Consider the following 115,343-nt stretch of genomic DNA (forward strand, 5'->3'; position numbering starts at 1 on the left):
TTATAATAAAGTATGGAATGTAGCATGTCCAGGTAAGAAAGAGATTGAGAGTACTATTGATAAAATCCGTGATTCATATAACACAAAGGATGTTAACACTTCAAGACCTAAGAACCTGTCTTGAAAAGAAATGAGAAAGAGAATATGATGAGATAAGTAAAAAATAGTAGGTAAAAATGTATCCAAGTGATATAAGTGACAAAGAATGGGAAATTTTGGAGCCAAGTGTTGCACAAGGTGCAGTAGGACGGCCAAGAAAACACAATATTAGAACAATTATTAATGCAATAAGATACATAATGAAAGGTGGTTGCCAGTGGAGAATGCTGCCAAAAGATTTTCCGCCATGGAAAACGGTGTATGATTATTTTCTCAGGTGGCGTAATAGTGGCAAATTGGAAGAAATACACGATATGTTAGTAAAAAAGGTAAGAAAAATGGTTGGCAAAAATGAAATACCTTCGGTAGGAATAATTAATCAGTGAAAACCACTCAAAAAGGGGATCCAGAGGATATGATGTTGGCAAGAAAATAAAGGGTAGAAAACGCCACATCATTGTGGATACAATAGGCCTAATTATTACAGCTGATGTTCATAGTGCAGGCATTCAAGATCGTGATGGTGCTCTAAATCTTTTTACTCAAGCTAAACGAAAAGCTCCAACGCTACAAAGGTTTTTTGCTGATCAGGGATATATTGGTAAATTGCAAAATTACTGTTTATTGAAAACAGGATACGATTACTAAAAAAGCAGCTGATGCTGTAGGATTTCAAGTTATTCCTAAACGGTGGATTGTTGAAAGAACTTTTGCTTGGCTTTCCAATTTTAGACGTATGAGCAAGGATTATTCCTCTTACTTCAAAAACTAATATCTCCTTTAATATGATTACTATTATGCTTGCTAAATTAGCTGCTTAGCTCCTTTCAAGACAGGTTCTTAGAGATTTGAATAAGAAGAATATTTTGAATAAGCAGTTACATTATTGTCAATTGACTGCTGCTTATTATAGAGTTTATTTCTGCGCTTATCATCTAAGTATTTTTGCAATTCTTCATAACTGCGACTCCACAACTTACCGCGTAATTCTTTTATTAAATTATTTCTTTTATTGAGACCTTTCTCCAACGGCTCTATTATAAATTCTTCAAAAAATGGCTTATTTAATGCAATAACCTTAAATTTCTCCTCCGCTTCTTTATTGTTTGGGTTTTTATCTGGGTGATATTTTAACGATAATTTACGGTATCGTGCATTGAACTCTTTCCTAACAGTCTCAATGCCAGAATTTACCACATCCTTCATTCTGAATACCAAACATTAAAAACAACCGCTTAAAAGCGTGATACTCATTTTCATTCAAAATCTTTCTAGCCATACTACACCTACAAATTAACTAACTATTAATGTTCTATAATATACATATTTCCAAACTATGTCAATTATTTCATAAATATCTCTGGTAAAAATTATTTCTGTTATGACTAGCATGATAAGTGTATGAAGCGACTAAAATTGTCATTACAGCGCTTAGTGTACGACAGTGCTCCAACATTTAGGGTTGCAGTTTGCATGGCAGGCGGCGTCATCTGAGTAGCTGACCTATCCAAGCGGTGTCATCCAAGTAACTGACTACTTGGATCCAGTTTTACCTTATGATGGTGTCATAAAAGTAGCTGACACTGGAATCCAGACTTTAATTGTTATACTTGTAAATAAGTCTGGTGAAAATAAACGTTCATCTCAAAATGCAGTATTTTTGTTGAAATAGCTCAACTAGATCCAAGTAGTCAAGGCACTGGGATGACAAAGGAGAGCTACTCGGATGATACCTTTTTTCTACTTAGTTTGGGTTATGCAAGAAGTCTATTATAATCAGGCTTTAAGTGTGCGGAAGTAATTTTTTGCATTAGAGTAAAAAATTTTTTCTATAGCTAATCAAAGTGGGATCAAGAGAAACTTACCACTTTCTTTACAAAGGGTTTGATGTTACCATTTGATGAACTATTCTGAATTTATTGAATGAACATTAACATAAAGAATCTAGTTCATGCTTTTTCTAAATTGCCAAGTTTAGGACCATCATCATCACGCAGGTTGGTTATACATTTACTCCAAAACAAAGAGAAAGTTATGCTACCACTTGTATCTTTGATTAAAGAGCTAGCAGATCTTATAGTAGAATGTGAGATTTGCGGAAATCTAGATACTAAATCACCTTGTTCTATTTGTACTAACCCAAAACGTGACAACAAATTACTGTGTGTAGTAGAAGAATTGGGTGATCTATGGGCGTTTGAAAAAGGAAATATATATTCAGGTTTATACCATGTTTTGGGGGGCAGATTGTCTGCAATAAACGGCATAGGTCCAAAAGAACTTAACCTTGATACTATTCTGGAAAGAGTGACAAAATCTAAAGTTGAAGAGATAATTATTGCAATTAATCCGACATTAGAGGGTCAAGTTACTGCACAATATATAATTGAATTGCTAAAAAATTTGGATGTGAAAATATCACGTCTTGCTTGCGGCATACCAATGGGTGGAGAAATTGACTACCTAGATGAAGGAACGCTGAGGATAGCACTTACTTCAAGACAGGATATTAAATAATTATCACAGTCATTCCATTTCTTTTTAGCAAGCTATAAGTTTTTTACCATACTACCACTACTTATAAAATACTAAATTTTAGTGACATACTTCAGCCTAAAAGGTTGCTTTACTAAATCTTGAAAACATTATATACTTAAAACATAATATTTTAAAGTGAGGGAGTTATGTTAACTTTTGTACTAGATGGAGTACGTAATACTTATAATTGGTTAATCAAAAAATTAAGATCAACCGCTCTTGATTTCATTGCGTTATTTAACAAAGAATATGCAGATAGTAAACGAATTGGATACATAACATTAAAGGATATAAAGATTGACTTAGGACTACAAGTGCCTATTTTAACAAAAAGCGATATTAATTTTCACAATATAGAAAGAACAGATTTATTAAAGGATATTATTATTAAACCTGATTTCAGCGAAATAATAAGAAAATTAAATCAAGACGAATATGCTCGATATAAGGATATTATTATTAAACCTAATTTCAGCGAAATAATAAGAAAATTAAATCAAGACGAATATGCTCGATATATCGATAACCTAAGCTTTATATTTCCATTAATGCTGGTGTATAAAAACTTTGTGCATAGTGACTGGGTATCTGATAAGTATGGTAATTCTGCACTAATAGAATTAATAAAAACTTGTGATAGTAGGAAAATCATGGAGGAAAAAATAGACTTATGGAAGGAAAAAGGAAAGTTAACAATAGATATCAGTTTGGACGCAGGAAGCTTGGCTTATATAAACGGGATGTTTCCTTTAATACAAAAAGCTATTAAAAACAGGAGTTTTATAATTCAAAACTATTCTGGATTCTATGAAAGTGGAATTGAGCAACTAGTAACTAGAATTCAAAGATTGTAAAAGTTTAAAGGAAACACAGGAAGTAATAGATGATCTTACACAAAATTACGTGCAATACATGGAAAGATGCATAGAAGAAAAAACAGGAATAAAAACTATCACATATGATCCATATGGTGTGTTTGATCCTGTAAGTAGCTTGAAAAACATTTCTATTAATGTGTTAGAAAAACATGGATTACTTAAGTAAATGACTGTGATATAAGCCTGGCTCTTAACTTATAAAATACTATAATAAAATATAGTGTAAGAGTCTTATGTGCTTTAAAAAATTTATATCGTTTATAACATTTAAAAAGAAAGAAATAGCGTCACCACTTAAAACGATGGCTTGGGAGAGTGATTGCCTAAACTATCAGCAATTTTCAGGCAAATTCAACACTATAATTAAAACAATTGACGGGTCTTTTTCAATGATATCTTTGGAAGGATATGACGGATGGGGTAAGACGTTTTTTTTGAAAGAGTGGGTAAAAGATTTAAAGCAGCAAAATGAAGTTGTAGCTTATTATAGCGCATGGGATATCAATGCACTGGATCAACCACTTCCTTCTTTTTTAAATTTTCTATTTGAAGATTTATTTGCATCGTATGAAGTAAAAAGAAGCGTTATACAACAGTTCAAGAACATAAACCAAGAACTATTTTCTCTAAACACACTAGGAAAGCTGATCAGTAAATCTCCACTTGCTATGCTTTCCGTATTGCTTGACGCTACAAAAGAGGCTGATAGGAAAGATATTGGTTCTGTACTGAGAGAGTTGAATACTCTTCAAAGAAGAGAAGAAAACATTAAGGATTTTAAAACACAATTGGCAAAAGTAGTTAATAGAATTAGAAAAGACAAAAACATTTATATAATGGTGGATAATCTTGATGTGTGCCACCCTAAATTCGTTGTCGATTTTTTGGAATCTATAAAGTATATGCTTGATGTGGAGGGGCTGGTTTTCATTATTTCTGTAAGTAAAGATAAGAGCAATGTGCATAAAGCCATTAGCACGATACTTGGACCAAATTTTGACCTAAAATCTTTTACTGATCTCTCTTTACATTTACCGAAGCAACCGATAGAAAAATTTACAAAAGAACTATTTGAAAATATTAAATTACCGAAAAAGTCAAAAAATTTGATTGTAGATAGTTTTATATTTTATGCAGAAAGCCTTTTACTATCGTTAAAAACAATAGAATACTGCGTAAAAAAAATAAAGCTGTGTCTTCTGAATTACACAAGAGAAGAATTACCTGCTCCAAATTTGTTTTCGTTTTTGGTAATACTGCAATCAGTAAATACTGATTTGTATGAGGAGTTAGATTCCTCATGTCAAAGAGCATTGGAAAAAATTGAAAATGAATATAAATCTTTAATTCTAAATGGTCAAGAGGAATGGGAAAAACTTAAAACCTCTCTAGAAGCTGCTTTTGCAGAGAAGGAATCAAAAATTAACAAAGCTATAAAGAATATAATATTTTGAAAAGATACCCTACCTTTGCATATACAAAGATAGGGTAATATTTGATTAACGCCCCTTTACTATGTTATTACCTTGTTCAAACTTTCTGATTAATTCGCTTACATTGACATTAGATAATTTTTTGCCTGCAGATTTGTCATTATGTGAAGCATCAGGTTTACGAAGGTCTTCCTTACTGTTACTCCTAGTAATATTACATCTGACAATGTTTGAATTATTAGACTTATCGCTTATATCTGAAATATTACTTTTTTCACTGTACGAAGACGAGTTGCTCGACATATTGTCTAAACTAAAACGCTTTTTACCTTGATAGATTGGATTCCAATCAAGAGGATTATAAGCTTTAGCTTTTTTATCAAGAGTACTGCTACTAACATCACTGCATGAAGATATACCACTATCCCCTGAATCGCGGCGTTGTTTGTTAGAAGTGCTATGAATGTTGTTTTCCATGAGTTTTTGCATTGTTGGGCCAAATGTTCTTCCAAGATTGCTACTCACTGTTTTATTACTATCATTTGCTTGAAAATGAGGTGCATTCTGTTCAAAAACCGCTCTTATTCCAGCAAATTTAGCTTGGGAAGATTTCGGAGGAACAGGTGGAGTAACCATACCTTTTGAGTTTTCATTTTTAGGAAAAATTTTTGGATTATTTTTTTCTACTGTAGTATTCATTTTTTTACCTCTAAACCTATTAACTAATAAAATTATAAACTTAGAGGTATTAATTTTGTAATAACAATGCTAATAGGTTACCGCAGTTTCAATAAGCATCACCAGAGGATTCTCTATATAATGCTTAAAGGCGTTTAAAAATTTTGCTCCTAATGCTCCATCAACTGTTCTATGGTCAACAGAAAGTGTTACTGTCATTATTTCTGCTATCTCTATTTTCTCATTCATAACAATTGGTTGTTTTTTGGATGCACCAACTGCCATTATGCAAGATTGCGGCGGATTGATTATAGCACTGAAGGCTTTTATACCAAACATTCCTAAATTGGAAATAGTAAACCCACCTCCTTGAAACTCTTCAGGTTTCAATTTTCCAGATCTTGCTCTGCTTACTAAATCTTTCACTTCTTTTGATATAGATAAAATACCCTTTTTATCAGCATTTTTTACTATAGGAGTAATTAGCCCATCTTCAAGTGCTACAGCGATTGAAATGTCTACATTCGAGTATTTAAGTATTTTATTATCTATCCACGAAGAATTTATATCAGAAAATTTTTTCATGCTGAAAGCTGCAGCTTTTATGATTAGGTCATTAATTGTTACTTTGTTATTTTCATCTGCTGAGCTAATCTCGTTTTTTAACGATATTAACTTATCAACCTGGCAGTCTACAGTTAAATAAAAATGTGGAACATTCTGTTTGGATTCAGTCAGGCGCTGTGCTATCACTTGGCGCATGTTGCTTACTTTAACTATGGTATCTTCCTCGGAACTTTCAGTGCGTGTGCCACTACCTAAAGACTCCAACACATCAGCCTTAATTATGCGACCATATGGTCCTGTACCTTTTAATTGCTGCACATTAACCCCTTCATTTTGAGCTATTTTCTTAGCTAATGGGCTTATTTTTGTTCTACCTTCTGTTGTCTTAGTATCTTCTTCTTTTCTAGATCCCAGTGTCAAGCACTGGGATGACATTGGAGGGTTGATTGAGGAATTGGATGGCACTGAGGGATTGGTTTCAACTTCTTTCTTAACTTCAATATTGGTAGCAGAAGCTGAAACATAGTTATCGAGTGCACTTCCATCTTCTCCTTCTTCCAGCATTAGAGCTATCAGTTGATTGACAGGCACACCACTTGTTCCTTCTGTTACTAAAATTTTTGCTATGACTCCTTCATCTACAGATTCAAACTCCATTATGGCTTTATCAGTCTCTATCTCGGCAATTACATCGCCTACTTCAACTTTGTCTTGTTCTTTTTTATGCCACTTTACAATTTTTCCTCCAGTTTTGCTCATTGTCGGTGAAAGAGCAGGCATTAATATTTCTATAGGCATTGATTTTGCATTTAAAGATCTATTCAATTTTTAATTTACTCTTTATCTTATGTCAATCTAATCGTGAATTATGATGAATAAGTCTGTTACACTATCCCTCACGTCATCCCAGTGCGTGACACTGGGATCTTGGTTCAGTACTATTATCCTATTGTTTTTATTATTTAGCCATAGCTTGTTTGCTAATAACTTTGTTTCAACCAAATCAAATAAGATCAACATGAGAACGGGACCAGGATTTCACTATCCTGTAAAATGGATATACACTTGCAAAAATCTGCCCCTGAAAGTGATAGAAGAGTTTGAGAGTTGGAAAAAGGTCTGCGATATAGATGAAGACTGCGGATGGATAAAAGGCAATCTGCTTAGTGGTAAGCACCACGCAATGATAAAAGAAGATACTTATGGATATCAAAAACAGAGTGTAGACAGCAAGATTACTATGAAAATAGACAAGTTTGTTGTAATGAAAATAGAAAAGTGCAACGAAGAGTGGTGTTTTCTTTCTACCCCAAAACGCAAAGCATGGGTACAAAAAAAGCATATATATGGGGAGTTGATTAGACTGGCAAAAGACCTTGATTAGTAGTAGTTTCCAAACCTTCTGTAGCAGACTCTTCAGATGAAGCAGGAGTTGCACTAACTTCTTGAGGTTCTGGAGAATTATTTTGCCATATAGTGCTGTCACAAAAACTCTGTAACATCTCCTCAGCGGATGAATCTAAAATTTGTACAATAGACTTTCCACTTTGTTCTCTTAGCGATTGATCCATTCTAGAAATCAACTTAAGAAACTCACTGTCTGATTTTTCAGCTTCGCTTTTTATTTTACTTTCTATGCTTGCAATATTACCTTGATCAATTTCTTCTTTTTTTATGTTGAATGAATTTGCAATATCTTGATACTTGATCTTGCAATCACCACCGCCAGTTATACAAAGAGCAATAGAATTAGATATTTCACTTGCAGCCCACTTGTGTATAGTGTAAGCCAAATAATTGTCATGGTATTTAATGCTAAATTGTTGTTCTATTAGCTCAGAAATTTTATTCTTTAGAGACATAAAGTACCCTCCTACATTCGTTATACCTTTTTGTTAAGATACACCATTTACTACATGCTTTGTTTTAATTAATTATTAAAACAAGAGCATAATTTTCAGAGTTATATCTTTTTACCTTAACAATTCTTTTTTGATTTCCTCTTCAACTTTCTCTCTTATATTCACGTTAAGGTCCTTCGTCGAAAAATCAGTCATAGCTTCAAGATCATATAGATCTCTTGTCACTTTTTCGATAGCATCATTTATTTCTTCTTTGTCAAATTCCTTTATAATAGGTCTAATCTTCACATACCCTGGAGAGCCTTTACCATAAATTCCTTTCTGCATATATCTTGGAGAGTTTTCATCATGAATTTCTTTGTTTTTATCAATGCAACCACCTGCACCAGGTTTATTGCTTCTAAGATTACTTTCACAATTTACTGTTGTATACTTGACTTGACCATCTTCTATATATGTTATTTTATTATCTTCAGTAGACTTCGATGCACTTGCTAGTATGACTGGTTCTCCTAATTTTAAACTAGGTTCATGAATTATTGTGTCCCGATAACTTGTATTTTGAGGACCATATATTTTATGCATACCTCCACCTGCAACAGTAATCAGTGGCTTGCAATGTTGCTTCTGCGAATTGCACATTTCTATAAAAATAGGTCCACCGTCCTTGTCTGAGAGGCGACTTTCCTGGTTACCTCCTCCCTCTGTGACTTGCACCTTAATTATAGGATAATCAGGATCAATTTTCAGTTTAGCTTTAATATAATCTCCTGGCATTCCTGCTCTACTTTCAGTGGAACATACAGAAGATACGCAGCCGCTAGGTGTACGTTTTATATGACCTGCTTCACCGCTTCCCCACGCTTCTATTTCAACACGATCAAACATTATTGATAGGAGAGTAGACCGGCGGAACTTCCCCACCAGTCTCTCGCAGAACTGCACGGAAACCTCTCGGCTTATACAGCTCCCATTATTTAGCCTTTTGATCCTAACCCAAGTGTCCAATGATAGAAAATACTTGGAGACCTCTTTCTCACTTTTCCTAGAAATTGCTTTGCTAGTCTTCCGTGATCACGAAGTTTCTTATATTTTGTCCTGACCCATCTTATGAGGTATCTCTCTATATTTCTGAGAGATGGATACATCTCTGATTTATAAAACCTGCCATAGTACTGAAACCAGCCTCTGACTATTGGATCTATTTTCTTCGATATTTCCTCTAGTGTGGTCCATGTAATCCGATGTATTCTCCATGACTTTATGGTTTTCTTGATCTTCTTCTTGGCTTTGTTACTAATTGCAGGTAGAAATGAGATGAAATAATTCCTCATCTTATTCTTTGCTACTCTAGGTCTAAAAGTATAACCTAGAAAATCAAAGCTTTGTTTAGGAAATTGTTCTTTTCTATCATCATCCTTACTGTACACAATCTGTGTCTTTTCAGGATGTAACTTCAATTTACACTTAGCCAATCTTTCTTCAATCATTACTTTCATAAATCCTGCCTGTCTTTTAGTTCTGCAGTGCACTATCGCATCATCTACATATCTTTCAAATGGTACTGTTGGATAATTTTGTTTCATCCACATATCAAACGCATGGTGCATAAATATGCTTGAAATGATTGGGCTTATTGAACCTCCTTGCGGAACTCCTTTATCCCTTGTTACCCTACTGCCATCTGCTTGCTGAATGGGGGCTTTCATCCACCTCTCAACATACAGTATGACCCATTTGCAGTCTGTGTGTTTCTTGATAGCCTGCAGTGCTAAATCGTGGTCCAGATTGTCGAAAAATCCAGATATATCAAGATCTACCGTCCAATCATTTTTCCAACATCTCTTCCGTGCTGTGTATACCGCATCCAGCGCAGACTTATTTGGTCTATAACCATATGAATCTTCGTGAAATTTCGGTTCTACTAACGGCTCAAGATACATTGTAGCTGCTGTTTGCGCTATCCTGTCGAATACTGAAGGCACACATAAAATTCTTTGCCCTCCTGTATCTTTTGGTATCGCAACAGCTTTTACCGGCTCTGGAAAATAACTTCCGGATGACATCCGATTCCATAATTTGTATAGATTATCCTTTAGATTTTCTTCAAACTTTGTTATCGAGACCTCATCTACACCTGCTGCACCTTTATTTTTCGATACTTGTTTATAAGCTCTCCAAATAAGTTGCTTTGGTATATCAAAAGACTTTGTTTCATTCATTAACTCCTCCCTTTCGGTTGATAAATAATTAAAACTAAATAACTTAGCCCCTTCACTCCATTTCCATTACAGAAACTTCTTCGCTACTACGAGCTAATCCGCCCCTGTTTTTCGCATCGGTACTCTCATCCTCAGAGATCAGCTCTTTGGACTTCTCCCTTTTCATCGAAACGACAGGTTCCCGTAGTTCCATGCAATAGCCTAAAATAGATTCACGCCACTTTTATGCCGGACGCCACCTACCCAGTAAACAAGCTCCCTGTAGATTCATCCCAGGTTAACGACTACCCCCTGGTTTTGACGTCGTCTCTACGCTTTCGACACTTCATCAGTGGTTCACTTGCGTTCGTCTCTCTATTTCATACATGACACATAATTGTGCCTTTTCCATAACGCTCACTACCTTAGCTCTTTACCAAAGCAGCTTATGGCTGTTTGAAGCCTGCTCTTGCAAACCGGCTCCGAGGGGCCCTCCCTCATCTACTGCACAGCTTCAACACTTTCCGTGTTTCTACGGCGCACAGTCATCTGTATAAACATCTTTACTTTCAGGATCATAGGATTTTTCGCTCTTTTTTTCCAGCTCTTGTTTCTTTTTTTCCAGTTCTTGTTTCTTACTTTCAAGTTGTTTCTTAATTATCTCTTTTACTTTCTCTTTTAAACCTTCCAAGTCAAACCTACACAATTTATCAGCGTAAAAGACCTCTGTTCTATCTGCTTTAATCGGTTGATCTTTTAATTTTGTGCAGTTTTGTCCTTCACCATTCTCATCTTCACAAGGCACTTCCTCATACGTTAAATAAAATGGCTTATCATCTTTTTTATTCAAATATTGTTTTGAACGGCTACACTTTCCATCAAAGCAGGTGCAACCATCATCACCTTGCTTACATTCTTCTCTATGCTCTACATCCATCAATTTGTATACTACTTTCAGTCCTTTACCAGATTTAAATGCCTCGTCTATCTCATCATTTCTTTTTACACAGTAACTGCATTTTCCCTTTTCCTGCTTATTTTCGTCAGGGAAGAAAACATACCCTTGTTTATTGAATATTATTTTATCCAACCGATTTTGAGGTTCTTTCAAAAGGTCAACTATTTCCTTGCTTGGAAGATAATAGAACTGATTTGATTCCTTTGAATAAACAGAATTGTATTCAATATATTTTGTTCCCATTAATTTTAGTGGTACTACCTTACCTTCTCTTTCAAGAACAAACTCCTCTGGTTCTGGCTGCCATCCAGAAAGACAAAGCATTTTACTGTTGGAATTTCCTTTATACTTTACTTCTATTTCTGGTTGTCCTAAGTTGTTCAATTTGCACTTATTCCCCTGAAACTCTTTACATTCTGTTTCAATATCAGGAACATAGCCATATTCTTTCAGAACTTTAAATTGTTGTGGATTACTTTCTAATATACCTTCTATAATATTATCAATATAACTTTTTGTGTTATTACTATCAGTCGTTTTTGCTACTATTGCTGGTTTTACTACTTTTAAAGATAGAGGGCCAATATTTACAGGATGGTTGGTAACATTAAAAGTACAGGAACCATCACTGTAGGTTCCATGTGCTCTATAAGTACAAGTGTTCTCACTCATCTTCATTCTTATCTTTAACGTGTTACTCTGTTTTCCAGGCGTGTTACTTTTTACTATCTCTACTACTTCAGGCTCCGGAGCAGGTGGTGCCGGAAAGCAGCGGACGAACTGTGGATTTTTTTCATCTATACTTTGAGTTCCATGGTATTCAGCACAGAGCTTATCTTTTTCTCTATAAGTTTTGAAGGAATGTGTCGTGCCATTTTTATCCAAAATAGGATGCTTCCTAACTTCATCCGAAGTAGGGAGCTCCTCAGCTTTATCTTTTTTGTATTTTCTGGGAAAATCTAATGCTTTTCCAATCTTTCCGTCTTCTTTTATTAGATCACCAGCTATTACCTTAACCTTAGGATCGAAGTAATCATTGTTTCCATTTGTTATAGGAACAATTCTAACTTGTGGAGGTGACATCGCAAGTTGCTCACAGAACGGAGGGGGGCCAGGTGCAAGTGGTATAGGAGCACATTTTACTTTTTTTTGATAGCAAGTATCACAAACATTTTCCATTCCTCCAGGGCGAAAAATATTTGCTCCTTCACCTACTTTATCAGCCCATTCAAAAATACCACTTATACAAGCCGCTTTTTGGCTACAAGCACATATTTTAGGAGAATTAGCAAATTTCCTTTTTTCTTCATCAGTAACATTATCTACCCACTCCCGCTCGAGACCTTTCGCAATTCCTTCCTTAATTTTTCCATCACCTAACATTTTATCTCCTGCCCAATCGATAAAAACTGCTGCAGAAACCCCAGCACCACTGGTCTGTGTTCCATATATCTGATGGCAGGATGTCTCACTGTATAACTGATAACAATTATTTCCTTCATAATCACAGACTTGAATCTTTGGGTTGAAATAACCATCAATTCCTTGGTCTTTTATTGCTGTCACTTTAATTTCTTTTAATAAGTGAGGATCAAAATTCAAATTACCCCACTTGCCAGTAATAAAGTTCCAAAAACCTTTTCCTATTGAGCTTCCCCCAGCTTCAAGATCAGTACGAGTGTATATATCTTTGCAAGCATCAGAATATCCATTGTTTGCAATTAGCAAAACCAATACTAGAAAAAAAAATTTAGCTTTAAGCCTTACACTTCTCATAAAACACCGGTAACCACTCATTAACTTCTTCTCCTTTTTCTTTTATTGCCTCATACATATACTTTATAGTCTCTTTGTTAGCTGAAAGTACATGTATTTCCTGCATATTTTTCAAATCTAAATTTAAAGTTACTAACCCTTTATACTGCTTTATCAAAAATAAACCTTCCTGTGTTGGCGTCTGCAGAATTATATTCAGCTCCTCTTTGGATAAAGAAAATGCTTTCATGTATAATCTATTTGCATTGACGTTTGGCATCAAGATTCTTGCATCAACATGTTTATCTAAATATTGAGTAAATTTGCTAGCAAATGCGAGGTTTAAGTTTTCAGTACTTAGGATTACTACAACATTTAGTTCCGTCATTCTTTGCATCCAGTTATCAAACTCTTTCTCTGTAGGAAAAACATTACTTATCTCCCATGCTTCATCCAAAACAAGTATTGCAGGCGAGCCATCACATTTTGCCTCAAAAGAATATAAAAAATAGTAAAGTATCACGGACATACATTCCTTTTGTTTTGTAAGGTTTGCGGTGTTGAGAGATATAGTTTTTACCTCCCAGTCGATATTTGATTCATCACCATCTTGAAATAAGTAAGCAAACTCACCACCGTCACACCATCTACTTATTTTACCCCCGAGGAGCAAAAGCACCTCAGAAATTTGCGCAATAGAACGTGACTCCTTGGGTATAGCAAATATAGAATCCACAATTTTTCTTATCTTTTCTTCTACGTCCACCAAGCTCGTATCGGCTACCATTCTTTTGATCAGTTCAACCAACATATTGCGATTGGAAGCACTATCTTCAATGTTTAGTGGATTAAATTTTAGGCTTTTGTCCTTATACTTCGGATCGATTATATAATATTTACCACTCACTGCTTTAGTAAAAATTATCGACTTTCCAGTGTTATCCAATATGATAATTCTTGGGTTAAACTTTCTTGATTCTGATAATAGGAAATTAATGAGTGAAGTTCTGCCTGAATTTGGAGCTCCAAGTATCGTAGTATGGCCATTATTTCTTTTTCCATGGAAATTAAAGAAGTAAGGATTTCCTTCTTTTGAGAAAAAAACTGTTACCGCTTCTTTCCACCTTCCTCCTTTTAATGTACCTGACGTAAAATCGTGCAGCATAGCAAAACTGCAAGCATATTTTGCTAATATATTTTTCGGTTGTGTAATAAAAGTAAAATTGCCCGGAAGTTGTGCCCAAAAATGACTTTCCATATGTAAATCAGTTCTAAATATCATGAAGCCAACTAATGACATTATAGAAGATAAATCACTAATATTTTTGGCTAACTTACTCCTATCGTCTGCAAATATTGTAAAAATAATTTTCTGTTGGCAGAAGTCTATACTAGAGGTCTTTTCAAGCTCTATTATTTCTTCAATTCCTGAGCTTTTAAGTAAGGTATTATCCTCGCTAATTTGCAGCATGTTAATTTGTTTATTAAATTCTTTTATTGCCTTACTATTACTAGTAAATATCATTATTTCTGTAATGATAAATTCAGATTCAAGCTGCAAGCATCTATCTATATTGCCTAAAGAGATTTCCCGGTATTCCTTTATGCTGAAAATAGAGCCAAATTTCTGTTGATTTTCAAATATTGTTTGAAACGTATTGAAACCAAAAGCTATTTTAAAATTTCTAATATATTGCGTCAGGTCCCCTTCATGTATTGGATAATCTTTGTGCGTTAATGTAACAATATAGTGGAGAAATTCTATCATTTCAGAATATATTTTACCTTCACTAAACCTTAGACCCAGTTTTTTAGCTCCAAAAGGCCCTAAATCACTGTGAATTAAGTCAGTTATCTTTTGCAACTCCTGGTGGCTTTCTTGTAAAGACAGCTTATGCTTATTCTTTATTCTATTAAAAAAAAATGAATTATTAGTATGCTTACCAAAATCGCTAAACAATATTACAATATATAATTCATTTATATACTGTAATTTACTATCAGTGAGTTTATCAAACCGCGCTGAATGTAGCTTATCAGAGAAGTCTTCAGTTTTATTCCATTTTAAGCTCAATTTATTGCGCTTTCGTACAGTATGAATCCAAACGGTAAAATATAGGCTATTAATATTTTTTGATATGCTTTTTCTAATTTCAGTTCTAAGGTCGCTGTAGTTATCAACAGAAGAATAATCTTCTAACTTGATTATTTTTAACAATTCTCCCTGTTTTGTTAGTATAGTTTCTTCATCGTAGTGACAAGCATAAGGAATAAAATCTAAATCAATGCTTTCTAGTAATGCTAAGTTGTTCTTTTTCTCAAGCTTATGGTTAATTGCTGGTACTTTTAGCTGCATATGCGTATTCAATAAAGATAATTAAAAAAGATAAAAATACTATCTTAATTTTTATCTTTTTTTTCGCTATCGGATTGTAATTTTATATCTTTTGTAAAGTTAAATTTTTCTTTTAAGTAGTCTGTTGCCTTTTCTGTGCTACCAAACATTATGACTAACACACCAAACATTATCATAAAAAAGATCAGACCTCTAAACACTATTGCAAGTATCACCGCAGCTATACACAACCCTATGATTGTTGAAGGACTCATATTTTCTACAGTATCTTTAATTGAAAATGAAGAAATAAAATTTTTTACCGTTTCTTGTACATCCTTTAACTCATCACTCACCGAACTTGCTTCGCTAGAATATGATGCAAAAATGAAACTTAATAAGGCTATAAAAACCAAAACTTTATTCAATTGAATGCGCATCAACTAAACACCTTTTAAACATTCCTCAAATATAACAACTTTTATATCAATAGGCAAGAACTGAATTCACTTATCCACTACAAGTAACACATATTTAATTTTTACAGATGTGAACATGCTGTAAGCTCTTTATCATCAACAAGAGGACTCACATTAATGGATGTTAATTTACTTGATAGGAAGTTTGAATGCAATTCAGCTACTGCTGCTATAGCAAACACTGTAGCCATAGCAAGTAGTCCTGCTCCTATCAATCCTGATGTCATTGCTCCTGCAACAATGCACCCTATTGTGGAGAGAGCACAACCTGCTACAAGTGCAACGTGAAGATTTCTGTTATTGGGTTGTTTAAGTGGAATATCTTCACCCTTTTTCTCATTCACAGGAAGTTTCTGCACAGTTGTAATGGTATTTTTTTTGTCCTTTTTTTCTTCAGATTTCACTGGATCCTTTGTGTGGTCATCATCTGTCATCAAAGTAGCTGACACTGGGATCTTTGATTCTTCTCCTCTGGCTTCAGTTACCTGCTGTAATAACACCTGGGATAACTCCTCCTTAACTTGATCTGGATTTGCTTGACCACCTGAGTTTTCATTTTCTTGTATCTTTGGCTCTTCTGGTGCAGCTTGCTCTGGTTGCACTTGATTCTCATTCTCTTTTTGTAGATTATTATTTTCTCCAGCAGAGCTTAATATTGAGCTTACGCTGCTCTTTCTACTACTTACTGGTGATCTTGAACTTTCTTCACTCTTTCTAGGTGAGTCTATTCCACTATCTGAACCATTATCATTACTGAGTTTAGAAGTTTCTACACTAAAGCTACTGTTTTGACTGTTTCTACGATCGTTTTGATTTTGAATAGTACTACTAGAATGATCTTTATTGCTGCTCTTTTTAGTAATTTCTGAAATTATTCTTACTATTTTCCCTCTTACTGTTTGTGGTCTTTGTGATTGTTCTATTTCATTGTTAAATACTGGAGGTGCGGCCAGTTCTTCTGATTTTATTACTTCATCTTTCAACTCTGGAAGAAAGTTTTTGATATAATAACCATGATATTCTTCTTGTCCTCTCAGTGATTCTTCTAATTGAGTTAATACCTCAGGACTAGCTCCTTTGTTGAACAACTCTATGCATTTTTTGATAGTTCCATCTCCCTTTTTTGGACTTCCGTAATTATGTGTTTTTTTTGTTACCTTTTTGTATATAATTTCACGCAATGATTGGTCAATATCTTCTTTATTCTTCTGAGATTTTTTAAAAGGACTTGGCATAGCACGTCTCCATACATAATAAAATGTATAGATACCTCTTTAGCGTTAATTTTACATTAAAACTGGGCAATTATGCCCTATAATGGGCTCTTTCAGAGATAATTATGACTTGCTTGCTTGTTAACTATTTGCTTTGCTGCTTCTACAGATTTGCTCTCAATATAATTGTCTGCCTGTTGAACTAACATATTCACTACTTCTTTTACAGGCTTTTCCCTATCAACCATGCCAACACTTTGACCGGCCATTAAAGATCCCGTTTCAACATCTCCATCAATTACTGCTCTTCTTAAAGCTCCAGCCCAGAATTTTTCTATTTCAAGCTGCCCATCTTCCTTTGAGACCTGTCCCTTTTGGTATTCATCAATAACTTTTTTTTGGTGCTTCATAAAATCATCACTTGCTTTGTTGGCTATGGCTCTTACAGGAATTACAGGAAAATCAGCACTTATCTGCATAGAAGACACTGCATTACGTGCGGCTGATTTAATAAACACTTCCTTAAAATTTTTGTGGGCAATTGACTCGTTAGTGCAGACAAATAATGTACCTATTTGACAGCCACTTGCCCCCATTTCTAAGTAATTAACTATCATTTCACCTCTGCCTATTCCACCTGCGACAAACACTGGTATTTGTTCATTTTTAAAATGAGGCAATATCTCTTGTGCAAGAACAGAAGTGCTAACTGGCCCTATGTGCCCACCTGCTTCCATTCCCTCTATTATTAACGCATCTACTCCCATTTTTACTAATCTTTTCGCAAGGCTTAATGCTGGTGCAAAGCACATAACTTCAATGCCTGCACCCTTGATTTTTTCTATATTAGGCTTTGTTGGCAGTCCACCGGCAAGCACTATATGGCTCACTTTTGTTTCAATGCACACATCTATCAACTCACTCAACTTTGGGTGCATAGTAATTAGGTTTACACCAAATGGTTTGTTAGTTAATTTTTGTGTCTCTATGATTTCCTTTTCCAGTAAGTCTGGAAACATTGCACCACATGCAATTACACCAAAACCACCAGCGTTTGAGATTGCCGAAACCAAATTTCTCTCTGAAACCCAGCTCATAGCACCACCCATTATCGCAAACTCACTGCCAAGAAAATCTGTTCCTTTTTTCCAGAGGCTACTTAACATATAACCTATATCATACGTTTAAAAATGTTTTGCTTATCTATAAATGTGTGTTTCAAAGCGCCAAGTATATGCAAGATTATAAAGAGTACCATAAAATATGCAAGCATCGAATGTAGCTGATTAGCCGTGTTAGCTAGATCTTTGTTTTGATTAATCAACAAAGGGATATGAAAAAGATATTTGATCTTTTTGCCAGAAGCAGAAGACATAACATAACCAGATAGTGGCATTAGCACCATCAAAGAATATAAACCAAAGTGTACTGTTTTACTTGCATTGATTACAAACCGAGAAAAATTTGCTGGAAGTGGTGGAACATAAGTAAAGACGCGAAAAAATATGCGTACTATGATTAATCCAAGAATAGTGATACCGCAAGCCTTATGAATAGCGTATATGTTGAACTTAATTTCATTGCTAAGTGGTAAGCTTTTCATATAAAGTCCAGAACAAAGCATACCGATAATAAAAACAGCCATCAACCAATGGATAATTCTTAAACCTAGGCTATATTTATCGTCTTCCATTTTGATTACCCTAAAGTAGCATTTATATAATAGAAAAACTATTTTTCAATCAAAATTATTAAAGCAATTTAGATTTACCGACAATGTAGCTATACAAATTCGACCCAGCCGGGAGTCAAGTAGCTGGCCGGCACCTAAGCCATAAAAAAGGATTAAATGCAAAACTTCCTTGACAAACTTCGCCAGCCCCCTTATCATGAAACTGAAGGTATTCAGTTATCTTCATCTGTGCAGATTAAACAGCAAGAAAACAACGTAGTTGGCGTCTTATTTTTAATTTTTTGCACTATGTGCACCTTATGTCTTCACAACATTTCTGGGTTTTTACCTATATAAGCTGAAACGCGCTTATAAGTCGTTTAAGACAGTATAGTACGCCAATTTGCAGGATTAGGAAGTGAACACTAATTACCACGGGGTTTCTTTTGCCTTTTTTTCTGCTTAGTAAATTTCTTAAACATTTGAACTAAGGTGAGTTGCACTTAAAAGCAGCTAAATTGCAGTGTTTAAGACTTAAAAAAACGCCAATACAGAAAATAGACAATGACCAGGGCTTCTTTTGCCTTTTTTTTCGTTTGGTAAATTTCTTAATGTTTATAACTAAACGACAACCGTCATACCGCTACTTGTTAGCGGCTGAGATACCGCGAATGAATTGCGGTATGACGGTTAAGTATCCCGCTACGTGTTAGCGGGATCTAGAGATACCGCGAATGAATCGCGGTATGACGGTGTAGATGATGGTTAAGTATTCCGCTACGTGTTAGCGGGATCTAGAGATACCGCGGCGGTATGACGGTTCGCGGTGGCATGACGATAACCTCGTCATCCCGCTGCTTGTTAGCGGGATCTATGCTAAGATACCGCGAATGAATCGCGGTATGACGGTGTAGATGATGGTTAAGTATTCCGCTACGTGTTAGCGGCTGAGATACCGTGACGGTATAGTAACTCGTCATCCCGCTGCTTGTTAGCGGGATCTATGCTTTGAGATACCGCGAATGAATCGCGGTATGACGGTTCGTGGCGGTATGACGTAGGACTGCTGTCATTCCAGTCTGGAATCCAGCTTTTTCATAATCATCAAAACGTTGTATTTTAACATAAAACGGCTACTTTTATGCTTGCCAACTTAATAAAATTCCTGGATCCCAGTGTCAAGCACTGGGATGACAAAAAAAGGTACTAGCCTGACAATCGTCATCCCGCTACGTGTTAGCGGGATCTATGCTTTGAGATACCGCGGCGGTATGACGGTGTAGATGATGGTTAAGTATTCCGCTACGTGTTAGCGGCTGAGATACCGTGACGGTATAGTAACTCGTCATCCCGCTACTTGTTAGCAGCTGAGATACCGTGACGGTATAGTAACTCGTCATCCCGCTACGTGTTAGCGGGATCTATGCTTTGAGATACCGCGGCGGTATGACGGTGTAGATGATGGTTAAGTATTCCGCTACGTGTTAGCGGCTGAGATACCGTGACGGTATAGTAACTCGTCATCCCGCTACTTGTTAGCGGCTAAGAGATACCGCGAATGAATCGCGGTATGACGGTTCGCGGCGGTATGACGTAGGACTGCTGTCATTCCAGCGCGTGACGCTGGCATCCAGTCTTTATTATGCAGCCACTTGGTTAGAATTAAGTCTTCTGGATCCAAGTAGTCAGGGCACTGGGATGACACCTTCATAAAGGAACCAGTGTCACACTAAGGATGACACCCTGATAACCGTCATACCGCTGCTTGTTAGCGGGATCTAGAGATACCGCGGCGGTATGACGGTGTAGATAGTAATTCGTCATCCCGCTACGTGTTAGCGGGATCTCTTGTTAGCGGCTGAGATACCGCGAATGAATCGCGGTATGACGGTTAAGTAGGGTGTCATTCCAGTCTGGCATCCAGTCTTTATTATGCAGCCACTTGGTTAGAATTAAGTCTTCTGGATCCCAGTGTCTGGGCACTGGGATGACACCATTCTTTTTTCTGGATCCAAGTAGTCAGGGCACTGGGATGACAGGAGAAGGAGACACCAGAACGACAAGAGGGGGCACTGGAATGACATCATAGGGGCGCTGGGATGACACCCTTTCCCAGATGGAGATAAATTACAATGTTTGCACAGTTATGGAATTGTGCAACAGGCACAATTTAATATAAAAAGCTTTGCTTTTTGAAATTTTGGGTTATACTTAAGCATAGTTTATTATTAGTAAGGGATAATTGCCATGAACGAAGAAGAAGCTTTAAAAATCTTGGGAATAACAAATCTTTCTGATTTTGAGATTGTTGAACAAGCTAAACAACGACTTAATGAATTGTATAAGAGCAATTTTACAACGTTATCATACCTTTTAAAAAAAGATGATACAGAGGAACTCTCGAAAAAAATAGAAGCATGCAAATTTATTATTGGAGATCAACAAGATCAGGTAAAAGTTTTTTCGGACCTTGTAATATTAGCCATTAACGACGATAAAATGGATTTTTTGAAGTTGTTGCTAGAGACAGTAAAAAATGATGATAAATTTAACTATTTGAATACAGAAGGTACTGGTGGCAATATGCCATTAAACTTCGTGCTTGGGTATACAAGTTATAAACATGAGTCAAGGGTTAAAGCCATAGACTTACTTTTGAAGCATGGTGCTGATCCTAATACAAGAAACCGAGAAGGCAAATCACCATTACACTGTGTTATTAATAATAGTGATGGCACTTTTTGCCACAAAGTTACTGAATTACTATTAAATTATAACGCTAGTCCTGATGCAGAAGATAATCAGGGTAAAACACCGTTGCATTACTTATTTGAAGATGGAATTCACAATCATGTTGAAATTGCGAAGCTGCTTCTCAAAAGGGGTGCAAATCTCTATATACAAAATGAACGCGGTGAGTCTCTATTATATAAAGTATATTCTGAAAAACGTGATGACATTGTAAAACTGCTCTTGGAGCATAGTGCTAGTTCTGATATAAAAAGTGAACGTGTTCAATCTCTATTACGTAAAGCGTGTTCTGAAGGGCGTGATAACATTGTGAAACTGCTCTTGGAGCATGGTGCAAATCCTGATGTAAAAGATCAAAAAGGCAGATCACTATTCTATTATATTATTGATAGCTATAGAATAGACGATCGTTATAAAGTTGTAGAATTTTTTGGATAAAGGTGCTAACCCTAATATGCAGGATGATCTGGGTAGGGCGCCGTTGCATTACTTGTGTGAATACGGCCATTGCGAGGGTAGTGTTGAGATTGCAAAATTGCTTTTGAGGAGAGGTGCTGATCCAGGTTTGAAGGATAAAGATGGCAAAAAGCCAATAGATCTTATTTTTTCTTACGATCGTGTTGGAGAACTATTTGGTGCTATTGACTATAATAAAGCAACCTTGCTTGGGGCTGTTACACTATTGACTACAGCAGGTAGTATTGCCTTGATTTCTGGGGTTGCGGACGCATACATAGGTAAAGTTTGGTGTTCTACTCTTGCAGCAGTTATGGCTGCTGTTGCATTATGTTGTGCATACTACGCAGTAAAAACTCTATTTTTTTCACCAGGGCCATCGTCTGAGTTTACTGAAGCTAGGGCGGAGTTTCTTAATAGTCAGAAATCACCAAATCCAGCAGATAGGGCTTAACAATTAGAGACTAAAGGAGTTCTTTTTTAAAAAACTTGAGTTATACTTATAAGTGTTTGATATCTTATATAGTAATTATGTCGAGTTTAAGCTGCCTTTATGGTGATAATGCAGAATTTGTGGAAGAAATGTATAGCCGTTATCTGCAGGGCGATAAATCAATCGGGGAAGATTGGTATAGAATTTTTTCAAGCAATTTAGAAGTTAATAAAGCAGAGACTTGCAGTGCACAACATGCAACCAAAACAGACAATGCAGTTTCTGATCTGGCAAATTTTTTCAGATCTTATGGTCATTTTTTTGCAGACCTTAACCCGTTGTCGCCGAACGCAAGTCAAGAAGTAGGCTATCAAAAATATTCGAATCTCTCTCCAACGAGTGATGCTGGAATCTATAGAGATATTTACTGCAAGAATATCGGTTTTGAATTTATGCATATTTCCTCTTATGAGGAGAGAATGTGGCTGCAGGAAAAGATCGAAAATCAAACCTATACGCTGAGTTCACAAGATAAAAAGGAAATACTGAGGCACTTGATCGAATCTGAAGTGTTCGAGCAATTTCTCCATATGAAATTTCCTGGATATAAGCGTTTTTCTATCGAAGGTGGAGAGGCAGCTATTGTTGCAATTGAGAGAATCATTAGTGATTCTGCAGCTTTTAGTATTGAAGAAATAGTCCTTGGCATGGCTCACCGCGGACGACTCAATGTTCTAACCAAAGTTATGGGCAAAGAATATGCGGCAATGCTATCTGAATTTCAAGGCAATCTCGCACACCCAAGTGGTCTTGAGGTGTCCGGTGATGTTAAATATCACCTTGGTTATTCTTCTGATCGAACACTTGCCGGTGGTAAGAAAATACATTTAAGTTTATGCCCTAATCCATCTCACCTTGAAGCGGTTAATCCGGTTTTGGTTGGAAGAATAAGAGCAAAACAGAATATAAGATCTGTGCTTGGCATATCAATTCATGGTGATGCAGCTTTTATCGGTCAAGGAGTGGTTGCTGAAACTTTAACCTTAAGCAATATTGAAGGCTATAAGGTGGATGGTATCATGCACATTGTCATTAATAACCAAGTTGGTTTTACTGCAAGCCCATGCTGCGCACGATCCTCTTTTTATTGCACTGATGTAGCAAAATCAATAGAAGCTCCAGTGTTTCACGTTAATGGAGATAACCCGGAAGCTGTGAGTTTTGCTGCAAGTCTGGCAATGAAATATAGACAGAAATTTAAAAAGGACGTAGTGATTGACATAATATGCTACCGTAAATATGGCCATAATGAAGGAGATGAACCGAATTTCACTCAGCCACTTATGTATAAGGCGATATCAAAGCATAAAACTCCAGGAACGCTGTATGAAGAAAAATTGACTGCAGAGAAAGTATTAGATGGCGATGAAGTAAATAAATTGCGCAGTGAGTTCAGGGCAAAATTAGATAAAAGTCTTGCTGAATCAGCGGCTTATACTCCCAAAAAAGCTGACTGGTTTTGTGGAGTGTGGTCAAAATTAAGAAGAGCAAAGTTGAACGATTTGAGCGAATACTACACAGATTCTGGTGTTCCGCCAGATGAGTTGAAAAAATTAGGTGTGCATATAAATAGCAATATCCCAAGTAACTTTAACATTAACAATAAGGTTAGAAAAATACTCGATGGCAGAATAGGCAGTATAAATTCTGGTCACGATATAGACTGGGCAACTGCCGAAAGTCTTGCATTTGCGTCACTGCTCACAGAAGGAATAGGAGTGCGTTTATCAGGACAAGACTCTGGTCGTGGAACTTTTTCGCACCGTCATTCAAGGCTTGTTGATCAGGTAACAGAAGAAGCGTTTATTCCGCTAAACAATATAAATGAAAAGCAAGCTCACTTTGAGGTCATAGATAGCGCTTTATCAGAGTATGCTGTAATGGGCTTTGAATATGGATATAGCCTTGATTCCCCGTATTCACTGGTGCTCTGGGAAGGACAATTTGGTGATTTTGCAAATGGTGCGCAAATTATGATCGACCAGTTTATCGCATCTGCAGAAACAAAGTGGTTGCGATCAAGCGGTCTAGTTCTATTGTTGCCCCACGGTTATGAAGGGCAAGGACCTGAGCATAGCTCCGCACGTATAGAGAGATTTTTGCAACTCTGCGCAGAGGATAATATGCAGGTAGTTAATTGTTCCACTCCGGCAAATTACTTCCATGTCTTACGCAGACAAATGCATAGAGACTTTCGTAAGCCTCTGGTAGTATTTACACCTAAATCGCTACTGCGTCATAAAAGAGCAGTTTCTAACCTATCTGACTTTGAAGGAAAATTCCTCACGGTAATTCCAGAATGTAGAACAGGTTTAGTTTCAAATAATGAAATACGTAAAGTTGTAATATGCAGTGGTAAAGTTTATTACGATATATGTGAAGCACAAAAAATAAACGATATAGCAGTAATACGTCTAGAACAATTCTATCCATTTCCTGCCGATAAACTAAGCAGTGAACTTGAAAAGTACAAGAACGCTGAAATTATATGGTGTCAAGAAGAACCAAAAAATATGGGGGGATGGTTTTTTGTCAACCCATTGATAGAAGAAGTGTTGTTCAATCTCGATATCCAAGCAAAAAGACCTAAGTGTATCGCAAGACCTGCTGCTGCATCTCCTGCATGTGGTTATGTTAGTGTTCACACTCAGCAACAGGAGGAAATTTTAAAGCAGCTTAACTAAACTTCACCTCTACTAGTGGAATGTTATTCCAGCTATTGCTTCCATAGTCATCAATAGAAGCGTTTAAGTAATCTGTATCAAAGCGCACGGGCACATCAAATTCGAAGCTCGCAGTGATTATCGCATCTTTTACTGGTGGCTTCATAAATGTTATTTCTCCCGTTGAATAATTTACTGAATATTCACTCTCTTCTTTACCATTTAAATAAATCTTTACTGTCCCATGTACTGGCTTTTTGATCATGCGTATATGCTTATCTTCCCCACTTACATAAGTTTTTATTAGCTGAAAAGTCGTTTTTTTGTTATCTCCTATACTAATCTCTTGATTGATGGCTATAAAATCCGACCAATCCTTAAAACGAAACCCTATTGCTTTACCTTTTCGTGCATGAAAAAATGTTATGAGTTCTGTTAGCTGCTCGTTTGATCTGACCCCGTAAGCTATGTTGTATCTAGTGCGTGCATGAGACCAATTGATGTTGCGCTGTTCACAACCATTATGCGTTGTTATAACGTCAGTGGAAAATTCCGGTCCTCCAGTGGAACCATAAGATATATTTTCTGGAAATCTAATTTCTGTGAATGACATATGTCCTCCTGTGAAAGTAAAATAGTTTGGTTGAAGAAAATGTTGTAATTTGAAAGCGTTTCACATAGCAAATGACGCTATGGAAAGTGGGTGAGACCACTGAGATGACACCTTAAACTGCTGTCATACCCACAATTGCTATACTCAGGTTCATTTGAGTTGTCAAGCAAAAAAATAAAATTTTATGGCAACTGGCCTTGTTTATGACTTAATTCATCCACCTTTTTGCGTAGCACATTCAAATCAGTTGCTCCTACAAACAGACTATCCCCAATTATTAAAAAAGGTGTGCCACCTACTCCCAAATCTCTTACTAGGAGCTTACTGCCATTTATCATTTGCTCAATTTTGTCTGCATTATTTTTCATAGAGCTATTAAAATCGTCCTCATCAATCCTTATGCTTTTCACTATATCCAATATGCTTTCGTCTGAAAATCCTCCTTTGTGACTTAAAGCAGAATAGTGAAAGTCGAAATATTTTTCTTTATCAATAAAGTAAACAGCTAAAGCGCTTTTTGCTGCCCTTAAAGAGTCATTACCAAGTATTGGAGCATCCCTAAAGATATACTTAATTTTACCGTCGTTAATTAACTGTTTTATATCGTCTTTTATAGTCTTGCAATATCCACAAGAATAGTCAAAGAAACCTACAGCTATAACACTACTATTTTCATTTCCGGAGTAAGGATAAGTAAGGTCAAATATTTGATCCTTGTATTGTGAAATTTTACTTTTGGTCACATTATCTCGAGCAGCGTAACTACTTTTAATCGACTCCTCTTTGAGAGTTTTTACGATCTTATCAAAATTTCTACTTATATAATTATCTAATTTCTCACCTATATAATCATCGCTTAGCATTTGGCTGCGATTTGAAAGCCAATTGTTTATTACTGGTAAACTTGCTACTGCCAGTATAAGGATCAATAAAAACGATATTCTAGACATACAATTTATTTAAAAACCTACAACATAAAACTTTAGTACACATTTATCCGTATATTAAAAGAAGCATCTAATATTAATATATGAAAACATTTATATCAAGTGTATTTTATAACCAGTTTTGCCTCAAATGCAAACTTTACACAATAAAACTCAAGCACATTACCACAAAGTTCATCAGAAGACTTGGTAGCAGAGGCGCGCGGAGCATAGATTTAAGTTGTTTGTTTTATTCCGCTGTGTATAATTTTCCGCGGAATAAACATATGAACGAGTAAATATTGGTAGAGAAAAAGAAATAGTTATTCTACAAGACACACACACAAACACATATATAAACTTTTTTTCTTTATTAGCCGAATTTATTGAGGTTAATGGTTGGCGTTGTGTAAATGTTGTATTATCTGCATTTTATCAGCATAATATAGAAGTAATGTAATGCAGATATTATGCCGATGCCAAATTATACGATTACTTCTAAAATTGCTAATTGCCTTATGAGGATTGAAGCAGCAAAAGAAAAAGTGTTACATTTGCCACTCACTGTATCGATACTCTCGTCCCTTCGTGAAACTGCACGGCTTTATACCACACACTATTCTACTATGATTGAAGGAAATCGACTTGAGCCTAAACAGATTGAAGAGGTTTTAAGTGGTAAAAGCCACTTTCCAAAATATAGGAGAGATGAAAATGAGGTTAAAGGATATTATGCAGCTTTAACCCAAGTTGAACAATGGGCAGCGAGAACGATCCCTATTACTGAGAAAGCCATTCAAACGCTTCATGCCCTAGTAATGGCGAGTGGAAAATCTAAAGTGAAGCCAACCTCTTATCGTGATGGTCAAAACGTTATTCGTGATAGCCGTACACGTGCAATAATTTATATGCCACCTGAAGCAAAGGATGTACCAAAGCTCATGAGCAGTATGATTGATTGGATTCGTGACAGTGAACAAGTACCTTACCCAATTATTGCAGGTATTGCTCATTATCAATTTGTAACAATTCATCCGTACTATGACGGTAATGGTCGTACTGCAAGATTGCTGACTACATTAATTTTACACCTTGGTGGATATGACCTAAAAGGGCTTTACTCATTGGAAGAATATTATGCTAAAAATCTAGGGGCTTATTATGAAGCAATAAGTGTAGGTCCATCGCACAACTATTACATGGGACGAGCTGAAGCAGATATCACTAAGTGGGTGGAGTATTTCGTAGAAGGTATGGCAAATTCATTTGAGAACGTTTTACAACGTATAAATGAAGAAGAATACCACACTAATCAGACTGATCTTATACGCAAGCTTGATCCTAAACAACGCAAAGCTCTTGAGCTCTTCCAGGAGTTTTCCGCTATTACAGCTAGTCAGGTTGGCGAACTATTTAATTTTAAGCCTCGTACTAGTGCGCAACTTTGTAAAAAGTGGGTAGAAATGGGGTTTATTGAGATTGTAGACTTTTCCAACAGAGGAAGAAAATACAAGCTTAGCAAGCAATATGAGGATTTGATCTCAAATTAACTGAAAGCTTGCTAGACAGGAAAGCAGTGCATAGGTCAAATTTCAATAAAGTGCTTGAAAACTAAATGTAAACTTAAAATTTTAAAAACTGGAATATGTACAACAACTTACGCGACTTCATTAAAGCCTTAGAAGAAAAAAAAGATCTGATTAGGATTAAGGAGGAAGTTTCAACAGTTCTTGAAATGACAGAAATTCACCGTAGGGTTTTGTCAAACAAAGGGCCAGCTATAATTTTTGAGAATGTTGTTAAAGAGAATGGTAAAAGCTCGATCCCTGTTTTGGTGAATTTATTTGGTACTATTAAGAGGATTGCATTGGGGTTGAACATGAACCCTGGTGAACTAAGAGATCTTGGTAAACTTCTAGCATTTTTGCAATCTCCTGAACCACCGAAAAACTTTAAGGATGCTATAAAAATGTTTCCTTTGTTGAAAGTCGTGTTATCGATGCGAAGTAAAGTCGTGAACAAAGCTCCATGTCAAGAAGTGGTGCTAACTGGGGATGAAGTGGACCTAAGTCTACTGCCCATTCAAACATGCTGGCCAAATGAACCTGCACCACTTATCACCTGGCCGATTGTGGTAACAAAAGGACCCACAAAAGACAAACAAGATAATTTCAATCTTGGAATATATCGTATGCAGGTCATAGATAAAAAAACGACTCTAATGCGCTGGCTTGCACATCGTGGTGGTGCAGGTCACCATAAACGATGGAAAGAGAAGGAACAAAATATGAAATTTCCCGCTGCTGCTGTGATCGGTAGTGATCCTGCAACGATTATTGCTGCAGTAACCCCGGTGCCAGAAACATTGTCAGAATACCAATTTGCTGGACTACTACGAAAGAAGCCGCTTGAGCTTGTAAATTGTAAGACTATCCCACTTCAAGTGCCAGCTCACGCAGAAATCGTTCTGGAAGGCTATGTGAGTTTGGATAGATATCAAGACGAAGGGCCATACGGAGACCACACTGGCTACTATAATTCTGTTGAGCAATTTCCAGAATTTAATATTACTGCAATTACTATGCACAAAAATCCAATTTATCTCAGCACTTTCACTGGCAAGCCACCTGATGAACCATCGATTCTTGGTGAAGCACTCAATGAAATTTTTGTGCCCATTCTTATCAATCAATTTCCAGAGATAGTGGACTTTTATCTGCCGCCAGAAGGTTGCTCATATAGAATAGCGGTAGTGTCGATAAAAAAATCCTATCCAGGGCAGGCAAAAAGAATTGTTATGGGCATACTTTCTTTTCTCAAGCAGTTTTTATACACGAAGTTTATTATCGTTGTTGATGATGATATAAATGTACGTGATTGGAAGGAAGTGATGTGGGCAATATCAACGAGAATGGACCCTGTGCGTGATACAATCATGATAGAAAATGCACCTATTGATTATTTAGACTTTGCTTCCCCTGAAAGTGGCCTTGGAGGTAAAATGGGATTTGATGCGACAAATAAAATCCCGCCTGAAACCAAACGAGAGTGGGGAAAGAAAATTAAAATGAGTGAGGAAATAGTAAGAAAAGTTACGGAAAAGTGGGAAGAATATATGGACTAGACTTCTTGCATAAAAGCAGAAAAAAGTTTGGCGTTTTTTGTAATACCGCGATTAGCATTAACTGATAATTGTGATTTAAGTCCGTCACAGTGCCCTTTTTTTGTCATTCTATAGCTATACCGCCGCGGCGCTAACGGGTAGCGGAATGACGAATTACTATACCGCCACGAACCGTCATCCCGCCGCGAACCGTCATCCCGCCGCGGTATCTCAAAGCATAGATCCCGCTAACAAGCAGCGGGATGACGAGGTTATCGTCATGCCACCGCGAACCGTCATACTGCCGCAGACCGTCATACCGCCGCGGTATCTCAAAGCATAGATCCCGCTAACAAGCAGCGGGATGACGAGGTTATCGTCATGCCACCGCGAACCGTCATACTGCCGCAGACCGTCATACCGCCGCGGTATCTCAAAGCATAGATCCCGCTAACAAGCAGCGGGATGACGGTTGTCGTTTAGCCATAAATGTTTAAGAAATTTACCAAATAAAAAAAAAGGCAAAAGAAACCCTGGTCATTGTCTATTTTCAGTATTGGCGTTTTTTAAGTCTTAAACACTGCAATTTAGCTGCTTTTAAATGCAACTCACCTTAGTTTAAATGTTTAAGAAATTTACTAAGCAGAAAAAAAGGCAAAAAAAACCCCGTGGTAATTAGTGTTCACTCCCTAATCCTGCAAATTGGCGTACTATACTGTCTTAAACGACTTATAAGCGCGTTTCAGCTTATATAGGTAAAAACCCAGAAATGTTGTGAAGACATAAGGTGCACATAGTGCAAAAAATTAAAAATAAGACGCCAACTACGTTGTTTTCTTGCTGTTTAATCTGCACAGATGAAGATAACTGAATACCTTCAGTCTCATGATAAGGGGACTGGCGGAGTTTGTCAAGTAGGTTTTTTCGTTTCTATTTCCAATAAAAGTTTGTTATATGGTTATGCAAGAAGTCTATTGACAGGTGATTAAATTATGATGTAGCCTATCGCCGTATATCCGGGGGTGGGTTGTTGTGAGGCTTTTTCACTTTTTATTCTTGTTAATGTGTTTTTCTCTGTATTACTATGCGGGTTTTATATTTTCGCCCTGCCCAAAAGCTACGGTTTGCTTTTCACCTGGAGAAGATTGTGCTGTACCGATAATCAGCGTAATAGATCAGTCTAAAAAATCTATCTTAGTTCAAGAATATACATTTACTCTTGGAACAGTTGCAAAATCTTTGATTAATGCTAAAGAACGCGGTGTTGATGTTAAAGTCATCTTAGATAAATCACAACTCTACTCAAAATATAGTGTTATAAGTGAATTATTTTCAGGTGGAGTACCAATTTGGATCGATGATAAGCCAAAAATTGCTCATAATAAGATAATGATTGTTGATAATCAAAAAGTTATCACAGGGTCATTTAACCTGAGTAAGACAGCTGAAAAAGGAAATGCTGAAAATTTATTAATTATTACAGATTATCCTGAATTGATTCAGCAGTATGTGAAAAACTGGGAGACACGAATGTCACAATCTTATAAATACGCTCCCAACTAATCGAGAGCGCTTGCTCAAAATCGGTTTTAAAAACAGCAAGGGAGAGCTTTTTTGATTGATTGGCATAATGATTATGATATAATGAGCTAAAAGTTTAAGGAATAAAGTAATGGATTATATAAATGATGCTGCCGGTAGCTACACTGCCATTCATGATTTTTTTCAAAACAACGGTGTTGGAGATTACAAAGTTCAATGCAGTTATGGTGGGGTACCGTATGCTACTGATGAGTACATGCATTCTGGCGATAAATTTTGGAGTAATAATTTCATAGACTCACATTTTGGCAGGGAAATAAAAATGTATCCTCAAAGTGAACTTTTAGCTAAAGAATATGCTGGAAATACGTTGCCAGTTTCAATATCACTAGATAAGGATTTAATAAAAATGAAGGAATGTCAGAAAAAAACGAAATTTGTGGAACTAGAAAGGGAGTCAGGTGATTTAGTGTATGATAAGCAAAAGCATGTAAAGTGTTACACAACAAAGCTATCATATGATGATGTACATATTTACAATAACGATAAAGTTTCAACATTTAGCATAAAATACGACGTGCCAAATGATCCGAAATACAGTTTAAATATAACATTTACAAAGGTTAATGATAATAAACCAGGATTTTGGCAGAAATTTAAAAATATGTTTTAACGTGACCATTCACTAGACTTCTTTCAAAATTGTTAGAGGGAGTGTAAGATCAAGTATTTGAAAGCATGAAATATAAGGAAATAGAAAAGTTAAAAGGAGAAAAGTTTCGACGTTTAACAGGGGTAAAAAAAGCAACATTTGAGCGAATGGTAGAAAACATGATTTTCGGATGTTTAGAGAATCAAAGATAGCAGTATTGTCGCAAACTAAAATCTTAGCTGATGCCGGCTACAGGGGAATGCAGAAGATACACAAAAATGTTGTATTACCGCACAGGAAAACGAAAAAGAATCCGTTAAGCAAAGAACAAAAAAAAGAGAACAGAACACTTATGATCCAAAGGGCAATAGTTGAAAACGTAATTGAAAAGGTTTAAAATAATTTCCGATAGACATAGAAACCGACGAAAACGTTTTGGTTTAAGATTTAATTTGATTGCTGCTATCCACAATTTTGAGCTCCTTACATGAATTTTTAAAGAAGTCTATTAATGCCTATTTTGCCTAAATTGAAGCGTCTTTTCCAATTTTTTCTAGCATCAACTCAGCAGCTTTTTGTTCAGCAATCTTTTTACTAGAAGCGCATGCAGAAACTTTACCATAATCTTCTATGCAAACTGATATAGTAAATTCAGGATTGTGCGCTGGTCCAGTTTGTTTTACAAGCTCATACTCTGGTAAAGGCAATTTGTTTTTCTGAGTCCACTCTTGCAGTGAGGTTTTAGGATCTTGAGGGGGGTCAAGCATGCCTTTAGCTAGCTTTTCCCAATATTGGGTAATAAATTTTTCAACATTTTCAAGTCCGCCATCAATATAAATTGCACCTATTAGTGCTTCAAGCGAGTTTTCTAAATTTTTTAGATTACATCTCCCTCCGTTGCAGCGTTCACTATTATTCATGATGATAAAGCTGCCTAATTTTATTTCTTTAGCAACATTAGCAATGGTGTTGCCACAAACTAAATCCGTCTTTCTTTTTGCCAATGCTCCTTCTTTTTCCTCAGGAAATAGTTTAAACAGTATGGCAGATACGACCATATTCAAAACACTATCGCCTAAAAACTCTAGTCTTTCGTAGCTTACAATCTGGTTTTTGCTATTCCTTTTATTTACGCTTGGGTGAGTTAGTGCCTCCTCTAATATTGCATAATTTGTAAATTTATAATCAATGATCTTAGATATTGTATCATTCAAACTCTTCATACCCATTATTTAAAAGAAAAGCACTTTCTACCACCTTTATACCAGAGAATTAGTTTTATTTTATTAAAATAATACCACCAACTTCCAAAATTAATGTATACAACCCACCACCTCACTAATGTTACTAAATCCATCTCTTCTTATTAGTTCTGCAAGTTCTAGATTAATTTTGTTTACAACTTGAGGTCCGTGGTATATGAGAGCAGTGTACAACTGCACCAAAGAGGCTCCTGCCTTTATTTTTTTATATGCATCAGCACCACTTGAGATTCCTCCGCACCCTATCAATAATATTTTGCCCTTAGTAAATTTGTACATATCGCCCAATAACTCGGTTGAAAGTTTGAACAGTGGTTTGCCACTCAATCCGCCACTTTCGTTGTGGTGGGAATGTAAGTTATCTCGACTGACCGTAGTGTTGCTTACTGTTAATCCGTCAATCTTATATTCCAACGCAAGCTCAGCGATATTTTCTTTCGTTTGCTGATCTATATCTGGTGAGATTTTTAATATTATTGCGGAATTATCAATTGATTTCCGGGTTAGAGTTATGGATTTCAACAATTCCGATAATTCTTGCTTATTGTGCAGATTGCGTAAATTAGGCGTGTTTGGGGATGAGATGTTCAGCACTATATAATTGCTTTTTCCATATACCATCTTTATTAAATCAACATAATCACTAATTTGGTCTTTCGATGCACTATTTTTTCCTATATTTATGCCAAAAATGCAGTCATCAAGCTTGGTTTCATCTATTTGTTTAAGAAAATAGTCTATTCCTTTATTGTTAAATCCCAATCTGTTAATTACCCCTTGATCTTTAATTAACCGAAAAATTCTTGGTTTTTTGTTTCCATATTGTGGATTACGAGTTACAGTACCAGTTTCAATAAACCCAAAACCAAATGAAAGCATAGGCCTTATAACTTCTGCATTTTTGTCAAAACCTGCAGCCAGGCCCACGGGGCTTCTGAGCTTATTACCAAAAAAATTCACACTCAAAGATTCTGGCAGCTCTATAGGATTCTTATAAGGTATTTTCTTTAATGCCATGATTGCCAAAGAGTGAGCAACTTCAGGCGGCAGTAAAAACAATAAATTACGTAATATCATTTTGTAAAACACTTTGCTTATTTTTAGTTTATTTTTTACCATGCAACACTATAAGAGTATAACCATAACTTGAAAAGAAATTGATTTTACTTATGAATAACGGATAAGCTTTCTCTATAGGCTACACACTTAAAGCTACTGTTGAATTGAGCAACTTTTACAAGATATAGAAAATGAAAGAGGCCGGGACCGGAATTGAACCGGTATAAAAGGATTTGCAGTCCTCCGCATAAGCCATTCTGCCACCCAGCCGTTTTTTATGTGTAGATATCCATTATATCTTTTAGCATAGATAAAGCTTCCTCCCTTTTGCGTTGAAAAGTGTTACGTCCAATGATTGAACCATTACCACCACCCTGCTTAATTTCTTTCGCTTCATTGCATATGTCATTCACTGATTTCGATTCGCCACCAGAAAAAACTACTATTCTTTTCCCTGCAAAACAAGATCTTTTAACATATTCAATTCTTTTAGATAATGATTCAATATTTTCTGTTTCTATTTTCTCCCTTTCCAAATATTTAGTTGGAAGTTTTACTTTGATTATATTAGCGCCAAGTAAAGCTGCTATGTGCGCAGCATAGGCAATAACATCAACTGCTGTTTCACCTTCTTTGGAAATTCCTTCACCACGTGGATAAGACCATAGCACTACTGCAAGCCCATAAGATTTGGCTTCAGCTACGATTTCACGGGCTTCTTCCATCATATCAAAACACTTAGCAGAACCAGGATATATAGTAAATCCAACAGCCAAGCAGCCCAAACGCAGTGCATCTTTCACAGAAGAGGTTATTGCTTGATCAGAAGTCAGATTTTTTGAATGTAAGGAGTTGGAACTATTAAGTTTCAAAATAAGTGGGAGCATTCCAGCATAAGTTGAAGCACCAGCTTCAATCATACCAAGTGGAGCAGCATATGCACTTACTCCCGAATCAACTGCAAGCTGAAAATGATAATGTGGGTCATAAGCATCAGGGTTAACTTCAAAGCTTTTTATTGGCCCGTGCTCAAATCCTTGATCTACTGGCAGAATCACTAACTTGCCAGTACCGCCAAGCTTTCCATGCATGAGAATACGAGTAAGATTTGCTTTTACCCCGGGGTTTTCACTTTCGTAGTAGCTTAGGACTTGTTTTACTTTATCACTTATCACTATAATTCAAATTAAATTTAAGTTATAAATTGTAACAAAGATGAAGTTCAATACAAGGATTTTAAACTATATCAAAAGCAATTTTATTTTCTACTTTATTCATATAGATTCTTAATTTCTTTCCTTTTGTTAATTTACGATTCAGTATTTCTTCCGCTAAGTAACTTTTTATCTCTTTTTCAATAAGTCTCTCTATCGGACGTGCTCCCATTTCCTTACTATAACCCATTTGTACAAGATAAGATTTCACTTCATCCTCTACTAAGCAGTTTATGCCTTTTTGCGTCAGTTGCTTTTTCAGTTCTAGGACAAATTTATCCACAATATGCAAAATCACATCCGTACTTAAGTCAGAAAAAGAAATAATCGCATCAAGACGATTACGAAATTCAGGGCTAAAAACCTGTTCTATTGCTTTTTCGCTATCACCAATGTTAAAATTTTTATGCCCAAAGCCAACAAAACTTTTGCTGCGTTCAACTGCTCCTGCATTAGTTGTCATAATTAAAATTATATTGGAAAAGTTAACTTTACGTCCGTAAGTGTCTGTAACACAACCATAATCCATAATTTGTAGCAATATATTATAGATATCGCTATGGGCCTTTTCAATTTCATCAAGCAGCACAACACTATATTGATTGTTAGATACAGATTCTGTGAGTAACCCACCCTGATCATAACCTACATATCCAGGAGGAGAACCAATCATCCTTGATATCGTATGAGATTCAATATATTCGGACATATCAAAGCGTATAAGATTCATGCCCATGCTTTCTGCTAATTGTTTTGCTAGCTCGGTTTTACCAACACCGGTTGGCCCTGCAAAAAGATAATTTGCTAAAGGCTTATTGTAATTTCTCAACCCAGATTTAGCAATTTTAATAGAATTAACAAGAGATTCTATTGCCTGCTCTTGGCCAAAAATCACCTTCTCTAGATTAGTTTTTAAAGACTTTACTTTCTGCAAATCATCAGATTCAGATCCGCAAGGCACATTTGTAATTCTAGTAATGGTATTCTTAATATCTCTACTATTTACAATTTTACCCCTGTTTCTTAGCAATTTACAATATGCCCCTGCCTCATCAATAACATCAACCGCTTTATCAGGTAATATTCGCCCAGTAATATACTTATGCGAAAGTTCAGCCGCAGACCTAATGGCATTCTTTGTATAATATACTCCATGATACCCTTCATAGTAGTGCTTTATACCATCTAGTATCTTTATCGTTTCATTAACAGAAGATTCTTTAACATTAATTTTTTGAAACCTTCTCGCTAGTGCTTTATCTTTTTCAAAACTAGTGCTGTATTCTCTATATGTAGTTGCACCTATACAACGCAGTGTACCTCTTGCAAGCGCAGGTTTGAGTAGGTTACCTGCATCAAGAAAGCTACCACTTGTAGAACCTGCTCCAATGATAGTGTGTATTTCGTCAATAAAAAGGATAGCACCTGGTTTTGCCTCAATCGCTTTTATTATAGATTTTATTCTCTCTTCAAAATCACCTCTGTAGCGTGTCCCTGCAAGGAGTGATCCTAAATCCAAAGCATAAATTATACTGGACCTAAGCGCACTCGGAACACTGCCTTCAATGATCTTGAGTACCAAACCCTCAACTATTGTTGTTTTGCCAACACCTGGGTCTCCAACATATAAAGGGTTGTTTTTTCTACGCCTCAATAATATTTCTATAGTGCGATTTAATTCATAATCACGACCAATAACATAATCTATTTTTTTGCTTCTTGCATAGTCATTTAAATTTTTACAATAACTTTGTAGAATTTCCTCATCTTTTAGTAGCTCACCTTTATTTACTGTAGTAGGAGCGTCATTATTTTTATCAAGTTTTACTTTATGATTGGTGGTGTATTCATCTATATCGTTAGAGTATTTCATATTAGATATATGGTAAATCAAATTGGAATCTTTCGCATTTTGTTTCTGCAATAGATCTTCAACGTATAAGTCTTGCCCAGACAAAATTTCTACTAGAACATTTGCTCCATTTATTTCTTTTTTTCCCAAGCTATGAGCCCGTATTATTGCTCTGTGTATTATGCATTGAAACATTGAGCTAGGTTTAACTCCACTGATAATCAATTCAGAACTGCTTTGTAAAAACCCTTTTATATTATTATTATAATCATTAGCCTTAATATTGCATCTTGATAGAATGTTATCCATATTTATGATTTCATCGGCTCTGATATTACATCTTGATAAAACGTAATTTACGTCCACGTCTTTAGTTAACGCCAGCAATAAATGTTCTACTTTCGCATATTTAAGATTAAAATTAGAAGCAATGAGTAGCGCTCTATTCAAACTTGCCTCCAAGTTTTTGGAAATCATCTTCTATTCTCTTTAAAAGTGGGAACTCATATATAATGAATAGCACACAATTATTAAAAAAATTGAAATCCAGCAGTTCGCTGTAGCCAATTTGAATCCCCACTATGGATCTACGTCATAGCACCGCGATATCTCAGCATAGATTCCGCTAATGAGTAGCGGAATGACGAGTTTTACGCTTATCAAGTTGTAGGTAAATCCTATTTAATACGCTTTTTCTAGTACTCTACTTTTCTTCTTAAATGCATTGATCTTTTTTCTACCGTATTTAGTCTTTAACGTACTTAGCCTTTTAAAGACCTTTTTGCTATTACGTTTTTTAAATTGCACACTACAATCAAAATTTGGCTCTCCTTCTTTGTCTGCCAATGCAGGCAGTCTTCTCTTATCTTGAGGTGTAACAAAAGATAGCGCATGCCCTTCAGCTCCAGCACGTGCAGTTCTGCCTATACGATGAATATAGTCAGCTTGCGATTGTGGTGCATCATAGTTGATAACATGTTGAATGTGGGGAATATCAAGGCCGCGAGAAGCAACATCTGTTGCAACCATGATTTGATTGCGGCCACGACGAAAAGAATTAATGACCCTTTCGCGCTTGTGCTGCCTTAAATCACCATGAATTGCTAAAGCGCTATAGTCATCTTTGTGCAATCTGCTAGCTAGCTGATCCGCTCCTTGCTTTGTTTTGACAAAGATAATGATTGATCCTTCGCGCTGACATAGTTGTGTAACAAGCTTTTCATATTTTTCTGATTCTGATGCATAAACAATTTCTTGCTTAATTTTTACAGAAGTTGTAGTCTCACAATCAACAGAAATACGTTCTGGTCGATTAAGGTACTTCTCAGTAAGTTTAACTATATCACTAGGAAGAGTTGCAGAAAACATAAGAGTCTGCCGTATTTTTGGCAGATATTTCATGATCCCTTCAATTTGAATTCCAAAGCCCATATCAAACATACGATCCGTTTCATCAAGCACAAGAACGCTAACATTGCGAGTAATCAAAGGTTTACGCTCAATATGGTCTATAATACGACCAGGAGTACCTATTACAATTTGTGGTTTTTTCTGAAGCTGATTTAGCTGCCTAAAAATAGGCTCACCACCAATCAATAAAGCGACCCTTAGTGCAGAATTTTGAAATAAGAGTTTTCTTATCTCATTTGTTACCTGATGCGCAAGCTCCCTGGTTGGCACGATGACTAAAGCTGAACCAGTGTTAGGCTCATTCAGCAACTTAGCAACCAACGGAATAGCAAATGCCAAAGTTTTTCCAGTTCCCGTTTGAGCAGACCCGAGAATATCTTTACCTTGTAGCGCTAAGGGAATCGCTTGTATTTGAATCGGAGTTGGGACGAAAAGATTATTTTTATCTAGAGCTTGTGTAAGCGAAGCTGGGAGACCCATCTCATGAAAATTATTCACAATACGTTAACCCTATTAAAAGACTTCATAATAGATTAATCTTCCAATCTTAAGTTTATTGCAGATTTTTTATCTTCTCCATTTCTACCGCGCTCCTCTTTAACCTCATAACTCACCCTTTCTCCTTTTATCCCCTTCTCTTTATTCTCTCCTTTAAGTGTCTCAGGCCTTATTCCTGAACGTTCCAATGTGCTAATATGTACAAAAACGTCACCCCCTTTACCTTCTGGCTTGATGAAACCATAGCCTTTTTCGGCATTAAACCATTTTACATTACCAAATTCCATTTAAACAACTCCTAAATTATTAACTAACATTACTAATGTGATGAAAAACTTTGAAATTACGATTGAGAATGCTTTAAGCTTAGCTATTGAAACTAAACCTTTATACTCCATAGTCTATTCTTAACATTACATGACAATAATACACAATTGTTGTACTTAATGCAAATAAATTTTTTAATCGTTAAGCGAACCTGCAACCGTCATTTCGCTAACTTTAATCGTTGGTGAATTAAATTGCCCACAAAAAGTTAGATCATCTGCAACGACTAAATTGCTAAACATATCCTTCAAATTGCTAGCAATGGTAATCTCATGTATTGGATACGTTATTTTTCCATTTTCTATAAAAAATCCGGAAGCGCCTTGGCTGTAATCACCATTGATTAAATTAACACCAAAACCAAATAAATCAGTTACATATATTCCCTCTTTTACTTCCTGAATTAATTCTTCAAACGATACATTACCATTCTCAATGTAGAGGTTACTAGCTGCAGGAATAACTGCAGCATTACTTGCACGAGTTGCACTTCCGGTTGTTTCTGAGTCTAATTTTCTAGCCGAGTATAAGTCTAAAATCCAATTTTGTAATATTCCATTTTTTACAAATATATTTTTCTTGCTAGTTATCCCTTCTCCATCAAATGGTCTCGATGCTATGCCTCTTGGCAACAATGGATCATCGATAATGTTAATTCTATCATTGAAAATCTGAGCGTTTAAACTACCCCTCAAGAAAGAACTGTTGCTTATAATACTGCTCCCATTTATAGCAGAAGCGAAACTTTTTACTAGCCCTTTTGCTGCTCTTTTTTCAAAAATAACTGGAAATTTACCAGTTTTAATTGTACGTGAATTCAATTGATCAACTGCTCTTTTTGCTGCTTCTTTTCCTATTAACTCTGGCAACTTTAAATCACTAAAATTACATGCTATATCATAATCGTAACCAACCTTCATTTCACTTTCTCTTCCAGCAACAACAGAGACCTGATTAGCAAAGGTTGATTTACTAAACGAGCCAATAAAACCAGAAACAGTCGATAATACTGTATTCACTAAAGCATATGAAGAAGAGGCTCCTTCAGAATTAGTGATACTCTTATGTGCAAGGGCTGAATTTTCTGCAGCTTCAGCAATTTCTTTTAGGTTATCAACGGTTACAACATTATTATCTGAGATACTTAAATCTGCAGAAGAGATATAATTACTACCATTTACAGCAAAATTAATGCAAGGATCTTCTGGCGCATTCTTTGCCATTTCTACCACTTGGCTCACCGTATCACTAAGATTATTCAAATCGTTTGTAGAAATATACGCAGCTTTGTTCTTACCTGCTATAGCTCTGATTCCTACAGTGCAATTTTTAGATTGTGATATTTGCTCAATTTTTGATAGACGCTGAGAAACTGAAGTTTTATTAGTCTCATATATTGTAACTTCCGCGTCTTGATTCTGCTTTTTTATTAATTTAGTGATATCTGCTGCAATATTTAATATATTCATTTTCTATTCCTTAGATTTTTATAAAGACTCTGCACCACCTATAACTTCAATTAAATCAGTTGTAATTGCTGCTTGACGAGAACGATTATAAAGCAATGCTAGTTTGTTCAGCATCTCTTTAGTGTTTCTGTTTGCTGATTCCATAGCAACCATCCTAGCACTATTCTCACTTGTTGCACTTTCAAGTAAAGCAGAGTAAAGAGCAATTACAACGTAATCTTGAATCAAAGATTTTAAAACAAATTCAATATTTTGTGGTTCATACTCATAGCCGTAATCTGTTGTTGGACCAGCCAGAGAGTTATCAATCAAGGATGAGTCTTTACTCCATGGTTTTATTGTTTCCAACATTGGTTTTTGCGTGAAGGTATTATAAAATTTACTATAAAAAACTTTAACTTTATCGTATTTACTTAAATCTATACCATCAACCAAAGCTTCTACGTGCTTTAACGTGATTCCCTTACTATTTTCAATTTTTAAGATACTTTTAGAGTCAAATCTATTTTTACCTACATCAAAAGCTTTTTTACCAAGAAATACAATATCTACTTTTTTGCCATTTGCGATTAACTTATTTGCACGCTCTTGACTAAATTTGACAATAGAAGAGTTAAAGTTGCCGCACAAGCCACGATCAGACGCAACAATGAATACTAGGTAAGAACCGTCGTTACTGACATTTAGAATTTTTGCCAGTAATTCTTGATCAACTGATAGCATTAATGAAGAAATAATGCTATGCAGCTTAGATACATATAATTTTGAATTTAATAACTTCTTTTGGCTTTGTAACAACTTTGCTGCAGAAACCATTTGCATTATTTTCGTGGTTTTCTGTACAGACTTAATATTCTTAATTCTTAAGGATAATTCCTTTAAGCTCTTCATTTTGTATACAACCCTGATTTATTAAAATATATAATTGTTAGTGTCTAAAAGCAAGTTTTTTTGACATTAGAACCAAGTCTAACTAAAAAACTTGCAGGTTTATTATTTTGAAATAAAGGTTATATTAAGAGATCTACTCCAAAAATTGTTCAATAGAGGTCTTTGATGGTAATTTTCCATATATTATTATCATCACACTTTGTGGAACCTTATAATATATAATAAACACAATTAAAACTATTGCAATTTGAACATTTATGATCCCATTGTTTTAGTTCTCTGTTACAATTTTTACACTTCCAGCCTGGATCAGGCAAAGCTTCTGAGCCCATCTTGTTTAGCCAATAAATTACCTTGTCGTGTTCTTGCAATGTAACCTTGAGTTGTATTACAATAAAGTAGATTGACATGTAATTAGCTTTTTTCATAGCAGTATCTAGATATTGACTTGCAAGATCATATTTACCTGAACTCATTAAGGACAAAGCAAGTAAACAGTAACTAAAATAATAATCAGGGCGTAAGTTGTATAGTCTTTCAGCACCTTTACTATTTAAATTGATGTACATTTTAGCTGACTGAGGAGTAGGATTTACTGCATATTCTGCCTCTAGCACTGCAGAAGCTTTTCTGATTTTTCCAAGTTTAATATATAATTCTGCTTTTAAATAATTAATGGACCGAAAGGTTGCATAATAACTTTGCGCTCTGAATAAAGACTTTATAGCCCCTTTAAAATCCCCTTTACTTTCATATTGTTTTGCCAAAGCACAATAAAAAACTGCAAACATTTCTTTATGGTCAAAGGGAAGAAAAATATTGAACTTAACTGCTTCCTTCAACCTCAAAATTGCATTAATCCAATCTTCTTTCAATATGCAATGCTCTATTTGAAAGGGAATAGATAGCATTTTATCATTAATTGAACTAGAGCAATATTCTATAAATTTTTGAAAGACTACTTTTTCTTGTTTGAGGTGAACGATCAGCTTATTGGCCAGAAGTAGAGCTAAGTTACGATTCTGATTTGCAACGTTTGTTAAACCGTTACTGAAAAAGCTGTAATTTCCCGTCTTACCTGAGTTAAAGAGCTTTATTAAAGATAACCTATTGCTTTTTTCATTTAAACTTTTAACTACCTTTTGGGCGTTCTCTATATTGTCTAAGTCTATGCTAAAGAAAGCTTCAAAGAGAAGCAATTCTTCCCTATCCCTTCTTCTATTTCTTATGTTGGCAAATGTTGATGAAATGGAAGAAAAAAAGCGTACAAGTGTAATTAATAAAAATAATAAAACTACACAAGTAAAAATAATGAAATATAGATCAATACTTATAGTGTAATTGCCTAATTCTAATTTTATTACTTCACCACTTACCTTGACCCATATGCCAAATAAAAACGAAAGAGCGAAAATTATAAAATAAATCATGAGATATATTGTAATAAGTGATGATATATTGTTGAAATATTCTTAGAAGCTACAATAAGACCATTCAATTTATTCAGCCATGGTTTGAACTCTGAATGCGTTAAATCTTTTACTGTAGTAGCTATACTTTGCCAATCATTATCGTTTATTGACTCCTCAATTTCCGCAAACTTTACTCTTAATGGATCATTTCGGTCGTCTACCTTTATCCAGTTTGAAATGATTTTTTTAGACAATGTACTTTTGTTGTAATAGATAGTATCAATAGTTTTTTCAAAAGATAACTTCAATTCGTGTAAGGTATTTATCTCTTTCAAATTTTCTAATTCATCTACTGCATTTTCTATCTCTGGATCGTCAAGCTCTGATGTCAAAGGCTTTATTGAATTTATATGATTATCAAATTTTGCTTCTCGCAATAACGAATTCTTCATTTTAACTACAAGTAATAGCAATTTTGCAAGGTTCTTACATCTTGAGTTATTATCACCTTGCTCACATTGAGTGTGCAGACTTCTCTTGAAGTCAAATATCCTTTTTTCCATTCTAGATTGATTAACTTCAAGCAACATTCTAAGCTCATCCATGCCTTCCATTAAAGTTTTCACATTATTTTCACTCTCTTGCTGATTTATTTTTAAAAAGATTATGTTATTTATTGTGATGTAACCGGTAAATAACAATACAATTAAGAACCAACCTATGTACTTTTGCTGAGTATCATTCATAACGTAGTATCTCCGCAGGATCTTGTGCAGCTGCCTGCAATGCAGGAGCAATTGTCGCTAAAAATGATAAGAGTAATGCAAGTGCAGAAATACTTACTACATCTTGAGGGACTAATATCACCGGTAAACTTGAAAAAAAGTATATCATAGGATCAAACAGCTTGACGTTAGTAACGTTTTCTAAAAATACTCTAATACTTTCGATATTGAGAGAAAAAACGACACCTATAATACAGCCAAGACAAGTTCCCGTAAAACCGATTAATAGACCACAAGCGCAAAATATGCGCATAATGCTTCCACTTGTTGCACCAAATGTACGCATAATTGCAATCGCGGATTTCTTTTCTTGCACTATCATCATTAAATTTGAGATAATATTAAACGCTGCTACAACTATAATCAAAGTAAGAATTAAAAACATCACATTTCTTTCAGTTTTTAAAGCACTAAAATAATGGCTTTGCTGTGATTGCCAACTTTCAGCTTTCATTCCTATTTCTTTTTCTATAGCATCTGCCAGCTTATCAGCTCTAGTAACGTCGTCTACAAGTACTTCTATACTTTTTATGCTATTTTTATAATTAAAAAAGGCTTGTGCTGATTTTAGAGGCATATATATCAAGGTATTATCATACTCAAGCATACCCATATCAAATATTGCTATAACTTTATATTTTTTCATTCGCGGCATTTCACCAAGTAATGCATCAAATTCTTCAGATGATATAAACGTAATTTCGTCGCCATAGTCAACGTTCAAAGCTTCTGCCAATCGCGCTCCTATTATTATCCCTTCATCAAATTTTTTTACATCACCTATAATTACATTATTTGTAACGGCAGTACTATCAAGCAAATCTTTAGTTGACACACCTCGCACTACGCTACCTGCAATTCTACCATTTGCTACAATAATAACTTGATCATTGGTCATAGGAGTAGCTTTTGATACACCTGGAATTTTCTCAATAGATTCTGATACTGCGCGGTAATCTGAATTTATGTTCCTATCAAAATAAACATTAATATGGCCATCAATGCCAAGTATTGAGTCAAGCAACTTTGCTCTGAATCCGTTCATCACAGACATCACCACTATTAGTGTTGCAACTCCAAGGGCAATGCCGATAATAGAGAACAAAGTCATTATAGAGCAAAATCTGGCATTTTTCGCTCGCAAATAGCAAGCAGCCATAGTAATTTCAAAGGCAATGGACATTACAAAATATTTTGAGGTTAAACATTATATTTTTGAAACTTCATATAATTGTAGACTTTTCTTTATTTGAAAACTAGAGATTTTTGCTTCCTTAAATTTAGCAGGCTTATAGAATATATTCAATACCTTAACACACAGCTATACGAACATTTGTTTTTGTTAAGGTAATTCATACAGTAAATGGTGTCATGCCAGTGCTTGACACTGGCATCCAGGAAATTTTTGCTTGCAAATAAGTAAACTGATTTGGTGAGCGTAGAAAGCAGCTGATCTTATGCTGAATAAACGTTTTTGATGAGGTTGCATGAAAGCTGGATCCCAGTGTCGAAGCACTGGGATGACACCCTTCCCTGGTAGAGATTTGCCCTCAAATTACAATGTTCGTACAGTTATGACCTTAACATTAGAATTTCAAAATCTTCCATATACATCATCCAACCTCACTATATCATTATCAGATAAATGCTCTCCTATCTGAAATTCAACTATTTCAAGTGGAAAGCTTGTGCTTCTATTTTCAATCCTATGGGAAACTTCCCTTGGGATTTCTATCATATGGTCTTTTGCTATAGCATATTCTTTGTCTTCTAAACTAACATACCCAACCCCTGATAGCACTATATGGCATTCATCTCTATAGTGATGGAATTGCTTAGAAGTGCAGCTTAATGGATTGATAAAAAGATATTTTATAAGAAAATTTTCGCTCATTAAAATTATACTACAAAATCCCCATGGTTTAACTTCTTTCCTTATCACCTTTACTTTCTTAACTTTATGAATAAATGAAATTAGACTTTTGTTTGGTTGCTTACAAGCTCCACCCAATAAATTTTTATTACTTTTTGTCGTTGAAACTGGTTCTTTTTCTCTAATCACATGCTGAAATGACACCGGTTCTTTACTAAACTTCTCACTCAATTCTAAAACTGAACTCCAAGTTCCAACATCCAACCAATCGAAATTAGCTTCTATCATTGCAACGTTTTTTGCTTTCTCCATCACCAAGTAATCAATGGATATGCCTTCAATTCCTGCAAAATCTCGTTGTTTTAAATACAGAAATCTCTCTTGCGGTGTGAAATGTTTAAAACATAAATTGTAAAGATTCAGGGCAGATTTTTTGATCTCATCTATGTAGCGTTTTGCTTTAAACACAAATATTCCAGAGTTCCAATAATGATCGTTACTTAACTTACGCTCAGGTTTTTCTGTAAAATCTTTCACTATATGATATTTTTCTTTCTGATCATAAACTGCATTTATATAACCGTATTCAGAATTGAATTCATTAGGCTTAACCCCAAAAGTGACTATAGAGTTAGTTTCAGAGGCTAACTTAGACGCTTTTTGAGTAGAAGCATAAAAACTATTCAAATCACCTATGAAATGATCTGAAGGCAGAATTAACATTGTCTCGTTTTCATTGCAGAGAAGCGCAGCAATTAATATTGCCGCTGCTGTTCCAATTTTCACTGGTTCGAAAATCACTTTATATTCTTGCAGTGCATGCAATTCCTCCATCACTAATGACTCGTACTGTATATTTGTAGCAATTATGGGCGGCATATAATCGCTTTTTAGCCTCAACAAAGTGTTGTGAAACATAGTGTTCTGACTAAATATTTTCTGAAATTGCTTTGGCTTAGATAAAGGCCAAAGTCTGCTACCACTACCACCACACAATATTACAGGGCGCATTTAGTTAAGATATTAATTAAATAATTAATATCTTATACTGAGGGCAAAATACATGCAAGTTTTTGTTGTGGAATAGTTAATAAAGAAAGTAAATGTTGATTTAAAGTAATTGCTAATGAGAGTGATCATGTGTAGCGCCTTGCCCTTGCTGTGAATTTCTTCTATTTTGTAATTCCTCAACATGACCTTTTCTTTTATCACTTAATATTTCATTACCCTTATTTTGTTCTTCCTCAGGACTCTTTAGTATTTCATTACTCTTGCTAACTTCTTTATCATTCCCTTGTTTCTTTGGCCTTCTAGCGTTAAGCTCATCCCATGTGCCCACTAGTGAATCACGATTCCCATGATCCGGCTTTAGCCTTTCTTCACCTTTAATAACATTAAAGTCACTTTTTGCTTCTTCCCAACATTCTTTCAATTGGTGTTTCCACATAGTGAAGTAAGCATCACCATATTTTTTCTCATTTGCTACAAACAATAAAATTGGAGCCTTAAGTATGGTAGCTACCATATTCACTAAATTTTTTACTGCCATTGCAGGAGTAAATAAAAGATAACCAAAAGACTTTGCAATTGGGTTTTGTTCGCTTATTAAATACTCCCCTAATTTTATAGGAAGAGAGGTCAACAATTTAGTACAAACTTTAGCCAAGCTTGTAGCAAAAACGATAGGAACAGATATAAGACTTTTATCTAGCTCTAGATTACCATCCTGATCTCTAATTTCTGAAAAATGGGTGCTTAGCTTCTTGTAATCACTAGCGTATAGTAATTTTCCATTTCTTCCTTTTTCATCTCTATCTTTCTCATCAACTTCTCCCGTGTCATCATTGATGAAGCAACCTTTTTTAGCAAGAAAAGAAGAATTAGTTAATTTAAGTGACTGAGTATCAACTTCAAAAATTGGTACATGTTTTTCAAGATCGATTTTTGAAAACCCAAATGGTTTATAATAGCCATTATAGTGCTTAACATCCTTATTTTTTTCTGGATTAACTAAAAAGTCAATGGTAAAATAAGACCTATCGTCCGTTTCCTTGACAAGAGTTAATTCAAAACTTGGTTGTCTTCCATTTTTGTCTTTCTCGCCATATAAAAGTTTATATATAGTCTCACCCTCGCTATTCTTAGCTTCTATAATTTTCCCAGATTTTACAATTTCATCGTAATTTTTTGAGTACCGGCATTTTCGTCCATCCTTATATACCATTACCTTTCTAAGGTCTTTGACATAAACTTGAGATTCAGGTGAGGTAAATAGATCCTTCACTTTTAGCGTAAGGTCCGTTCCCCACTTTTTCAATGTCTCTAACATATTGCTAAACCAAAATCGCTATAATGCTATAGTTCAATAATAAAACTAGTACACTAATAATATATTAACACAGCACCGGTGATTTTACAAGAAAATATGCCTGTAGAAGATAAAGATTGTAAAAGCGAGGGTTATATAAGTAATGCTTGATAAGTACTTTATACATGTAATTGTAAAAATCCTCAAAGGTATGCTGTGTATATAATCTTCACACACTACCTGCATTCCAAGAACTGCGTGCCAAAAAATGCAAAACAACAATACAACAAAAAATAAAAGCTCTAAAGGGTGATTAATAAATTTTTCACTAAAAGACAAAGGGCTATCAGTATAAAATGCGCAAGAAAATGAATAGATAAACCAAGGAAACAGGAATAATAAAATTATCGCAGAAACACGCTGGACCCACCAATGATGTACTGAATTTCCAGATTGACTCATATAAACATAAATAAAAAAGCCATAGTAGAAAGAAGTAGCGTTACTGTCAGCAGTATAGCACTCCTTGAAACGCCAGTAATTTCCAAATTAAGCCCAACATCCCACAATAAATGACGAATACCATTAAGAAAATGATATACAAAACTTATAAAACATAAGACATAAGCTAATTTAGCAACAGGAGTGAATAATAATGCATTTAAGTACCTTACTATAAGTAACTCAGGAAAGTAAACATGTAATATGAAATACCAAGAAAGTATCATTAATAAAAGGAATAGCAAGATACCAGTCAATCTGTGCATAATAGAGAAAAAACTAGTAACTTGTACTTTATATATTTGTAAATGTGGAGAAAGAGGTCTATCACTCATAAAATTCCGTTATCGGGAAATTAAAATAAAGTAGAAGTAAAGACAGCAGTACAGTACATAACAGCACCACCATTAAAAATGGTGAGTTATGTACAAAGCCTAAGGAGGTAATCCAGCTGCAGATTCCCCTACTGCTACCTTGTTACGACTTCACCCCAGTCACCAATCCCACTTTAAATAACTCCCTCCTTGCGGTTAGGTCGTTAGCTTCGAGTGAAACCAATTCCCATGGCGTGACGGGCAGTGTGTACAAGACCAGAGAACGTATTCACCGTGGCGTGCTGATCCACGATTACTAGCGATTCCAACTTCATGCACTCGAGTTGCAGAGTACAATCCGAACTGAGATGGCTTTTAAGGGATTAGCTTAGCCTCGCGACTTTGCAGCCCATTGTAGCCACCATTGTAGCACGTGTGTAGCCCACTCCATAAGGGCCATGATGACTTGACATCATCCCCACCTTCCTCCAGTTTATCACTGGCAGTTTCCTTAAAGTCCCCAGCATTACCTGATGGTAACTAAGGATGAGGGTTGCGCTCGTTGCGGGACTTAACCCAACATCTCACGACACGAGCTGACGACAGCCATGCAACACCTGTGTGAAACCCGGCCGAACCGACCCTATCCCTTCGAATAGGTATAATTTCCATGTCAAGGAGTGGTAAGGTTTTTCGCGTTGCATCGAATTAAACCACATGCTCCACCGCTTGTGCGGGTCCCCGTCAATTCCTTTGAGTTTTAATCTTGCGACCGTAGTCCCCAGGCGGAATGTTTAACGCGTTAGCTGTAATACAGAAAGTAAACTTCCCATATTTAACATTCATCGTTTACAGCGTGGACTACCAGGGTATCTAATCCTGTTTGCTCCCCACGCCTTCGCGCCTCAGCGTCAGATTTGAACCAGATAGACGCCTTCGCCACTGGTGTTCCTCCTAATATTTACGAATTTCACCTCTACACTAGGAATTCCTCTATCCTCTTTCAATCTCTAGGTTAGCAGTTTTAAAAGCAGTTCCAAGGTTAAGCCTCGGGATTTCACTTTTAACTTACTAACCAGCCTATGCGCCCTTTACGCCCAATAATTCCGAATAACGCTAGCCCTCTCCGTATTACCGCGGCTGCTGGCACGGAGTTAGCCAGGACTTCTTCTGTGAGTACCGTCATTATCTTCCTCACTAAAAGAGCTTTACAACCCAAAGGCCTTCTTCACTCATGCGGCATGGCTGGATCAGGCTTTCGCCCATTGTCCAATATTCCCCACTGCTGCCTCCCGTAGGAGTCTGGACCGTATCTCAGTTCCAGTGTGGCTGATCATCCTCTCAGATCAGCTATAGATCATTGCCTTGGTAGGCTATTACTCCACCAACTAGCTAATCTAATATAGGCTCATCTAATAGCAATAAATTTTTCCCCCGTAGGGCATATACGGTATTAGTTGCCGTTTCCAACAATTATTCCGTACTACTAGGTAGATTCCTATACATTACTCACCCGTCTGCCACTAAGTTATACCATAGCAAGCTACAATATAACTCCGTTCGACTTGCATGTGTTAGGCCTGCCGCCAGCGTTCATTCTGAGCCAGGATCAAACTCTCAAATTTAGACTTCAACCTATAAAAGGTTGAGGGTACATCGGATAAATCCGACAAAAAATAATTTAGCTTAATACTGCTGTCTTTATTTCTACTTTAGAAATATTTTAATCTCCAACTATTCAAACAACTTTGAGAATATTATTATGTGATATAATCACTATGTCAATATGTTTTTGCAAATCAAAAGCATTAATGTATAAATATATAACTATTTGGAATATTACCATGAAAAAATACATCTTTCTGCTTGCACTTGCGCCAATGTTAGTTGGCATCACATTATACTTATTGCGCAACATTGATAACACAAAACAATCTATAACTGCAGGTAACAAATTTTACGAAGTATTATTCTTAAAAAAAGATAATAAGCCGCTGCTAGAAGAAATAGATTCAAATTGGGAGTATTTAGCAAATTTTGAACGCGCATTCAATCATATCTCAGATTCAATGCCAACAGACACAGCATCTATTATTTATAATGATTTGGCAGATGATAAAGATGCTCCTAATGTTTTGCGTGAGTTAGCACAATACTTAGAAGTAATGAGCTTACTTCACTCCAACGGTGAAAAAATAAATAAAGATAAAATTGATAATTTAGAATCAAGTGCAGTGTATCCTTATTCAAGCCAAGAAGCTATCGCTGTAGTAAAGATACATAATAACGACATTAAAGGTGCAACTGAAATATTGCGTTTCCTATTAAATGACAGAAAATGCCCTATCCTAATCAAAGCTAATGCACAAGAACTACTCAGGATATATGGAAGTTAACTCATTAGACTCCTTACATAGTTTTTGGCAACAACCGTTAGAAACGAAAAAACTTGCTTGACAAACTCCGCCAGCCCCCTTATCATGAAAGTGAAGCTATTTATTTATCTTCGCAATCTGTGCAGGTTAATGACAAAAAACTTAGGGTATTTGGCGTCTCATGTTTAATTTTTCGCACTACGTGCATCGCATGTCTTTAAAAATTTCTAGGTTTTTACCTATATAAGCCGAAACGCGCTTATAAGTCGTTTAAGACAGTATAGTACGCCAATTTGCAGGATTAGAGAGTGACAACTAGCTAACACGGGATTTCTTTTGCCTTTTTTCTGCTTAGTAAATTTCTTAAACATTTAAACTAAGGTGAGTTGCATTTAAAAGCAGCTAAATTGCAGTGTTTAAGACTTAAAAAACGCCAATACTGAAAATAGACAATAATCAGGGCTTCTTTTGCCTTTTTTTTCGTTTGGTAAATTTCTTAATATTTATGGCTAAACGACAACCGTCATCCCTGTAAAGGTCAAGTAATTCGTCATTCCGCTATGTGTTAGCGGATGAGATACCGCGGCGGTATGACGGTTCGCGGTGGTATCTCGTCATCCCGCTACTTGTTAGCGGGATCTAGAGATACCGCGGCAGTTGTAAGTTAAAAATATGTTATAAAAGAAACAAGAGGGAAGATAACTCTACTCACTATAGGAATAGCGGGCGTGTGCGACCGACGCGGCGTTGACAACCGTTTATATCAAGGTACACTAGCCCTCGATACGTTTGAATAGTTGCATGGGACATATGTATGCACCCGTTTACAATCTTAAATCAATAAACTATCGAGGTTATTAATATGGTTACATCTTATCAAAACTTTATTGACATCGGAAAATTTAAAAATGTTGTTGCGGTTCACACACAGAAGAGTGTTGTCGAATTTGATAATAATGCTTCTGGTTGGCAACAATTGTTTAAAAAGTTTTCAGATATCTTACCTAATTCTTTAGTGACTTTAGAAAACACAGGGAATTGGTTTATCGCATTTTCTTAGATAAAAATCTAGAGTTACAGAAGCGCCAAAAAATTCTGAGAACAGTGCCAGGCAAAGTTATCTCAAGATTTTGTGTGTCTGATGCCAGAGCTTGGCTACTTAAACAGAAAAGAAGTAGCAAGTCTTGCTGGCGCATCCAAAAGAAAGTGGAAAAGCTATTGGTTATCGAAGAATAACAGGCGGTAGAAGCAATGTTCGTACTAACGGCTGCAATGGCTGCTCAAATCTGCACTTGGTGCCTTTTATTCCAAGCTCATTGAAAGTGGTAAGAAGAAGATGGTAGCTATAACAGCTCTAATGCGTAAAATTATGGTTATTGCTAATGCCAGGCTTAAAGAAGCAGTTAATATGAATTAAAAAAATCTGCATAGAAAATAAGTTAACGAATATGTGCGTCCACACACACTTAAAGCACATATTCGTTAACCATAAAATCTAAGCAGTAACTGTTGTTTGATATAAAATTTTTCTATGATAAATTAGGGTGTTTATTGTCAAAAATGCATTTTCTAATTGAATAAAAATACAAAATTATAAACAAGAGTTGTAATAAAACTAAATTCAAAAAATTTAAAAAAAACATAGTTGATATGACGTAGGGTTGCACTAGCTATAGCAACTTTGTCTACGCAACCATTTTCTACCGCACCATTGAACAGATAAGCTTGAAGATATCCGTTCAGATGAGTTCATTGTCCCCTAAACCGTACACGCCTAACAAGCTACCGCTAGAGCTTGTGAAAAATTCTCTATTTTTATTCCCTTTAATTTACTGGATAAGTTGTCTACAAACAAATCTGATTTAGTGCAGATCTGCTCTATTTTTTCAGGAGATAAAGAGGAATCTAATTGATTCGCTATACCAGATACACCATCTAAAACTACTCCAGCACCGTATGGTATATATGACACAGCGTACATAGCACTTGACGTAAAATCTAGTAAGTTCTGAGAAGAAGTGGTAATTTTATACCCTACTGTGTTTTTATCTTCTCCTTTGCATTTTTTAAGCACTTTTGATGCACCATGGGGAATATAAGACATACCAACTATACCATATGAAGCCCCATTTAAGGCGTATGATACAACTACCGTTGTTGCTGATAGCGCTTTAGCTCCATATTTTGTAGTATAAAGCAGTGGCTTAAGGGCATAAGAAATAGTTTTACTTTGTGATTCAGATTCAAGCAACGAATTTAGTTCTTCTTGTGTTGCTGTACATTCAAAAAATTCTTCCTCATCAATTTCTGCAAGATCAATCTCTTCAAAACCCTCATCAATATCTACAGGAGTCACTGTTTCTTTTATAGGGCTAACTTCTACATTACTTCCAATAATACTCGGATTATTAGAATTTCTGCCAAAAAGATTTGAAAACATGCTAAACATTTTTTTTACCTACAACTTAACGCTCATATCAATATATTAACCTAATATTAACCAGGTGTCAAGCACATATGACTCTTATAAACAGATGTTAGTAAATTAACTATTCCTCTTGCCAACCAGAGCGATGAAGATTTGGTCTACATCAAAACTCATCTTAGGACGCCAAATAGGGCCATCCAAATGCATATCGATATAGATTGGATTACTATAGTTTGGTGGTATGAAAAAGAACCTGAATATAGAAGCTAAAGCGAAGTTAGATAAGGTTAAATTAGAAGAGATCGACCCTGATGCTTGATCAATCCCGAATTGTAAACTAGTTGAACATATACCATTACTAATACTTGCTTTTCCGCTAATATTTTCAAAAAATGTACTGCCATTATATATATCAACATAAGCAAATGTGGAAATTTCAGATTTATTCTTACTGCTTAACAAATTAGTGATAAATGAATTAAAATCTACATTAGTAACTTCTATTCCCTGCGCTTGTAGGTTTACATCTCCTGATAAGTTACTAGCCCAATCATGAAAACTTTTTCCTTGAGTTTTGATTTCACCATTTAAGCTTACCTGACCATTTACATTGTCAATTCCTATAACCTTACCAATCTTTTTAGTGTCCAAATTTACAATAGAAAATCTTGTATTCATTGAGTCTGATCTTAAATAACCCTGAAAAAACACTTGCCCGTGTTCTAATACGTAACTTGCCTGCCTGATAGTGATAACGTTGTTTCTCATTACCGCATCCAAATTAAAATCTTTCAAAATATTCTGCTCGGTTTTAAATTCTGCAGTATTGATTTGCACATTTGCATCAAAGCCTTCTTTATCATCCAAAAAATCAAGCTGCTTTGTTGACCATTGAATTTGATCTATCTCATTTCTTGAATTTCTTTTTACCTCTACTAAATTTGGTAATTTAAAGATATTTCCATTAAATTTATTGCCCGTAAGGTTCACATCTAATAAAGGTTTGGCGTATTTTTGATCTACTAATATTTTTGCATTACCGGTAATATCGAAATCTTCTCCAGATAGTTTTATTTTATCTGCAACTAGCTTACCTTTTTCCATTTTCAGCAAAAAATCCAAATTTTTAATTTTCGTATCATTCAATGTAAGGTTATTAACACTGGCCTTTATATTTGCATCATACTGAAAATTTTTCAGCCGTTGCATTTTAGATAAACTGCTAAACAATGAATGATCATATTTATCTGCATCAAGATTATGCATGCTAAATTTGCCATCAATCACACTGCGTTTTTTTGCGTAACTCATCTTAATTGATCCTTGCAAGGATTCCTTATTATTTAGCAGTCTAATGTCTGAGATAGATAATATTCTTGGTGCAAGGTGCAATTTAGAACTTAGTGTAAATTGATTTTTCTGGTTTTCTTTCATCTTTATAGAAGGGAAAAAACATGAAATGAATGACTCAAAATCACCTCCTTCGACTAATAAATCACCGTCGAATTCAGATAGGGCATTATTGTTTGAGATCTCTCCTGATAAGTAAGATATATTATTGATTCCGGGAAATTTAAGAAGCGTATTAACTTTTACTTTGCCATCAGTGGATTTTAGTACAGCACGGAAATTGTCCAATATTTTGTTTTGATATTGAATGTTAGAAGCTTCCATATTAAAATTTAAGCTCAAGTTCTTTGGCACAACTGCTCTAAAACATTCCAGAAGATCCTTCATATTCGTTGTTCTTTGTGAATCATTTTGTATGGAATCTAAGTCAACTTTGCTGAAGCTAATATTGAGATTAGTGTGATCGCCTTTTCTATCATTTTGTATTGTACCACTGGCTTGCATGCTTTTGGAATCAATTTTTAAGTCAGTTACCGTAAACTCATTTTCATCGAGGTTGATATTAGATGATATCTCAATATTTTCACTAGGAATAACACAAGAAAGAAAGCTAAGATTAATGATTTTTGCTAAATCACTCACAGAACCGGAACTATTATTAATCGTTAGTGTTAAATTACCCTGGAGTTCTTCTTGATTTCTATTACCTGTAAATAGCAAATTTACAAAATTTGATTCAACACTAATGTATACATTCTTTTTTGTGATATTAACCTTTCCTGAAAAATCGTAATTATTATCACCTACCTTTACTTTACCAGAGAATTGCCTATTTTTTTTTACAGCAACTTCCTTTATGTTAACAATATCAGCGAAATCACTTTTAAAACTTACTTGGCTGTCTTTTATTACTGTATCAACTATGTTACCACTGGCTTTTGCATTTATAATATTAAGTAAATTTTCTTTGTTGCTTTTCATGCCAAGCAATGTAATTGACTTTGGTTGCAACGAAAATAAAAGCAACGATAGGAGCGATGGCCTTATTTCAATTTTTCTTACACTAATTAAATCTGATAACTTTTGCTCTTTATTTTTGTTGTATTGTACATATACATTATAAATAGTGAGCTTTGGAGTAATGAGTGAAACTTCAACTTTCCCTCCAATATGCACTTTAGCATCATACGTTCTCTCCAACTCTTTTATAATATATTTCCTGTAGCCACTCCAATCCTTAAAAGTTGCAGCAATGTGCATAAGAATTAATAGCAGCGAGATTGATAATATGGCATATACAGAAAGTCTCATAGTTTACACATGTTTAAAATTCCCTATAAATGTTAGGTAAAGAGTACCAAAATAAACAATAACACTCAAAGCTATTAAAGTCGTTAAATAAACAATACGAGCCAACATTTTATCAAAAAATAATCCTGCCAACAAAGAATTAAAAATATAAAGGGCTATTGACATGACTACCGTTGCTACAAAAATTTTCATGATATTTAACAATAACGCTTGGCTAACCTTATACATTTTATTTATTGTTAAATAACTAATTAATAGAATGGAGTTTATCCAAGTGGAAACGGAAGTAGCGATAGCAATTCCCGTATGCTGATATTCGTTCATTAACAGAAGGTTTAGCACTACATTAATTCCAAGGCACATTAGTGAAAATATAGTTGGTATTTTCAGATTGCCTTTAGCAAAAAATGTGGGTAGCAATACTTTATTTATAATAAATGCAGGTAAAGAAAGAGAAAATGCTATTAACGTGGGAGCAGTTTGCTGCACTGCATAATGATCAAACCGGCCGTAAGAAAAAAGCGTAAGTAAAATTATGTCGGGAATAATGATAAAGGCAGCAGTTGTTGGCATAATTAACATTAATCCTATGTTGAGAGCCTTGTTCTGTATTTTGACTATATTTTCAGTATTATTCACCTGTTTTGAAATTAAAGGAAGAAGCACTGTACCGATTGCAGTACCGATTATTCCCTGCGGTAGTTGATTTAGTCTATCGGCATAATATATATAGGACACCGCATTTGGTATAAAACTCGCCATGATTGTATCAATCCATAAGCTTATTTGAGTTACACAATTGTTGATAATTGCAGGTATCACACGCTTAAAAAACAACCTTACTTCATTGCTTAATTCAAGGCTAAAAGAAAAAGCTGCCTTTAACTTGTATGCACTAAATAGTATCAAAAGTAGCTGGAAAATTCCTCCTATAAGGACAGCTATAGAAAGGTTGTGCGCTGGAGTTTTTACGTAAGGCACAAACAAACTGATGATTAAACAGAGATTCAAAACGATTGGTGCAATAGCTGTTGAAGCAAAATGCTGCTTTACTTGCAGCATTCCGCCAATAAGTGATGCAATTGAAACAAAGATTATGTAGGGCATCATAATTCTTGATAAAGTAACAGTAAGGGTAAACTTACTTTGGTCAAATCCAGGAGCAAAAATTTGAATCATATAAGGGGAGAAAGTTTGCATGATAAGACAAAAAATTACTAAGATAATAAACGTAATGGATATTACACTACTTGCAAAATTAAATGCCTTTTTATTATCATATGATTCTGTCGAGTATAACGGTATGAATGAGGTAGTGAACGCTCCTTCTGCAAAAAATGCTCGAAATAGATTGGCAAAGCGAAACGAAGAAAAAAATATGTCTGCAAGAGAGTTCGTACCAATAACCGTAGCAATCAATACATCTCTTATTAACCCTGAGATCCTTGAAATAGCCGTAAAAAAACTAAATGTGAAAATACTTTTAAACATACCACTACTTCATTAGTGTCAATACGATTAACTATAATGGTAAAAGCATAAATGAAAATATTTATTGGCTAAACTTAAAACCCTCTGCAAAAGGAGAGTTAAATAATCAATTGACTATTTGCGCTCTTATGTTAGAAATTTTATATCTTGGCGGGCGTAGCTCAGTTGGTAGAGCGTCAGTTTGTGGTACTGAATGTCGCCAGTTCAATCCTGGTCGCTCGCCCCACTAAAATTTTCTGCTTGACGGAGATATGAACAAATGGTAATATTATTATTTATCAATTAATTAGGGAGAGTATATGGATGACGACACTAAAAAATTTTTAATATTGTGTGGTGCAGCATCAGTAATAGGAGCATTGACAGGTTTGGGATTGAGTTTTACAGCTTTGTCACCTTTGGTTATAGGTGGAATTGTTGCTGCCGTTCCTGTAATATTACTCGCTGCATATAGTATATGCAAAGGAGAATGCTCCAAGAAAAATCTTTTCATATCTGCTCGTTTATGCGTTACAAGCGCTGCAATTGGAGTTGGCCTTGCTGCAGCCGCAACTACTATTTTTCTGGTGCAATGCTTGGACTGGGCTCTGCAGCTTTAGCAGGTGCAACAATAGGAGTAATAGCGCCAATTGCAGGGCTTTTTGCGACTATAGCTATATCACTTGCAGCTGAAAAAGTGAATGAGCACATTATATCACCTATAGTTGAGTGTTTTTCTTCAAAAGGGAAGGGGTACGAATCACTTTAAACCAATTAAGTAAGGTTTCTGCTTTCTGTTATTCTAGTGTGCAGCATATAGCTGTACGAATATTTGTGTATCCGTTCAGCTAAGCGGTGTGAGGGACGAGTATCCGTTCAGAGGTGTAGCTTAAGAGACAATAGATAGAAGGTTTTGAAAGGGATTAAGATTCTTTATTTCCCAAAAAATAAATGTAACAAACAAGATACCCACTTTAAATGGTTGGGCCTTAACTTGACGCGTATGGTTTATTTAACACTCCCACTATGGCTATACCTAATTGGGCTTTAACTATATCTCAACTTGATATTTTCTTTCCTGGTAGATTGAAAGTTGAGTTGAGTTAAAAATGCGGTTTGACACACTTTTTTGAACATTCCCTAACCTCAATTTACATTAAAATACTTTTATTAGTATCTTTTTCTTGTGACTCAGCAATACGTTTAGCCCAATCCAGTGGCCTTTTATTTCTGTTACCTAATGCAATTCTATTGCGATCATAACTATCAGTGTGTTCCGTTAAAGTATCTTTTCTTTCTTCTTCTATCACTCCAATTTTCAGTTGTGCTTCATCTTTCTCTAGTAATTTATATAGATTACTATTTTTATCTACAGTTGAATTAGTGTCATTATTTTCTTGTTCTGCCACTGTTTTTACATTTGCTAAGCCGTCCTTTAGCAATCCAGCTTCTGATAAACGTTCTTTGGTTTGTTCGCTCATTTCTTTCTGATCCACCGGTTTTAGTGGGAACTTCTGAGTTTCTTTATCCAACTTACTGGTAAATTCCGTAAGTAGAGTGTCATCTCTTTGTTCAACATTCATTAGGCTCGCTTTTAACTGTCCAGGATTTACTTGAGATTGTTCATGATTAGCATGAGTTGGAGATGAATAGCCCGAATCGTTTGTTTTTATGTCTGTTGAGCTGTCTTTTAGCAACCCAATTTCTCTCAAGCGTTTTTTAGTTTCCTCGCTAATCTGACTCTGATCAGCCGGTTTTAACCCGAGATTTTCTTGACCTAATGTATTTTTAAGTTCTTCAAATGGAGTTAGATTAATATGTTCTTCTAATTTCCTTCCTACCTGTTTTAAATCTGTTTGAGATTTATTATCACCATTAGTTGGAGATATATAGCCTGAATCACTTATACTATTTGGTGTTGAAGCAGAGACACTAACAGTTGGACCTTCCACTGTTTTTACATCTGCTAAATCGTCTTTTTGCAATTCAGACTGAATTTTTTCTGATGTATTAAAACTAGTCTCTTTAACATCTTCATTAATTCTTCTATAATTATTATGAGTTCCACTGTTGTGATCCTTACTATTTTTCCCATGCTCTTCCGGTGCTTTGTTTTCCTTTTGGTGATTTAACTCGTTTTCCTCAAGTTTCCTGGTTAAATGCTTAGGATCTGCCTGAGATTGACTATGGTCAGCAGTTGGAGATGAAACGCCTCTATTGGGTTTTGGAGCAGAAAGTGGCTGTTTACTTTCTTCCCACTCAGCATCACTAGCACCACGGTTATCACTGTTATGTTCATGTATATTTGAATAAGGCAAGTAAGGAACTTTGTCCTTTAATGTTTCTAATATAGAAGACGTTGATTCATTTTTCCTGCCTCCTTCCATTGATGCTTCTCTATCATCAACATCAGTGTGCCGTAAGTTGTTTTTCTTGAAATTCCTGATCTCTTGTAATAGATCGCTTTTGCTATTTCCTTCTTGTTGCGGAATTTCAGGTTGTTGCTGATTATTAGGTATTTGCTCACTTCTATCTGGTTTTCGGCTTCCAGGTACAGCATGTCCAAATGTAGGATTGTCATAACGTTCATCTTCTTGCCTATTATCTTGATTGTGGCTTACAGACTTGGTGAAAGTAGAACTATCTGAGGGATCAGAAGTTGCACCTTTTTGCTGATTATTAGGTGTTGGATTATTCTGTTTATCTCTTTGCCCACCATCTTGGCTTACAGGCTTGGCAGAGGTATTCCTCCCTTGCTTATTGAAAACATCTTTTTCAGGTGGTAGTGAACTAGTTCTAAGTGGTGGCAGCGGAGGGGTCTGAGACCCAACTTCTCGATTCATATGAGTAGCTTGGTGTTTTTGAACAGGTTTTTTGACCTCTTGCTCAATGTCTCTACTGTTACTTTTTATTGCGATTTCAGATGATTCTTTAAGGACTTGATTGTCTTTTTGCATCTCATTCGCTTTTCCTTGTCCTTTTTCCCTGAATTTTATTTCATGCAGGAATAAACCACCTATTTTTACATCTTTATTCATTTTTAACTCATCTTTTAAATCTTTTTCAGTAATATTACCTTCAATAAATTCTACACCGTCAGCTTTAATATTAATTTTGATCTTGTATTCTTCCCCTTTCTCACCATACCACTTCAAAGTCATCTCGTATGAACCATCAGTTACGACATAATGTCTTATTTTTTTCCCTCCTTCCTCGGCAACAAAACCATGCATTCCGCTCTTTCCATCACTATGCAACGTTGAAAACCCCGAGATTCCATTCTTCTGACAAAAATCACTGTTTAAAAATTCGCTGATTTTGAACTCTTTCTTGTTATCCCCAAGTGTAATACTAGCATAATTACCGTATATTGACACTGCTGTAACACCATCGTCAACGTAATCTTTCAACCTTTTTTTAACTTCACTTTCAAGCTTTTGTTCGGCTTTCTTTATCTTGTTGCATTCCTGAAGAATAACTTCACACGCTTTATCTTTGTTTTCATCTTTGTTCCAATCCCAATTGGCGTGTTCTGTTAAAAACTTTACTGTGTTAAAACCAACTCTAGCATTATAAATTGGGTCGTCCTTTTTATCAAATAAAGGAAAAAATTCTTGAATGCGCTCATTATAAATGTGTTCTTGTTGTGTATCGTTAGTGTTCATATACCCCTCACTAATAACCCTCTGCCTTTAGTTCTAGCTAATACTAGCTAATATAATTATCACAAGCATTGGTTGAATTTTTATTAAGGAAGGTTGTGTTGTTACTCAGATGGCAACTTTTAGTTGGCGCCTAATTTTAAATATCTGTTGCTCACAGTAAACACTTCTGGATCTTTAGAAGTTAGCTTGAGTATAGCGAGTATGTTGATAAACAACAAAGCAGCAATCGAGATATCAGCGACATCCCATAGCAACCGGACTTTACCTATCGCACCAAGCGGAATGATCATGGTAAAAATTACAATCCAGATTTTAGTGTATTTATTATCCATAGACACATAGCGTATTGTCTGTTTTGAGCAAAAAAACCAAGTAAAAATAGTAGTGAAAGCAAAACAAAACATTATGGCCATAATTAAATAGTCAATATAGGGCCAATTCATAGCTTTTCTAAAAGCAAATATGCACATATTAGTACTTTCTAAATCAGTGACCCAAGAATCTGTGACAAGCAGTACCATTGTTGTAATAAACACTATGAATGCAACTATAAAAGGCGATATTATTGTAATTAGACTCTGCTCAATAATAAATTTATTGTTATTTTTCTTAGGAACAATTGAAGAATGTACGATTCCTTCAAGGCCAAGCCCTATATCTGTTGCAAAAATACCTCGCAAAGTTCCGACTTGAATAATAGTCAACATTTCTAAAATCAAACCTAGAGATAAACCAGAATTAAAGCTACTAGTTGTAAAAAAACTGCTTGTTATTAGTTTTAGAGAAGGAAGGGTATTTTCACTAAACTTAAATAATATGATACCGCAAAGTGTGAGGTAACTTACCGTCATTATCGGTATCATAGCCGATATAAAAATTTTAATTTTTTTTAAGCTGAGGACTGCAACAACAAAAAATATTATGGCCATTACAATGCCACCAATGACTACAGGCACATCTATCATGTTAAGTGGTATTGATAGAGAATTTACCTGAACAAGGTTACCAACTGTTATTGAAACCATCATCATGATAACTAGAAAGACAATTGTGGCCTTCCTAGAGTTAAACGCATCAGCCATGTAGGCTACAGGGCCACCTATAAACCGTCCGTTCTTTTCCTTTCTGGTTTTTATACTTAGATAACAAGTAACGTATTTTATCACAGAAGTGATAACAATAATTATTGCCATCCATAAAATAGAGCCCGGTCCCCCGGTTTTTAGAGCAACAGCAGTTCCTGAAATATTTCCTACTCCTAAATTTCCCCCTAAGATTGTAAACAGAGCGGCTATAGAAGAAAATTTATTTTCTCCTCTTTTAACTCCAATGAGTGAAAGGGCGTACGGCAATCTAAATATCTGTAGCCATTTTAGTTTAACCGATAGGTAAACACCAGCAACTAGCATGAGTAATATTGTTGGCAGTAATAAAACAAACTTTACTGTATCCATCTGTAAAAGTGAGACTTTTACTTGAGTATACAACAAAAATTGAAAATACCTAACTTATTGTTCATGAGAAGTCACACTACAAAAGCTATAGTAAGCTAATAACCTGCCATAGCTAAACTGACTTAGATTTACCAACAATTTGAAAAACGACAACCGTCATCCCGCTACTTGTTAGCGGGATCTAGAGATACCGCGGCAGTTGTAAGTTAAAAATATGTTATAAAAGAAACAAGAGGGAAGATAACTCTACTCACTATAGGAATAGCGGGCGTGTGCGACCGACGCGGCGTTGGCAACCGTTTATATCAAGGTACACTAGCCCTCGATACGTTTGAATAGTTGCATGGGACATATGTATGCACCCGTTTACAATCTTAAATCAATAAACTATCGAGGTTATTAATATGGTTACATCTTATCAAAACTTTATTGGTATTGACATCGGAAAATTTAAAAATGTTGTTGCGGTTCACACACAGAAGAGTGTTGTCGAATTTGATAATAATGCTTCTGGTTAGCAACAATTGTTTAAAAAGTTTTCAGATATCTTACCTAATTCTTTAGTGACTTTAGAAAACACAGGGAATTGGTTTATCGCATTTTCTTAGATAAAGATCTAGAGTTACAGAAGCGCCAAAAAATTCTGAGAACAGTGCCAGGCAAAGTTATCTCAAGATTTTGTGTGTCTGATGCCAGAGCTTGGCTACTTAAACAGAAAAGAAGTAGCAAGTCTTGCTGGCGCATCCAAAAGAAAGTGGAAAAGCTATTGGTTATCGAAGAATAACAGGCGGTAGAAGCAATGTTCGTACTAACGGCTGCAATGGCTGCTGCAAAGTCCAAATCTGTTGTTTGATATAAAATTTTTCTATGATAAATTAGGGTGTTTATTGTCAAAAATGCATTTTCTAATTGAATAAAAATACAAAATTATAAACAAGAGTTGTAATAAAACTAAATTCAAAAAATTTAAAAAAAACATAGTTGATATGACGTAGGGAAATCTTACTTATTATAGCTATATCCTCTCACTAGCTCGAATGTCTCTTTACTTTTTGTCCCATTTTCACCATTGTGATCTTTGCGTAATATTGTAGGTGCATTATATAAAGAAGCACTAGTATTAGAAATATTAGAAAAGAAATACTTACACTAAAAGAAACTTCAGTAGTATAGAAATAAGTTCAAAAAGGAAGTTTAAATCCAGGTGGTAAACCCATCATACCTGCAAGATCAGAAGTTGCATTTGCCATGTCTTCTTCTGCTTTTTTAACGGCATCATTAAACGCTGCTGTCACTAAATCCTCTACTACATCTTTTTCCTCGTTTCTCATAAGCTCTAAGTCTATGTTCACCTTCTTAGCTTTATAGCTACCTATTTTTATGACTTCCACTAATACAGAAACTTTGCCACCACCAGAAATACCTTGAAACTCTTTTCCGATATATTTTTCTTGAGCTTCTGCAAGCTTTTTTTGCATCTCTTGCGCTTGTTTCATTATTTGACTAAAATCCACAACTTACTCCTTATTTTCTATATTAACTACTTTTGCACCTTTAAACGTGTCAAGTATATCCTTGACTGCAGGTGCATAATTTAAATTACTCACTTCCCTGTTTATATAACTCGTATCAACTGTAACAACCCACTCCTGCTGAGTCACCTGGTTTAAGTAATTTTTTAAATCATTGCAAAAATTACTATCCAACTTAGATACAGCTTTTAATTTTAAATATCCAGGCTTACAATCTATTAATTGTAGATTACTACATAGTTGTTTGTAAAGATAAATTTGGTTACTCCGCCTTAATAATTGCAAAACCTTGTCAAAATCATAATTTTGTTGCTGTTCATTTCCTATACTATGCGTATTTCCCTGCTGTACACTCTGCGAAAGAATTTTTTTGACCACTTGTTCCGGAGAAGGCAGATCAGAAAGATAACAGAGGCTAATTAACATCATTTCAGCAGCAACATCGTTGCATGTTGAAGCTTTTATATCTTGAATACCTTTAAGCAACACCTTCCACAATCTTGAAAAAAATATTAAAGATCTCTTTATACTTAAATCTTTTATCCTATTCTTTTCATACTCTGTAACTGCACTATCAATCTCTTTCGTAATTAAAAAACGGCATATTAACTGAATTGTTTGCAATAGACCTTCAAAAACACTAAGTGGGTTTGCTGTTTTTATTGCCTTGTCAAACACTGATAGAGCTTTCTGTAAATCACCTTCTAATATTGCCCCTAATAGATCGAATATAATATCTTTATCTACTAAGCCAAGTATGTCTGTCACATTTTTAGTGGATATTGCACCATCTTTGCTATATAGCACTGCTTGATTCATCAAAAACAAGGCGTTACGCATTGAATTTCCAGAGTGTCGTGCAATTAATTCTAATGCTCCCTTTTCAATGGAATAACTCTCTTTTTGTGCAACATCATTTAAACGTTCCACTATTTTAGCTACAGGAATGTTGTGTAAATCAAATCTTTGACAACGTGCAATAATAGTTATTGGTATTTTTTTTATTTCCGTAGTTGCTAAAATGAACTTTACACTAGATGGTGGCTCTTCTAGGGTTTTAAGTAATGCGTTAAATGCACTGCTGGATAACATGTGTACTTCATCTATAATGTAGACTTTGAATTTAGAGCTTATAGGTGAATAGCAAATATCTCCCAGGATTACTTTAATATCGTCAATGCTAGTGTGACTTGCTGCATCGATTTCAATTACATCTGGATGGCTTGAATTTTTTATTGCTAGACAATTTTCACATGATCCGCAAGGTTCAAAAATTGGCCCCAGGGAACAATTCAAACATAAAGCTATTATCCTTGCAGTGGTGGTTTTACCAACTCCACTACTACCAGAGAGCAGTATAGATTGTGGGATTTTATTTAAAATAAAAGCATTTTCTAATACACGCACTAATATATCTTGACCTACTAGATCTTTAAAGCTACTAGGACGATGTTTTAATGCTATATTCATAGCCTCGAATAAAACAAATAATGAAATAGGTATGCAACCCAAAAAGGTTCTGATATGGCTGCTTCATTTCTGATCTGACCAAATTACAGAGTTTTTGCCTGCATACCTTATAAAATATTATACTTTTTTTTTTATTTAGCAAGGTATATCCTATATTAGTCTTATAATTTATATGTTAGACCTTTTGCAACATTACTTTGGAGTAAACAACTGTTACCTAAAATACTCTTCCCTTGTCATTCCAACTTGGATCCCACAACTGTACGAACGTTGTAGTTTGGGAGCAATTCCCACCAGTGGGGTGTCATCCCAGTGCCCAGACACTGGGATCCAGCTTCTATGCAACTTAATTAAAAACGTTTGTTTTAGCGTAAGACAACTACCTTTAGCTCATCAGCTCAGTTATAAGCAAAATTTCTGGATTCCAGTGTCAAGCACTGGAATGACACCATTTGCTGTGCAATTTACCTTCAAAAATGAATGTTCGTACAGCTATGCTTGGATCCAGAGAAAAAAGATGTGGATTTCAGTGTCACACACTGGAATAACAACCTATAGGTACTGGGATAACAAAAGAGGAACATTATGATTTTATATCATTTTCCTCTTTGTCCATTTTCACGAAAAGTTAGAGCTTTTCTAAAAGAAAAAAAATTAGGCTGCGATCTAGTGTATGAAAATCCGTGGGAAAAACGGAATGAATTTATGGAGATCAATCCAACCGGGCAAGTACCAGTATTAATAGATAATAACTTTGTAATAGCGGATAGTAATGCCATTTGTGAATATATAGAAGAGACTTACAATAGCGACGTCAAATTACTTGGTTCATCCACTATTATTAAGTCTAAAATACGTGCTCTAATCAATTGGTTCGATAACAAATTTTACAATGAAGTTACTAAGTATATTATGAATGAAAAAGTAATTACTAACCGCAGCCCTGACTCTAGATTTCTTCATGCAGCTCAGCATAACCTGCCTTGCCATATGGAATACATCGAACACCTAATTAACAAGAACGTTTGGCTTGCAACTGATAAGTTCACTTTAGCTGATATTGCTTTAGCATCGCATATTTCCGTAATGGATTATGTAAGTAGTTTTCCATGGGAAAAAAGTAAAATTTTAAAAGAATGGTACTCCATTGTTAAATCAAAGCCTTGTTTTCGTGAGATATTATTAGAGAGGATTTCTGGTTTAATCCCTCCTAAACATTATGCTGACCTTGATTTTTAACTTATGTTAGCTTTAAAGCTACAGTCATTCCTTCATCAGTTGGAATCAATATAGAGAAATATTTCTTTTCATCTGATAATCTATTATTGAACTCCCTCATAGCATGCCATGATTTTTCTGATACTTCTTTTGGAGGCGATTCTAAAAATACTGTATTAAACAATAGAGTGTTATCTGCAACGATTAGCCCATCTTGTTTAATGTATGACTCTGCCCAATCTAAATACTTAGGATAACTACTTTTGTCAGCATCGATGAATATCATGTCAAATGGTGCCTTTGCTGATAATTCATTAAGTTTTTCCAATGCATTGCCTTCTATTAGAGTAATTTTATCACTCAGATTAAAAGCACTAAAATTTTTTTTTGCTATTCTTGAGTATTGAAAATTATTTTCTATTGTATATATGTGACCATCTTCCAGTAGAGCTTTTGCCATGCAAATCGACGAATAACCGTATAATGTGCCAACCTCAACAATACTTTTGATTTTATGGATTTTTATAAATAAACTTAATAGCTTTCCTTCTTCAGGGCCAATCTGAATATGTTGCTTTTTTTCAAGAATACAATATTCTTCTATTTTTTTATATTCTTTTGCAAATAGATTTCTTATATATGACAATTTTATACTAGAATTATTACGCATTACGTTTTATATTATAAATTAGGGAGGCTTAATTCATACACAATTTATAAATATAATAATATAGTTTAAAATAATAAAAACATTTATTTTAAGTTATTATTTCATAGTATAAAATTTTAAGTGACAAAAATTATTATATATCGTACTATGGTTAACTAGTATAATAAACAATCGATTATTATACTAGAATTAAAGGGATTGTTTATGCGCATTTCTCTTTTTAAAATATAATTTTTATAATCAATTAGAGGGGGTTATATGTCTTATACTATTGCTAGTGAAGTTGAAACGTTAAACAAAAAATCTAACAAGAATGAAGGGGTTATGTTACTACATAATCCAGCTTATCGTGAAAAGTATAAAGAACGTTTTAATGAAGCTCAGAGAAAAGTTATGGATATGGTTCAGTTTTATGATGGGACAATAGTATTAATAGAGAATAAAATCGCTATGTATTACTACACTTGGCACAGTAAAAAAAGAGAGTTTGAGCGTAAAAAACAACAAACAGTAGTGAAAAACAATGGCTCAGCATAGGTATCCGTTCAGCAGAGTGGTTTAAGAAACGATAGATAGGAGATTGTGAAAAGGGTTTAACCCCCTTTGTTTCCATGTCAAGTATAATGAAATTATTCGCTCAAGAAGGGAGTGTTAAATAAACTGTGTCAAACCGCATTTTTAACTCAACTCAATTTTCAGTCTGTTAGGAAAGAAAATGTCGAGCTGAGACATAGTTAATGCCCAATTAGGCAAAGCCATAGTCCATTTCTCCTCTACTTTCTTTATAGCACAATATACCTGTTTGTACAAGCTGGTAAACGAGCCCTTAGTTTTAGTGAACTTTCTGATCTGTCTGTGTAGCCCCTCTATGGGATTGGTGGTGTAAATTATCCTCCTAACTGGGTCAGAATACTTAAAGTAACCAGATAAATTTTCCCAGTTATTCTGCCAAAACCATAGGGTACTTTGTGCCCCATTTTTCACCCAATTCCAATAGATAATTCTCGGCAATTTCCCTGCTTGAAGCTTGATATACCTTCTTTAAATCGCTCAAAAAACTTTTTGCATCTTTACTAGCCACGTACTTCAGTGAGTTGCGTATCTGATGCACTATACATAGCTGTACTTCCGCATTAGGGAACACGCTGTTTATAGCTGCAGGAAAGCTTTTTAGCCCATCAACGCAGGCAATTAGAATATCTTCTACTTCTCTCTCTTTTAGATCATTTAGTACTCCCAACCAAAAGTTAGCTCCCTCACTTTCAGCCAAATAAAAGCCCAGTACTTCTTTTCTGCCATTTTGCTAATATGTTGTACATACATTTACTCACGCAATGTCCGTCCTCCTTGATCTTAAAAAACATCCCATCCATAAACACTATTGGATATACTGATTGCAGTGGACGGCTCCGCCATTCATTGATTACAGGCAGTAATTTGTCAGTAATACTTGATATCTCTGCCACCGATATTTTGTGATCATAAATTTCCTCAACATGTGACGCTATATCTCTATAGCCCATACCACTGGCAAATGTGCTCAAAATCTTCGTTTCAAGCTCTGGATGTAAGTTTGTTTGCCTTTTTTTGACTATTTGTGGTTCGAAACTTCCTTCTCTATCTCTTGGCGTCAAAAGCTCAAATGAACCTGCGCTTGTACGTAAAGTCTTTGCATTTCTCCCATTTCTTCGATTATTTTCTTCACTTTCAGCCAACAAGTGGTTTTCTATTTCACCTTCTAGACTCGCCTCCAGCAACCTTTTTATAAACGGTGTTAATGCTCCGTCCCTTCCTGTCAGCGGTCTTCCTTCTCGTATAGACGACAGGATATTTGTTTCTAATTCTTTATAATCTACCAATCCGGTAGTTCTGTTTACTACTTTCTGACTCATTGTCAAACCTCCATTTTTTTATATCAATTTATTACTTTTCTTTTCGGTTTGACACAGTTTATTTAACACTCCCACTTTTGCTTGAGGAATAGAAGGCTATCAAAGGAGTATGATTTGCTTACAACATCTACTGAAAATTTCATATATTTAGCTATAAACAGGGTTATGTTACAGAGGGAATATTCTTGAATTTACTAGTTTCCGGACAACCTCTATAATTTCCTTTTCAAGGTTTTTAAGGGTTTCTCGGGTGGCTTCCAAATGATAGCTAATTGCTTCAATTTCAATCTTCTCTAAAGGCTTCCAGGTATACTGTTGAATAGAACGCTCAAATCCCACTTTAGTTTTCCTTTTTAATCTTTATCCCGTGGTAATTAAAAAGACTATGCATTTTATTGATTAAAGATACCTTTGATTTTACTAACAGATCTCTTGTTTGAAGAATAGAAACTAACTGCTAACATTGTTTGCTTTTATGCCTTGCCTCAGGCAACATATCTTTGCTTAGAAAGAAAGCAATAGCTCTTGCATCATGCTTGTCTGTTTTGTGTATAGAGCGGCGCACAACTTCAAACTGTCCGGGAGCAACTATTACCACACGCTTAACGTAAGGTGAAACTGCATCATAAAAGAAACAGCTATTGCCTGTTGCTTCTATAGCCACTTTATCTGTTTCTTGAAGATTTTCGATAAAATTATCCAAGTCTTTTAAGCAAAACGTTTGAATATACTCTGGCTTCCCTTCTTGCAGATAACAAGCAGTAAAACTATTAGTATAACTCCAATGTGACGCATTTTTTCCTCCAATTGCATATTTCAATATATCAGAGTACCGGTTGTTCCAAACTCCTATACGAGGTCATCACATTTTGTGAGCCTCACCGGTGGCAGAATCTGGGTCACGAGGTCTTCTTCCTACACTCCATGTAAGAGCAGAAAGTGCCTCAAAAGAAGTACCAACCTGCCACCTATCCACTCTGAGAAGTTATTATCTTCTCTTGCTTTCAACCAAGCAATACTTATTCATATCATCTGGGTAAGGTCAATCAGAAAGGTCACAGTCATATAATAAAAGACCAAGGACGTAAGTATTTCTTTCCTTTTGCAGAAGAATATTGTCACTTATTTACTTAACAATTCAAAAAACTTGAAAGAATAAAGATAGCTATTGAAATTATCTTGATTTACATCAGTTATCCAAGTTTGACATTGAATACTTAACACTTCCTCTATTAACGCCTTTCTGTAATGTTTATCCAGATGAGACATTATATCATCAAGTAGAAGAAGTGGTGCCTTATTGTAGTGAATACACCTTGCTTTTACACTGGATAAAATAATAGAAAGCAGTAATAACTTTTGTTCTCCAGTGGAGCACAGATTTATTGGTACGTTTCTTTTTTGACAAAAAACCCGAAAATTATCGTTATGCACACCAAAGGTTACTCTACCAGTCAATGAATCTTTTTCTCTGTTTTCCTTTAGACGATTCTGAAAATATTCTGCAGTATCGTCCAAAGTTAGCTGGCTGCTGAATTTCAAACTTGCCTTCAGAAAAAGCTTACTGGAATGGTTATCAATTGTGTCTTGTAATATTTTCAAAACAGACGATCGCATATGTAAAATACTAACTGCATTAACGGCCATTATGTTTTCAAGACTAGAGAACCAGTTTTTGTTCAAAATGTTCTCCCTCAATAGTTTACTTCGCTCATGTTTAGCTTTTCTATATTTCATGTAGCAGCAAGTGTAATTTTCTTCAAACAGTGAAACTATACGGTCTAAAAATTTTAATCTGTCACTTGGAGAATTAAGAAGAACATAGTCCATTTGTGGAATCAGCCATATTACATTGGATATCTTATACAGAGATGAATAACTTGATTGCGTTTTTCCATCAATTTGTATTAGTTTCTTATCAAAGCTCTTTGCGATACCAATTGAATTAAAATCCGTTCCATTAAAAAAATCATAGTGCACTACCCAATCTTCATTACTGAATCTATTTTGTATCTCACTGGCTTTTGCTTTTTTCATTCCATTGCTTTTAGCAAGCAACGAGATTGCTTCAAGTATATTAGTTTTACCAATACCATTTTTGCCAGTTATTACAACTGAGCTATCATCTGAATCCAGTTCAAAGTTTGAGTGGCTACGAAAATTATGTAATTTCAACTTTTTTATGTAGCAATGGGTAGCCATTAACCTATTCTTTAGTTTATATTCTCTTTACTTCTTCCAGAACCTCATCAACATGTCCACTAACTTTTACATTTTTCCAGATCTTCACTACTTTACCTTTTTTATCTATTAAAAAAGTAGTGCGTTCTATTCCCATATACTTTTTGCCAAACATACTTTTCTCTACCCAAACACCATATTTTTCCAACATTTCAGCATTCTCATCAGAAACTAAAGAAAATGGCAGAGAATATTTTGCTTTGAAGTTAGCGTGGCGCTTAACACTATCTTTTGATACACCAATTATCACTGTGTCAAGGGAAGAAAAATTATCTATTTTATCTCTAAAGCCTTTTGCTTCCATCCTACAACCCGGAGTATCGTCTTTAGGATAAAAATAAAGAACTACATTTTTTTTATCAAAAAATTCACTCAGTGATAAATTTTCACCAGAATCTGTTGGTAAGCTAAAATCAGGTGCATTATTTCCTACTACTAACTCCATACCTTGCTCCATTAATAACACTTCTATCTATAGTAGTATATTGTAGTCAGAGTATCAAATTTTATATATAGCTAACACAGATAAGATTCTTGACAGGGAGCTTATTGATAACTGCCTTCTCGGCTTGCTGCTTTTGATAAAGTGTGGTTTTCAAGACCATATCAATAGATCCTATTAAAAATCAATCGAATCTTCACATGTTTGTTCTTCATAAAAAAAGTTCAATGTTATCGTAGTACCAAGTTTTGCTTCACTTTTAATGTCGAAAGTTCCACCCATTAACTCTACTAATTTCTTGCTTAGCGGTAATCCGATGCCCGTACCTTCATTTCTATATCCCGAATCTGCTTGGCCAAAAACAGACATAACTTTATATATATCCTGCTGCATTATTCCTATTCCATTGTCATGAAACTCAATAGTTAATAAGTTTTTTTCTATATTTTCTTTTATCACCATTCTTATTAAACCATCTTTGGGAGTAAACTTGATTGAGTTTGATAATAAATTTATTATAACTTGTTTCATTCTCTTAGGATCTGCAATGACTAATAATTGTTTATTAGTCGTCTCTTTTTTTAAATTAATCCCGGCTTCTTTTAATTTAGGTAATAGCATATTTACGCATGAATCTATTATTTTGTTCAGGTTAAACTTCACTTTTTCTACTGTTAAACTACTTGATTCAGCTTTTGAAAAATCTAACACATCATTAATTAAGGTAAGTAAGTGTGTTCCTGCATTATATATATCGTCTGCATACTCCTTGTATTGAGAGTTATCCATTGAACCTAAAGTTTCATTTTTGATCAACTCCGCAAATCCAATAATAGCATTAAGGGGTGTGCGTAATTCATGTGTAACGCTTGCAAAAAATTTTAGCTTATTTGCATTTTCTTGCTCTAATGCCTCTTTTATCTGCTGTAATTCAATGTTAGTTTTATGTTGCTTGGCTAGCATTTGGGTATTAGAAAAGTGCAAATAGAACATTATTAATATTAAAGTTATTAATAATAAGCCCAAAAATGTTAAAAATAGGCCATATGCTATAACATAAGAATTATTGTAGTTTCGAAGAATCTTCAAAAAAAACGACGGTTTAGCGCTATTTTCATGGAATATAGGGAAAATAGAAGTTAATGTATTTCCTGTAGTATAAAATATTTCTTGGTTATTTAGTAGTTTATCAATTTCATCATTTGTAAGCAACTGTTCATAATCATGATCTTGAGTGTTAAAGTTACTGAATATTATTCTGCTGTTTTGATCATACAGTATTAAGCTGAAATCCTTTACTTTGCTCACTGATTGTAATAATTCAGCACGCAGTTTTACCAGTTGGTTTATGTAGTCAAAATTTTTGTATTTAATGTGATGCTTTTCTATTAGTAAATAATGGTATTTTTTTATTATGCCATTTTCCAGTATACTTTTTAAGTTTACACTTGAATCACGGTAAGAAGAAAGGAAATTACTCCTTGGTAAATAGTTACAATATATCACACTGAATAAAATCATAAAGATCGATGAGAGTAATGCAATAACTTTTGTGTATTTGTTTTTCTCCAGCGCAGAAAACATTAATTTACCTAGCTTATACATATCCTTCTTATTGTGAAACAACGGTTTTTATGTTATTAATAATAAAATTTAGCATATAATATTTTATGATAATTTCTCCTATTTTGCCAGTTTATTCTCCTGTTAACATAAATTTTTCTTATGGTAAAGGTATTTACTTGTATGATATTGACGGTAAGCGCTACGTAGATTTTCACTCTGGAATAGCCGTTAGTAGCTTAGGTCACACCAATTCGCGATTAATTAGTGCTCTAAAATTGCAAGGAGAAGAATTATGGCATATATCAAATACCTATAATATACCTGCTGCCAATAATTTTGCAGAAAAATTAATAAACAACAGTTTCGCTGACACTGTATTTTTCTCAAATTCTGGATCAGAGGCAGTAGAATGTGGGCTTAAGATTGCTAGGGTCTATCAAAACGGAAAAGGCAATAAGAACCGTCACAGAATTTTAACATTTCATGGTGCATTTCATGGAAGAACCTTTTTAACTTGTGCTACAAACGATAAACAGAAATTTTCTGAATTACTAAATCCCTACATTGATTGGTGTGATAACATCGAGCCCAATATTGAGAGCATAAAGAAAGCAATTTTAAGTGGTATAGGTGTTATATTAATAGAACCGATACAAGGGCAAGGTGGTATCAAAGTAATGAATGAAGTCTTTATGAAAGAACTAAGAAAGCTGTGTGATGAAAATGACATATTGCTATTTTTTGATTGCGTACAATGCGGTGCTGGTAGGACAGGAAAATTATTCGCATACGAACATATAGGAGTGGAACCTGATATATGTGCTCTTGCAAAGGGAATAGGAGGAGGCTTTCCGCTAGGGGCTTGTCTTGCAACTGAAAGGGCTGCTAAGTATATGGCGGTCGGTATGCACGGTTCCACTTTTGGTGGCAATCCGCTTGCAACCTCAGTAGGTAATGCTGTGCTCGAAGAATTGCTCAGTCCTGGCTTTTTGAAAAATGTTGAAATTAGAGGTAAGTATTTAAAAAATAAATTAGAAGACTTAGCAAGTAAATTTCCAATAATAGAAGAAGTGAGAGGGAAAGGGTTAATGCTTGGAATAAAAGTGAAAGCAGACAATCAAAAGTTTGCAGAAGAGTTAAGTCATCGTGGTTTACTCACTGTTGGAGTAACATCAGATAACGTTGTGAGAATTTTGCCTCCATTAATCATAACTGGAAAAGAGATTGATGAAGGAATTGAGATTCTGAAACAATATTTATCTGAGAAATCTTCTGATTAGATACTTGTATTAATATGAACGACAATCTGGTATGCTTAGGAATTATTACTTCTCCTCACGGAATTAAAGGAGCTGTTAAAGTAAAAACCTTTACTGAAAAGCCCGAAAATATCTCCTTATATGGTGAGCTAATAAGTGGTGATGAGAATTATAAAATAGACTCGGTATCCGTCATAGGTGATAATTTAGTAATAGCTACAATAAGCGGAGTAAATTCCCGTAATGAAGCAGAGCTTTTAAGGAATAAGAAGCTATATATAGAAAGAAGCAAGTTACTGGAGCTAAATGATGAGGATGAATTTTATCAAAGTGACCTTGTAGATATGGAAGTAAGGCTGGAAAGTAATGAATTATATGGCTATGTAAAATCTATATATAATTTCGGCTCAGGGGATATATTAGAAATTTTAGTTATCAGCACAAAAAAACGCATTATGCTGTCTTTTACCAAAGAAATGTTTCCGCACATAAACATAAAGGAGAGGTATATGGTGCTCAATATGCCAGAATTTATTGACTAATAAAGACTTTGATATTTATATAAAGCTATTTATAATTGTAAGATCAAACTGAAAATGTAATTATGGCAGAAAGAGCTAACGATATCAGACCAGGTCAGGTGTTGGAACATAACGGCGGATTATTTTTGGTTGTAGGTATTATGCATACTCAACCTGGTAAAGGTGGTGCATACATACAAGCCGAAATGAAAAACATTAAAACCGGAGCAAAACACTATGAAAGATTTCGCTCTGATGCAACAATCAGAAGGGCAATTTTAGATGAAGAGGAGTATGTTTACCTTTTCACTGAAGGAAACATTGTAAATCTTATGCATCCAAGTAATTACGAACAAATCACTATAAATTTAGAATTATTGGGAGAAAAAAAGATTTATTTGCAAGATAATATGAAAATTAAAGTAGTAACTTATCAAGACAAAATAATTTCTGCGCATGTGCCTGATTATGTTACACTTGCTGTGAAAGAAACAGAGTCTGTTATTAAAGGACAAACTGCTACTGCTTCTTATAAGCCTGCAATTTTAGAAAACGGAATGCGTGTTAACGTGCCTCAGTTTATAAAAGAAGAGGATAAAATTATAGTACACACTACTGATGACAGCTATTACGAAAGAGTAAAAGAGTAAATGTCCATTTCCTCACCACGAATCAATGTGATGCTTGATTCTGTGCGTAGTGCTTCCAGGCAGCTTATGCGCGATTTTAATGAATTGCAAATTTCTAATGTTAAATCAGCAGACTTCATTAATAAAACTTATTCAAAATCCAAGCAAACCATATACGATTGCTTGCACGACTACAAACGAGACTATGGGTTTATTTCCGAAGATGATACTGACCAAGAAATAAAAGATAACGGTTACACTTGGTTTATTATGCCTATAGAGGGCAGGGAGAATTTTTCTAGTTGCATGGTTTATTTTGCAGTATCAGTCTGTCTCATTCATAAAAATAAAGTTGTGGCAGCTGTAATTGATGCTCCGGCTCTTAGAGAAACTTTTTGGGCAGAAGAAAAGAAAGGTGCTTTTCTTGAGGATTTTAGATCTCGTCATATAAAAATGCGGGTGAAAAGCCGTGAAGGGGGTCTAATAGATGTAAGTGGTAATTTATTAAATAAATTGCTGCCTGGCAATAGTAATGTACGCTCCATCGGTTCAACAATTTTAGGCTTTGCGTACCTTGCAGCAGGAAGGCACAGAGGAGCAGTTTACTCTGGAGTTAACAAATATAAAGCCTTGCTCGGTAGACTTTTTCTGCAAGAAAGCGGTGGAAGGCTAACGGAAGACAACGGATTGATTATTGCTGGCGATATTAAATTAGGATAAACAGGCTACAGAGATAGACAACTTTTCGAAAACTTTTACAAGAGATTCTGTTAAATGTTCTATCATTTCATCAGTATGATAAGGTGTAGGGGTAATACGGAAACGCTCAGTTCCTCTTGGCACTGTTGGATAATTTATATGTTGAACGTATATTCCATGCTCATCAAATAATAATTTTGATGCTCCTTTGGATAACTCTGGGTCGCCAATTATTATTGGAATTATATGAGTTTCTGTTGGAATGAAATTAATTCCTGTATTTCTCAGTGAGTTTTTTACTTTTTCAACGACTTGCTTTTGCTTTTCCCTTTCAATGTTGCTCGATTTTAGGTGTTCAACGCTTGCCTTTGCTGCCGCTGCTAAAACAGGCGACATAGCAGTGGTGAAAATAAATCCTGGAGCGGAACTTCTTATTACATCTACCAAGCTCTTTGAAGACGCTATATACCCACCCATCACTCCAAAAGCCTTCGATAGTGTACCTTGAATGACGGTTATTCTATCCATCAGGCCTTCTCTTTCTGCAATTCCGCCACCATGTGAACCATACATGCCAACTGCATGCACCTCATCCAAATAGGTGATTGCATTATGTTGATCTGCAAGATCGCATATCGCTTCAAGCGGCGCTATATCGCCATCCATTGAATATACGGATTCAAGTGCTATTATCTTTGGTGTTTTTGTGTCTACGGATTTTAACAACTGCTCTAAGTGATCAACATCATTGTGTTTAAATATATGTTTTGGTCTTTTTCCTGATTTTATGCCTTCTATCATTGAAGAATGGTTCTTCTCGTCTGAAAAAATTACTACATTTGGGATAATAGACGATAAAGTGCTAAGTGTAGTCTGGTTAGCAAGGTAGCCACAAGCAAAAGTTAAAGCAGCCTCTTTTTTATGCAAACAAGCTAAGGATTTTTCAAGTTCGACAACCTCTTTTGTTGTACCAGATATATTTCTTGTTCCTCCAGCGCCAACAGATGAATTTTGAATAGCAGCAATAACACTCTCATTCTGTGACATTCCCAAATAGTTATTACTGCACCAAACAATTACTTCCCTATTTCTTTCGTAGTCCATAATGTGGGGGAGCCTACCTGGCAATGACGCAAAGTGCGTAAATTCACGGTAGCGCCCCTCATCTTTTATATCTTTGATTTTGTTTAAGAATATTTCTTCGTAGTTTACCAAGTTTTTATTCGCTAATAATTAATATAATTATAATAAATTATTAAATGGTAAACTACAATATTTATTCCTTATTATGCTGTTAGTTCAGCTGTTTTAACAGTTTCAACATTGCTGTTTTCAACTGAGCTTTTAGGTGTGTAGCAGTATATAACTGCAGCAGCAACCAGACAACAAGCTCCAACTGCTATCCCCACTGCTAACATCTCTAGGCAAACTACAATAGCTACCCCCGAAGCAACTCCAGCTAGTGCTAGTGCAGAAGCAGCTACAACAGGCAGCTTACTACTTTTTGTGTTTTGTGGATGCGTTTCAACATCGTTATCTTCAACAACTACGTTATTAGAATTACCGATGACAACAATCTGCGGACCTTGTGAATCACCTTTACCTGTAAGTTGATCATTACCCTCTTTACTATCTGTTGTAGTTACCACAGGCTTTTCATTGTCAGTAATATCTTCAGTTGTAGACACATCGCCAGCATTTGAAGAGGCGCTACTGTGCTCATCACCACTTAAAGAACTAATATCATCATCCACAGTGCTTGTATTGTTAGCTGAAACTTCTAGTTGTGGATCACCTTCGCTTTCAAGCTGAGGATTACCCTTATCACTTGGAGAATCTGGCGTATCACTTGTTTGTAGTGTTATGTATTCAGTAGACTGATTAGCAAGAGTACCTGTAGTATCACTAACATCTTTACTTGAAGAATCTAGCTCATCACTTACTGATGGTGCATGATCATTTTGAATCACATAAAGCCATTCACTAAGAAGTTTCACAATCTCTCTGAGTTTGCCTCCTTGTTTACTTTTCTCCTCGCCCTCTAAACTAGCAATTTTCGCTTTGGCTTTACTTAATGCTTCTTGTAAAGCAGATTTAGTAGATTCAGTTATACCAATTTCTTTCTGTCCCACTATAAGTTTTACTGTCTCAAGATCAACACTCTCAAGAACATTACAAAGAATTTCTTCTATGGCCTTTCCTTGGTTAGTTTGAATCCCAGAAAACGGAAACAATTCCTTAATTTCTTTAAGTTTGCTTTCTTGTTGATTCTTTCATTACTTTGTGTCTTTTTTTTAGGACGGAAAAAATTAGAAAGTCTTTTCTGAACCGACCCCTTTTTACTTTGTCTCTCCTCTTTAGAGTTGGTCGACTTGTCAGCATCAGGAGTTTCTATTCCCGAATTGGTCAAAATATTAACATCGGGAAGTCCTTCTGCCAAACTGACTGACTTATTTTTACTTTGTTTTAAACTGACACCCACAGTAGGTACTCCTAGACGGGTGTGCTTACTAGGTTTAGGATTGCTCAAATGCTTGTTAAAATATTCTACACGTTCAGCCACAGTCTTTTCACCTTCTTCAAGATTATTCGTACTGCCAATATCAGAAATTTCCCCCGAATCGGCCCAATTTTCAAACAATTCTGCCAAACCAGTCTCATCCCTTTTGTTTTGTTCCCTAAAATTGATCGTCGATCCTCCTTTAGAATTAGTCAAATTGTCAATATTATGAAGTCTTCCCCCACAACTGACTGACTTTTCACTTTGTTCTTTAAATTTGGTCATTACACCCTCCTTATTATTATTGCCTCTGGGCTTCTTTATTGAAGCCCTTATGTCACCCATAATACCATTTCTTCTATCTTTGTCAAGAAATTTATCATTTCTATTGCTGAGCTCAGAATATCTATTAATTATTTCAGAAAATGAAGCATTCTTATGTTGATCTTTCACTTGTTTAAAATATTGCTTATCGCTACTTGAATGGGTGCTTGGAATAAGGCAACTGGGTACAGTTAGTACATCATACACTTCCCTAGCAGCCCGGGAAAGGATGTAGCATGTTGCAGATGTATTATTATCCGACTTAAAATTTTTTGGTTTTATCTTTAGAACAAGATCATGATAAACTTCCAATTTGTGGTCATGCACGCCGGCACGGAATATCTTCCTATTTTTAATTGTTTGCCTACATGTTTGTAATGCATAAAACCAAATGGTACTGCAGGTATTGCATCTGATAAATTAGCTACCCTAATAGTCTTCCTGCCAAAAAGCTCATTACAAACTTTAGCAGCATCACAGTCAAAAACCCTTGGGGCACCAAAAGTTGCAACATGTAAATTTTTTACATTCTCTGTTACGCTCAAACATAGAGCAGCTATGTTAGCGACAGCACCTCCCATGCTGTGACCTGTAAGATTAATTTTTAAATCTCTGATTTCTAATCCTTGATCGTTAGCGTACCCTTTTAATATCCCGTAAAGACTCTCCCAGGAATTTTCAAATACGGAGTAGAAGCCTAGGTGAATTTCACCACCTTTGGGCAGAAGTTCATATTGACGAATTAAAGGTATTTCAACATCTATCTTGAAGTCATAAGAATTACAAGTACCGCGGTATGCTATAGTTACTTCCTTACCCCTTATGAAAATATAACCAGTATGTTGAACTTCTCGACCGGGAATAATGCCATGAAATTGAACAACTTTGTAACCCTCTTTCTCAAGTTGAGCAGGAGTTTTATATCCTCCTTTCTTTAGCTTAACAAACTCATTGTTTTTACAACCACAATCGCTAACATAATAGCCTACCATAGCGAAATTGACCATCTCTAATAACTTCTTTTGGTTAAATCCTGCAATTTTAGTTAGATCCCTAGAATTGTTCCTGCTTTTAACTTTACCTGTAACACCTGCTGTTTGTGGAATAGGTTTTCTAAGTAGATTAATTATATATTACCTCACATAAATAACTAATCTAGTATAGTATTAGACAACAATTTTGCCAAGCAAATTATTAACTCTCTTAGCAAACAGACTTACATCATCCATCTCTTCGCCTTCCACGATACAAGCTTGGTAAAATAATAAATGAATCATGTCCTCCAATGTTGGATTTTCACCATTTTCAGCGTGAGATTTCATTATACTTTTTATTACAGGATGCTTAGTATTTATTTCCAGCACCTTTGGCGTGCGGTAATTTAGCTGCTTTTGTTCACGCAAAAAACGCTCCATGCGAAGATCCATAGCACCTTCATCAACTGCTAGACATACAGGGCTGTCAGTCAGTTTTTTTGAGATTTTCACGCTTTTCACTGAATTGCCAAGAACCTTGGTAAAATATTGCAATATAGGATCCGTATTTTCCTCAGTTTTTTCTCCATTCGATTTATTTTCTTCATCTTTCTTATCTTCTTCTGAAGAGAATTTTTCCAAATCAACATCAGCGCGAGTCACAGACTTGAATTTTTGATCTTTATATTCATGAATTACACTGGTCCAGAAATCATCCACTGGATCAACGAATAGAAGAACCTCCAGTCCTTTACTGACGAACCCCTCAAGTTGCGGACTGTTTTTCACTGAATCGAGGCTATTTCCGGTGAGATAATAGATATGCTCCTGCTCAGGCTTCATTCTGCTTATATAGTCATCAATGCTGGCTAATTTCTCATCACCAGTGCTATGAAATCTGCAAATTGAGAGCAGCGCTTCTCTCTCATCAGTTGGCATAGCTTCACAAAGACCCTCTTTTAATACTGCACCAAAATTGGTCCAGAATTTTGTGTACTCCTCTAAATTCTCTTTTGCCTTTTTACCGAGCTCTGATATTACACGCTTAGTGAGGGATTTTCTGATTTGCTCAACAACACGATTATTCTGCAGCGTTTCTCTGCTGATGTTAAGAGGCAAGTCCGGTGAATCAACAATACCTTTCAGAAAACGCAAATATTGTGGTATGATCTGTACGTTATCTTCAGTGATAAATACTTTATTTACATATAACTTCACAGAGCAACGTCTATCTGGATGGAATAAATCAAAAGGTTTAATGGAAGGAACATAAAGCAAATTCGTATATTCTATTGCACCTTCATTTTTATTATGCAATATCATCCAAGGCTCCCCGCCAACGTGAGCAACACTGCGGAAAAAATCATTGTGTTCCTCTTGAGTAACATCATTTTTTGGCTTAGTCCAAATTGCAGCCTTACTGTTTAACTTTTCACTTTTTCCTTCTTCATTTATGAATTCAACAGGAAAATTTATGTGATCAGAGTAAGTAGTGACAATGTTTTCAACACGAAATTTATCTAAAAATTCATTCTCTTCAGGATGCATAATGAGTGTAATTTTAGTTCCACGAGAAATTTGATTATCTAGTTTACTTATCGAATACTCTCCATCTCCCTTGGATTTCCAGACCCAAGACTCCTCTTCTCCAGCTTTTCTTGATTCTACTATTACTTCTGATGCAACCATAAAGCTTGAGTAAAAACCGACACCAAACTTACCTATCAGCTCTACAGTTTGACTTGAATCTTTATTATTCTTGATCGCATCTAAGAATTTTTGCGTACCAGAACTCGCAATTGTGCCAAGATTATCTATTAAATCCTGTCTGTTCATTCCGATGCCATTATCAGTGATATATAGCTCATTCTTATCTTTATTGGAGCTGATAGTGATTTTTAATTCATCACTCAAATCTAGCAAATTAGGGTTTAGTTGAGATTCATAACGCAACTTATCACATGCATCCGATGCATTTGATATTAATTCACGCAGAAAAATGTCTTTATTGGTATAAAGTGAATGAATCACTATATTCAGTACTTTCCCTACTTCAGCATCAAATTTTAAATTTTCAGTTTCTTGTACGTTATGCATTTTGAGCTCCATTATTTGCCTACTACCCTAATAATTTAAGTATTGAATTACGATCTTTCAAGTCCATATTACTGAAATTAATATGGGTATAGTTATTATGACACCCAATTTGCTGGATCTCTTGCATAACAAACTTTTGGCAACGCATTGGATGAAACGAAAAAACTTACTTGACACCCTTCGCCAGCCCCCTTATCATGGAAGTGAAGCTATTTATTTATCTTCGCAATCTGCAGATTAAAACGACAAAGGGAACTTTGTATTTGGCGTAAATCATGCTTAATTTTTTGCACTATGTGCACCTCATGTCTTTATAAAACTTCTGGGTTTCTACCTATACAAGCCGAAACGCGCTTATAAAGCGTTTAAGACATCAAAAGACGTCAAATAGAACAAGGGAGAATTTGAATACTAGCTACCCTAGGTTTTCTTTGCCTTTTTTTCTGCTTAGTAAATTTCTTAAACATTTGCAGCGTAGGTTAGTTGCATTTAAAAGCAGCTAAATTGCAGCGTTTAAGACTTAAAAAAACGCCAATACAGAAAATAGACAATGACCAGGGCTTCTTTTGCCTTTTTTTTCGTTTGGTAAATTTCTTAATGTTTGTAGCTAACATGAACAAACATTTGAGAGTAACTTCCGCTAGTAGGGTGTCATCCCAGTGCTTGACACTGGGATCCAGCTTTCTTTATAAATTCACCAAAAGTGCTTCATTCTATAACGCAAAACCCATACTCACCAAACCCAATGCATTACTTGCAATTAAGTTTCCTGGATCCCAGTGTCTGGGCACTGGGATGACAGGAGAAGGCACTAGCCTGACAACCGTCATCCCGCTACGTGTTAGCGGCTAAGAGATACCGTGAATGAATCGCGGTATGACGGTCTGCGGTGGCATGACGATAACCTCGTCATCCCGCTGCTTGTTAGCGGGATCTATGCTTTGAGATACCGCGAATGAATCGCGGTATGACGGTTCGTGGCAGTATGACGGTTCGCGGTGGTATGACGATAACCTCGTCATCCCGCTGCTTGTTAGCGGGATCTATGCTTTGAGATACCGCGAATGAATCGCGGTATGACGGTTCGTGGCGGTATGACGGTTCGCGGTGGTATGACGATAACCTCGTCATCCCGCTACTTGTTAGCGGGATCTATGCTTTGAGATACCGCGAATGAATCGCGGTATGACGGTTCGCGGTGGCATGACGATAACCTCGTCATCCCGCTACTTGTTAGCGGCTAAGAGATACCGTGACGGTATGACGGTTCGTGGCTGGATGACGATAAGGTTTATACCCTGTCATTCCAGTGCTTGACACTGGAATCCAGTTTTCCATATAATCTCATCGAAAATGTTGTAACCACTTTCTATGCTAGTTTGCTTGCTCACAAGCAAACTTTCCTGGATCCCAGTGTCAAGCACTGGGATGACAGGAGAAGGGGCTACTTGGATGACATCCTCCCTTGTGGATTCAAATCACAATGTTCACACAGTTGTGGGATTATTGTATAATTAAATACTTTTTTAAACTAATGAAGCTTGAAAGCGGATCACCTTTCACGACCTGTGTTTACTTCATTCACTTTAGGAGTATGAATAGGCGTTATCATTGGGTTTTCAAGTTGTGTTGCTTGCTTTAAATCTTCACTTATGCTCCGATCTTGATCTAAAATCTTGTCAAAGTTTTTACTTTGTTGATGACCATTCACCACGCTGATTTCTAAGCCGGGACTTTTATAATTGAAAGATTCACCAGGTTGGACATTATATTCCCTACCATTAATATTTAAGTTAATTGCATTAGCAATATCGGGAGAAGTTGTATCTTGCTGTAGATTTTGCTTTGTCTCAGGACTATTGTATGTAATATTAATGTTGAGAGCTTTATCCTGATAATTAAAAGCCTTTTCCGGTTCTAAATTGAACTCTTTTCCATTTATATTTATGAAAGAGCTCTGATCCATACTTTTTTGTTGCATTTCATTATTTGATGTATTTTTTTGAGCCGCTTCTCTCATGTCATGAGTATTCTCCACACTCTTTTCATCCTCACCCAAAAGTTTTTCTAACATTTTCTTAACAAAGCGCTTCAGAAGACTCAAAAACCCTTCTTCTTTTTGATTTTCTTGTGGTTGAGGCATGTTATCTTTTTTGTCCTGTTCAGGCTTTTTATTGTTGAGCTTCTCTTTTACAGAACTCTTGCTCACTGAAGGACTAACGGTTTGTGAATCGTGCTTTGATGGCTGTGTATCTGTTTGCACAGAAGCTTCAGTAGTCTTTTTTTGTCCGCTCTGTTCAACGCTTTTACCTTCTGCTGTAGTTTCTCTAAGAGTGTTAGCTGCTTCTTGAAATTTTTTGTCATTTTTTGATTCTGCAACTTTTTCACCTGTGAAGATGCCCTTCCCTTTATATTGTTGGTCAAGCTCAGCAATTCTTTCAAAATCTTGACGTACTTTTTCATCTGCACGTCCTTTTTGACTTTCAAATTTCTGATTCAATTCTGCAACGTTTTTCATTTTGTTCTCAAGCTCCTTATTTTTCACAGCTTTTAGAGCCTCTGTTCCTTTTGCGATATAATTAACCTTCTCTTCTAATGAGGTACCTTCTGGAAAAGCACCTGGAGAACGTTCAAAAACATCTTTAAACTTTTTTTCAACACTTTCTTTAGATGTCTGGGCCATACCTGTTACCTATTAAAACATATCATATAACCAGTATATTAGCTAATTATATAAAAAACAGTTAACATAACTTGTGGTAAAGAGTGTTTATCAAGAGCGTTCTATTTATATTTTTTTTATTAAAATGCTATTTACTTATTAAGTTGAAATGTATAACCATATAAGAGATGAAGGATAGTCAATTAGCAGTAGTATTCGATTGGGATAATACCTTAGTTGACACTCAAGATAACATTTTTAATGCTATTAAGCATACCATAAACTCAATGGGGTATAGTAATAAAGCTGCCGATAGAAATTCCCATGAGTCGAGAAAGAGCTATATGGTCAATTTATTTGGCGATCAGTGGAAAAAAGCAAATCAGATATATCAACAATATTTAGATGATGCACTATTGCAAAACATTGCTCTGAATCAAGGAGTAGAGAAAATGTTGCAGACACTGAAAAGCCACAATATTTATCTAGCAATAGTAAGTAATAAGAAAAATACTAATTTACGTAAAGAAGTTGCCTATTTTAAACTAGATTCTTACTTTGAAAGAGTAGTTGGGTCATGCGATACCGCGGAAGATAAACCATCTGCAACCCCACTGCTATTTGCACTAGAAGAGAGTACGTTGCCTATAAATAGAGAAAATGTGTTTTTCGTTGGTGATAGCATCACAGATATCCTGTGTGCGCAAAATGCCAATTGTTTACCTATTATATATGGTCAATCAATAAGCGGTTATGAAGATTTGTTATGTTTTCAACATTTTGATAAACTTACAGATTTTATAATAAAGTATTTAGAAGATAGGTAATGACTGCTGTTACAGAGATTGCCAGTATAAAAAGGCGCTTTTGCGCATATTTAATAGATGTAGCAATTTTATTAATTCCAACCCTATTAATTATAATATTGTTAAAGGATTTACCGTTGATTTTACATTTATCATATATGTGTACGAATTGTAGTTACTTCACATATTTTATATCTTCAAAGGCCCAGGCAACTCCAGGTCAACAGTTGATGAATATATGTACTATCAATTTAGATAATTCTAAAATAGACTTGAATTTAGCGTTTGACAGAAGCTCTTCCCAGCTTTTTCTTCCTTTGTTAAACAGTGTAGTAGTTGTCCTTACTGAACTTTTACAAGATCAGGAAGTATTAGTGAATGTCTTGAGTGCATTGAAAGTAATTATAGTGCTGCTCACCCTCTATTGGTATCTAGTTGCTTGTTTTTCTAAAAAGAAACAGACATACCACGACATGCTATTTTATACGGTTGTTATCAAAGGAACCATTAAATGAGTTGCTATAATCGTCGTTATCATATAAATTATGCTGATAAATTGAACTAAGGGAAGATTATGAATGAAGAGATAGTAAAACATTTGAACAAATTATTGACCAATGAGCTGACTTCTGTACGCCAGTATCTTTTGCATTTTGCGGTTCTCAAAAACAATGGAATTAATAGACTTGCAGAAAAGGTAAAAAATGAGCTTAACGAAGAACTTGAACATGCAAACAAGTTGGCAGAAAGGATTTTATTGCTTAAAGGTGTACCAAATTTTCAAGATACAAATGAAATATCACAGTATGATGGAAAGTTTACAAAAGACACAATACAAAAAATCTTAGAAGCTAATTTGAAATTAGAGGGAAAAGGTATTAAGGATATCAAAGAAACGATTTCTATCGCTGAGAAAGAAAAAGATTTTGTTAGTGTAATGTTATTAGAAGAGATGTTAAAAAATGAAGAAGAGCACTTCCATTGGATTGAGAAGCAGATCGATCTTATTGAACTAATGGGTGTTGAAAACTATTTAAGAACACAAATATAGAGTGTTAAAAAAAATAGTATTTATTTTAATTGTACCTTGTTTGCTCCTTTTTTTATTAGGATTATGGCAAGTATTCAGATTGAACTGGAAGAATAATATTATCAAAAATATGAATCTTCCTGTTGTTCATCTGTTGCCCAATGATGATCTTGCACAATTTAACTACAGACACGTCAAGATCGATGGGATTCTAAGTGACATAGAACTATATGTTTTTGCAGGGCAACGCGGCTATCACGTGCTGTCTCCTATGTTGCTCACCACTGGACGTTACATGTTAGTGAATAAAGGAATAGTCAGAGAAAACAAAGAGGAAAAAGCAAAAATCGAAAAAGTAGCTGCTAATGGAGTTTTATATTGCGATAGCAGTAAAAGCAAAAATTGGTTTATCAAGAATGATACTGCTTCGAATACGTGGTTTACTTTTAACACAGAAGAAATCTCCAATGAGTTAGGTATTAAGCTAGAGAAGTGTGTATTGTGGCCGAACAATTTTGGCAGCAAATTAGCTATACAGCCAATGAAGCATTTGGAATATGCAATCACTTGGTTTGCATTTTCCTTAACTTGGTTGATTATGTGCGTAATTTACCATAGGCAAAACCTCAATAAAGCTTGAAGCTTTCTGTACATAAAATTAGAGAAGTAGTCATTCATCTTTATCACTACCAAGGTCTTTTAACATACTGTAATTGCCTTTTCTAAATCTACTTTTTAAAGACGTAACTCCACTTTCGCTAATACCACTGAGGCTCAGTGCAGCTCCACCTAGCTGCAATCCTATCTCAGATGTTTCAGGAATAATTTTACTAGCTCCTAGATCTCTATAAACCTCCACATTACTCAGATCTGGCAAGCGTATTACAATATTTACATGCGGAAAATTTGCAGCAACTAAGGAAACAACTTTTTTTATAGTAACTTCATTCTTTATTGAAATAACGAGAGCTTGAGCTCTTTCTATTCCTACTGATTTTAAAATTTCACATCTTGTAACATCTCCAAGATATATAGGAAAACTATCACTTTTTCCTTCTTTGACTATTTTCGATTGAATATCTACAACAACGTAACTTAAATGCTCCGCAGTAAGCATTTTTGTTACCATATATCCCACTCTACCAAATCCAGCAACTATTACATGGTTATAAAGATCTTGTGTATCTGTTTCAACAGCTTCATCATCTAATATTGTTTTCTCAGTGCTAAGTGAGTTTGCTATCCAATCTCCAAGCCCCGACAAAAGAGGAGTGAAAGCCATGGTTACTGTAGTTACCATCATAAGTACTTGAGCGATTTCACTTGGTAGCACATTTAGCTCATCTGCTAAGCGAAATAAAATAAACGCAAATTCACCGCCTTGTGAAAGCAGTAACCCAGCTTGTATAGCAGGTGCGCTCTTAAACCCAAAAAATCTACACAATATATATATGATAGATGTTTTTAAAACGATAAGGATGATCGATAATAAGGTGATTAGTGGTAACTTATTAAGTAAAAGTTCGGTATTGATGGACATACCAACAGTCATGAAAAATAAGCCAAGAAACAAATCTTTAAATGGCAATACTGCGTGTTCTACTGAGTGTCTATATTCTGTTTCTGCAACTAACAATCCAGCGACAAATGCACCTAATGCCAACGATAAATGAAATTGCTCAGTAATAAATGCTGCTCCTAATACTATTAAAAGCGTTGTTGATATAAAGATCTCATTACTTTCCATTTTAGCAATAACCGAAAATAAAGGTCTAAGCAATAATCTACCAGTTATAAATATCAGCACTAATGCAATAGCTGCTTGCACCAATGAACCTGCCAATGAGCTTATCAGGCTGTGCTCAGAATTGCCAGCGAGTAAAGGTACCAATACTATTAATGGTACCACTGCAAAATCTTGCATTAATAGTACTGCTATCGACAACCTACCAACCTGACTTGCTTGAGAACCTTTTTCTTGCAGAACCTGCAACACTATTGCTGTTGAGGATAGCGCAAGCCCACCACCAATAACTGTTGCTATATTCGTATTCACTCCAAAAGCAAGAGCGATGCACCATATTGCTACCATGGTAACTATAACTTGAAGAGAACCAAACCCAAATACATGAATACGCATAGCGATCAGGCGTTCAAATGTCAATTCAAGGCCTATAATGAATAATAGAAAAACTACACCAAATTCTGCAAGATTATCCATTGCTTCAGCTGAGTGTATCAGATTAAATCCATGAGAACCAATAACTGCACCTGCAACGAAGTAACCGAGCACTGGACTAATATTCATTTTCCAGAACGCTATGACTATAAACACAGCAGCAGAAAGTAAAATTATAATATCAAACAAATGCTGAGAGCCACTGTGCATGATATTTAACCTGTAAAATTAGACCATTTAATTGAGCAACCAATACTTGATTTTTGGTCAATCGGAGAATTACCAGTTTCTGCAATAAATTTCATAGCTTGAAATAAATCACTACTTCCTACTTCATAGTCTTGAACTTTTTCTTTTCTTGCATCGTTAAAACGTCCACGATAGCAGAGATTTAAATTAGCATTAAAGCCAAAAAAGTCAGGAGTGCAAACAGCCCCGTATTCTTCAGCTATTTTCTGTGTATTATCAATCAGATATGGAAACGTGAACTTATTTTCCTTGGCAAAATTAATCATATTTTTAAAGGAATCTTCTGGGTATTCATTTACATCATTTGGCATTATTGCAACGGTGTTTACCTGATAATCTTTTTTCAATTGATCAACATCGCTTACCAGATTGCTAATAATTGACTGAACGTAAGGACAGTGATTGCATATAAACATTACAATAAGACCATTTTTTCCACAACAGTCACTTAATGTATAGTATTTATTGTCTACTCCCAAAAGATTAAAATCTTTTGCAGTAAAACTAAAATCGACTTTAGGAGTATTCAGAGCAACCATAAACTATTATTATACCATATATAATTTACGGTCTTATTATTTAAATGTCAAACGGTTTCTATGTATACTGTTTGCATATTCTTTTTTAGTATTATAATTATAAAACTTATGTTCATAACTTTCGAAGGAATAGACGGCTCTGGTAAAACAACACAATCTAAGCTACTTGCAAATCATTTTAAGCAAATTCACGGCGAAAATAATGTAGTGTCGACTCGAGAACCAGGTGGCACTGATTTTGCAGAAAAGATAAGAGGAGTGTTGTTAACAAATAATATTGATCCTATTTCTGAACTCTTGCTACTTATCTCGATGAGGCGCGAACATATGAAAAAATTAATATTACCAGCTCTTGCAGAAGGAAAAATAGTGATTTGTGATCGGTTTATTGATTCAACTATTGCATACCAAGGATATGGGTTTGGAGTTGACTTAGGGCTAATAAGGGACTTACATAAGCTAGTAGAAATTAAATATCCAGATATTACATTCATTCTAGATATTGATGTTAAAGTTGGGTTAAGTAGAGCGAAAGACAAGAATAAATATGAAGAAATGGATGTTAATTTTTATAATAAAATTGGAAAAGGATTTAAAGAAATTGCCATAAAAGAGCCTGTTAGGTGCAGTGTTATCACTGAAATTGAAACAAAAAATGATAATCACGTACACAATGAAATTATTAGACTTCTTGCATAACCTAAACTAAAAGGCAATTATTTTTGGCGTTTTTTGTAACAGCTGATAATTGTGATTTAAGTCCGTCAGGAAAGGCCACTCCGTTCCTGTTGTTCCATTCTTCTGTCATCTAAGTAGCCCCTTCTCCTGTCATCCAAGTAGCTGACACTGGTTCCTTTATGACGGCAGTGCCCAGAGGCGTCATCCCAGTGCCCAGACACTGGGATCCAGGAAACTTAATTGCAAGCAATGCATTGGGTTTGGTGAGTATGGGTTTTGCGTTATAGAATGAAGCACTTTTGGTGAATTTATAAAGAAAGCTGGATCCCAGTGTCAAGCACTGGGATGACACCCTACTAGCGGAAGTTACTCTCAAATGTTTGTTCATGTTAGCTACAAACATTAAGAAATTTACCAAATGAAAAAAAAGGGCAAAAGAAGCCCTAGTCGTTGTCTATTTTCAGTATTGGCGTTTTTTAAGTCTTAAACACTGCAATTTAGCTGCTTTTAAATGCAACTCACCTTAGTTTAAATGTTTAAGAAATTTACTAAGCAGAAAAAAAGGCAAAAGAAATCCCGTGTTAGCTAGTTGTCACTCTCTAATCCTGCAAATCGGCGTACTATACTGTCTTAAACGACTTATAAGCGCGTTTCAGCTTATATGGGTAAAAACCCAGAAATGTTGTGAAGACATAAGGTGCACATAGTGCAAAAAATTAAAAATAAGACGCCAACTACGTTGTTTTCTTGCTGTTTAATCTGCACAGATGAAGATAACTGAATACCTTCAGTTTCATGATAAGAGGACTGGCAAAGCTTGTCAAGTAAGTTTTTTCGTTTCTATTCCCAATGTTATATGGTTATGCAAGAAGTCTAATACTCATAGGGATCATCTTTCAAGCATATATTGAAATATTTCATTAGCTATAGCAACATCTTGGCGTGGAGCTTTGCCGTGTTCTATAAACACAGAGATTGCGTAGCACGGGTTATGGTAAGGACCATAGGCGATAAATAACTTATGACTTTCACCCTTAGAGTTTATCTCTGGTGTACCGGTTTTGCCGGCAATTTGTATACCGCTTAGCCCTTTCTTATAGGTTCCAGTCTTAGAATTCACCACGTCAAACATAGCTTTTCGAACTATGCTAAGATGCTCATAATCCACATCAATGTCAGGGAAATTTTGCACTGTATTACTCATTTCAATGTGGGGAATTACCTCTTTTCCTGTTGCAAGCCTCGCTGCAAGAACTGCAAGCTGCAGTGGTGTTGTAAGCAAATACCCTTGTCCTATAACTAGGTTGATAGTGTCACCTAAATACCACTGCGAATATAGCTTTCGTGTACGCCAATCTCTATCGGGCAACAACCCTGGAGCTTCTTCTTTAAACGTTCCAATCAATGGCCCACTTCCAATACCAAATTTGCTAGCCATTTCTACTAGAGAGTCTACACTTATTTTTTTCCCTATATTATAAAAGTAAGTGTTGCATGAGAGAGCCATTGCCTCATTTAAAGATACATATCCATGGACTTTGCTTTTCAGGCAACGAAATTTCCGCTCACCTATTTTCATATAGCCCTTACACGAGAATTTCTCTTCTGGTGTTATTATCCCGTCTTTTAAACCCGCAAGCGCAACTATTATTTTAAATATTGAACCAGGTGGAATTTGATATGATAACGCACGATTCACAAGTGGTAATGAAGGAGTATTCAAGCTTTCCCAAGTCTCATTTGATAGCTTGCTAGCAAAAAGATTATTATCGTAAGAAGGTGAATTATATAATGCTAAAATTTCTCCATTATTTACATCAATTACCACTGCGGAGCCCTGGTGATCTTTAAATACCTCTGCGATTTTCTCTTGCAGATTAATATCAATTGTTAGCTGTACATCTTGTCCATCTTGTTGTGGTATGCTTGATAATTCTTTTATGACGCGTTTTTTAGAATTTATTTCCTGCTCAGATTTTCCTGGCTTGCCTTTCAATATATGATCATATGTATATTCAATACCGCTGATTCCTACTTCACTTATGCCTTGCTGCTTTTTTGTATATCCAAGTACATGAGAGCACATTGAACCAAACGGGTAGTAACGTTTATAAAGTGCTGTTATTTTTGTTTCTGGTGATTTTGCTATATCAGATTCAATTTCTGATAATGTTTGCAAATCAACTTCCTTACCAGAACCATCAAACAGAACAACATACGAAATTTTGTTTACCGCAAGTTCAATGCTATTCCTATCTAAAATTTTGCCCCGCTGAGGCATAATAGTAGCAACTCTTATTCTATTACTATTAGATAGTGCTTCGTACTTTTGTCTGTTTCGTATTTGTAGATTATATAACCTATAGCTAAAAATAGCGGAAATGGTAAGCTGAATACCACCTAATATGAATGCTCTGCGGTTAAAGACTTTGTTTTTTGTCCACATAACATTCCTTCAAAACGCACTTTTTCCCCCTCTTTTATTGTTACACTTCTGGCTTTTACCGTATTACAAACCCTTTCCTCCCACTCACTTAAGGTAACAAACTTGTAACCCGATTTTTTTAGTATTTTAATAATATGAGGTAAAGCTTCAATTGTGTTTGATCTGTTATTGTGATCATGAAACAGTATAACTGCTCCATTATGTACATTACTTAAAACTCTTTCAACTAAAGCTTCTGGTTTATCACCTTGCCAATCTAGCGAATCAACTGTCCATAATATCGAATACATATCCAATTTATTAGTATTTTCAATCAGATTATCGTCATGACATCCATATGGCGGGCGAAACCATTTTACATCTTGTTTTATTGCATTTTTAATTGCTGTATTTGTCTTTTCCAATTCTTGCAATTGTTCCTCACTTGAAAGTGATGTCAACTTCCTATGCGACCAAGAGTGATTGCCTAACTCATGACCTGATTCATGAATTTTCTTTACTATTTCAGACGTTTTTTCATTTATACGTTCACCAAGCACAAAAAATGTTGCTTTTGCTTCATAGCTTTCCAGAACATTAATAATATCGTTTACTCTATTGTTGGAAGGCCCATCATCAAACGTAAGCGCAACAAACTTATCGTCGTTATTCAACAATTTTTTTATATTACTTAAATTCCTATATGATAGATCCAGATTACAACTGAGCCCACAGTATGGTAAATTAAAATTACAATCACCACAGAAAACCGCGCTTGAGTATAGCAAAAGAAAAGTTATTATCCTTATAGACATTTTGTAATCAGCAAAGCGATAGGATACTATGCACTTTTTTGCTAAGTTAAGCCATCTTTAATTGCTGTAGCCTTTACTCCATCACTTCTTTAATATATTATATTAACAATTTTATATAATATATTATGATTGCAAATATAAATACCGTTGCGCTTCAGGGAATTAGCACAGTAAATGTCAATGCACAAATTCATATGGCAAATGGTATTCCAGCTTTTAATATTGTTGGATTGCCGGATAAAACTGTTGCGGAATCCAAAGAGCGCATCAGAGCAGCGTTAAATTCAATCAATCTACTACTACCTCCAAAAAGAATTACAGTTAATCTCTCCCCTGCGGATTTGCTGAAAGAAGGCAGTCATTATGACTTGGCTATCGCTATTGGACTACTTGTTGTAATGAATGTGATACCAGTTGAAAAAGTTCAGTCTTATATAATCATGGGTGAACTGGCTCTTGATGGCAGAGTTATTCCAGTTTCAGGAGTGCTGCCAACAGCAATTAATGCAAAAAAGGCAAATAAAGGAGTAATTTGCCCAAGGGGAAATGGAGTAGAGGCTTCATGGGTAAAGAATGTTTCAATTCTAGCTATAGAGAAATTAACTGATATTATCAGACACTTTAAGGGTGAGCAATTAATTCAGCCAGTAATTTTTAATTATAGTGATGCACCCAAAGAAAAAAGATTGATTCCCGATATGAAGGATATCAAAGGCCAAGTTGTTGCAAAAAGAGCAGCCGAAATTGTGGCAGCAGGTGGTCATAATATGCTTCTTGTTGGCCCTCCTGGTACTGGAAAGTCAATGCTTGCTAAACGCTTTATAGGGTTACTGCCTGATTTGACCGAACAGGAGATGATTGATGTTAATATTATTTCCAGCATAACAAAAACTGGTAATGAAATATTCAAAGTAACTCGCCCCTTTCGTGAACCTCATCATTCATGCTCTATGCCAGCAATGATAGGAGGAGGAAAGAATGCAAAACCTGGAGAAATCACTATGGCTCATAATGGCGTGTTATTCCTTGATGAGCTACCTGAATTTCCAAGACTTGTGCTTGATTCTCTGCGCCAACCACTTGAAGATAGAAAAGTTACCGTTGCAAGGGCAAATGCTCACATAACCTACCCTGCAAATTTTCAACTGATTGCTGCGATGAACCCCTGCAGATGTGGTTACTTGGGGGATGCAAGTAGATCGTGCAACAAAGCTCCAAAGTGTGGCACAGATTACAAAAACAAAATATCAGGACCATTGCTTGATAGAATAGACATATGCATTGAAATGCCAAACGTTAGCATACTCTCTCCTGAAATCTCTGTGGAGGGAGAAAGTACCAAGATTATAAGAGGAAGGGTAATAGCAGCGAGAAAAGTTCAAACTGAGCGCTATAGTGAATTAAATATTCGTTGCAATTCAGAAGTGAGCGGTGAAGCATTGAATAAATTCACTGAACCAGATCAGGCAGGGTTAGAATTGCTAAAATACGTACTGAAAGAAAATTACATTTCCAATCGAGGCTACACACGCGTATTAAAAGTTGCAAGAACCATTGCAGATCTTGCAAAAAGTGAAGAAGTAAAAAGAGCACACATTGCTGAAGCGCTGAATTACAGAATAAGGATATATTAAAAAATTAGTTTACTTGACAGACAATTTGTTTCATTATATACTGCCCTTAATGAAATTTTAACATTCTATTTAAGGAGTAGAGTTATGACAATAAATATTACAGCGGAAGATTCTTTCACTGGAGCTAATAAAAAGGGATACAATAATTCTGAGGAAGGGTTTTGGGATACAACTAAGGGTGTTGCTAGCGCAAATTGGCAATACGTATGTCACCATCCATACAAAACGGCTGCGACTTTTGTAGCAATTGCAGCAGCAATTTCGCTTACAGCTGCTTATTTTTTGAGCCCAGCTTATGCGGCTTTCGTTGGTACAGTTGGAACAAAAGCTGCAACACTCGTTAGTCCTGCTATTACTGCAGTATCTGCATTTTTAGTTACTCATCCACTAGTTGCTAGTTTGATAGTTGTTGCTGCGGTGGCGGCTTTAATAGCTGCACCTGTGTATGCATATAAGAATAGTAGTAAGGCAAGTCAAATTGATGGAGTGAAAGAAGAGATTCTTAAGGCCTGTGAAAAAGAAGGTGATAAGCCTAAAATTGATAATGATAAGCTAAAATTTGCTGGTAGTGATGCATCAACATTCTTGAATGGTGTTGCAGTAGCAATTGGAGTAGTTCCAGCACCAGCAAAAGCATAATAAAGTAGCTTAAACAGAATAAAAAGGGATAGGTTTCTGTCCCTTTTTGTAACATTTTCTATTTTTTGCATCGGTTAAGTGATGTCATTTAAGAATCTGGTTATTATAATTAACGGCACTTATTAGTATAAATGTTAAGAATAAGTAAATCCCGTTTACTGTTTACGCCTATAGAAGTGAAAAGTATTTGCATATTATTAAAAAAGCGGTAACTTACTATCAAGTGAATTCGCTAAATTTGAGTAATTTAAATGTCTATTGATCTTAGTCTGCCGGAGTTACCTATATTACACCCAAGGATTACCGTTGTGGGAGTGGGTGGTGCTGGTGGAAATGCTGTGAATAACATGATCCAATCTAATTTGCAAGGAGTGAATTTTGTTGTCGCAAATACCGACGCTCAAGCACTAGAAAAGTCGTTATGTGATAAAAAAATTCAGCTTGGCATTAATTTAACTAAGGGTCTTGGTGCTGGTGCTTTGCCTGATGTTGGCAAAGGTGCAGCAGAAGAATCAATCGATGAAATTATGGAGCATATAAAAGATAGTCATATGCTTTTCATCACAGCAGGAATGGGCGGTGGTACTGGAACCGGTGCAGCACCGGTAATTGCAAAAGCAGCCAGAGAAGCAAGAGCTGCAGTTAAGGATAGAGCGCCAAAAGAAAAAAAGATATTGACTGTTGGAGTTGTAACTAAACCGTTCGGTTTTGAAGGTGTGCGCCGCATGCGCATTGCAGAGCTTGGACTTGAAGAACTGCAAAAATACGTGGATACACTTATTGTCATTCCAAATCAGAATTTATTTAGAATTGCAAATGAAAAAACTACATTTTCTGATGCATTTAAACTTGCTGATAATGTTCTGCATATTGGCATCAGAGGAGTAACTGACTTGATGGTCATGCCAGGGCTTATTAATCTTGACTTCGCTGATATAGAAACAGTAATGAGCGAGATGGGCAAAGCGATGATCGGCACCGGAGAGGCAGAAGGAGAAGATAGAGCAATTAGTGCTGCGGAAGCTGCAATATCCAATCCATTGCTTGATAATGTATCAATGAAAGGTGCGCAAGGAATATTAATTAACATTACTGGTGGCGGAGATATGACTCTGTTTGAAGTTGATGCTGCAGCCAATAGAGTGCGTGAAGAAGTGGATGAAAATGCAAATATAATATTTGGTGCTACTTTTGATCAAGCGATGGAGGGAAGAGTTAGAGTTTCTGTTCTTGCAACTGGCATTGATGGTCGCAATAATAAATTAGAAACTTCACCTATAAGTCAGAGCGAAGACTCAGAGAAAGAGAAATTTAAGTGGCCCTATAGTCAAAGTGAAAGTACGCAAGACAAAACACTGGAAACAAAACCAGCTGAACAGGTAAGCGAAGGAGCTAAGTGGGGCAGCAATATCTATGATATACCAGCTTACTTAAGAAGAAAAAAATAATGCAACTTTGGCTACTCAAGTCAGAGCCAAGTGAATACTCATGGCAAAAAATGGAAAAGGAGCAGGTAGTTGAGTGGGATGGCGTGCGCAATTATCAAGCTCAAAATTACATGAAAATTATGAAAGTAAGCGATCTTGCGTTTTTTTATCATACAGGTAAAGAGAAAGCAATACTTGGAATCGTTGAAGTATTTAAAGAGTATTATCATGTTAATGATCCCAAGTTCGGATTAGTGAATGTAAAGTTTTTGAAACCTTTAAATAACCAAGTAACGTTAAATAATATAAAACAAAACCCACTTTTGAAAAATATGGCTATATTAAAACAACCACGTTTATCAATTGCCCCAGTTTCGGAAATTGAATGGAATGAAATAATAAGCATGAGTGAATGTTAGAAGTAAATATTCTTGACAAGAAATGGTGCAGCATTATAGAAAATCCTAAAAATTTTGTATTAGGTGTCATCAATGCTTCTCTAAAAGAATTAAAAATAGACCACTATAAACCAAATATATCAATAGCTCTGGCTGATGATGACTTGCTACATCAACTTAATTTAAAATTTAGAGAAATGGATAAGCCAACTAACGTACTATCATTTCCGTATGAACAATTGTCTAATGAGTGCGATTTAGGAGACATAGCAATTTCAATAGACACAATAAAAAGAGAATCGCATGAGTATTGTATACCCATTCTTGCTCACATTGCACACATGTTAGTGCATGGATTACTGCATTTACTTGGTTATGATCACAAAAAAAAAGATGAAGAAATTATAATGCAAAATCTAGAAAGAGAGATTTTAGCTTCGCTTGGCTACAATATGTGCGCGATTTAAAAGGAATTTAATAAAAATATAGTAGATGATAATAAAATATGTTATCTACAAAGGGTTTTAGCTATAAACAATAAAAGGTAAGTGATATGGTTCAGTTTTCTTTGCCAAAGAATTCTAAAATTAATCAAAAGGGCAAAATTTATCCTATTCCTGCTAGAGCAAAAAACATCAGAAGATTTCAAATTTACCGTTGGTCTGCTGATGACGAGAAAAACCCTAGAATAGACACATTTTTTATTGATATGGATAGTTGTGGCCCTATGGTACTTGATGCATTAATAAAAATAAAGGATGAAATAGATTCGACTTTAACTTTCAGACGTTCTTGTAGAGAAGGCATATGTGGATCTTGTGCCATGAATATTGACGGAACCAATACTCTTGCATGTACTAGATCTATAAACGATATAAAAGGTGACGTAAAAATATATCCATTACCTCACATGTATGTGATAAAGGACCTAGTCTCAGACTTGAGCCAATTTTATGAGCAATACAAATCAATTAAACCTTGGTTACAAGCAGATAAGCCTGCCCTACCAAATAAAGAATACTCTCAATCTCCTGAAGATAGAAAAAAATTAGATGGCTTGTCCGACTGTATATTATGTGCTTGCTGTTCGACTGGTTGCCCAAGCTACTGGTGGAATAGTGATAAATTTTTAGGACCAGCAATACTATTACAAGCCTACAGATGGATTGCTGACAGCCGTGATAATAAGACAGGTGAAAGACTTGATGTTTTAAACGACCCATTCAAGTTGTATCGTTGTCATACAATAATGAATTGCACAAAAACTTGTCCTAAAGGACTTAATCCAGCAAGAACAATAGCGAAAGTAAAACAGCTCATGGTAGAGAGAGAAGGAGTTTAAGTATCATCTTTTGCATTCTTCGTAAGAAAACAGCAAACCTTCCGAAGCGTAGGGTATTGTTAATACCCTGAACGCTTTTCCATTCGTGAAATGCATCGTATCATCATACGATTCAAATAATTTTTTGAATAACTCATGTCTTTGGTTACTAATAGTTTGAAAATCCTCTTTTTCTAAAAGCTTTTTAGATTCGAAGAGGTAAAGCATAACTTCATGATAAGTTGGGTAAGATGCCAAAAATTTTGGGTCAAATTGAAAGGTTTTTATGAAAGCATTATTATAAAATTTTAGCTTTTGATTCTTACTATATATTACTATAGCAACCGGTAACCTCTCAAGCAAATTTTCCTGTGTAGCTAAATAACTGTTTAATTCAGTGTGTAATTTTTCTGCACCACTAATATCTTTTCCATATATTACTATGCCACCAGAACCTTGTATTGGAATTTTGACAAAATTGAAAACCCTAGGTTCGTTCTTGTAAGTTATGACATGTCTTACTGGTTTTGTGCTATGAGCGCTACCGGTAATAGCAAATTTCTTAGAGCCATCTACATATTTATCATAAAACAAGTTATAAAATTCCACCTTTCTACTCTTGTTATATCTTAGTATTGGAAATGGCAAAGAGTTGAAAACGTTTTTATAGCTCTCCACTTCCTGCGTAAGCTTACTATTTTCTAACTCAAGTCCGTTAGCTTTTATCTTACAGTCTGAAACATTCCTTATCCATAACAGCACACCTATCACATTGTTAGAATCATCTATTATGCTTCTACCGTAACATATGCAATAAACCTCACTGTCTTTTGACTTTAAATCTAGAGTAAAAGATTTATTTATTTCCTTTGCCTCAACAAAATTTTTAATTAAGCTTTCTGATTGCTCAAAAAAATTCACAAACTCATTAAACGAGTAAAAAACAGTATTAAGCAAAATTAGTAAGTTGGGAGAGAACTTTTCTATACGTTTTTTTGCATCCCAAATATAAAACCCATCATTCACAGTATCAATTAAATTATTTATGATAACATTTTGATGTTGTAAGTTCTTAATCTTATTACTAATTTTTAATTTAGAATAAGAGAGAAAGAATAATATTAGAATCAATATTAAAACCACTTCATACAAAAAAAACATAGCACTTCTAAAACAGATGTAAAAATTTGTAACCGCTCAGAGTTATGCTGAAGAGTTATATAAGTAAAGATTACCTAACATTTGAAAGCCCAATCTCTTATAAAGGTTTACAGAAGGTTTCATACAATGTGCTACTATATATTTGCATTCAAGCTGTTTAGCTATCTTTATTCTTTCTAAAACCATTTGGGTACCTATTCCACGATTTCTGTATATTGGTAAAACTCCATCACTATAAAAACCAGCTACACTGTCTTGAACATAAAGACCGCATGTCCCAATAATTTCACTATTTAGTGTTACAAGAAAAAATCTTAATCTTGAGTTTTTATCATCATAATTTGATAATCCGCGAAAAAATGTGCTGACAATTCCAACGCCATGATAAAAAATTTTAGAAGTGTGTAAATCTAACTGTTCTAAGAGGTCGCTACCATTTACAGCATTTAACCTCAAGTTTGGAATAACATCAGCAGGTAAAAAGTAATTTTTCATATTAAGTAAAGCTTTTTTTGGTGTGCTAACGTGTTTTATTTCACACTTTTCTAAAATATCTCTTATTTTCATATGTGAATTTATTACCCATGTTGCTTCTATATCTCTTGTTCTGAGATAATCTAGAGTTTTTTGTATAGAAAGCTCGGTACATTGATCTCCACAGAACACAAAATTAAATAATGACTCCCTGGTACCATTTATTGTAAATGTAACGTTATCAAATTCATCGTGTACTTCCCACTCAGATAAATTCGCTGTGTACAGTATATAATCCTTTAAATTTTGAACAATTAAGCTTGAATAATAAATTTTTTTATCCTGCATACATCAACAATAAACAATAAAAGGCTCCTATAAGAACACAGGCTAAAATTGCAGCTATAATGTCATCTAGCATAATACCTAAAGGACCTTTGGTATTTTTATCGATCAAATTTATAGGCCACGTTTTTATTATATCAAAAAACCTAAAAGAAAAAAAGCACAACAACAATGAAGAGCAATTCATCTCTTGGCTTAACAATATCGAAACTAAAAGTATTGTCAGCAATTGACCAACTACTTCGTCAATTACTACCTCTTTTGGATCACATGAAGTCTTGTAGTGTTTTATATAATTGCCTATAGACCATAGTCCAATCAAAAATAAAAAAAAAATAATTGCTACACCTAAAATTCTGTCACTTAGTATTACAGGAACAATTGGATAAGAAGCTAAGCTGCCTACGGTACCTGGCATTTTTTTTACTGTGCCAGACAGCCACCATGTTGATGTCAATTTATATAAAAATTTCACAATACACCAAAGTACAAAACTAATTTACAAGAACAGAAATAGTATCCTCTATAGAGGTGCTTTCATACAATAATCTATAGACCGCTTCACATATAGGCATTTTTATCTTTAGCTTTCTTGCTAAATTAAATGCGGACTCAGCAGTGCTAAAACCTTCAATCACTAACTTGCCTTCTGACAAAATCTGCTGAACATTAAAGCCATTGTTACTATTACCTATTTTAAACCCAAAAGATAGGTTTCTTGAATTCAAGGATGTGCATGTCATGACTAAATCACCTAAACATGAAGGCCCGAGCAAAGTATCCATATTGATATTGTTGTTACCAATTTTTGCTAAGTACAAAGTTTTAATTTCATTCATACTTTTTGTAATCAACGCTGCATGAGCATTAAACCCGAGTTTTCTACCAAAAATAATTCCACATGCTATAGCAAAAACATTTTTTAATGCTGCACAAATCTGTACTCCTATAATGTCGTTACTAAACTCCCACTTAACATTTTCTTGTTGCAGCTCCGATACTAGCTTTGAACCTAATGTGTTATTTTGGCACGCAAGAACCATTGAATAGGGCAATTTTTTTGCAACTTCTATAGCAAAACTAGGGCCTGAAAAAATAGCAATAGGATTGTTAGGTAAAACTTCGTTTACTATTTCACTAGGTAATTTTAATGTAGACTTTTCTATTCCCTTACAAGCTAAAATTATTGCTACATCTTTTTTCAGATTACAATTATGCAATTGCTGACATACCTCCCTCAGAGACTGAGTGGGAACAGCGAGGATTGTTACTGAAGCATTAATTGTGTCTTCAATAGCCAATTTTACTGACACATTATCAGAAATTCGACAACCGGGTAGCTTGTCACTTTCTCTTTTCCCGTTGATTGATTCAAATGTAGTTTCATTGCGAGTCCACAAAACCACATCTTTCTTGCTACCTAATGAAATTGCGATTGCTGTACCCCATGCACCAGCACCTAAAATTGATATTGCCACACAATATTCCTGAAAGTATTACTTATACTTTAAAATAGTAGGATAAGTAAATTAAAAATATAACACAGACATATAGAATAGTTAAATATTTATTAACCGAAGTATTCTTTTAATAATAGTAACTTTAATTCAATATTTACTAAAAATATTATTACTATCATGGTATATCTATTATATTTTAGATCTATTTATATAACTTTGGAACAATATATTTACTATTAATTAATAAGTGTAATTTTGATCATTTGTTAATAAAAATTTGATTTATTACTTTCCTTAGTTATATATATTACTAAAATTATAAATTATTTATGGGGTGTAAAATATGCGTATATTATTAATTGAAGATGATCAAGTAAGTGCAAAGACTGTGGTTAATGCCTTAACTTCTGATGGACACTTCTGTGACGTTGTTACTTCTGCACAAGATTATAACAATAATATGGTTTCCTCAAACGGAGATTACTATGACCTAGTTATTTTAGATATACACTTGCCCGGTGATATTGACGGATATGATATATTGTTAAGACTAAGAAGTGCAAAAATCAAAGTTCCTGTCTTAATACTTTCATGTATATCCGCTGTCAATCACAAAGCTAAAGGGCTTGGGTATGGTGCCGATGATTACTTAACCAAGCCATTTCATAAAAGCGAGTTATTAGCTCGAATTAAGGCCATAGTGCGTCGTACTAAAGGCCATCCTGAATCGGTGATAAAGATTGGTAATATAAATATCAATTTTGATCACAGGGTTATTGAGGTGAAAGGTAAAACGGTTCACCTTACTAATAAAGAGTATTCTATGATAGAATTGCTAGCACTGCGTAAAGGAACAGTACTAACAAAAGAAATGTTCTTAAATCATCTTTACAATGGCTTGGATGAACCTTCAGATAACAAGATAGTTGATGTTTTTATGTGCAAATTACGTAAGAAACTTGAAAGTGCAAATGATGGAAAAAGCCACATAGAAACCGTTTGGGGCAGAGGGTATGTTTTGAAAGAGTATATTGATGATGAAGAATATTCTAATGTTAATGTAGGCGAAAGTAGTGATGGCTATCAAGCAGAACAAGTGAAGGACAACGCATGAAATGCCTACACATTTAAATATAGCATGGCTTATATCGCACGTATCATGTGAACACCTAGGTGAAATATAAGCCGAGTTCTGTTTATGTAGCTATTTATCTGGAGTAAATGTTACCATTTACCGCATGCGATTTACCCGAGTAGATATGAGGAAAACATAAAGTCTACTTCTATTTAATCTTGCTCCTAGTGTTGGTTACTCGACTACCAATGTTGCCATTGCCATGGTGTGCTCTTACCACACCTTTTCACCCTTACCTAAGAATACTTTAGGCGGTAATTTTCTGTAGCCCTATAACTGGAGTTACCTCCGGCGGGCGTTACCCGTCACTATTTTTCCTTGGAGCCCGGACTTTCCTCTGCTATGTTTATCACACAACAGCAGCTACTTATTTCACCCAGGAATTATACTTTAACATGAAAATCACAAAAGTAAAAGACAATTTCCTAACAGTCTACATATTAAAAACATTCAGACAAATAGCTAAAGGTGATATTCCGGCACATCATCGCTGTCCCAAGATAAGCTTTTTTCACTTTTAGACTCCGCTTCAGTTAGTCAAGAGCCTGGTCCACCGCCTGAAGATGATGAGCTACTTCTTGATCGACTACTACTTTCTACTGATATACTGTTTAGCATTGTTTCAGATTGATACATAGTTTGTATAGATATGTTATTATCACTGCTTGTTCTGCTATTGGTGATGAAAAGTTCTTCATTGCTGCTATTTGAATGCGATTCTAAATCAGCTAATTCTAACACATGAGCAGCATTATAATAACCGTGATATTTCTTAATACATTTATATGCTATGAATCCTATAATTCCAGCAATACCTATTGCTCCAATCAAAGATCCTCCTATCATTCCTGCCCTATTAGACCCTATAGCAAGTTGAGTAGGCTGTGGTGAAGAAGTAGATTGAGAAAATAAAGTTGTAGTGAACATAGGAGTTGTCAACTCCCTTGTTCTAGTACTCGGCATAGTAGACACTGTTTGTGTAGTTTTCTCTGAGTTTGTTGTTGGCGCAGTTGGCTCCACTGTTACTGTGCTTATTTGAGTCGTTGAAGGTTTACTCATCGTAGAAGTCGACGCAACAGTTGCTGCTGTAGGTTTTACAGTACTTGTTTCAGTTTCCGAAGGCACATTAGTTGACGTTGCAGTAATCGTGGTTGCTTGTGAAGTAGTAGTAGTTTTTGCTACTGTTGTTGGCTCCACTGTTACTGTGCTTGTTTGAGTCATTGACTCTGTTGAAGGTTTACTCATTGTAGAAGTAGGTGCAACGGCTTCTGTTGTTGGCTCCACTGTTACTGTACTTGTTTGAGTCGTTGACTCCGTTGAAGGTTTACTCATCGTAGAAGTCGACGCAACAGTTGCTGCTGTAGGTTTTACAGTACTTGTTTCAGTTTCCGAAGGCACACTGGTTGACATTGTAGCAACCGTGGTCGCTTGTGAAGTAGTAGTAGTTTTTGCTACTGTTGTTGGCTTCACTGTTACTGTACTTGTTTGAGTCGTTGACTCTGTTGAAGATTTACTCATTGTAGAAGTAGGTGCAACGGTAGTTGATGCTTCTGTTGTTAATTTGGTAGTCTTTACAGTGTCGGTTTCTGTTGTGCTAGTAATTGCAGCAGTCGGCGTTTTCTTAGAAGTCACAACCGTCTCTGTAACAGTTATAGGAGCCACGGTACTACTAGAAATGATATCAGGTGTTAATCGACCGTTAATGATATTAACAAAATCGCTGAGAGTTTTGATGCTACTTGCCGGTATTATCGTTACCTTATGAGGTTTTTTAAAGCTCTTGTGATTGAAAGTTACAATATTTTCTCCACTTATCGCAGTCACGATAAAGCCGTCTTGATTATCGTCTTTAACATACAATTGCTCTACAGGATCTTCACATTCACAAACAGTAAAGTTCGATTTTGATCCATTCTTAACAAGACTTGTTAAATGTAACGTTTGTCTATTAGGCAACCAGTCCTCTGCAAGAAAAGCAACTAGATCATCACCTTCAGTTCGCTTCACATACTGCAAAAAGCTTATTTCATATTCACTAGAAAAAGATGGCACTTTATTTATCTGACAATTTTTCTTACCAAGCAAACATTCATCTTCCTTTCCACTTTTTAGATCCTCAACCACTTTAGCCATATCGAACTCAAAAATATTTGTTGTTACTTCTTGATTCTCAACAATGTTTTTTCTCACTTGCGAATAAAGTATCGTATTTCCATCTAATGCCAATTGTCCTGGGCTATTAAACTTCAATAATTTTCTTTCTATGATGCCTTTTTTTCCACGCAAAGCCTTAAATTTTCCACTTCCATCTGATTTTAAATACCAAGAAACTAAAGTTTGATCCTTTAAGTTATGAGCGATTACGATTACATCACCACTATCAACCTTCACTGCTCTTGGTTGAGAGTAACTATTGCCCACATTTGCAGGACTACCATTATTAATATTCTTTTGTAATTTTCTTTTATCTAAATGTTCAACTGAAGGTACGTTGATTGATTGCTTGATTCCGTAAGTGTGAAAAGACAAACCTTTAACGTATTTTTCTCCTTCTGCGTTAGTTTCTTCTTCAGGAAAGATTATTCCAACTTTATCTATTTCAGCTGAATCTTCTATTAATGTGAGAGATAATTGATCTTTGAATTCATTTGCTACGCTGATATTTGTACCCCATTCGTATGTTTTTGATTGATATAATGGACTAATAAGTAATTTTACTTTACTGCTCCCATTACCATTATCTTGATAGCTGAGTCCATAAGCGATTCCATTTCCTTCAATTAACCCTACGTTTGCTGGGTTAAAACCTATCGCTTCTTTAACTTCCGGTGTATTTGAGTTGATCCCGAGTAATCTTCTTAATATAGACATAATTTTATTTAAAATATTAATAAAATGCTATTATGATTACCCCTGGTGTTAATGTCAATGAAAATTTTAACTAAAATTAAAAAATTAATACCTTTATAATCTGCAAAGCGAAATATGAGAAATGAGTAGCAGTAAAGAATTCGCAAACTGGGTGGATAAGCAATACCACTCCATAGATAGTATGATACTGCAAAACGCTATTTCTCAAAAAACCAACAATTGCAATTATTAGCCCTTCAGATATAATCTGTTGAAATTTACACGAGTCTCACGAATGACAGAAAAAGAAAAGCAGTTTAGTTTTACATCAGAAAACCTCAAGAAAGCAGAAAAGTTTATAGAGATGTATCCCAAAGGTAGAGAAGGAAGCGCTGTTATGCCTTTACTGTATCTGGTTCAAGAGCAATGCGGATGGGTTTCTGAACCTGCTATGCGTTACGTTGCTGATATGCTGTATATCCCACATATTCGCGTATACGAAGTGGCAAATTTCTACACCATGTATAATTTAAAACCAGTAGGTAAATATCTAATACAAATTTGTAGAACAACTCCTTGCTGGTTGTGCAATAGTGAAGAAGTTTTAAATACCTTTAAAAAGAAACTTGGAATCAATATCGGTGAGACTACTAAAGATAATTTGTTCACTTTAAAAGAGGTTGAATGTCTTGGTGCATGCGTTAATGCTCCTGTTATGCAGATCAATAATGACTTCTATGAAAATCTTACTCCTGAAAAGGTAGAAAACATCATAGCAGAACTTTCAGGCAAATAGATGAAAGAAGAATTTGCATTCAAGATAATCAAGCAATCAGGTTCTGCAAAAGTTGGAACAATTAAAACTCCAAATGGAAGCGTAGAAACACCAGCTTTTATATTCTGTGCAACAAAAGCTGCAATTAAAGCTGCAGATATCGAGAGAATTAGTGAAGCAGGTACTCAGATAATACTTTCCAACACCTATCACCTAATGCTTCAACCAGGAGAGAATACTGTTGCAAAACTTGGTGGTTTGCACAAGATGATGGGATGGAATGGGCCAATGCTAACTGACTCAGGTGGATATCAGATATTTAGCTTAGGGCACGGATCAGTTTCGGAAGAGATAAAAGGAATAAGAAAAAAACAAAAAACTTTGATCAAAATTAATGAGGATGGGGCAATTTTTCGTTCTTACATTAATGGTAAAACTTATTGTTTAACTCCTGAAAAATCTATACAAATTCAACAAAAATTAGGTGCAGATTTAATCTTAGTCTTAGATGAATGTACTCCATTTCACATAAGCAAAGAATACACAGCAAAATCAATGCTCATGAGCCACAAATGGGCTGAACGTTCTTTAAATGAATTTGAAAAAAACAATAATGGCAAGCAGGCACTGTATGGAATTAGTCAAGGCGGAGTATATCAAGATTTACGTAGAGAAAGTTGTAATTTTATTAACGATTTGCCATTTTTTGGTCAAGCAATAGGTGGATCACTTGGTCAAAGTAAAGAGCAGATGTACGATGTAGTTTCTTTCACTATGGACCATCTGAAAAAAGATAGGCCTACTCATTTGCTTGGTATTGGTGGAATTGTGGACATCTTTCGCGGAGTTAGTCTTGGAATTGATACGTTTGATTGCGTGCATCCAACCCGTTTAGCAAGGCATGGTGGTGCGCTTATTAAAGTAAAAAATAGAGATTCTATTTCTTCAAAGTGCAAAGAGCATATTAATTTGCGAAATCAACAATTCGAGCTGGACAATAACCCAATTGAAAGTGACTGCTTATGTTTTACCTGCAGAAAGCATTCAAGAGCTTATATACACCATTTACTGAAAGCTAAAGAGCTCCTGGCTTACACACTCGTTACCATTCATAACGTTTTCTTCATGAATAAGTTAATGGCATCTATAAGGCAGGCAATATTGGATGATAGGCTAGATCAAGAGAAAAATAATTGGATTAGTGAAATACCATTGCACTTTGATTTGGCCTCTCTTTAAGTCTTTTCTTTATGCCGTTGATTTTTACTTCTTGTTATATTTACTTTATTTATCACACTATTAATTAGAAAGGTTATAATTAATAATTAATCTATTAATGTTAGTCTCTACCCATATGATTTGTAAGGATTAGAGGTGAAGATATGGCTAAAGGAAATAATACCCTATTAATATTTGATTTTGATAACACTATCACTAATGGACACATGCATAATACTTTTTCTAGGTTAGGAAAAAGTGATTTTAATTCTGCTGCGGAAGGTGCAGTGACTGATCACAATATAAAAGATTTTCTAGAAAACACAGACGGAATAAAAAATGAAGAGGGGCTAAAGTCTGCACTGCAATCTGCGCTTTCAAGCGGAATGGAAGTTAATATTGCATCCTACACAGGATATTCAGACGCTGTGAGAAGGGTTGTAGAGAATCATTTGGGTTTATCTAAAGAACAAGCAGGAGGTATTTCTGTATTTGGTGGGTTTCCAGGAGATTATGATAATGAGCTTCCAAAAGGTCTCAAAGAACAAAAAAATCAAGTTGGAAAAAATTTACACATCTGTAAGGCAATTGTGGAGTATAAGGATAAACATGGTGAGTTGCCAAAAACTGTCATGCTAGTTGATGATGATGTAAAAAATATTCAAAAGATTAATGAGTTTGTTGCATCAATGAGTAAAAGAGAGGAATGGCTTGAAAAAAATGGGCTGAGTATTGAAGAGATACAAAAAATCAAATTTGAAGGTGCGCGAGTGCCTAAAGAGGATAAAAATGTTGGTTATCTAGAAAGAGTACAGGAGTTTGTCAATGCTAACTTAGTGCAAGAACCAATTTATGAAAATTTGAAGAAGGAAGAACCTATATACCAAAATCTTCAAGATATTCAGAGATCATTGTCTGAAACGGTACCAAAAGAACCTATATATCAGAACAATGAAAATCGACCACCATTGCCTCCTAAAAAAAGGAAATCAAGTGATGGTATGGTTGCTGATGGTGAGAATAAAAAACAAGATATTAAGGACATGTCGTCATCCGAAACACAAGCAAACCCAACACGCTCAAAACGTCATGCAATGATGCTTGACCCTCAGCAAATAGAATCTATACACCAGAATGCTGAAGAGTTATCACCAGGTAAAAAATACGCACATATTCAAATCGTTTCCTTAGCACAAGAATTCAAGGCAATCAAAGCTTTTTTTCAAGATTGTATTCAAGAGGTAATAAATGCTATTTGCAATTTATTTAGAAGAGAAGTGGCAACAAAAATTGAAGGGCAGGGCTATAATGTAAGTAGTAAGCAAGGAAGTAGTGAAATTACTGTCAAAGGAAGTAAGCCAATAGATGCTTCAAGAATAAACAAAGATATTATTGTCGAGTCCTTAGCTCAAATAATCGAGAAAAAAGAGAAAATCAAAGATCTTAACAATAATTATAAAGGTGATCAGCTAGGGCGAGAGATATCGAAATTATTGAACGCTGGTTCGCAAAAGGAAAATATAAACTCAAACTATAATGATGGAGAGCCTATATTCCAGACTCGTGAAGAGGCATCGAATTATCCTCCGCAAAAGAAAGACATACTGTAATTGCTGTTGAATAATGGAGAGACATACTCCATTATTTTGGCGCGAAGTAACAAATTCAGTAGAATAAGTTCTTCAAAAATAATTTAAACTTTTATAGTAGGAGTAGTCTCATGAAATATTATAGTGGATTAGATGTCTCACTCAAAGAAACTTTTATCAGTATCGTTGATGAGAAAGGAAAAATTATTAAAGAAGAAGTTGTTGCAAGTGAGAGTGATGCAATAGCTAAGTGCTTGCTTGGCCAAGACAAAGAATATGAAGTGATAGGGATAGAAAGTGGACAGCTATCAATATCAATGTGCAAAGAATTAAGGAATTTTGGATTACCAGTAATTTGTGTAGATGCAAGACATATGGCAGCAGCATTATCTGCAAGGATCAATAAGAATGATAAAAATGATGCAAGAGGTATAGCACAAATGATGAGAGCTGGGTTATACAAAGAAGTATTGGTAAAATCAGACGAATCTTGCAAAATTAAGGTAGCGCTTGGAAGCAGAAGGCAGTTAATATGCAACAAGCAGCAAATCATTGGAACAATAAGAGGATTATTGAAGATATATGGAATAAAGCTCGGTAAAGGAGCAAAATTTGAAATTTTTGCCTTAAGAATACAAGATGCAATAAATAATTTGGATGAAATCAGTAGGAGTTCAATAGAAGCATTAGTTTGTAGTTTGGAAACAATAGAAGAATCAATAAGAAAACTTGACAAAATACTTTCAGGACAAGGCGAAAAAGACGAAGATTGCAAATTGTTAACTACTACCCCAGGAGTTGGTATGATAGTAGCAATGACATTTAAAGCTGCAATAGATAATCCATATAGATTTGAAACATCTTATACAGTTGGAGCCTATATAGGATTGACACCAAGGCAGTACGCTTCTGGGGAGGTTAATCATCATGGCAGTATATCAAAAATGGGACCAGTGGAGTGCAGAAGTATGTTGTATGAGGCTGCACAAGTCTTACTTGTAGTCAATAAGAAGAAATTTAAGTTAAAAAGCTGGGGATTAAAGCTAGCAAAGAAAAAAGGGATGAAAAAAGCAATTGTAGCAGTAGCGAGAAAATTAGCTGTAATCATGCATAGGATGTTGGTTGATAAAACAGAATTTTGTTATCAATAAACAAGAGGAGTATAGAACAATAGTTTTATTGAAAGTGAAGATAGTAATGCCGATGGAAGGGACAAGCAAGAGCAGAAAGTGAAGCTTAGACTTCGTGCGAAACATGTTGCCGTCCACTTCCGCCTAACAAGTATAGTGCGGCTTGGCGAACTAAAGTTTTAGCCATATTGGACCGCGGAGAGAACTTTGGAAGCATGCTACTTTAACTTATGTAAAATCACTAGGATTATGAGGAAAGTATGACACCTTAATTTTTATGAGTTTAATGAATATGTGAATAAGTACTTTTAATGTGTGTGGACGTACTTATCCATATATTCATTAACTATATTGATTTAGAAAGGTCATTAAAAATTTAGTACAGGTGTTTTTTTGCCAATAAAGCGATTTGTAGTTGAGTAAGATAATATAATAGCAGATAAAATTTGTACTATAGCCAGGCTTGATGTCAGAAAATATTTTTAATGATATAAAAAATTATTATTGACTTTTATGCAATTAGAGAACATAAACTCAAACTCTGTGAGAGGAAACTATAATGATGGAGAGTCTATATTTCAGACCGTTCAAGAAGCACGGAACTATCATCGGCAAAAGAAAGGTATAGACTCAAACCCTGTAAGCAAAAAACCACTTGCACCACCAGTACCTCCTAAAAATTATACGGAAAAAGTTACGCAAAATAGAAATAATAATATTATTGAAAGAGGAGGTCGAAGATTCGTATAATTTCTTGCATATCCGGTTCATGGCACATTGTTTCAACTTTACACTTCTTTAATCACTGTGCTAAATTATGAAGATCTATTGTAAAGCAGCCAAATCAATATAATAGAATGCGCTAAGCTTTAAGCATAGAAACCACTTTATCGTAACTTGGCAATGATTTAATTTCTCCAATTGCAGCTAGAGTGGTTTTTTCATGCTGAGATAACAATTCTTTTGCTGCTTTTTTTACGTTAGCAGTGGTAACTGCACTAATTTTTTCTATTAATTCATTTTTACTGATGTACCTATTATAGTTACCATAGTAGTGCCCCAATGTTTCAGCACGTGAGCTAACACTTTCGCGTGACATTAAAATTTGGGATTTTACTCGCTCTTTCACTCTATTTACTTCTTCTTCCCTCAGATCATCTGTAGACAGCTTCTTCAACTCTGTCGTCATAGATTTTAAAAGCTTATCTAAGTTACTACTATCTGTGCCAGCAAAAATGGAAAACATCCCTGTATCAGTGTAGCTGGAATTAAATGAATAAACAGAGTAAGCTAATCCCTGCTTTTCCCTTACTTCCTGGAATAAACGTGATGACATTCCGCTCCCTAATATAGAATCAAGCACTTGAAACGTGTGATATTTATCGTCATAGCGAGAAACACTAGGTAGACCAATTAGCAAGTGCACCTGATCTAATTTACGATGTTCTAAATACTCACCACCAGTGTAGCTCGTCGCATTTTGGCTTTTTTTCAGCTCTTTAGAATGAATCTTTGAGAGAAAATCTTTGGTTAATGCAACAACTTCTCCATGTTCAACATTTCCTGCAACGGCAAATAGCATATTCTCGCCAAAGTAATGTTCGTTTATGTAGTTATTTAGATTTTCCCTAGTAAATGACTTTACCGTATCTTGCGTACCTAAGATTGACTTACCAAATGGTTGATCTTTATAAGCTGCCTCAAAATATTTATCGAAAACAATGTCACTTGGTGAATCATTAGTCTGAAAAATCTCTTGTATTACAACGCCCTTCTCACGTTCCAATTCATCTTCTGGAAATGTTGAATTCATCAATATATCTATTAATATATCAATACCAGTTTTTATGTCTTTCTTGAGGACTTTTGCATAATAGGTGGTGCTTTCCCTACCGGTGCTGGCGTTGAAAACCCCACCTATGTCATCAAAAGCTTTTGCAATTTCAAATGCAGTTCTTGTCTTCGTCCCTTTGAAAGCCATGTGTTCTAGAAAATGGGATATTCCATTTTGATTTGCACTTTCCGCTCTACTGCCAACACCAACTCGTATACTTAAAGCTACAGAGTCAACATCACGCACCTGCTCAGTTATTATGCGCAGACCATTATCTAATTTTGTTACCTGAGGTGTATTCATCTTATGTATTCTTTTTTAAATTTTCTTCTGCAAAATCCCAATTAATCAAATGGTCAAGGAAAACTTTTATGTAGTCAATTCTACGATTTTGACAATCTAAATAGTATGCGTGCTCCCACACATCCATAGTGAGTAATGGCACTTGACCATAAGTTAATGGCAAATCTGCATTTGGAGTTTTGGTGATTTTGAGCTTTCCTTTTTCAAGCACTAACCACACCCATCCACTACCAAACTGGCTTACTCCATAATTGGAGAATTCTTCATAAAATTTATCAAAGCCACCGATATCGTCCTGAATTTTTTTTGCTAAAAGACTACTATCTTTAGGCTTACCACCACCATTTTTTTTCATTGAGTTCCAATAAAAAGTGTGGTTCCAAACTTGTGCTGCGTTATTAAATATGGGAACTTTATCGCTATTACCATGCACTTTTGTTATTAATTCCTCAATTTTCACATGTTGACAATCCGTATTTTCAACCAGCTCGTTGAGTTTATTTAAATATCCTTTATGGTGCTTATCATAATGAAAATCTAAGGTTTTTGCAGATATGTAAGGTTCTAAAGCTGTTTTATCATATGGTAATTCAGGTAAAGTAAAACTCATGACAATCTCCTTATTTTTGACCTACTTGGATGGTATTGTAATATGTGCTCTTGTGCAACATATAATTAATAGCTAAAACACTTAGATGTCTATTGCATTATTCTAAATTATACTACAATAATGATTATTATATAAGCCATAGAAACGGATTGAATGCAAAAACTTCCTTGACAAACTCCGCCAGCCCCCTTATCATGAGACTGAAGCTATTTATTTATCTTCTCTGTACAGATTAAATGACAAAAAAACTCACGTATCTGGCGTCTCATGTTTAATTTTTTGCACTATGTGCACCGTATGTCTTTATCAAATTTCTAGGTTTTTACCTACATAAGCTGAAACGCGCTTATAAAGCGTTCAAGACATCACCCAACGTCAAATTTTAAAATAGAGAGTGTAATAACTAGCTACCACGGGTTTTCTTTGCCTTTTTTTTCTGCCTAGTAAATTTCTTAAACATTTATAGCTAAGGTTAGTTGCATTTAAAAGCAGCTAAATTGCAGTGTTTAAGACTTAAAAAACGCCAA

The 115,343-nt window shown here is 35.2% G+C and carries 101 protein-coding genes, 2 tRNA genes, 1 rRNA gene, 2 other RNA genes and 9 pseudogenes (1 of these 115 running past the window's edge); 50 read left to right on the forward strand and 65 right to left on the reverse strand.

Annotated elements, in window-relative coordinates:
• On the forward strand, positions 1-124 hold the final stretch of the coding sequence (locus ABWU58_RS07290) for a UvrD-helicase domain-containing protein (protein WP_353283072.1). 1,871 nt of this gene lie to the left of the window's left edge; the window shows 124 of its 1,995 coding nt (coding positions 1,872-1,995); its start codon lies beyond the left edge, outside the window; its stop codon occupies positions 122-124.
• Between the two features lie 52 nt (positions 125-176).
• Positions 177-920: pseudogene (locus ABWU58_RS07295) on the forward strand (IS5 family transposase).
• 250 nt (positions 921-1,170) lie between these two features.
• Here the strand turns inward: ABWU58_RS07295 and ABWU58_RS07300 are convergent.
• Positions 1,171-1,321, reverse strand: a pseudogene (locus tag ABWU58_RS07300) (DnaJ domain-containing protein); the annotation flags it as partial.
• Between the two features lie 707 nt (positions 1,322-2,028).
• On the opposite strand from ABWU58_RS07300, the gene recR reads away from it, so the two are divergent.
• The 4 genes from recR (at position 2,029) to ABWU58_RS07320 (ending at position 4,969) form a co-directional block, all read left to right on the forward strand.
• Positions 2,029-2,616, forward strand: a complete 588-nt coding sequence (gene recR / locus ABWU58_RS07305) for a recombination mediator RecR (protein WP_353283742.1) — start codon at positions 2,029-2,031, stop codon at positions 2,614-2,616.
• A gap of 167 nt (positions 2,617-2,783) precedes the next feature.
• Complete coding sequence (locus tag ABWU58_RS07310) at positions 2,784-3,491, forward strand: hypothetical protein (RefSeq protein WP_353283073.1); 708 nt, start codon at positions 2,784-2,786, stop codon at positions 3,489-3,491.
• Positions 3,492-3,549: 58 nt separating this feature from the next.
• Complete coding sequence (locus ABWU58_RS07315; RefSeq protein ID WP_353283074.1) at positions 3,550-3,681, forward strand: hypothetical protein; 132 nt, start codon at positions 3,550-3,552, stop codon at positions 3,679-3,681.
• Positions 3,682-3,748: 67 nt separating this feature from the next.
• A complete protein-coding gene (locus ABWU58_RS07320) occupies positions 3,749-4,969 on the forward strand; it encodes a P-loop NTPase fold protein (RefSeq protein WP_353283075.1) in 1,221 nt (406 codons plus the stop codon).
• Positions 4,970-5,014: 45 nt separating this feature from the next.
• On the opposite strand, the gene ABWU58_RS07325 is transcribed toward ABWU58_RS07320, so the two are convergent.
• Together ABWU58_RS07325 and ABWU58_RS07330 are read right to left on the reverse strand one after the other, a co-directional pair.
• A complete protein-coding gene (locus ABWU58_RS07325; RefSeq protein ID WP_353283076.1) occupies positions 5,015-5,647 on the reverse strand; it encodes a hypothetical protein in 633 nt (210 codons plus the stop codon).
• 69 nt (positions 5,648-5,716) lie between these two features.
• Entirely contained in the window at positions 5,717-6,991 is a 1,275-nt protein-coding gene (locus ABWU58_RS07330) for a pyruvate dehydrogenase complex dihydrolipoamide acetyltransferase (RefSeq protein ID WP_353283743.1), read from the reverse strand.
• A 70-nt stretch (positions 6,992-7,061) separates the two neighbouring features.
• On the opposite strand from ABWU58_RS07330, the gene ABWU58_RS07335 reads away from it, so the two are divergent.
• The gene (locus tag ABWU58_RS07335) at positions 7,062-7,577 is read left to right on the forward strand and encodes an SH3 domain-containing protein (protein WP_353283077.1); all 516 of its coding nucleotides are present in this window, start codon (positions 7,062-7,064) and stop codon (positions 7,575-7,577) included.
• Here ABWU58_RS07335 and ABWU58_RS07340 read toward each other — a convergent pair.
• The 10 genes and pseudogenes from ABWU58_RS07340 to ABWU58_RS07385 all read right to left on the reverse strand — a co-directional run bounded on the left by ABWU58_RS07340 (position 7,552) and on the right by ABWU58_RS07385 (position 18,690).
• Positions 7,552-8,055 carry a hypothetical protein gene (locus ABWU58_RS07340; protein WP_353283078.1) on the reverse strand — a complete coding sequence of 168 codons (504 nt, stop codon included), beginning with the start codon at positions 8,053-8,055 and terminating at the stop codon, positions 7,552-7,554. The genes ABWU58_RS07335 and ABWU58_RS07340 overlap by 26 nt on opposite strands.
• A 111-nt stretch (positions 8,056-8,166) precedes the next feature.
• Entirely contained in the window at positions 8,167-8,979 is an 813-nt protein-coding gene (locus tag ABWU58_RS07345; RefSeq protein ID WP_353283079.1) for a hypothetical protein, read from the reverse strand.
• Positions 8,980-9,032: 53 nt separating this feature from the next.
• Entirely contained in the window at positions 9,033-10,277 is a 1,245-nt protein-coding gene (ltrA, locus tag ABWU58_RS07350; RefSeq protein ID WP_353276809.1) for a group II intron reverse transcriptase/maturase, read from the reverse strand.
• A 52-nt stretch (positions 10,278-10,329) separates the two neighbouring features.
• On the reverse strand, positions 10,330-10,470 hold the full coding sequence (locus ABWU58_RS07355) for a hypothetical protein (RefSeq protein WP_019078704.1): 141 nt from the start codon (positions 10,468-10,470) through the stop codon (positions 10,330-10,332).
• Positions 10,471-10,800: 330 nt separating this feature from the next.
• Positions 10,801-12,990 (reverse strand): annotated as a pseudogene (locus ABWU58_RS07360) (hypothetical protein); the annotation flags it as partial.
• A complete protein-coding gene (locus ABWU58_RS07365; protein WP_353283080.1) occupies positions 12,971-15,325 on the reverse strand; it encodes a type VI secretion protein in 2,355 nt (784 codons plus the stop codon). The gene ABWU58_RS07365 and the pseudogene ABWU58_RS07360, both read right to left, overlap by 20 nt.
• 44 nt (positions 15,326-15,369) lie before the next feature.
• Positions 15,370-15,744, reverse strand: a complete 375-nt coding sequence (locus ABWU58_RS07370; RefSeq protein WP_353283744.1) for a hypothetical protein — start codon at positions 15,742-15,744, stop codon at positions 15,370-15,372.
• 101 nt (positions 15,745-15,845) lie between these two features.
• Positions 15,846-17,018 carry a hypothetical protein gene (locus tag ABWU58_RS07375; protein WP_353283081.1) on the reverse strand — a complete coding sequence of 391 codons (1,173 nt, stop codon included), beginning with the start codon at positions 17,016-17,018 and terminating at the stop codon, positions 15,846-15,848.
• A gap of 92 nt (positions 17,019-17,110) precedes the next feature.
• Positions 17,111-18,163 (reverse strand): NAD(P)H-dependent flavin oxidoreductase, encoded by a 1,053-nt coding sequence (locus ABWU58_RS07380; RefSeq protein WP_353283082.1) that lies wholly within the window; start codon positions 18,161-18,163, stop codon positions 17,111-17,113.
• A gap of 5 nt (positions 18,164-18,168) precedes the next feature.
• Positions 18,169-18,690 carry a cytochrome b gene (locus ABWU58_RS07385; RefSeq protein WP_353283083.1) on the reverse strand — a complete coding sequence of 174 codons (522 nt, stop codon included), beginning with the start codon at positions 18,688-18,690 and terminating at the stop codon, positions 18,169-18,171.
• Between the two features lie 1,921 nt (positions 18,691-20,611).
• On the opposite strand from ABWU58_RS07385, the gene ABWU58_RS08135 reads away from it, so the two are divergent.
• The 4 genes from ABWU58_RS08135 (at position 20,612) to ABWU58_RS07415 (ending at position 25,053) form a co-directional block, all read left to right on the forward strand.
• Positions 20,612-20,758, forward strand: a complete 147-nt coding sequence (locus ABWU58_RS08135) for a hypothetical protein (RefSeq protein ID WP_410542040.1) — start codon at positions 20,612-20,614, stop codon at positions 20,756-20,758.
• Between the two features lie 158 nt (positions 20,759-20,916).
• The gene (locus ABWU58_RS07405; RefSeq protein ID WP_353283086.1) at positions 20,917-21,858 is read left to right on the forward strand and encodes an ankyrin repeat domain-containing protein; all 942 of its coding nucleotides are present in this window, start codon (positions 20,917-20,919) and stop codon (positions 21,856-21,858) included.
• Positions 21,851-22,330, forward strand: coding sequence for an ankyrin repeat domain-containing protein (locus ABWU58_RS07410; protein ID WP_353283087.1), 480 nt, complete (start codon positions 21,851-21,853; stop codon positions 22,328-22,330). The genes ABWU58_RS07405 and ABWU58_RS07410 overlap by 8 nt, the downstream gene beginning before the upstream one ends.
• Positions 22,331-22,407: 77 nt before the next feature.
• Complete coding sequence (locus ABWU58_RS07415) at positions 22,408-25,053, forward strand: 2-oxoglutarate dehydrogenase E1 component (RefSeq protein WP_353283088.1); 2,646 nt, start codon at positions 22,408-22,410, stop codon at positions 25,051-25,053.
• Here the strand turns inward: ABWU58_RS07415 and ABWU58_RS07420 are convergent.
• Together ABWU58_RS07420 and ABWU58_RS07425 are read right to left on the reverse strand one after the other, a co-directional pair.
• Complete coding sequence (locus ABWU58_RS07420) at positions 25,046-25,645, reverse strand: TIGR02217 family protein (protein WP_353283089.1); 600 nt, start codon at positions 25,643-25,645, stop codon at positions 25,046-25,048. The two genes, ABWU58_RS07415 and ABWU58_RS07420, sit on opposite strands and share 8 nt — an antisense overlap.
• A 182-nt stretch (positions 25,646-25,827) precedes the next feature.
• The gene (locus ABWU58_RS07425; protein ID WP_353283090.1) at positions 25,828-26,595 is read right to left on the reverse strand and encodes a DsbA family protein; all 768 of its coding nucleotides are present in this window, start codon (positions 26,593-26,595) and stop codon (positions 25,828-25,830) included.
• Between the two features lie 446 nt (positions 26,596-27,041).
• Between ABWU58_RS07425 and ABWU58_RS07430 the strand changes: the two genes are divergently transcribed.
• From ABWU58_RS07430 to ABWU58_RS07450, 5 genes and pseudogenes are all read left to right on the forward strand, one after another.
• Positions 27,042-28,121, forward strand: coding sequence for a Fic family protein (locus ABWU58_RS07430; protein WP_353283091.1), 1,080 nt, complete (start codon positions 27,042-27,044; stop codon positions 28,119-28,121).
• Positions 28,122-28,216: 95 nt separating this feature from the next.
• Positions 28,217-29,695: a UbiD family decarboxylase gene (locus ABWU58_RS07435; protein ID WP_353283092.1), complete on the forward strand. Its 1,479-nt coding sequence runs from the start codon at positions 28,217-28,219 to the stop codon at positions 29,693-29,695.
• A 1,011-nt stretch (positions 29,696-30,706) separates the two neighbouring features.
• A complete protein-coding gene (locus ABWU58_RS07440) occupies positions 30,707-31,237 on the forward strand; it encodes a phospholipase D family protein (protein WP_353283093.1) in 531 nt (176 codons plus the stop codon).
• Between the two features lie 109 nt (positions 31,238-31,346).
• Positions 31,347-31,889: a hypothetical protein gene (locus ABWU58_RS07445; RefSeq protein WP_353283094.1), complete on the forward strand. Its 543-nt coding sequence runs from the start codon at positions 31,347-31,349 to the stop codon at positions 31,887-31,889.
• Between the two features lie 142 nt (positions 31,890-32,031).
• A pseudogene (locus ABWU58_RS07450) lies at positions 32,032-32,359 on the forward strand (transposase family protein); the annotation flags it as partial.
• A gap of 33 nt (positions 32,360-32,392) precedes the next feature.
• On the opposite strand, the gene rnc reads toward ABWU58_RS07450, so the two are convergent.
• From rnc to ABWU58_RS07535, 17 genes are all read right to left on the reverse strand, one after another.
• Positions 32,393-33,091: a ribonuclease III gene (gene rnc, locus ABWU58_RS07455; RefSeq protein ID WP_353283095.1), complete on the reverse strand. Its 699-nt coding sequence runs from the start codon at positions 33,089-33,091 to the stop codon at positions 32,393-32,395.
• Positions 33,092-33,181: 90 nt separating this feature from the next.
• Positions 33,182-34,249, reverse strand: a complete 1,068-nt coding sequence (locus ABWU58_RS07460) for a quinone-dependent dihydroorotate dehydrogenase (RefSeq protein WP_353283096.1) — start codon at positions 34,247-34,249, stop codon at positions 33,182-33,184.
• Positions 34,250-34,387: 138 nt separating this feature from the next.
• Positions 34,388-34,459, reverse strand: a tRNA-Cys gene (locus ABWU58_RS07465).
• 5 nt (positions 34,460-34,464) lie between these two features.
• Positions 34,465-35,361, reverse strand: coding sequence for a class I fructose-bisphosphate aldolase (locus ABWU58_RS07470; protein ID WP_264329045.1), 897 nt, complete (start codon positions 35,359-35,361; stop codon positions 34,465-34,467).
• Positions 35,362-35,425: 64 nt separating this feature from the next.
• Entirely contained in the window at positions 35,426-37,732 is a 2,307-nt protein-coding gene (locus tag ABWU58_RS07475) for an AAA family ATPase (protein WP_353283097.1), read from the reverse strand.
• Between the two features lie 204 nt (positions 37,733-37,936).
• The gene (locus ABWU58_RS07480) at positions 37,937-39,145 is read right to left on the reverse strand and encodes a DEAD/DEAH box helicase (protein ID WP_353283098.1); all 1,209 of its coding nucleotides are present in this window, start codon (positions 39,143-39,145) and stop codon (positions 37,937-37,939) included.
• 53 nt (positions 39,146-39,198) lie between these two features.
• Positions 39,199-39,450, reverse strand: a complete 252-nt coding sequence (locus ABWU58_RS07485; RefSeq protein WP_064124857.1) for a cold-shock protein — start codon at positions 39,448-39,450, stop codon at positions 39,199-39,201.
• A 174-nt stretch (positions 39,451-39,624) separates the two neighbouring features.
• Positions 39,625-40,959 (reverse strand): TldD/PmbA family protein, encoded by a 1,335-nt coding sequence (locus ABWU58_RS07490; RefSeq protein ID WP_353283099.1) that lies wholly within the window; start codon positions 40,957-40,959, stop codon positions 39,625-39,627.
• Between the two features lie 18 nt (positions 40,960-40,977).
• The gene (gene atpG / locus ABWU58_RS07495; RefSeq protein WP_353283100.1) at positions 40,978-41,850 is read right to left on the reverse strand and encodes an ATP synthase F1 subunit gamma; all 873 of its coding nucleotides are present in this window, start codon (positions 41,848-41,850) and stop codon (positions 40,978-40,980) included.
• A 209-nt stretch (positions 41,851-42,059) separates the two neighbouring features.
• Positions 42,060-43,280: a heme biosynthesis protein HemY gene (locus tag ABWU58_RS07500; protein WP_353283101.1), complete on the reverse strand. Its 1,221-nt coding sequence runs from the start codon at positions 43,278-43,280 to the stop codon at positions 42,060-42,062.
• A complete protein-coding gene (locus ABWU58_RS07505; protein WP_353283102.1) occupies positions 43,277-44,008 on the reverse strand; it encodes a hypothetical protein in 732 nt (243 codons plus the stop codon). Before ABWU58_RS07505 ends, ABWU58_RS07500 begins: the two co-directional genes overlap by 4 nt.
• Positions 44,001-45,230, reverse strand: coding sequence for a lipoprotein-releasing ABC transporter permease subunit (locus ABWU58_RS07510; protein ID WP_353283103.1), 1,230 nt, complete (start codon positions 45,228-45,230; stop codon positions 44,001-44,003). Before ABWU58_RS07510 ends, ABWU58_RS07505 begins: the two co-directional genes overlap by 8 nt.
• A gap of 411 nt (positions 45,231-45,641) precedes the next feature.
• Positions 45,642-46,931, reverse strand: coding sequence for a sugar phosphate nucleotidyltransferase (locus ABWU58_RS07515; RefSeq protein ID WP_353283104.1), 1,290 nt, complete (start codon positions 46,929-46,931; stop codon positions 45,642-45,644).
• A gap of 112 nt (positions 46,932-47,043) precedes the next feature.
• Positions 47,044-48,249 carry a hypothetical protein gene (locus tag ABWU58_RS07520; protein WP_353283105.1) on the reverse strand — a complete coding sequence of 402 codons (1,206 nt, stop codon included), beginning with the start codon at positions 48,247-48,249 and terminating at the stop codon, positions 47,044-47,046.
• A gap of 84 nt (positions 48,250-48,333) precedes the next feature.
• Positions 48,334-48,690, reverse strand: coding sequence for a succinate dehydrogenase, hydrophobic membrane anchor protein (gene sdhD, locus ABWU58_RS07525; protein WP_353283106.1), 357 nt, complete (start codon positions 48,688-48,690; stop codon positions 48,334-48,336).
• Entirely contained in the window at positions 48,687-49,064 is a 378-nt protein-coding gene (gene sdhC / locus ABWU58_RS07530; RefSeq protein ID WP_010963112.1) for a succinate dehydrogenase, cytochrome b556 subunit, read from the reverse strand. Before sdhC ends, sdhD begins: the two co-directional genes overlap by 4 nt.
• A 100-nt stretch (positions 49,065-49,164) precedes the next feature.
• Positions 49,165-50,668: ribosomal RNA gene (locus ABWU58_RS07535) — 16S ribosomal RNA — on the reverse strand.
• A 153-nt stretch (positions 50,669-50,821) separates the two neighbouring features.
• Here ABWU58_RS07535 and ABWU58_RS07540 point away from each other — a divergent pair.
• Both ABWU58_RS07540 and ABWU58_RS07545 read left to right on the forward strand, forming a co-directional pair.
• Complete coding sequence (locus ABWU58_RS07540) at positions 50,822-51,439, forward strand: hypothetical protein (protein ID WP_353283107.1); 618 nt, start codon at positions 50,822-50,824, stop codon at positions 51,437-51,439.
• 841 nt (positions 51,440-52,280) lie between these two features.
• A pseudogene (locus ABWU58_RS07545) lies at positions 52,281-52,835 on the forward strand (hypothetical protein).
• Positions 52,836-53,192: 357 nt separating this feature from the next.
• On the opposite strand, the gene ABWU58_RS07550 reads toward ABWU58_RS07545, so the two are convergent.
• From ABWU58_RS07550 to murJ, 3 genes are all read right to left on the reverse strand, one after another.
• Entirely contained in the window at positions 53,193-53,867 is a 675-nt protein-coding gene (locus ABWU58_RS07550; protein ID WP_353283108.1) for a hypothetical protein, read from the reverse strand.
• A gap of 96 nt (positions 53,868-53,963) precedes the next feature.
• Positions 53,964-56,507: an AsmA-like C-terminal region-containing protein gene (locus ABWU58_RS07555; RefSeq protein WP_353283109.1), complete on the reverse strand. Its 2,544-nt coding sequence runs from the start codon at positions 56,505-56,507 to the stop codon at positions 53,964-53,966.
• Between the two features lie 3 nt (positions 56,508-56,510).
• Positions 56,511-57,998 carry a murein biosynthesis integral membrane protein MurJ gene (gene murJ, locus ABWU58_RS07560; RefSeq protein WP_353283110.1) on the reverse strand — a complete coding sequence of 496 codons (1,488 nt, stop codon included), beginning with the start codon at positions 57,996-57,998 and terminating at the stop codon, positions 56,511-56,513.
• A gap of 150 nt (positions 57,999-58,148) precedes the next feature.
• On the opposite strand from murJ, the gene ABWU58_RS07565 reads away from it, so the two are divergent.
• The 3 genes from ABWU58_RS07565 to ABWU58_RS07575 all read left to right on the forward strand — a co-directional run bounded on the left by ABWU58_RS07565 (position 58,149) and on the right by ABWU58_RS07575 (position 58,746).
• A tRNA-His gene (locus ABWU58_RS07565) sits at positions 58,149-58,224 on the forward strand.
• Between the two features lie 73 nt (positions 58,225-58,297).
• Complete coding sequence (locus tag ABWU58_RS07570) at positions 58,298-58,597, forward strand: hypothetical protein (protein WP_353283111.1); 300 nt, start codon at positions 58,298-58,300, stop codon at positions 58,595-58,597.
• Complete coding sequence (locus ABWU58_RS07575; RefSeq protein ID WP_353283112.1) at positions 58,570-58,746, forward strand: hypothetical protein; 177 nt, start codon at positions 58,570-58,572, stop codon at positions 58,744-58,746. The genes ABWU58_RS07570 and ABWU58_RS07575 overlap by 28 nt, the downstream gene beginning before the upstream one ends.
• Before the next feature lie 382 nt (positions 58,747-59,128).
• Here the strand turns inward: ABWU58_RS07575 and ABWU58_RS07580 are convergent, their stop codons facing one another.
• Both ABWU58_RS07580 and ABWU58_RS07585 read right to left on the reverse strand, forming a co-directional pair.
• A complete protein-coding gene (locus ABWU58_RS07580) occupies positions 59,129-61,642 on the reverse strand; it encodes a hypothetical protein (protein WP_353283113.1) in 2,514 nt (837 codons plus the stop codon).
• A 119-nt stretch (positions 61,643-61,761) separates the two neighbouring features.
• Entirely contained in the window at positions 61,762-63,096 is a 1,335-nt protein-coding gene (locus ABWU58_RS07585; RefSeq protein ID WP_353283114.1) for an alanine:cation symporter family protein, read from the reverse strand.
• A gap of 404 nt (positions 63,097-63,500) precedes the next feature.
• Here ABWU58_RS07585 and ABWU58_RS07590 point away from each other — a divergent pair.
• Positions 63,501-63,946 (forward strand): annotated as a pseudogene (locus tag ABWU58_RS07590) (IS110 family transposase); the annotation flags it as partial.
• Positions 63,947-64,277: 331 nt separating this feature from the next.
• Here ABWU58_RS07590 and ABWU58_RS07595 read toward each other — a convergent pair.
• The 3 genes from ABWU58_RS07595 to ffs all read right to left on the reverse strand — a co-directional run bounded on the left by ABWU58_RS07595 (position 64,278) and on the right by ffs (position 66,209).
• The gene (locus tag ABWU58_RS07595; RefSeq protein ID WP_353283746.1) at positions 64,278-64,592 is read right to left on the reverse strand and encodes a YbaB/EbfC family nucleoid-associated protein; all 315 of its coding nucleotides are present in this window, start codon (positions 64,590-64,592) and stop codon (positions 64,278-64,280) included.
• Positions 64,593-64,613: 21 nt separating this feature from the next.
• Positions 64,614-66,098 (reverse strand): DNA polymerase III subunit gamma/tau, encoded by a 1,485-nt coding sequence (dnaX, locus tag ABWU58_RS07600; RefSeq protein ID WP_353283115.1) that lies wholly within the window; start codon positions 66,096-66,098, stop codon positions 64,614-64,616.
• Between the two features lie 21 nt (positions 66,099-66,119).
• Positions 66,120-66,209, reverse strand: an RNA gene (ffs, locus tag ABWU58_RS07605) — signal recognition particle sRNA small type.
• A gap of 61 nt (positions 66,210-66,270) precedes the next feature.
• Between ffs and ABWU58_RS07610 the strand changes: the two genes are divergently transcribed.
• Positions 66,271-66,687: a hypothetical protein gene (locus ABWU58_RS07610; RefSeq protein ID WP_265036816.1), complete on the forward strand. Its 417-nt coding sequence runs from the start codon at positions 66,271-66,273 to the stop codon at positions 66,685-66,687.
• Positions 66,684-67,337 (forward strand): glutathione S-transferase family protein, encoded by a 654-nt coding sequence (locus tag ABWU58_RS07615; RefSeq protein ID WP_353283116.1) that lies wholly within the window; start codon positions 66,684-66,686, stop codon positions 67,335-67,337. The genes ABWU58_RS07610 and ABWU58_RS07615 overlap by 4 nt, the downstream gene beginning before the upstream one ends.
• Position 67,338: 1 nt before the next feature.
• Here ABWU58_RS07615 and ABWU58_RS07620 read toward each other — a convergent pair whose 3' ends face one another.
• Positions 67,339-67,986, reverse strand: coding sequence for an O-methyltransferase (locus ABWU58_RS07620; RefSeq protein WP_353283117.1), 648 nt, complete (start codon positions 67,984-67,986; stop codon positions 67,339-67,341).
• A gap of 258 nt (positions 67,987-68,244) precedes the next feature.
• Between ABWU58_RS07620 and ABWU58_RS07625 the strand changes: the two genes are divergently transcribed.
• Positions 68,245-68,523, forward strand: coding sequence for a DUF2671 domain-containing protein (locus ABWU58_RS07625; protein WP_353275930.1), 279 nt, complete (start codon positions 68,245-68,247; stop codon positions 68,521-68,523).
• A 141-nt stretch (positions 68,524-68,664) separates the two neighbouring features.
• On the opposite strand, the pseudogene ABWU58_RS07630 reads toward ABWU58_RS07625, so the two are convergent.
• Positions 68,665-69,878: pseudogene (locus ABWU58_RS07630) on the reverse strand (IS256 family transposase).
• 84 nt (positions 69,879-69,962) lie between these two features.
• Here ABWU58_RS07630 and ABWU58_RS07635 point away from each other — a divergent pair.
• Positions 69,963-70,067 (forward strand): annotated as a pseudogene (locus tag ABWU58_RS07635) (IS5 family transposase); the annotation flags it as partial.
• A 6-nt stretch (positions 70,068-70,073) separates the two neighbouring features.
• Here the strand turns inward: ABWU58_RS07635 and ABWU58_RS07640 are convergent.
• The 4 genes and pseudogenes from ABWU58_RS07640 to ABWU58_RS07655 form a co-directional block, all read right to left on the reverse strand.
• Positions 70,074-70,686: pseudogene (locus tag ABWU58_RS07640) on the reverse strand (IS110 family transposase); the annotation flags it as partial.
• Positions 70,687-71,000: 314 nt separating this feature from the next.
• Positions 71,001-72,080 (reverse strand): DNA replication/repair protein RecF, encoded by a 1,080-nt coding sequence (gene recF, locus ABWU58_RS07645; RefSeq protein WP_353283118.1) that lies wholly within the window; start codon positions 72,078-72,080, stop codon positions 71,001-71,003.
• 16 nt (positions 72,081-72,096) lie between these two features.
• Positions 72,097-72,564, reverse strand: coding sequence for a thioredoxin-dependent thiol peroxidase (bcp, locus tag ABWU58_RS07650; RefSeq protein WP_353283119.1), 468 nt, complete (start codon positions 72,562-72,564; stop codon positions 72,097-72,099).
• A 174-nt stretch (positions 72,565-72,738) separates the two neighbouring features.
• Complete coding sequence (locus tag ABWU58_RS07655; protein WP_353283120.1) at positions 72,739-74,166, reverse strand: sensor histidine kinase; 1,428 nt, start codon at positions 74,164-74,166, stop codon at positions 72,739-72,741.
• A 65-nt stretch (positions 74,167-74,231) separates the two neighbouring features.
• On the opposite strand from ABWU58_RS07655, the gene ABWU58_RS07660 reads away from it, so the two are divergent.
• From ABWU58_RS07660 to ABWU58_RS07675, 4 genes are all read left to right on the forward strand, one after another.
• Positions 74,232-75,407, forward strand: coding sequence for an aspartate aminotransferase family protein (locus tag ABWU58_RS07660; protein WP_353283121.1), 1,176 nt, complete (start codon positions 74,232-74,234; stop codon positions 75,405-75,407).
• Positions 75,408-75,421: 14 nt separating this feature from the next.
• Positions 75,422-75,928 (forward strand): ribosome maturation factor RimM, encoded by a 507-nt coding sequence (gene rimM / locus ABWU58_RS07665; RefSeq protein WP_353283122.1) that lies wholly within the window; start codon positions 75,422-75,424, stop codon positions 75,926-75,928.
• 62 nt (positions 75,929-75,990) lie between these two features.
• Positions 75,991-76,557: an elongation factor P gene (gene efp, locus ABWU58_RS07670; RefSeq protein WP_265026164.1), complete on the forward strand. Its 567-nt coding sequence runs from the start codon at positions 75,991-75,993 to the stop codon at positions 76,555-76,557.
• The gene (locus ABWU58_RS07675) at positions 76,558-77,256 is read left to right on the forward strand and encodes an inositol monophosphatase family protein (protein ID WP_182321100.1); all 699 of its coding nucleotides are present in this window, start codon (positions 76,558-76,560) and stop codon (positions 77,254-77,256) included.
• Here the strand turns inward: ABWU58_RS07675 and hemA are convergent.
• Positions 77,248-78,450, reverse strand: coding sequence for a 5-aminolevulinate synthase (hemA, locus tag ABWU58_RS07680; protein ID WP_353283123.1), 1,203 nt, complete (start codon positions 78,448-78,450; stop codon positions 77,248-77,250). The genes ABWU58_RS07675 and hemA overlap by 9 nt on opposite strands.
• A gap of 71 nt (positions 78,451-78,521) precedes the next feature.
• Positions 78,522-79,205 (reverse strand): hypothetical protein, encoded by a 684-nt coding sequence (locus tag ABWU58_RS07685; RefSeq protein ID WP_353283124.1) that lies wholly within the window; start codon positions 79,203-79,205, stop codon positions 78,522-78,524.
• On the opposite strand from ABWU58_RS07685, the gene ABWU58_RS07690 reads away from it, so the two are divergent.
• Positions 79,188-79,280 carry a hypothetical protein gene (locus ABWU58_RS07690; protein WP_353283125.1) on the forward strand — a complete coding sequence of 31 codons (93 nt, stop codon included), beginning with the start codon at positions 79,188-79,190 and terminating at the stop codon, positions 79,278-79,280. The two genes, ABWU58_RS07685 and ABWU58_RS07690, sit on opposite strands and share 18 nt — an antisense overlap.
• 143 nt (positions 79,281-79,423) lie before the next feature.
• On the opposite strand, the gene ABWU58_RS07695 is transcribed toward ABWU58_RS07690, so the two are convergent.
• The 3 genes from ABWU58_RS07695 to htpG all read right to left on the reverse strand — a co-directional run bounded on the left by ABWU58_RS07695 (position 79,424) and on the right by htpG (position 83,130).
• Entirely contained in the window at positions 79,424-80,266 is an 843-nt protein-coding gene (locus ABWU58_RS07695; protein WP_353283126.1) for a hypothetical protein, read from the reverse strand.
• Between the two features lie 77 nt (positions 80,267-80,343).
• Complete coding sequence (locus tag ABWU58_RS07700) at positions 80,344-81,051, reverse strand: lipase family protein (protein ID WP_353283127.1); 708 nt, start codon at positions 81,049-81,051, stop codon at positions 80,344-80,346.
• A 174-nt stretch (positions 81,052-81,225) separates the two neighbouring features.
• Positions 81,226-83,130 (reverse strand): molecular chaperone HtpG, encoded by a 1,905-nt coding sequence (htpG, locus tag ABWU58_RS07705; protein ID WP_353283747.1) that lies wholly within the window; start codon positions 83,128-83,130, stop codon positions 81,226-81,228.
• A 612-nt stretch (positions 83,131-83,742) separates the two neighbouring features.
• Here htpG and ABWU58_RS08140 point away from each other — a divergent pair.
• Positions 83,743-83,982: a hypothetical protein gene (locus ABWU58_RS08140; RefSeq protein WP_410542041.1), complete on the forward strand. Its 240-nt coding sequence runs from the start codon at positions 83,743-83,745 to the stop codon at positions 83,980-83,982.
• A 531-nt stretch (positions 83,983-84,513) separates the two neighbouring features.
• Positions 84,514-84,648, forward strand: a complete 135-nt coding sequence (locus ABWU58_RS07720; protein ID WP_353283129.1) for a hypothetical protein — start codon at positions 84,514-84,516, stop codon at positions 84,646-84,648.
• Positions 84,649-84,682: 34 nt separating this feature from the next.
• Here ABWU58_RS07720 and ABWU58_RS07725 read toward each other — a convergent pair whose 3' ends face one another.
• Positions 84,683-85,813, reverse strand: a complete 1,131-nt coding sequence (locus tag ABWU58_RS07725; RefSeq protein ID WP_353283130.1) for a hypothetical protein — start codon at positions 85,811-85,813, stop codon at positions 84,683-84,685.
• Between the two features lie 167 nt (positions 85,814-85,980).
• Here ABWU58_RS07725 and ABWU58_RS07730 point away from each other — a divergent pair, with 167 nt between their 5' ends.
• Genes ABWU58_RS07730 through ABWU58_RS07745 form a run of 4 tightly spaced genes read left to right on the forward strand, consistent with a single transcriptional unit; the run spans position 85,981 to position 88,268 of the window.
• Complete coding sequence (locus tag ABWU58_RS07730) at positions 85,981-86,619, forward strand: HAD family hydrolase (RefSeq protein WP_353283131.1); 639 nt, start codon at positions 85,981-85,983, stop codon at positions 86,617-86,619.
• Positions 86,619-87,113, forward strand: coding sequence for an RDD family protein (locus ABWU58_RS07735; RefSeq protein WP_353283132.1), 495 nt, complete (start codon positions 86,619-86,621; stop codon positions 87,111-87,113). The genes ABWU58_RS07730 and ABWU58_RS07735 overlap by 1 nt, the downstream gene beginning before the upstream one ends.
• Positions 87,114-87,172: 59 nt before the next feature.
• Positions 87,173-87,649, forward strand: a complete 477-nt coding sequence (bfr, locus tag ABWU58_RS07740; protein ID WP_353283133.1) for a bacterioferritin — start codon at positions 87,173-87,175, stop codon at positions 87,647-87,649.
• Between the two features lies 1 nt (position 87,650).
• The gene (locus tag ABWU58_RS07745; protein WP_353283134.1) at positions 87,651-88,268 is read left to right on the forward strand and encodes an SURF1 family protein; all 618 of its coding nucleotides are present in this window, start codon (positions 87,651-87,653) and stop codon (positions 88,266-88,268) included.
• 30 nt (positions 88,269-88,298) lie between these two features.
• Here the strand turns inward: ABWU58_RS07745 and ABWU58_RS07750 are convergent, their stop codons facing one another.
• Both ABWU58_RS07750 and ABWU58_RS07755 read right to left on the reverse strand, forming a co-directional pair.
• Positions 88,299-90,017: a monovalent cation:proton antiporter-2 (CPA2) family protein gene (locus ABWU58_RS07750; protein WP_353283135.1), complete on the reverse strand. Its 1,719-nt coding sequence runs from the start codon at positions 90,015-90,017 to the stop codon at positions 88,299-88,301.
• Positions 90,018-90,022: 5 nt separating this feature from the next.
• Positions 90,023-90,595: a thioredoxin family protein gene (locus ABWU58_RS07755; protein WP_353283136.1), complete on the reverse strand. Its 573-nt coding sequence runs from the start codon at positions 90,593-90,595 to the stop codon at positions 90,023-90,025.
• 108 nt (positions 90,596-90,703) lie between these two features.
• On the opposite strand from ABWU58_RS07755, the gene tmk reads away from it, so the two are divergent.
• Positions 90,704-91,294 (forward strand): dTMP kinase, encoded by a 591-nt coding sequence (tmk, locus tag ABWU58_RS07760; RefSeq protein ID WP_353283137.1) that lies wholly within the window; start codon positions 90,704-90,706, stop codon positions 91,292-91,294.
• Between the two features lie 109 nt (positions 91,295-91,403).
• Here tmk and ABWU58_RS08145 read toward each other — a convergent pair whose 3' ends face one another.
• The 3 genes from ABWU58_RS08145 to ABWU58_RS07775 all read right to left on the reverse strand — a co-directional run bounded on the left by ABWU58_RS08145 (position 91,404) and on the right by ABWU58_RS07775 (position 94,513).
• Entirely contained in the window at positions 91,404-91,661 is a 258-nt protein-coding gene (locus ABWU58_RS08145) for a hypothetical protein (protein ID WP_410542042.1), read from the reverse strand.
• 501 nt (positions 91,662-92,162) lie between these two features.
• On the reverse strand, positions 92,163-93,719 hold the full coding sequence (locus ABWU58_RS07770) for a penicillin-binding transpeptidase domain-containing protein (protein ID WP_353283138.1): 1,557 nt from the start codon (positions 93,717-93,719) through the stop codon (positions 92,163-92,165).
• Positions 93,674-94,513 (reverse strand): polysaccharide deacetylase family protein, encoded by an 840-nt coding sequence (locus tag ABWU58_RS07775; RefSeq protein ID WP_353283139.1) that lies wholly within the window; start codon positions 94,511-94,513, stop codon positions 93,674-93,676. Before ABWU58_RS07775 ends, ABWU58_RS07770 begins: the two co-directional genes overlap by 46 nt.
• Positions 94,514-94,638: 125 nt before the next feature.
• On the opposite strand from ABWU58_RS07775, the gene ABWU58_RS07780 reads away from it, so the two are divergent.
• The 6 genes from ABWU58_RS07780 to ABWU58_RS07805 all read left to right on the forward strand — a co-directional run bounded on the left by ABWU58_RS07780 (position 94,639) and on the right by ABWU58_RS07805 (position 99,953).
• Positions 94,639-96,147, forward strand: a complete 1,509-nt coding sequence (locus tag ABWU58_RS07780; RefSeq protein ID WP_353283140.1) for a YifB family Mg chelatase-like AAA ATPase — start codon at positions 94,639-94,641, stop codon at positions 96,145-96,147.
• Between the two features lie 84 nt (positions 96,148-96,231).
• Positions 96,232-96,786, forward strand: a complete 555-nt coding sequence (locus ABWU58_RS07785) for a hypothetical protein (protein ID WP_353283141.1) — start codon at positions 96,232-96,234, stop codon at positions 96,784-96,786.
• Between the two features lie 251 nt (positions 96,787-97,037).
• On the forward strand, positions 97,038-98,234 hold the full coding sequence (gene ftsZ / locus ABWU58_RS07790) for a cell division protein FtsZ (protein ID WP_353283142.1): 1,197 nt from the start codon (positions 97,038-97,040) through the stop codon (positions 98,232-98,234).
• The gene (locus tag ABWU58_RS07795; RefSeq protein ID WP_353283143.1) at positions 98,234-98,632 is read left to right on the forward strand and encodes an EVE domain-containing protein; all 399 of its coding nucleotides are present in this window, start codon (positions 98,234-98,236) and stop codon (positions 98,630-98,632) included. The genes ftsZ and ABWU58_RS07795 overlap by 1 nt, the downstream gene beginning before the upstream one ends.
• On the forward strand, positions 98,626-99,078 hold the full coding sequence (gene ybeY / locus ABWU58_RS07800) for an rRNA maturation RNase YbeY (RefSeq protein ID WP_353283144.1): 453 nt from the start codon (positions 98,626-98,628) through the stop codon (positions 99,076-99,078). Before ABWU58_RS07795 ends, ybeY begins: the two co-directional genes overlap by 7 nt.
• 86 nt (positions 99,079-99,164) lie before the next feature.
• Positions 99,165-99,953 (forward strand): succinate dehydrogenase iron-sulfur subunit, encoded by a 789-nt coding sequence (locus ABWU58_RS07805; protein WP_353283145.1) that lies wholly within the window; start codon positions 99,165-99,167, stop codon positions 99,951-99,953.
• 3 nt (positions 99,954-99,956) lie between these two features.
• Here ABWU58_RS07805 and ABWU58_RS07810 read toward each other — a convergent pair whose 3' ends face one another.
• The 4 genes from ABWU58_RS07810 to ABWU58_RS07825 are packed head-to-tail and all read right to left on the reverse strand — an operon-like array spanning position 99,957 to position 103,390.
• Complete coding sequence (locus ABWU58_RS07810; RefSeq protein WP_353283146.1) at positions 99,957-101,093, reverse strand: hypothetical protein; 1,137 nt, start codon at positions 101,091-101,093, stop codon at positions 99,957-99,959.
• Positions 101,094-101,135: 42 nt separating this feature from the next.
• Positions 101,136-101,915 (reverse strand): GNAT family N-acetyltransferase, encoded by a 780-nt coding sequence (locus ABWU58_RS07815; RefSeq protein WP_253309312.1) that lies wholly within the window; start codon positions 101,913-101,915, stop codon positions 101,136-101,138.
• Positions 101,905-102,387 carry a phosphatidylglycerophosphatase A gene (locus tag ABWU58_RS07820; RefSeq protein WP_353283147.1) on the reverse strand — a complete coding sequence of 161 codons (483 nt, stop codon included), beginning with the start codon at positions 102,385-102,387 and terminating at the stop codon, positions 101,905-101,907. The genes ABWU58_RS07815 and ABWU58_RS07820 overlap by 11 nt, the downstream gene beginning before the upstream one ends.
• 19 nt (positions 102,388-102,406) lie before the next feature.
• The gene (locus ABWU58_RS07825; protein ID WP_353283148.1) at positions 102,407-103,390 is read right to left on the reverse strand and encodes an NAD(P)H-dependent glycerol-3-phosphate dehydrogenase; all 984 of its coding nucleotides are present in this window, start codon (positions 103,388-103,390) and stop codon (positions 102,407-102,409) included.
• A 325-nt stretch (positions 103,391-103,715) separates the two neighbouring features.
• On the opposite strand from ABWU58_RS07825, the gene ABWU58_RS07830 reads away from it, so the two are divergent.
• On the forward strand, positions 103,716-104,486 hold the full coding sequence (locus tag ABWU58_RS07830; protein ID WP_353283149.1) for a response regulator transcription factor: 771 nt from the start codon (positions 103,716-103,718) through the stop codon (positions 104,484-104,486).
• A 51-nt stretch (positions 104,487-104,537) separates the two neighbouring features.
• On the opposite strand, the gene rnpB is transcribed toward ABWU58_RS07830, so the two are convergent.
• Together rnpB and ABWU58_RS07840 are read right to left on the reverse strand one after the other, a co-directional pair.
• Positions 104,538-104,887, reverse strand: an RNA gene (gene rnpB, locus ABWU58_RS07835) — RNase P RNA component class A.
• A gap of 157 nt (positions 104,888-105,044) precedes the next feature.
• Entirely contained in the window at positions 105,045-107,378 is a 2,334-nt protein-coding gene (locus ABWU58_RS07840) for a hypothetical protein (RefSeq protein ID WP_353283150.1), read from the reverse strand.
• A gap of 274 nt (positions 107,379-107,652) precedes the next feature.
• On the opposite strand from ABWU58_RS07840, the gene nuoE reads away from it, so the two are divergent.
• From nuoE to ABWU58_RS07865, 5 genes are all read left to right on the forward strand, one after another.
• Entirely contained in the window at positions 107,653-108,153 is a 501-nt protein-coding gene (gene nuoE, locus ABWU58_RS07845) for an NADH-quinone oxidoreductase subunit NuoE (RefSeq protein WP_353283151.1), read from the forward strand.
• The gene (gene tgt, locus ABWU58_RS07850; protein WP_353283152.1) at positions 108,154-109,371 is read left to right on the forward strand and encodes a tRNA guanosine(34) transglycosylase Tgt; all 1,218 of its coding nucleotides are present in this window, start codon (positions 108,154-108,156) and stop codon (positions 109,369-109,371) included.
• Between the two features lie 143 nt (positions 109,372-109,514).
• Positions 109,515-110,960 (forward strand): hypothetical protein, encoded by a 1,446-nt coding sequence (locus ABWU58_RS07855; RefSeq protein WP_353283153.1) that lies wholly within the window; start codon positions 109,515-109,517, stop codon positions 110,958-110,960.
• Positions 110,961-111,070: 110 nt separating this feature from the next.
• Entirely contained in the window at positions 111,071-112,090 is a 1,020-nt protein-coding gene (locus tag ABWU58_RS07860; RefSeq protein WP_353283154.1) for an IS110 family transposase, read from the forward strand.
• Between the two features lie 492 nt (positions 112,091-112,582).
• On the forward strand, positions 112,583-112,819 hold the full coding sequence (locus tag ABWU58_RS07865; protein ID WP_353283155.1) for a hypothetical protein: 237 nt from the start codon (positions 112,583-112,585) through the stop codon (positions 112,817-112,819).
• Positions 112,820-112,931: 112 nt separating this feature from the next.
• On the opposite strand, the gene ABWU58_RS07870 is transcribed toward ABWU58_RS07865, so the two are convergent.
• Both ABWU58_RS07870 and ABWU58_RS07875 read right to left on the reverse strand, forming a co-directional pair.
• Positions 112,932-114,206 (reverse strand): M16 family metallopeptidase, encoded by a 1,275-nt coding sequence (locus ABWU58_RS07870; protein ID WP_353283156.1) that lies wholly within the window; start codon positions 114,204-114,206, stop codon positions 112,932-112,934.
• Position 114,207: 1 nt separating this feature from the next.
• Positions 114,208-114,816 (reverse strand): superoxide dismutase, encoded by a 609-nt coding sequence (locus ABWU58_RS07875; protein ID WP_353283157.1) that lies wholly within the window; start codon positions 114,814-114,816, stop codon positions 114,208-114,210.
• Between the last annotated feature and the right edge of the window lie 527 nt (positions 114,817-115,343).

Source organism: Wolbachia endosymbiont (group A) of Pogonocherus hispidulus, from assembly GCF_964028195.1.
Classification (GTDB): domain Bacteria; phylum Pseudomonadota; class Alphaproteobacteria; order Rickettsiales; family Anaplasmataceae; genus Wolbachia.

What these genes read in the sequence shown, in the direction of transcription:
- ABWU58_RS07840 (WP_353283150.1), bottom strand. Translation starts at nt 107,378, where the DNA reads ATGTCTATATTAAGAAGATTACTCGGGATCAACTCAAATACACCGGAA.
- ABWU58_RS07875 (WP_353283157.1), bottom strand. Translation starts at nt 114,816, where the DNA reads ATGAGTTTTACTTTACCTGAATTACCATATGATAAAACAGCTTTAGAA.
- ABWU58_RS07620 (WP_353283117.1), bottom strand. Translation starts at nt 67,986, where the DNA reads ATGCGTAATAATTCTAGTATAAAATTGTCATATATAAGAAATCTATTT.
- ABWU58_RS07595 (WP_353283746.1), bottom strand. Translation starts at nt 64,592, where the DNA reads ATGAAACAAGCGCAAGAGATGCAAAAAAAGCTTGCAGAAGCTCAAGAA.
- ABWU58_RS07610 (WP_265036816.1), top strand. Translation starts at nt 66,271, where the DNA reads ATGTTAGACCTTTTGCAACATTACTTTGGAGTAAACAACTGTTACCTA.
- ABWU58_RS07795 (WP_353283143.1), top strand. Translation starts at nt 98,234, where the DNA reads ATGCAACTTTGGCTACTCAAGTCAGAGCCAAGTGAATACTCATGGCAA.
- ABWU58_RS07855 (WP_353283153.1), top strand. Translation starts at nt 109,515, where the DNA reads ATGGCTAAAGGAAATAATACCCTATTAATATTTGATTTTGATAACACT.
- ABWU58_RS07375 (WP_353283081.1), bottom strand. Translation starts at nt 17,018, where the DNA reads ATGCCAAGTCCTTTTAAAAAATCTCAGAAGAATAAAGAAGATATTGAC.
- ABWU58_RS07725 (WP_353283130.1), bottom strand. Translation starts at nt 85,813, where the DNA reads ATGGCCCAGACATCTAAAGAAAGTGTTGAAAAAAAGTTTAAAGATGTT.
- ABWU58_RS07775 (WP_353283139.1), bottom strand. Translation starts at nt 94,513, where the DNA reads ATGTCTATAAGGATAATAACTTTTCTTTTGCTATACTCAAGCGCGGTT.
- ABWU58_RS07510 (WP_353283103.1), bottom strand. Translation starts at nt 45,230, where the DNA reads ATGTCCATTGCCTTTGAAATTACTATGGCTGCTTGCTATTTGCGAGCG.
- ABWU58_RS07315 (WP_353283074.1), top strand. Translation starts at nt 3,550, where the DNA reads ATGGAAAGATGCATAGAAGAAAAAACAGGAATAAAAACTATCACATAT.
- efp (WP_265026164.1), top strand. Translation starts at nt 75,991, where the DNA reads ATGGCAGAAAGAGCTAACGATATCAGACCAGGTCAGGTGTTGGAACAT.
- ABWU58_RS07355 (WP_019078704.1), bottom strand. Translation starts at nt 10,470, where the DNA reads ATGGAACTACGGGAACCTGTCGTTTCGATGAAAAGGGAGAAGTCCAAA.
- ABWU58_RS07870 (WP_353283156.1), bottom strand. Translation starts at nt 114,206, where the DNA reads ATGAATACACCTCAGGTAACAAAATTAGATAATGGTCTGCGCATAATA.
- ABWU58_RS07370 (WP_353283744.1), bottom strand. Translation starts at nt 15,744, where the DNA reads ATGCGCATTCAATTGAATAAAGTTTTGGTTTTTATAGCCTTATTAAGT.
- ABWU58_RS07435 (WP_353283092.1), top strand. Translation starts at nt 28,217, where the DNA reads ATGTACAACAACTTACGCGACTTCATTAAAGCCTTAGAAGAAAAAAAA.
- ABWU58_RS07415 (WP_353283088.1), top strand. Translation starts at nt 22,408, where the DNA reads ATGTCGAGTTTAAGCTGCCTTTATGGTGATAATGCAGAATTTGTGGAA.
- ABWU58_RS08145 (WP_410542042.1), bottom strand. Translation starts at nt 91,661, where the DNA reads ATGAACAAACATTTGAGAGTAACTTCCGCTAGTAGGGTGTCATCCCAG.
- dnaX (WP_353283115.1), bottom strand. Translation starts at nt 66,098, where the DNA reads ATGAATATAGCATTAAAACATCGTCCTAGTAGCTTTAAAGATCTAGTA.
- ABWU58_RS07325 (WP_353283076.1), bottom strand. Translation starts at nt 5,647, where the DNA reads ATGAATACTACAGTAGAAAAAAATAATCCAAAAATTTTTCCTAAAAAT.
- ybeY (WP_353283144.1), top strand. Translation starts at nt 98,626, where the DNA reads ATGTTAGAAGTAAATATTCTTGACAAGAAATGGTGCAGCATTATAGAA.
- ABWU58_RS07425 (WP_353283090.1), bottom strand. Translation starts at nt 26,595, where the DNA reads ATGTCTAGAATATCGTTTTTATTGATCCTTATACTGGCAGTAGCAAGT.
- recF (WP_353283118.1), bottom strand. Translation starts at nt 72,080, where the DNA reads ATGGCTACCCATTGCTACATAAAAAAGTTGAAATTACATAATTTTCGT.
- ABWU58_RS07675 (WP_182321100.1), top strand. Translation starts at nt 76,558, where the DNA reads ATGTCCATTTCCTCACCACGAATCAATGTGATGCTTGATTCTGTGCGT.
- htpG (WP_353283747.1), bottom strand. Translation starts at nt 83,130, where the DNA reads ATGCATAACGTACAAGAAACTGAAAATTTAAAATTTGATGCTGAAGTA.
- ABWU58_RS07460 (WP_353283096.1), bottom strand. Translation starts at nt 34,249, where the DNA reads ATGGTAAAAAATAAACTAAAAATAAGCAAAGTGTTTTACAAAATGATA.
- nuoE (WP_353283151.1), top strand. Translation starts at nt 107,653, where the DNA reads ATGACAGAAAAAGAAAAGCAGTTTAGTTTTACATCAGAAAACCTCAAG.
- ABWU58_RS07805 (WP_353283145.1), top strand. Translation starts at nt 99,165, where the DNA reads ATGGTTCAGTTTTCTTTGCCAAAGAATTCTAAAATTAATCAAAAGGGC.
- ABWU58_RS07405 (WP_353283086.1), top strand. Translation starts at nt 20,917, where the DNA reads ATGAACGAAGAAGAAGCTTTAAAAATCTTGGGAATAACAAATCTTTCT.
- ABWU58_RS07480 (WP_353283098.1), bottom strand. Translation starts at nt 39,145, where the DNA reads ATGGGTCTCCCAGCTTCGCTTACACAAGCTCTAGATAAAAATAATCTT.
- tmk (WP_353283137.1), top strand. Translation starts at nt 90,704, where the DNA reads ATGTTCATAACTTTCGAAGGAATAGACGGCTCTGGTAAAACAACACAA.
- ABWU58_RS07860 (WP_353283154.1), top strand. Translation starts at nt 111,071, where the DNA reads ATGAAATATTATAGTGGATTAGATGTCTCACTCAAAGAAACTTTTATC.
- ABWU58_RS07810 (WP_353283146.1), bottom strand. Translation starts at nt 101,093, where the DNA reads ATGTTTTTTTTGTATGAAGTGGTTTTAATATTGATTCTAATATTATTC.
- ABWU58_RS07340 (WP_353283078.1), bottom strand. Translation starts at nt 8,055, where the DNA reads ATGTCTCTAAAGAATAAAATTTCTGAGCTAATAGAACAACAATTTAGC.
- ABWU58_RS07750 (WP_353283135.1), bottom strand. Translation starts at nt 90,017, where the DNA reads ATGCACAGTGGCTCTCAGCATTTGTTTGATATTATAATTTTACTTTCT.
- ABWU58_RS07550 (WP_353283108.1), bottom strand. Translation starts at nt 53,867, where the DNA reads ATGTTTAGCATGTTTTCAAATCTTTTTGGCAGAAATTCTAATAATCCG.
- ABWU58_RS07625 (WP_353275930.1), top strand. Translation starts at nt 68,245, where the DNA reads ATGTCTTATACTATTGCTAGTGAAGTTGAAACGTTAAACAAAAAATCT.
- murJ (WP_353283110.1), bottom strand. Translation starts at nt 57,998, where the DNA reads ATGTTTAAAAGTATTTTCACATTTAGTTTTTTTACGGCTATTTCAAGG.
- ABWU58_RS07330 (WP_353283743.1), bottom strand. Translation starts at nt 6,991, where the DNA reads ATGCCTATAGAAATATTAATGCCTGCTCTTTCACCGACAATGAGCAAA.
- ABWU58_RS07575 (WP_353283112.1), top strand. Translation starts at nt 58,570, where the DNA reads ATGCTTGGACTGGGCTCTGCAGCTTTAGCAGGTGCAACAATAGGAGTA.
- ABWU58_RS07830 (WP_353283149.1), top strand. Translation starts at nt 103,716, where the DNA reads ATGCGTATATTATTAATTGAAGATGATCAAGTAAGTGCAAAGACTGTG.
- ABWU58_RS07520 (WP_353283105.1), bottom strand. Translation starts at nt 48,249, where the DNA reads ATGTTAGAGACATTGAAAAAGTGGGGAACGGACCTTACGCTAAAAGTG.
- ABWU58_RS07380 (WP_353283082.1), bottom strand. Translation starts at nt 18,163, where the DNA reads ATGTTAAGTAGCCTCTGGAAAAAAGGAACAGATTTTCTTGGCAGTGAG.
- ABWU58_RS07690 (WP_353283125.1), top strand. Translation starts at nt 79,188, where the DNA reads ATGATCATTTTGAATCACATAAAGCCATTCACTAAGAAGTTTCACAAT.
- ABWU58_RS07700 (WP_353283127.1), bottom strand. Translation starts at nt 81,051, where the DNA reads ATGGTAGGCTATTATGTTAGCGATTGTGGTTGTAAAAACAATGAGTTT.
- ltrA (WP_353276809.1), bottom strand. Translation starts at nt 10,277, where the DNA reads ATGAATGAAACAAAGTCTTTTGATATACCAAAGCAACTTATTTGGAGA.
- ABWU58_RS07515 (WP_353283104.1), bottom strand. Translation starts at nt 46,931, where the DNA reads ATGCGCCCTGTAATATTGTGTGGTGGTAGTGGTAGCAGACTTTGGCCT.
- ABWU58_RS07815 (WP_253309312.1), bottom strand. Translation starts at nt 101,915, where the DNA reads ATGCAGGATAAAAAAATTTATTATTCAAGCTTAATTGTTCAAAATTTA.
- rnc (WP_353283095.1), bottom strand. Translation starts at nt 33,091, where the DNA reads ATGAAGAGTTTGAATGATACAATATCTAAGATCATTGATTATAAATTT.
- ABWU58_RS07500 (WP_353283101.1), bottom strand. Translation starts at nt 43,280, where the DNA reads ATGATTTATTTTATAATTTTCGCTCTTTCGTTTTTATTTGGCATATGG.
- ABWU58_RS07540 (WP_353283107.1), top strand. Translation starts at nt 50,822, where the DNA reads ATGTCAATATGTTTTTGCAAATCAAAAGCATTAATGTATAAATATATA.
- ABWU58_RS07310 (WP_353283073.1), top strand. Translation starts at nt 2,784, where the DNA reads ATGTTAACTTTTGTACTAGATGGAGTACGTAATACTTATAATTGGTTA.
- sdhC (WP_010963112.1), bottom strand. Translation starts at nt 49,064, where the DNA reads ATGAGTGATAGACCTCTTTCTCCACATTTACAAATATATAAAGTACAA.
- atpG (WP_353283100.1), bottom strand. Translation starts at nt 41,850, where the DNA reads ATGAAGAGCTTAAAGGAATTATCCTTAAGAATTAAGAATATTAAGTCT.
- ABWU58_RS07660 (WP_353283121.1), top strand. Translation starts at nt 74,232, where the DNA reads ATGATAATTTCTCCTATTTTGCCAGTTTATTCTCCTGTTAACATAAAT.
- ABWU58_RS07555 (WP_353283109.1), bottom strand. Translation starts at nt 56,507, where the DNA reads ATGAGACTTTCTGTATATGCCATATTATCAATCTCGCTGCTATTAATT.
- ABWU58_RS07485 (WP_064124857.1), bottom strand. Translation starts at nt 39,450, where the DNA reads ATGGAATTTGGTAATGTAAAATGGTTTAATGCCGAAAAAGGCTATGGT.
- rimM (WP_353283122.1), top strand. Translation starts at nt 75,422, where the DNA reads ATGAACGACAATCTGGTATGCTTAGGAATTATTACTTCTCCTCACGGA.
- tgt (WP_353283152.1), top strand. Translation starts at nt 108,154, where the DNA reads ATGAAAGAAGAATTTGCATTCAAGATAATCAAGCAATCAGGTTCTGCA.
- bfr (WP_353283133.1), top strand. Translation starts at nt 87,173, where the DNA reads ATGAATGAAGAGATAGTAAAACATTTGAACAAATTATTGACCAATGAG.
- ABWU58_RS07770 (WP_353283138.1), bottom strand. Translation starts at nt 93,719, where the DNA reads ATGTGGACAAAAAACAAAGTCTTTAACCGCAGAGCATTCATATTAGGT.
- ABWU58_RS07385 (WP_353283083.1), bottom strand. Translation starts at nt 18,690, where the DNA reads ATGGAAGACGATAAATATAGCCTAGGTTTAAGAATTATCCATTGGTTG.
- ABWU58_RS08140 (WP_410542041.1), top strand. Translation starts at nt 83,743, where the DNA reads ATGAACAAACATTTGAGAGTAACTTCCGCTAGTAGGGTGTCATCCCAG.
- ABWU58_RS07475 (WP_353283097.1), bottom strand. Translation starts at nt 37,732, where the DNA reads ATGATTTCCAAAAACTTGGAGGCAAGTTTGAATAGAGCGCTACTCATT.
- ABWU58_RS07490 (WP_353283099.1), bottom strand. Translation starts at nt 40,959, where the DNA reads ATGAATATATTAAATATTGCAGCAGATATCACTAAATTAATAAAAAAG.
- ABWU58_RS07585 (WP_353283114.1), bottom strand. Translation starts at nt 63,096, where the DNA reads ATGGATACAGTAAAGTTTGTTTTATTACTGCCAACAATATTACTCATG.
- ABWU58_RS07615 (WP_353283116.1), top strand. Translation starts at nt 66,684, where the DNA reads ATGATTTTATATCATTTTCCTCTTTGTCCATTTTCACGAAAAGTTAGA.
- ABWU58_RS07755 (WP_353283136.1), bottom strand. Translation starts at nt 90,595, where the DNA reads ATGGTTGCTCTGAATACTCCTAAAGTCGATTTTAGTTTTACTGCAAAA.
- ABWU58_RS07785 (WP_353283141.1), top strand. Translation starts at nt 96,232, where the DNA reads ATGACAATAAATATTACAGCGGAAGATTCTTTCACTGGAGCTAATAAA.
- ABWU58_RS07570 (WP_353283111.1), top strand. Translation starts at nt 58,298, where the DNA reads ATGGATGACGACACTAAAAAATTTTTAATATTGTGTGGTGCAGCATCA.
- ABWU58_RS07735 (WP_353283132.1), top strand. Translation starts at nt 86,619, where the DNA reads ATGACTGCTGTTACAGAGATTGCCAGTATAAAAAGGCGCTTTTGCGCA.
- ABWU58_RS07365 (WP_353283080.1), bottom strand. Translation starts at nt 15,325, where the DNA reads ATGCAGCTAAAAGTACCAGCAATTAACCATAAGCTTGAGAAAAAGAAC.
- ABWU58_RS07780 (WP_353283140.1), top strand. Translation starts at nt 94,639, where the DNA reads ATGATTGCAAATATAAATACCGTTGCGCTTCAGGGAATTAGCACAGTA.
- ABWU58_RS07420 (WP_353283089.1), bottom strand. Translation starts at nt 25,645, where the DNA reads ATGTCATTCACAGAAATTAGATTTCCAGAAAATATATCTTATGGTTCC.
- ABWU58_RS07445 (WP_353283094.1), top strand. Translation starts at nt 31,347, where the DNA reads ATGGATTATATAAATGATGCTGCCGGTAGCTACACTGCCATTCATGAT.
- ABWU58_RS07335 (WP_353283077.1), top strand. Translation starts at nt 7,062, where the DNA reads ATGATGAATAAGTCTGTTACACTATCCCTCACGTCATCCCAGTGCGTG.
- ABWU58_RS07505 (WP_353283102.1), bottom strand. Translation starts at nt 44,008, where the DNA reads ATGAATGATACTCAGCAAAAGTACATAGGTTGGTTCTTAATTGTATTG.
- ABWU58_RS07320 (WP_353283075.1), top strand. Translation starts at nt 3,749, where the DNA reads ATGTGCTTTAAAAAATTTATATCGTTTATAACATTTAAAAAGAAAGAA.
- bcp (WP_353283119.1), bottom strand. Translation starts at nt 72,564, where the DNA reads ATGGAGTTAGTAGTAGGAAATAATGCACCTGATTTTAGCTTACCAACA.
- ftsZ (WP_353283142.1), top strand. Translation starts at nt 97,038, where the DNA reads ATGTCTATTGATCTTAGTCTGCCGGAGTTACCTATATTACACCCAAGG.
- ABWU58_RS07730 (WP_353283131.1), top strand. Translation starts at nt 85,981, where the DNA reads ATGAAGGATAGTCAATTAGCAGTAGTATTCGATTGGGATAATACCTTA.
- ABWU58_RS07865 (WP_353283155.1), top strand. Translation starts at nt 112,583, where the DNA reads ATGCAATTAGAGAACATAAACTCAAACTCTGTGAGAGGAAACTATAAT.
- ABWU58_RS07430 (WP_353283091.1), top strand. Translation starts at nt 27,042, where the DNA reads ATGCCGATGCCAAATTATACGATTACTTCTAAAATTGCTAATTGCCTT.
- sdhD (WP_353283106.1), bottom strand. Translation starts at nt 48,690, where the DNA reads ATGAGTCAATCTGGAAATTCAGTACATCATTGGTGGGTCCAGCGTGTT.
- ABWU58_RS07580 (WP_353283113.1), bottom strand. Translation starts at nt 61,642, where the DNA reads ATGAACACTAACGATACACAACAAGAACACATTTATAATGAGCGCATT.
- ABWU58_RS07655 (WP_353283120.1), bottom strand. Translation starts at nt 74,166, where the DNA reads ATGTATAAGCTAGGTAAATTAATGTTTTCTGCGCTGGAGAAAAACAAA.